Below are 112,222 nucleotides of genomic sequence, written 5' to 3'. Positions count from 1 at the left end.
GCAGGCCAGCCACTGGTTGGCGCTGCGCACTTTCATCAGCCATTGATTGGCCTGCAACAGACGTGGGCCGGCGAGGGTGCCGGTGACGAAACCGGCCAGCAGTTCTTCCTCGGCCGGCGTCAGTGTGCGCACCTGGGTGGCGTTCTTTTCGATGATTCGCATGAAGCAGCTCCAAGCTACAAGCCTCAAGCTTCAAGCAAAGCCGCGCGGCATTCAACTTGAAGCTCGCAGCTTGCAGCTTGCCGCTCAGTTACCGGCGAACAGCTTGGCGGCACGGGCGCGGATTTCCTCGGGGCTGAGGTCTTCCTTGTGGGTCGAGACGAACCACAGGTTGCCGAATGGGTCCTTGAGGACACCGCTGCGGTCGCCATAGAACTGGTCCTGCAGCGGGCGCACCGCGGTGGCACCGGCGGCGACGGCCTGGGCATAGACCTTGTCGCAGTCCTCGACATACAGGTGCAGGCCGATGGCCGTACCGGAGACCGACTGGCTGGCGGCCAGGCCGTCTTCCATGTCGCACGGGTCGGCGAGCATCAGCGAGGAGTCGCCGATCTTCAGCTCGGCGTGGCCGATGCGGCCGTCGGGGCCGTCGAGACGGAACATCTCGACCGCGTCGAAGGCCTGCTTGTAGAACTCGATGGCCTTGGCTGCGCCCTGGATGCCCAGGTACGGGGTGATGCTGTGTTGCCCTTCGGGGATGGGTTTGACTGCCATTGCCAGGTCCTCCTTCTTGGGGTGGGCTCATGCATGAGACGAAACTGTATGCTTGTACAGTTTCGCCGAATACGCAAATGTCATTTCCCCATTAGTGGCGGTGCCTTCAAGGTCTTTGCGTTCTAGTCGTCAGTTACATTGTTGGAAAGAATGCTGGGGCTGCTATACGCCCCAGCTGGCCCGGCTAGAAAATGTAGTCGGTCGTCAGGAAACTCGACTGACGGTTGCGGATGATCTCGCTGATCAGTGCCTTGTTGGCGTCCTGGAACTTGGTCGCCACCAGGGTGCGGATGGAGAACACTCGCAGGGCGTCGTGCACCGACAGCGTGCCTTCGGCGCTGTTCTTGCGGCCGTTGAACGGGTAGGTGTCCGGCCCGCGCTGGCACTGGGCGTTGAGGTTGATGCGCCCGACCTGGTTGGCGAAGGTGTCCACCAGCATGCCGATGGTGTGCGGGTCGTTGCCGAACAGGCTCAACTGCTGGCCATAGTCGGAGTCGAGCACGTAGTCGATCACCGTCTGCAGGTCGCGGTAGGGCACCACCGGCACGACCGGGCCGAACTGCTCCTCATGGTACACGCGCATGTCGCTGCCGACCGGGTAGAGCAGGGCCGGGTAGAAGAACGAGCCGCGGCTGTGGCCGCCGCCCGGGTTGAGCACTCGCGCGCCCTTGGCGGTGGCGTCGGCCACCAGGCCGTCGAGGTAGTCGACCTTGCCAGGCTCGGGCAGCGGCGTCAGGGCCACGCCTGGCTCCCAGGGCATGCCCGGCTCGAGGGCGGCGAGCTTGCGCTGGAACTTGTCGAGGAACGGCTCGACCACATCCTCGTGGACGAACAGGATCTTCAGCGCGGTGCAGCGCTGGCCATTGAACGACAGGGCACCGGTGACCGCTTCCTCGACCGCGTTGTCCAGGTCGACCTGGGGCAGGACGATCCCCGGGTTCTTGGCATCGAGCCCCAGGGCGGCACGCAGGCGGTGCGGGCGCGGGTGCAGCTTCTTCAGGTCGCTGGCCGCCTTGTGGGTGCCGATGAAGGCGAACACGTCGATCTTGCCGCTGGCCATCAGGGCGCTCACCGTCTCGCGGCCACGGCCATAGATGACATTGATCACCCCTGGCGGGAAGCTGTCGCGGAACGCCTCCAGCAAGGGGCGGATCAGCAGCACACCGAACTTGGCTGGCTTGAACACCACGGTATTGCCCATGATCAGCGCCGGGATCAGGGTGGTGAAGGTTTCGTTGAGCGGGTAGTTGTAGGGCCCCATGCACAGCGCCACGCCCAGGGGCGCGCGGCGGATCTGGCCGAGGGTGCCTTGTTCCAGCTCGAAGCGGCTGGAGCGGCGGTCGAGGTCCTTGAGGGCGTCGATGGTGTCGACGATGTAGTCGCAGGTACGGTCGAATTCCTTCTGCGAGTCCTTGAGGTTCTTGCCGATCTCCCACATCAGCAGCTTGACCACCGCCTCGCGCTGCTCGCGCATGCGCGCCAGGAAGGCTTCGACATGCTGGATACGCTCGGCCACGCGCATCGTCGGCCAGGCGCCGCGACCCTTGTCGTAGGCCTCGACCGCGGCGTCCAGGGCGGTGAGGGCGGTCTCGGCATCGAGCAACGGAGCACTGCCGAGCACCACCTGGTGTTCGCCATCGCCGTCCTTGATCCACACTGGACTGCGTACCGTGGCCAGCGGGCCGTCCCAGCGCCTGAGCTGGCCGGCGACCAGGTAGTCGCGTTGCTCCAGGGGCTCACCCAGGCGCCAGGCCTCGGGGATGTCACAGGCTTCGGGAAACAGCGAATCGAGCAGACGGTCCATGGGTACTGCACCTCACTTTTTCTTGGGGGTGAAACGCTTCAGCTTGCGAGCATGCACCCTGGTGAAGAAAAACACCAGTCTGGCTCAACATTGGCGCCACCGCGCCGATACAGGATGAATAGACCTCGGCCGCCGCCCATGAGAACCCTCCCTACCCCCCTCGATGAACCGGCGCCTGCAAAAGGGACATTGCGGCGTACCCTCGGTCGCCTGCTACCGGTCGGCTTCGCCCTGGTGGGCATCGGCCTGTCGGCGCTGCTCGGGCACCTGGACCAGCAGCGCCGGGAGAGCGAGCAACTGGCCAATCTCAGCGCACGCCTCTCTGGCGTGCGTGCCGCCCTGGAGGCACAGCTGCGCGCGGCATTCGGCGAGGCCGAGGGCATCGCCCAGTTGATCGCCGCCGATGGCCGCATCAGCGTCGGGCACTTCCACGGCATGGCCCGTGGCGCGCTCGACTCGGTACCCTACATGCGCCATGTCGCCCTGGCACCGGCGGACGTGGTCCGCGATGTCTATCCGCTGGAGGGCAACCAGGCGATCATGGGCCTGGACTACCGCCACCTGCCGGACCAGTTCCCCCTGCTGCAGTCGGCCCGCGAACACCAGCAGGCGGTGCTGGCCGGGCCGGTCCAGCTGTACCAGGGCGGCCGGGCGCTGATCTACCGGCGCCCGGTGTTCATCACCGGCAAGCGTGGGGTGAAACTCTACTGGGGCAATGTGTCGATCGTCGCCGATACCGACCGCCTGTTGTGGGCGGCAGGCCTGGGGCCGGAGCTGCAGATCCAGCTGGCCGTGCGCGGAGGCGATGGCAAGGGCGCCGACGGGGCGCTGATCTGGGGCGATGCGCGGCTGTTCGACGACCCCTTGCTGAGCCAGACGGTCGAGGTGCCGGGCGGGCACTGGCAACTGGTGGCCGCGCCCCGCGATGGCTGGCCGCCCCTGGGCCTGTTCGCTTCGCCGCTGTTCTTCTTCGCCTTGGGCTGCACCGGGCTGTTCAGCCTGTTCGTCGCCCAGCTCAGCGGCAATCATCGCCTGCTGCAACAGCGCAACCGCGAGCTGCGCCAGTCCCAGGCCCGCTTCGAACGCCTGGCCCACTACGACACCATCACCGGTTTGCCCAACCGGGTGCTGTTCCAGCAACAGCTGGCCCAGGCGATCGCCCAAGGCGAGGGCCTGGCGGTGCTGATGCTCGATATCGATGGCTTCAAGCAGGTCAACGACAGCCTTGGCCATGCCATGGGCGACCTGTTGCTGCAGCAGGCCACGGCGCGTTTCCTGCAGGAGTTGGACACCCCGGACCGGGTCTGCCGGCTGGGCGGCGACGAGTTCGTGTTCATGCTCCAGGGCAGCCAGGAGCAGGTCAGCCACCAGGTCCGTGCCCTGTTGCACTGCCTGCAACGGCCCTTCGATCTCAACGGCAATGCCGCGTTGGTCACCGGTAGCATCGGCCTGGCCTGGTGCCCGCGGCATGGCGAGGACGTCGACAGCCTGTTGCGCCATGCCGACACCGCCATGTACGTGGCCAAGGAGAGTGGGCGCAACGCCTGGCGCCCCTATCATCCCGACATGACCGAGCGCCTGCAGCAGCGCCTGGAGCTGGAACGCAACCTGCGCCGGGCCTTGCAGCACAACGAGTTCGAGCTGTGGTACCAGCCCAAGGTCGACCTGTTCAGCGGGCGCCTGGAAGGGATCGAGGCATTGCTGCGTTGGCGCGACCCGGAGCACGGTCTGGTGTCGCCGGGGGCGTTCATTCCCCTGGCCGAGCGCACCGGACTGATCATCCCCCTGGGGGAGCGGGTCCTGGAGCTGGCGTGCGCGCAACTGGCAGCCTGGCGGGCCGAGGACTGCCTGCCTGGCCCGCTGGCGGTCAACGTGGCGGCCCTGCAGATCGAGCGCAGCGACTTCGTCAGCAGCCTGGCCACGGCCCTGGCGCGCCATGACCTGGCGCCGCATCTGCTGGAGGTGGAAATCACCGAGAGCCTGTTGATGGAGAGCCAGCAGCAGGCCTGCGCGGTGCTGGCCCGGTTGCAGGCCATGGGGGTGACCACGGCGGTGGACGATTTCGGCACCGGCTACTCGTCGTTGGCCTACCTGCGCGCCTTGCCCATCGATCACCTGAAGATCGACCGCGCCTTCATCAAGGACCTGCCCGATGACGACGACGCGGTGGCCGTCGCCCGGGCGATCATCGACCTGGGCCATGCCCTGGGCTTTCGCATCACCGCCGAGGGCATCGAGACCCAGGCCCAGTACGACTTCCTGCGGCATGCCGGCTGCGACCAGGGGCAGGGCTTTTTGCTGGGCCGGCCGATGCCGGCCCAGGCGTTGCAGCGCTGGCTGCTCGACTACCAGCGGTAGGTCAAGGTGGCCAGCAGTGTCCGGCGCTGGCCGTAGTAGCACTGCAGGGCGTTCTGGCAGAACGCCACGTAGCGTTTGTCGAACAGGTTGTTGGCGCTCAGGCGTAGGTCGGCGCCATCCAGGCGGCCATCGGCCTTGCCCAGGTCGTAGTGCAGGCTGGCATCGAACAGGGTGCGGCCCGGCATTTCCAGGGTGTTGGCCGCATCGCCGTAGGCCTTGCTCATGTAGCGTGCGCCGAAGCCTATCCCGGCGCCCTGCAACAGGCCGTCGCCCAGGGTGTGGTCGAGCCACAGCGAGGCCTGGTGCGCAGGTACCTGGACCAGTTCGTTGCCCTTCAGGCTGCTGCCGTCAGCTGCGGTATTGGCCTTGGTGACGCGCGAATCCATGTAGGCATAGGAGGCCAGCAGGTCCAGGCGCTCGTGCAGGCTGGCCTTGGCGTCCAGTTCCAGGCCGCGCACTCGTGCCTCGCCGGTCTGCACGTTGAAGCCGGCGTGGGTGGGGTCTGGGTCGGGCGTGGTGATGTTCTCCTGGGTCAGCTCGAAGGCCGAAAGCGTCACGAACGCGTTGCTGCCTGGCGGTTGGTACTTCACGCCCACCTCGTACTGCTCGCCGGTCATCGGCGTGAAGGGGCGCCCGGAGAAGTCGGTGCCGTCCAGCGGCTCGAACGAGGTCGAATAGCTCAGGTACGGCGCCAGGCCGTTGTCGAACAGGTAGGCCAGGCCGATGCGGCCGGTCGGCTTGTCTTCGCGCTGCTTGCTGCGGTTTTCGCCGGCCAGGCCGCTTTCGGTGCGGGTCGAGACCCAGTCCTGGCGGGCGCCGAGGGTCAACAGCCAGTTGTCCAGGCGGATCTGGTCCTGCAGGTACAGGCCGGTCTGTTCGCGCTGCTGGTGGTAGTCGATCCGGGGAATCAGCTCGGGCACCGCCTGGCCGTAGCGCGGCGCGTAGATGTCCAGCGGGGTGGTGTAGAGCCCCGAGGCGAACTGGTATTCGTCGGTCAGGGAGAGATAGTCCACGCCTGCCAGGAAGCGATGACCGAGGCGGCCGGTGGTGAAGTCGGCCTGGGCGAAGGTATCGACGGTGACGCTGCGCGCCTGGCCTTCGCCACGGGTGGCGACACGGCTGAGTTCCCGGCCGTCGGCGCTGAGCAGGTAGCCGGGGCTGGCGCTGTTGTCGATCTGCACGCGGTTGACCTGCAGGTTCTGCTGCAGGCTCCAGACGTCGTTCAGGCGGTGCTCGAGCAGGTAGCCCAGGGAGAACTGCTCGCGCTCGTAGCCGTCGAAGCCGGGCTCGCCCAGGTAGCGGTTGCGCGGCAGGCGGCCGTTGGCGCCGGCGTGCAGGCTGGCGTCGGCCGGCAAGGCGACGTAGTCGGAGATGCTGCGGTCTTTCTGGTAGTGGCTCAGCAGCGTCAGGCGGGTGTCTTCGCTGGGCTGCCAGGTGAGGGCCGGTGCGATGAACTCGCGCTTGTCGTAGCCGTGGTCGACTTCGCCCTGGCTGTCACGCAGCAGGCCGGTCAGGCGGTAGGCGAGGGTACCGTCGTCGTCCAGGCCGTCGCCGAAGTCGAAGGCGCCCTGGGTGCGGTCGTTGCTGCCGGCCTGTAGCTGGATCTCGTGCACGGGCGAGAAGGTCGGGCGCTTGCTGACCAGGTTGGCCAGCCCGCCGGGGGTGTTCTGGCCGTAGAGCACCGAGGCCGGGCCCTTGAGCACTTCGATGCGTTCCAGGCCATAGGGCTCGATGCGCATCATCGCGGCGCTGTAGGCACCGTAGGGCAGGCGCGAGCCGTTGAGGTTGTAGCGCAGGAAGAAGCCACGGCTCTGCAGGACGTCGTTGCGGCTGTCGCTGTCGCCGAAGGAGGCGACCACCCCGGGGGTGTAGCGCACGGCCTCGGTGACGTTCTGCGCGCCCTGGGCCTGCATCTGGTCACGGGTGACCACGTTGACCGTCTGCGGGACCTCGAGCAGCGCACTGTCGCTCTTGGTGCCGGTGGCGCTGCGCGTGGCCACGTAGCCGCTGACCGGCCCCCAGGCCTGTTCGGCGGCCGTGGCGTCGATCATGACTTCGCCGAGGTTGACCTGGTCGGTGCGTTGCCGGTCCAGGGTCAGGATGCCGCCGGGGGTGACCTGCAGCACCAGGCCGGTGCCGGAGAGGGCACGGGCGATGGCTTGCTCGGCGGTCATGTGGCCCTGGATGGCCGGTGCAAAGAAGCCGCGTACCCGTTCCGGCGCATAGACGATGGTGCGCCCGCTCTGCCGGGCGACCTGATCGAGGGTGGTGGCCAGCGAGGCGGCGGGCAGGTCGAATGTCCAGGTCTGCTGGCGGCTGTCGGCCTGGGGTTGGGCGCAGGCGACGCCCACCGGCAGGCAACAGGCCAGTGCCAGGCAGAGCGGGGCGAGCAGGAAGGGGTGGCGTGGGGGCATGAAGGGCTCCATAGGTCGGTCGGGTCCGCGTTTTTCGTGCGGCTTCAGGACCTATGTGTGACGAGAGCGCGAAAGCGATATAGGGAGATGAAAAAAATTGATCTGGCTAACCCCGCAACTCGATGCGGGTCCACCAGCCCAAGGTCTGTTCGATCCTCAGCGGCATGGTCTGCTCCAGGGCGCGCAGGGCGCCGTCGCTGTCATCCAGGGGGAACAGGCCCGATACCCGCAAATCAGCGGCCTGCGGGGCGATTCTCAGGATGCCCCGGCGGTAGGGCCGCAAGGCCTCGACCAGCTCGCCCAGGCTCCAGTCATCGACGCTGAGCCAGCCGCCGGTCCAACTGCTCTCGCCGCGTCGATGCTCGGCCAGGCGCTGGATACCGGCGACATCGAAGCGCACGCCATGCCCCTCGCCGAGCGTCGCCTCGGCGCCGCCCAGGGTGCGAATGGCGACGCTGGAGGCCTGTACCCACACCCGGCTCGCCTGCGCCTGCAGGGCAACCGTGAAACGGGCATCCGTCGTCTGCACCTGGCCGTCCGGGGTGCGCACGGTGAACGGCCGGGCGCCCGCGACGACCTGCAACTGCAGCTTGCCCTTGCGCAGGCGGACCTCGCGGGCCTGGGCATCGAAGTGCAGGTCGGCGGCACTGCAGGCATCGAGCAGCAGCCGGCTGCCGTCGGGGAGGGTGCGGGCGAGCCGCTCGGCGGTGCCGCTGCGCAGGTCGGCAGCCAGTTCCTGCGCCAGGCCGGTCTTGCCCAGCAGGTAGCTGCCCAGGCCGAGCCCGGCCATGGCCAAGGCGCCACGCAGCAAGTGGCGGCGGTCGAGGCTGGGCGCCGACTGCAAGGTCTGGCGCAGTGCAGGCCCGCCCTCGGCCAGAGGCGTCAGGGTCAGCGCCAGATGGCCCTGGACCCGTGTCCAGGCCCGGACATGGGCCGGATCGGCGGCCAGCCAGGCCTCGAAGGCCTGCTGCTCGCGTGGGGACACCTCGCCGGAGCCCAGGCAGGCGGTCCATTCGATGGCCTGTTCGATGGCCTTGCTCACGACAGCAGCTCCTGGCAGCACAGCTTGAGCCCCTTTGCTACGTACTGCCGAACACGGATGGTCGAGACGCCAAGCTGCGCAGCGATGTCGGCGTACTTCATGCCGTCGAGCTGGCTGCAGAAGAACGCCGCGCGCGCCCTGGGCGACAGGCCGTCGAGCAAGGCGTCGATGGCCAGCAGCGTTTCCATCGCCAGCGCCCGTTCCTCGGCCGAGGGCGCGGTCGCCTCGGGTTCCTGCGCCAGGGCCTCGAGGTAGGCGCGTTCCAGGTCGCGCCGGCGCCAGCTGGCATAGACCAGGCGCTTGGCGATGGTGGTGAGGAACGCACGGGGTTCGCGGATGCTGTGTGGCGCGGGATGGGCAACCACTTGGACGAACGCTTCGGCGGCCATGTCTGCCGCGTCGTGGCGGCAACCCAGATGGGCCCGCAGGCGCCCGAGCAGCCAGCCGTGATGCTCGCCGAACAGGCGATGCAGGACGTGCTGGCGCAGGGGGGAGGTATCCGGTGACGACATGGGCGAGGCAGGCATGATATGAAATGAGAAGGATTATTATTTATTCCCGCCCATCAGACAATATCCCGACGCCCCCGGCCCGCCGACCGGGGACGCGCCGGCAGGGTTTCAAGCCGGTTCGACTTCGCTGGGGCAAGGTTTCTTGCCCGGGACCAGCGCCTGGTAGCCGATCCTGCCGACCGCGCCCAACTGCGAGTCGACCAGGGCCTTCAACGACTCGCCGCTGGCCAGGTAGGCATCGCCGAAGTCATGGCCGCCCAGGGCGCTGGGATGCGCCACCACCTCCAGCACCCCCGCCTTGGGCGCCAGCCCCGCCTTCAGGTCCACGGGCGTGCAGACATAGTCCGCGGTCGCCCCGCTGAGCTGGCGCAAGCGCCTGTTGAGCAGCGTCTTGAACAGCCGTTTCAACGGGCCGATGTTGTGCCCCAGGTTGCGCGCCAGGCGCACCGGTACGCCTTGCTGGCGGGCGAAGCGGGCGACGATCTCGCCGATCGGCCAGATGTTGTGCACGTGCTGGTGCGAGTCCAGGTGGCTGGGCACCAGGCCGTGGTCCAGGCAGTGCTGCCACTGGGCCTGCAGCTCCTGCTCGACCGCCTCGCGTTCGCTGCGGGACAACCGCAGCGTGCGGCGCTTCAGGCGCAGGTCGAACTCCCCATGGGGGGCGCAGAACCGTTGTTCGGCGAGGATCGCCTGGCTCAACGGCCGCCCATAGGTCAGGTTGAAGTGCAGCCCGATCCGCCCCTTGAGCGCTGGTTGCTGGGCCAGCACGCAGGCACCGGCGAAGGCGGGCATGTTGGCCATGGCCGTGGCCGAACTGATCAGGCCCGCCTGGAAGGCATGCAGGATCACGGCGTTGGTGTGGGCGCTGAGGCCGAAGTCGTCAGCGTTGACTATGACCTGGGATGGCATCCGGGCTCTCCTGTGGGGGATGGGGGACAACATCGCCCGCGGCCGTGGCCGCGCGCTTGCGCAGGCGTGGCTTGAGCCACTGCCAGCAGCGCAGGGCCAGGCCCAGGGCGATACCGTCGAGGCGCCAGCTGTAGCAACTGATGCGCCACTGTTCGAGTTGGCCTGTCATGCGTTCGTGGAGCTGGTGGCTGGAGTTCTCGAGGCTCACGCGCGAGGCATCGACCCAGGTCCAGCCGTCTTCCAGGCCCCAGTGGATCCACTCCTCCAGCAGCACGCGGCCGCTGCCCAGGTCGCGATGCTCGGGGACGAAGGCCAGGTTGTAGTCGTAGACCCGGCCACGCTCCAGCAAACCCAGGCGATAGCTGATGCAGCGCCCGTCCAGCTCCAGCAGCACCAGGCACACCAGGCCTTCGGCAGCCAGGGCGGTGAAGGCCTGGTACATCCACTGGCGGCGCGTGTCGCCGGAGAAGATGCCGACCTCGTCGTCGCCTTTCCAGCTGGCCGCCTCGACGGCGCTCACGGCGTCGAGCAGCGCGACGATGTCTTGCGGCGTGGCCAGGACCCGCCGCACCAGGGCGCCGCAGGCCTTGATGCGCTTGCGCGCGCGGCGCAGTTTGTAGCGCGGGTCGCCGCTGACCTCCTGGCGGTCGGCCTCGCTGATGCGGTGCACCGGTACCTTGCAGGTCAGGCGCCGTTCGTAGGTCGAGCTGGCCATGGCCCATTGGCGCAACCAGTCGTTGCCGTCCTCGCCGGGGACTTCGCCAAGCTGCAGCAGGGCGTGGGGCAGGCGCTTGCGGATGACCTGCAGCACCTGCCTGGCGCAACGCTCGGGCAGGTCGACGAGCAGGGCGATACGGTCGCTCAGTGGATGGCCCAGGTGCCGCACCACCGGCACGTTCAGGGGGCCGAAGGGCTCGCGCTGGCGCACCAGGGGCAGGCACAGGCACAGCCGGCCGTCCTGATGCCCCAGCAACACCTGCAACTGCTGGCCTGGCTGCAGGGCGGCCTCGGCGGCGCGCAGCCAGCCCAGGTGGTTGAATGGCGTGCTGCCGGGCAGGCGGCGGCGCAGCGCCTCGTAGCCGGCGGCGGGAAAGTCGTCGGTGCACAGCGAGGCGCACCAGCTCAGGTCCAGGCCCATGGCTCAGGACGCCGTGGCCGTGGTGCCCTCGGGCACCGGCTTGCGCAGGGGCTCCAGGCGCGACGCCTGGTAACGGGTTTCGCGAAAGAACTTCCAGCGGCCGAACAGGCAGTACACGTTCATGATTCGTCCTTGCTCCTGGTAGCCCATGCGCAGGTGTAGCTTCAGCGCCGGGATGTTGTGTTGCTCGCACACGTCCACCACCTTGTTGCAGCCTTGGGCGGCCATGGCCTTCCACAGGGCCAGTTGCAGGTCCACGGAGAGCTCGGTGCCCCAATACTTGCGGATCAGCTCGCCGCCGAACTCGAAGAATTCGCCGGGCCCCACCGGGAACCAGCAGCCATAGAAGTGCCGGTCGTGGTAGTGCCGCGGGCTGCCCCAGATGAAGGCCACGGCATCGCCGTCGTCGTCGAGGAACATCAGCCCGGTGTGGCCCTCGGCGGCCAGCTCGCGCATGGTCTCGACCCGGTCGCCGAAGTGCCGGGCAAAGGCCTGTACGTTGTTCGCCGTGATCGTCTCCACGCGCAGGGGCGGGTAGGGTTTGAGCCGGTGCGGTGGCACCGGGGTCTCCAGGTCGCGCTCCATCCACAGCAGTTCCCAATGGTAGAAGACGTAGTGCCGGAAGGCGCTCGCCAGTGTGTCGCGCAGTCCCTTGCGCTTGATGCGGTCCTGGAGTTTGCTCAGTACGTGCATGGTGCCTCCTGATGGCTGCAGGTCGAGGCGCGCCTCATGGCGCGCTCCAGGTCAGGGCGAACAGCGTCTGCCCTGGCAGTTGAAAGTGCAGGGTGCCGTCGCGGCAGGTGAAGGCGGCCTGCCGGGCCTGGCTGTCGGGGCCGAACAGTTGCAACTGGCCTTGCGGGCACTCGCGGCGCGCCGGTGTCCCGGCCAGGGTCAGGCCCACCTGCTGCACGCGCTCGGCTTTGTTGACGCCTAGCAGGCTGCGCTGGCGGCCTTCGGCCATGGCCAGGGCATCGACTTCGAAGGCGTCGTTGTCCAGGCTCAGCACCTGGGTTAGCCAGTGACGCTGGATGAACTGCTGGGCGAGCCCCACCGGCTTGAGTTCGAAGTGGTCCTCGCCGAGCACGCGGACCATGCCCTTGGGCCACTCCGGCTCGTCGGCCACATGGAACCAGTTGAGCATGTCGAGCAGGCCATCGGCCGAGGCGTTGACCACCACCGAGGCCCACCACAGGCTGGCGTAGTGGGTGTCCTGGTCGTAGCGGCTCAGGCTGGAGCCGCTGGACATGTTGGTCTGGTCCAGCAGCAGCGCCTTGCGCGGCCGGCCCTGGTCGTCCAGGCCAACCAGTGCGGCGGCCTGGCGCACGCTGTCGCGGTAGCTGCGGGTGGCCAGCAGGTCGCGGACCATCCACTCGTGCCAGGCCAGCGCGTCGATCTGCGCGTCGTGTTCGGCGAGCAGGCGCCGCGACCAGTCCAGGCCGATGCGCTGGCGGCTGCCTTCGTGGAATGGCCCGTTGACCAGGTTCGAGCTGGCCGGCATGGCGATGCGCACCCCGGCCTCGCGGGCACCGGGGAAGCGCTGGACGCGCTCGAGCATGGCCTGGAAGTAGCGCCGGTAGCTGGTGTAGTCGCTGTAGTTGAGGTTCGGCTCGTCGGCAAACGCCAGGTAATGCAAGGCCTTGCCGCCCAGCTCGCGGGTGGCGGTGAGCCAGGCGTCCAGGCCATCGTCGCTGGTGCGGTCGGCAGCCAGCACCGAGCGCCGTCCGGTGCCCGAGAGCAGGGTGATGTCCTGCGTGATCGGGTAGCGCTGCTGGTAGAAGCGCCGGAAGTCGTTTTCGTAGTTCGGCTTGCGCGCCAGCAGGTCGAGCAGGCTGTAGTAGCCGGCGGCCCGGGGCTGCAAGGCATCGAGCACCGCATGGCTGGAAGGGGGCGGCATCACGTAGGGCAGGTTGACGCCCAGGCTGGGCGTCGGGCCCAGCACCCTGCCGCCCAGGCGCAGGGCGACCTTGCCCTCGGCGCTCGGCAGTGGGCCGAGGTCTGCGGCGCGCTGGGCGAACAGGTTGGCGCTGCCGTCGAGCCAGAACGCCGCCTTGCCCCGGCCTTGCAAGTGCAGGCGGTAGGTTTGCGCGGTGCTGGATACCGGCAGTGCCAGTTGGTCGAATTGCCAGTAGGCGCGGTAGGGCTTGAGCGTCAGCTCCAGTTGCCGCTCGTCGCCCAGGCGCTGCACCTGCAGGCCGCGCACGCCACCGTGGTACTTGCCGGCCAGGGTGGCCTGCACACCGGCCGGCACCTGGAAGAACAGCGTCACACCCGGCCCCACTTCGGCGCTGAAGTGCACCTTGGCCGGGGCGAACAGGGCGCGGGTGCCGTCGCTGTACTCGACTCGGTAGCGGCGGAAGCTGTAGCCGGGGATCTCCAGGCGGTAGGCGTTGTCGCTGGCAGGCAGCGGCCAGCGCTGGTGGCCGCGGGCCTGCTCGGGGGGGATGTGGCGCTCGGCCTGCAACTGGCCCTGGCCGTCGAGCAGGTAGATCCGTTCATGGTTGGCCTCGGCCTGCCAGGCCGGTCGCCAGCGGATGTCCAGGGTGTCGCCGCGGGGCGCGAGCAGGTAGAGGCTGCCATCGCGGATATCGCCCCACGACAGCGGTGCCGCCTGCGCGGCAGTGCCTAACGTCAGGCTGGCGAGCAACAGGGCCAGGTGCTTCATGCCGGCCTCCGTTGCAGCATCTGGCGCAGCGGCGCCAGGTCGCTGGGCAGCACCAGCAAGGTCTGCCACAGGGGAACGCCGCTGAGCCGGCAGTACAGCACCAGCATCGCCACCGTCACTGCCAGGTAGGCGATGGACGAGGCCAGCGCGGCGCCGACGATGCCGAAAGTGGGGATCAGCACCACATTGAGCACCAGGTTGACCGCCGCCCCCAGGCCCATCAGCAACGACACCGTGCCGGGGCGGTTCTTGCCCAGCAGGTCCAGGCGCAGGATGCTCGCGTAGCACAACCCCAGCAGCCCCGGCAGCAGGGCGAGCAGGGCCGGGTAGGCCGGCTGGTACTCGGCACCGAACAGGGTGACGATCAGCCACTCGCCGATCAGCGCCATGCCCAGGCAGGCGCCGAGCATCACCGTGGCGGTCAGGCGCAGGGCCAGTGGGGTCAGTCGCTCCATGCCGGCATCCTGCTGCAGCAGGCGTTTCATCAAGGGCGTGGTGACCGCCTCGGGGACGATCAGCAGCAGTTCGGCGGCGGCGCTGGCCATGGCGTAGTGGCCCAGGGCGGTGCTGCCGAGCAGGGCGCCGATGAACAGGTAGTCCGAGCGCAGGATCATCTGCTGGAACAGCACGTCCGGGTGGCTCCTGGCGCTGTAGGCGAGCAGTTCGCGCTGGCCGCGGAAGTCCCAGCGCAGGCGGATCGAGTGCTGGCGGCCGAGCCAGTACAGACCCAGCAGCGCCACCAGGCCCAGGCCGCCAAGCCAACTGATCAGCGCCGCCTCCAGGGCCGCGTCGTGCCACATCCAGAACAACCCGACGAACAGCAGCAAGGGCACCAGCGACTCGGTCAGGCGCAGGGCGTTGAAGGCGCCGACGCCGCCGGTGCTGTTGTGCAGGGTCAACAGGCCGCTCTTGAGCACCGTCAGCGGCACCGCCAACAGCAGCAGCCAGGCCAGCAGGCCGAGCTGGGCGGTGGCCTCGAGCTCGGTGCCGAAGGTCCGCGCCAGGGCCACGCACACCAGGGTCAGCGCCCCGGCGATCAGGCAACCGTAGACCAGCACCTGGCTGAGCAGCAGGCCCAGGCTGCGTTGCTGGGCCGCCTGGTAGCCGACCGCGGTGTTCAGCCCACCGCTGGTGAACGCGCTGATCAGGTCGGGCAGGGTGCTGAGCAGGGCGAACAGGCCACGTTCGCTGGGGCCGAGGATGCGCGCCAGCAACACGTTGCGCAGCAGGCGCAGGGCGATCATCGCCACTTTGGTGCCCATGCTCAGCAGCATGTGGCGCAGGTAGCTGTTGCGGTTCATGCCGTGCCTCCGCGGCTGATGCGCCAGGCCAGCAGCGAAGGCCGGCTGGCGGTGCGCTGGCTGACCCCGATGCGTGGCAGGGCCAGCGGGTCGTCATGCCCCTGGCAGATCCCGGCGCGGGTGCTCAGGGCATAGGGGTAGCGGTGCGCTGCCAGGCGCGCGCGAACCCGGGCGTCATGGTCGCCATTGGGGTAGCAGTACACCGGCAGCGGCTGCGTGCAGCCTTGCTGCAAGGCCTGGTGGCTGCGGCTCAGCTCCTCGTCCAGGCGCTGGTCGTCGAGCCCCGGCAGCAGCGCGTGGCTGGCACCGTGGGGGCCGAAGCGGATCAGCCCGGTGCTTTCCAACTGGCGCACCTGGCGCCAGTCCAGGGCCTGGGGCTGCGACTCGGCCGGGCAGGCGTCGGTCAGCAGGCACAGTGCCTGTGGGGCGAGCGACTTCAGGCTTTGCAGGTAGCCGGCCAGCACCTGGCTGCGGGCATGGGGGCGCTCATGGATGAAATAGGCCGCCGGCACTGGCCGGCCGACCTTGCGCAGTTGTTCGATCAGGGCCTGGCGCGGCGCCTCGCCATGGCTGCCCCACAGGGTCTCGCCCAGGCTCTCCCACCAGAAGCGCTGGCGGCTGCCGATGTAGTCGGTGGACAGGAAGATGCTCGCCGGCACCTGGTGCCGTTGCAGCAGTGGAAAGGCATGCAGGGCATTGTCGCGCCAGCCGTCGTCGAAGGTCAGGGCGACCTTGGGCCGTTGTGTGCCACGGGGGTGCTCATGGGCCTTGAGCAGGTCCATCAGGTGCACGCAGTCGAAGTGCCGTGGCAACCAGCGCAGCAGGCGTTCGAAGGCCTGCGGCCCGACGCACAATTCATTGCGATGGGGCAGGGCCGCGCTCGCGTCGTCGGGCAGCACCCGGTGCAGCATCAGGATGACCCCGGCGCCGCGCAGCTGGCTGCGGCCCTTGGGCGAGTTCAGGTACAGCCAACCGCCGGCACGCTTGAGAGTGGTCTTGATCGGCATGACAGGCACTCATCGGGTCTGGTTGGGGGTCCATTGGTTGTAGCTGTGCCCGCGCAGGAACTGCCACAGGCCGACGCTCATGCCGGCCAGGGTCACCAGCACGAAGGCGGCGAGGCGAAACGGCCTGGGCAGGCGATGGCGCACATCCAGCAGGCCGGCCACGGCGATGGCGTAGCCGAGCAACTGGGCGGCCAGGGTCAGGCGGTAGAAGCCATGCTCGTCGAGCAACCAGAAGTTGGCCAGCAGCAAGGGCAACAGCAGCACCGGGGCCAGGCGGCGGACCAGCTTGTGGCTGATCAGGGCGATGGCGTACAGGCCGTGGCGCAGGGGGTCGAGCAGCTCACGCCGGGCGGCGAGGCTGATCAGGCCGCCGACGGTGACGCGCTGGCGGCGGCTGAACTGCCGCTCGGCTTCGTCGACGCCACAGTCGAGCACCGTGGCCTGGTCGACATAGACGACACGCTTGCCGGCGACCGGGGCGCAGGTATTGATGTAGAAGTCGTCGTTGACCCGTTCGGGGATCGGCTGGTACAGCTCGCGGCGCAGCGCCTGCAGGGCACCGTCGGCCGAAACCGTGCAACCGGTACGGTTCTCCACCCGGCGCAGCCAGGCTTCGTAGCGGCGGTAGAGGCTTTCGCCCAGGCTCAGGCCCTTGCCCGCCACGGGGATGATCATCTTGCCGACCGTGCCGCCGACGTCGGCGTCGGCGAACGGCGCCAGCAGTGCGTCGAGGGTGCCGTCGACCCACTGCACGTCGCAATCGGTGAACACCAGGATGTCGCCCGTGCAGTGGGCGACCGCGGCGTTCAGCACGCTGTTCTTGCCTTGGCGCGGCAGGTCGAGCACCAGGATGCGTGGGTCGTCGAAGTTGCGGGCCAGGGCCACGGTGCAATCACTGGAGCCGTCGCTGGCCAGGACGATCTGCAGGCTGGCGACGCGACAGTCGTGCGCCAGCAGGTTGCGCAGCTTGTCCTCGACGTGCCGCTGCTCGTTGTGCGCGGCCACCACCACGCTGACGTGCTGCGCTGGCAACGGCGCGGGGCGGCGCCGGGGGAAGAACGGCCCCATGGCCGTGAGCAGCAGCGGGTAGCCCAGCCAGGCATAGAAAGGCAGGAGCAGGCATAGCCAGAAGATGAACTCAGCCACGAGCGGGCCTCCTTGCGTTGCAGTTGAACAGATTGAGCACCAGGGCCGCACCGGCCAGGTGCAGGCGGATCCAGTGCAGCCCCCACAGTTGCAGGATGAACAGCGGGTCGCGGTGCTTCAGGCCCTGGCGCAGGCTCAGCGCCAGGGCGGGCAGGGCGCCGACCAGCAGCAGGAGCAGGGCGGTGCGCCCTGAGCCGGCCAGGAGCAGCGACAGGGCCAGGGCATCGAGCAGCCAGATCGCCAGCGACAGCAGCGGGAAGCGCAGCAGGCGCAGGTTCAGGCCATGGCTGCGCAGCAGTTGCACGTGGCTGCCCTGGCGCCAGAGCTCCTTGCCCAGCCATTCCGCCCAACTGCCCTCGAACCCCCAGTGCAGCACCACCGGCTGGCGCAGCACCCGCAGGCGGGCGCCGGCCTGGTGCAGGCGCAGGGTGAAGTCCTTGTCCTCGCCGGTGCGCAGGCGCTCGTCGAAGCCACCGACGCGTTCGAACCACTGGCGCTGCATCAGCAGGTTGGGGGTCGGCAGCCAGGTGCTGTCCTGCACTGTCTGCCCGGCGCGCAGCGTGCGGCGCTGCCAGGCGTAGGCGAACCAGGGCGCCTGGCGCGGGGTATCGCAGTCCAGGGCGAAGACATCGCCTTCGCCACGGCGGTGCAGTTCGAGCAGGCGGCCGAGCCAGTCGGCGGGCACTTCGATGTCGGCGTCGAGAAACGCCAGCCACTGCCCCTGGCTGGCCCGCGCGCCATGGTTGCGCAGGGCGCCGATGGCCATGCCTGGCAGGCTCAGCACGCGCGCGCCATGGGCCCGGGCGATACGCGGCCCGGCGTCGCTGGAGCCGTTGTCCACCACCAGCACCTCGCAGGCCAGGCCTGCCTGCGCGGCGGCGGCCTGTACCGCCTGCAAGGTCCGGGCGATGTGCCGGGCCTCGTTGAACATGGGGATGACGACGCTGACCAGGTTCATGCCACGTCCCCCACCGCCCGCGTTTCGGCGGCCTTGCGCCAGGCCACGCTGGACAGCGCCAGCATCAGCCACAGGTACTTGTGGCTGGGGGCGCTGAGGAACATCAGGAACAGCGCCAGGGCAAGCATGCTCATGGTCAGGTGGGTCATCATGTCGGCCTGGTCCTGGTCGCCGGCGGCCTGCCAGGCGGCGCGCGCTCGCCAGAAGTTGCGCAGGGCCAGGGCGATCATGCCGACGAACAGCAGCCCGGCCGGCAACCCGGTTTCGCTGACGATCTCCAGGTAGGTGTTGTGGGCCCGGCGGTAGAGGTCGGTGACCTTGCTGTTGACCGGGGCGAAGGCCTTGGAGAAACCGGTGCTGGCATAGTGCAGCGGGAAGGTGCCAGGGCCGGTGCCCAACACCGGGCTGTCGCTGATCATCTCCCTGCCCACCACCAGGTAGGAGGCGCGGCGGCCCAGGGACTCGTCCTTGTGCGCATTGACCCCGGACTTGAGCAGCACCAGCGACTGGATACGCTCGACGTAGCCGGCCGGCATCAGCGCCGCCCCCAGCGGCAGCACGATGGCCAGGCCGAGCATGGCGAACCCCAGGTGCCGCGGGCGGATGCGCCGCAGCTGTTCGCGGTAGTTGTAGAGCACGATGACCAGGCTGATCATCAGCACCACCAGGCCCGAGCGCGATTCGGTCTTGGTCATGCCGGCCAGCAGCAACAGGCAGCAGGCGGCCCAGAACAGCTTGACCGGCACCTGGCGGCCCTTGATCGCCAGCCACAGGCTCATCGGCATGGCCACGGTGATCAGCATGGCGAACAGGTTGGGGTCGAGCATCGCGGTGGCGCGGCCCTGTTCCTGGTACTTGGTGGAGAGGATGGCGAACAGGCACATCACGCACACGCTCAGGCTCACCAGCCGCGCCAGCATGGCCAGGTTCAGGTCGCGACCGACCAGCAGGGCGATGACGAACACCACCAGGCCGACGATCAGTTCACGCAGGTGGCCCAGGGACAGGGCCAGGTTGTCGCTGGTCCACAGGCTCAGCAGGTACAGCACCAAAAACGGCAGCAGCAGGCGCCAGTGGCTGCTGCGCAGGCGTTCGCCGGGCAACTGGCGCACGGCCAGTTGCAGGGCCAGGATCAGCGCCAGGCCGACCCCGACCAGCTTGGCGCCGGAGAGCAGGCCGTCCTTGAGCAGCCCCTCCAGCGGGACCAGCGTGGCGATCGCCAGCAGCCCCCAGGCCGGGCGCCGGTACAGCACCAGCGCACCGGCCAGGGCGAGCACCGCGCCCGGCGCCAGGTAGGGATAGGGGCTGGCCAGCAGCACCAGGCACAGCAGGCCGGCCAGGCTGACCAGCGACAGTGGGATGATCATGTGACAACCTCCTGTGCCGCGCCCTGGTAGACCTGGGCCCAGTGCCGTGCCAGGGTCGGCAGGTGGTAGCGTTCCTGCTGGGTCTGGCGGGCACGGGCCACCAGTTCGGCGACCTGCGCCGGGTCGTCGAGCAGGGCTTGCAGGTGCCGCCCCAGCTCGTCGACCGCCAGCGGCCGGGCCAGCAGGCCGTTGCGGCCGTGTTCGATGACATCGGGGATGCCGCCGACGCCGAAAGCCACCACCGGCACGCCTTCTTGCATGGCTTCGAGCAGGATCATCGGCGTGCCTTCGGTGCGCGAGCTGATCACCAGGGTGTCCAACCGCGCCATCCAGCTGCGCATGTCGTGCTGAAAGCCCGGCAGGCTGATGCGCTCGCCCAGCCCGGCGGCATCGATGCGGGCCTGCAGCGCGGCGCGTTCCGGGCCATCGCCGAGCATCACCGCCTGTAGCCGGGGGTGGCGCTGGCACAGCGGGATCAGGGTGTCGAGGAACAGGTCCGGGCCTTTCTCGCGGCTCAAGCGGCCCACGTAGCCGACCAGCCACTGGCCGTTGCCGTGGACACGCCTGGGCGCTGCGGCGGCCTGCGGCAGGCCATTGGGGATCACCTGCAGCTTGCCGGCCGCGACCCCCGCCTGACGCAGCAGCGCGGCGATGCTCTCGGCCACGCAGACCACCCGCTGCACCTTGGGTGTGCGGCACAGCTGCAAGGTGAGCCAGGTGTAGAGGCGCTGCTTGCGGTTGCTCGGGGTGAAGCCGTGCTGGGTACTGACCAGCGGCAGGCGCCATAGGGTCGCGCCCAGCCAGCCGAACACCAGGCCCTTGAAGTTGTGGGTGTTGATCAAGGGCCGTTCACCCCGGTACTGGTGCAGCTGTGTCAGCAACTGCACCAGGCCCTGGCACGATTGACACGCGACGCCGGCCTCGCGAAAGCGCGCCACCAGCTGCGCCGGGGCATCGAGGAACAGCACCCGATGCTGGCCCGGCGTGGCCTGGCAGTGGTCCAGCAGCATGCGCTCGGCACCGTAGAACCCGCCACTGCTGAGCAGATGGAGGATCGGCCGGTGGCCGGCGGGCACGGCGGCGTTCAATTGCGCACCCAGTGCATCAGGCGTGGCAGCGACCAGGACCGATGCGGATTGGGCAGGGCCGGAGCCTGGTCGTTGATCACCAGCAGCACCGGCAGGTCCAGTTGATGGGCGATCTGCGCCGGATGCTTGAAGCGATGGTCGAAGAACTCCTTGATGTAGACCAGGGCGATCGACAGCAGGATGCCCGTGAGCAGGCCGAACGGGATGATCAGGCCAGGTTTGGGGAAGGCCGCGGTGGTCGGCTCGTACGGCGCGCTGAGGATCCGCGCGTTGGACTGGCTGCCATCGAGCAGGCCCTGGCCACGGCTTTCCTCGTAGCGCTGGGCGTAGGTGGAGAAGGCCTTGTGCAGGGCATCGATCTCGGTGTCCAGCTGGCGGGTCTTGCTCTGGGTCTCGCGCAGTTGGTGGATGCGCGCCTTGTAGTCGGCGATGCGCTGGGTCTTCTGATCGATCACCTGCTGGGTCACGGCCAGGTCCTGCTGGCGTTCGCGGATGCGGTTGTCGACGATCTTGAGGAACTGCTGGCGGGTGCGGCCGATCTGCTCGCGCAGCAGCAGCATGGGTTCGGCGCTGGCCTGGAACACGGCCAGGTCGGCGCCGTAGCGGGCCACCTGGCTGGTCAGCTGTTCACCCAGTTGTTTGATCTCGCGGTCCTCGAAGGCCACGTTGTCGACCGTGGTGGTGAAGGTGTAGGGGAAGCTGTAGTCGGTCATCCTGGCCTTGTTGGCCATGGCCATGCTGCTCTTGAGGTAGTCCAGCCACTGGCGGTTCTGCAACTGCCGGTCGCGGTACAGGTTCAGCGCCTGCTCCTCGGTGTTGATGGCGTTGAGGCGGAAGGTGATCTCCTCTTTCGGGTCCGACGAGCCGACCGCTTCGAGCAGGCCGAGGCGTTGGCTCTCCAGGTCGCCCAGGCGGGCCTGGTAGTGCAGCTTCTTCTGCTCGTAGAAGGTTTCCGGCAGTTCGTTGGACTGCAGGTCCTGGCGGTTCTTCAGGAAGTTGTCGAGCAAGCGCTGGACGAACAGGGTGCCGAGCTTGGGATCGTCGGCGCTGTAGATCACCGAGATCACGTTGGAGCCGGGCAGGGTCTCGACGGTGAGTTCCTTGATCGCCTGGTCGGTGAGGTCATCCAGCGCGGTGTCGCGCTGTTCGGCCACCTCGTTGCCGAACAGGCGCTTGAGCGGGTCGGTCACGTGTTCGCGCAGGGGCACGGACACATAGCGCTGCAGCAGGCCGGGCTCGGCCTGGTAGTGGCCTTCCTGGCGCAGCTGGTCGATGGTCTGGCGGATCAGCGTCGGCGAGCGCAGGATGTTGCTCTCGGTCTCCATGTCGGCCAGCGAGGGCGGGATGAAGCGGTCGGCCTCCTGGGTCAGGGACGAGCTGGTGTCGCTCTGCGAGAGCTTCTTGGACTGCACGATGACCTCGGCGGTGATGTCGTAGCTCTGCTTGAGCACCAGCGGCAGCACCACGGCGATCACCGCGAAGATCAGGAACACCCGTTTGACCAACTGGCGGTTGGCGAAGAAGATCCGGAAGAACTCATGCACGTAGTTCTCTTTGGGTTGCGTAGTCATGGCGTTCTCCCGGTCATTCGGCGTCGATTTCGCGCCGGTCGTTGTTGTCGTCCTTGCTGTCCAGGCGATAGCTGAAGTTCACGCCCATGCCCTGGAACAGGATCACGTCGGCCAGTTGCCGGGACAGCTCGCCGGCGCTGGCCAGCTTGGTCTTGGGCACGTAGAGCATGTCCTCGGGCTGCAGGTAGGCGATCGCCTGGCTTTTCCCCGACAGCGCTTCGTCGACGTCGTAGTTGTAGGCCTGCACGGTGTTGCCGTTGCGCCGCATGATCACCACCGAGCCGAGCCTGGCCTTGATGGTCGGGCCGCGTGCCAGGGTCAGCGCCTCGAGCACCGAAACCGGGCGGCGGATCGGGAAGGCGCCGGGCTGGCCGACCTCGCCGAGCACGTAGATCTCGTTGACGGCGGTGGACTTGAGCAGCACATCGACGGTCATGCGCCCCGGCAGGCTGGCGTAGCGCTCGTTGAGGTAGTCGCGCAGCTGGTTGACGGTCATGCCCTGCAGCGGGATCGAGCCGATCTCGGGGAAGGTCGCGCGCCCGTCCATGCCCACGGTGATGTCGCGGCTCATGCCGGTGCCGGGGTGGGTCAGGGCATCCTTCATGGTGCTCATGGGGCTGAGCACGCGCACCGTGACCTGGTCGCGGTTGCGCTGGAACACGCGCTTGTTGCGATAGGCCTGCTGGATGGCGTTCTCGGCTTCGGCGGTGCTCATGCCGGCGATGTTCACGCTGGTGTTGGTGCTGGGCAGGGTGATGCTGCCGTCGGGCTGCACCAGTTGGCTGCCATTGAGGTTGCCGGCGGCGAGGAAATTCAGGTCGACGGTATCGCCGGTCTGGATGCGGTAGGCCCCCGAGCTGCTGCTACTGCCGAGGTGGAAGATCACTTCCAGCACGTCCTGCGGGCGCAGCACCTGTTCCTGGCGGGCGATCTCGGTGTTCTGCGCCTCGGCGGGCGGCGCGGTGAGGATCTGTACCGGCATCTGCCGGGCTTCCTGGCTGGCGCAGCCGGTCAGTGCCAGCACGCACAGGGCAATCGATGGGTATTTCATGGTGGGTATCCTGTGCTGGCCTCAGAGGTTGTCGTACAGCCACTTGGGCATGTAGTACTTGCGCTTGTTGAACACGCTGCCGATCAGTCGCGCGCCGGCCTGGCTCAGGCGCTGGGCGGCGGCCTGGGCGACTTCCCAGCGCGTCTGCTCGCCGCACACCACGAGGATCACGCCATCGACCAGGGGGCCGATCACCAGGCTGTCGGCGCTGGCATAGACGGCTTCGCCGTCGATCACCACGAAGCGGTACTGGGCCGCGAGCTGGCGCAGCAGCACGCGCAGGCGCTCGGGGTCGAGGCGGTCGCGGCCACGTATCCAGGTGCCGCCGGGGAGCATGTCGAATGCCTGGTCGGACAAGCGCACGATGCAGTCCTCGGCCAGTGGCGGGGTGTCCTGGTCGAACAGCAGGTCGGTGAACCCGCGCAGCTTGCCCAGGCCCAGTTGCTGGCTGAGGCTGTTGGCACTGTTGCTGCTGTCGATCAGCAGCACGCTGCCCGCGCTCATCAGGGCCAGTTGGCTGGCGAAGGCCAGGGTGCTGGTACTGGTGCCGCTGCCGGTGTTGGCCGCGGTCAGCAACAGGGTGCGCTGGTCGAGGTCAAGGACAGTGGCGGTCAGGTTGGTCTCGCTCGGGGTGGCGATACTCAGGCTTCTCGAAGTGGAACCGTCCATCTCAACTTGCTCCGTGGCCAGTGAAGACTTTGAACGGAGTCTTGAAGAGGATCTTCAGGTCCAGCATCAGGCTCTGTTCGTTGATGTAGCTCAGGTCTAGCTCTACGCGTTGGTCGAAGTCGATGTTGCTGCGTCCGGAGATCTGCCAGAGGCCGGTCATGCCGGGGTAGATGGACAGCCGCGCGAGGTGGTTGTCCTTGTAGCGGTAGGCGTTGAACGAGGTGGGGCGCGGGCCGACCAGGCGCATGTCGCCGGTGACCACGTTGATCAGGTTGGGCAGCTCGTCCAGGCTGCTGCGCCGCAGCCAGCCGCCGACCGAGGTGATGCGCGGGTCCTTGTCGATCTTGAAGTCGATGGCATCGGCGCCGTGCTTGTTCAGGTGGCGCAGCGACTCCTTCAGTGCCTCGGCGTCGGCGACCATGGTGCGGAACTTGAACATGCCGAACACCCGCCCGCGGTAGCCAGTGCGCTTTTGCACGAAGAACACCGGGCCCGGGCTCGAACGCTTGATCAGCACGGCGAGCACGATGAACAGGGGTGATAGCACCAGCAGCAAGGCCAGTGCGGCGAGGCACGACAGCACGCGGTTGGTCCGCGACAGGGTCCACGGTCGCCCACCGACGCGGCCGGTAAGCCAGCCGCGGCCCTGCATGTGGATGGCCGCGTCGATGCGCTGCCGGTGCAGTGGGTCCATGCGTTTGTCCTGGTGCAGCGCCTGCAATTGCGCGCTTCTGGGTTGTCCCGTCATACCGCCCTCCGTTGATCCGCCTGCTCGCCTGCCGGGGTGGTCGTCGTGGCGTTGGGCGCGCAGTACTCTTGAAACCAGGCGATGAATCGCCTGAGCCCTTCATCGAGGGAAACCTGTGGAGTGAAGCCGGTGACCCGGGCCAGGGCGCTGGCATCGGCGCAGGTGGCCAGCACGTCGCCCGGCTGCAACGGCAGCAGCTCGATCACTGCATTGCGTTGCAGGTGCTTCTCCAGCAGCGCCAGGTAGTCGAGCAGTTCCACCGGGCGCTGCCCGCCAATGTTGTAGAGGCGCCAGGGCGCCTGGCTGCTGGCCGGGTCGGGGGCATGGGGGTTCCAGTCCGGGTCGCCTGCCGGCGCCCGTGGCATCAGCCGCACCAGGCTTTCGACGATGTCGTCGATATAGGTGAAGTCGCGCTGGTGGCGGCCATGGTTGAACAGCTGAATCGGCCGGCCTTCGCTGATCGCCTTGGCGAACTGCATCGGCGACATGTCCGGGCGGCCCCAGGGGCCGTACACGGTGAAGAAGCGCAGGCCGCTGCAAGGGATGCCGAACAGGTGGCTGTAGCTGTGGGCCATGGCCTCGTTGGCCTTCTTGGTGGCGGCGTACAGTGACAGCGGATGGTCGACGGTGTCCTGCACGCGGTACGGGGTCTGCCGGTTGGCCCCGTACACCGAGCTGGACGAGGCGTACAGCAGGTGCTGCACTGGGTGGCGGCGGCAACCCTCGAGGATGTTGAGGAATCCGACCAGGTTGCTGTCGATGTAGGCCTGGGGGTTTTGCAACGAATGGCGCACGCCGGCCTGGGCGGCCAGGTGCACCACCACCTCCGGGCGCTCCATGGCGAACAGCCGGGCCATGCCGTCGCGGTCGCTCAGGTCGAGGTGGCGCAGGTTGAAGTCGCCGCCTTGCTGGCGGACCCAGAGCACCCGCGCATGCTTGATGGCCGGATCGTAGTAGTCGTTGAAATTGTCCAGCCCCACCACCTGGTGGCCGTCGCGCAGCAGGCGCAGGCAGGTGTGGGCACCGATGAAACCGGCCGCGCCGGTGACCAGCACTTTCATGGCGCACCCACTTGTGGGGCGACCTGGCGCAGGCCGATGCCGCTGTAGAGCAGGCCATGGGCCGCCACCTGCTCGGGGTTGTACAGGTTGCGTCCGTCGACGATCACCCGTTCGCGTAGCTTGCTGGCCAGCAGGGCGAAGTCGACCACGCGAAAGTTCTTCCATTCGGTGCAGATCACCAGGGCATCAGCGTCCTGCAGGGTGTCGTCGCGGGTGGCGCACAACTGCAGGTCGTCACGGTAGCCGTAGAGGCGCCGGCATTCGTCCATGGCCTCTGGGTCGTAGGCGCGCACGGTGGCGCCTTCGGCCCACAGCGCTTCCATCAGGTAGCGGCTGGGCGCCTCGCGCATGTCGTCGGTGTTGGGTTTGAAGGCCAGGCCCCAGAGCGCGATGGACTTGCCGGCCAGCGGCGTGCCCAGGCGCTGCTTGAGCTTGGCGAAGAGGATCTGGCGTTGCCGGTCATTGACCTCGGTGACGCTCTGCAGCAGGCGCAGCGGCATACCGCTGCGCTCGGCGGTGTGCAGCAGGGCCTTGAGGTCCTTGGGGAAGCACGAGCCACCGAAGCCGCAACCGGGGTAGATGAAGTGATAGCCGATGCGCGGGTCGGAGCCGATGCCCCGGCGCACCGCCTCGATGTCGGCGCCCAGCTGCTCGCTGAGGTTGGCTAGCTCGTTCATGAAGCTGATGCGCGTGGCGAGCATGGCGTTGGCAGCGTACTTGGTCAGCTCGGCGCTGCGGTTGTCCATGAACATCAGTTTTTCGTGGTTGCGGCAGAACGGGGCGTAGAGCTCGGCCAGTTGGTCGTGGGCGATCTCGTCGCGGGTGCCGACGATGATGCGGTCCGGGCGCATGCAATCGGCCAGGGCACTGCCTTCCTTGAGAAACTCGGGGTTGGACACCACGCGCACCTGCAACTGGCCCTTGCCCAGGCGCTGCAGTTCCTCGCGGGCCAGGGCCAGGACCTGGTCGGCGGTCCCCACCGGCACGGTGGACTTGACGATCAGGGTGCGGTCCTGCTCCATCAGCGCGACGATCTGGCGGGTGACATCGAGCACATGGGAGAGGTCGGCCGAGCCATCCTCGTCGGGTGGGGTGCCGACGGCGATGAAGATCAGCTCGGCGTGGCTAACGGCATCGCTGGCCTGGGTGCTGAACAACAGGCGACCGTCCTTGATGTTGTCTTCCAGCAGCTCCGACAGGCCTGGCTCGCTGATCGGCGGCACGCCCTGGCGCAATTGGTTGATCTTGTGGGCGTCGACATCCACGCACAGGACCCGGTGGCCTACATCTGCCAGGGCCGCCGCCTGTACCAGACCGACATAACCAGTACCAAAAACGCTCACGTCCATGCGCAGTGCCTCGTATGGATGAGTAATAGGGATGAAACAAGGTGGTGAATTCGGTATAGCTCAGCCGTCCGGTTTTGCGTCAAAGCAATGGCATGTTTCGTTGAATTTACAAGCGCTGAGCGAGAGGGCCATCTGCCATCAACCCTTTTCCAATCCGTGAGTTAGCGTGGAAAGCTACTGGCAATTGGCCGGTTGGCAAACCGATGAACGGTCAAAGGCCGCGAAAAACGTGGTCTGTACGTGATAGAGAGTCTCAAGGATGAGTCACTTGTAACGCCAAAATACAGCGTGACGTTAACGCCGGAAAATTGACTTTCTCGGCTTGTGATTTGTTACAGGGGTGCTACGGTTTGAAGGGAAAACCATGACCGGAGTGGCCGAATCATGCGCGCAGGGATCAAGGGATTGTTGCTGGTCGCCTACCTGGCGAGCTTCCACACGTATTACCAGGAGCGGATGGAAGCACTGGGCATCGGCCCGGCATTGCTGATGTACCTGGGGCTGTTCGCGATCACGACCGTGGCCTTGCTGTTGGCGGCCTGGATACGCCCGGCCTGGGTACGCTGGCCACTGGCCGTGGCGTTGACGGCCAGTGCGGTGTTCTTCGATGCCTACACCCGCATCACCGATTCGTACCTGACTTACAGCGCGTTCGTCTCCATGGTCTATTCCGGCGGCTTCATCCACGAGGCGCTGCAGCAGTACCAGCAGGCGATCAGCGTGGCCCTGGCCAAGGGGCTTTTGCTGCTGTTCGGCATCGGCCTGCGGCCGGGCGCCGTGCCGCGTTTGCCACGGCTGGTGCCGGTCGCGGCACCGTTGCTGGCCTTGCTGCTGCTGATCGGCATCCTGTTCGTGCGTGCCGGCGAAGGTGCCCGTGGCCTGCCGGTGATGTACACGCCGCTGGCCTACCTGAGCCTGTTCACCTACGAGTCGCTGCACGACAGCGTCGGGCCGCGCCAGCCGGTGACCCTGGCCCGTTCGGGGTCGCCCCTGGCACGGGACATCGTGCTGGTGATCGACGAAAGCGTCGCCGGCAACTACCTGGACCTGAACACCCCGGCGGGGGTCACCAGTCACCTGGCCCAGGCGCAGCCCGGGGTGGAGATCTTCAACTACGGCTATGCGGCGGCGGTGGCCAACTGCAGTGCCGACACCAACGTTACCTTGCGCTATGGCGGGACCCGCGCCGATTACCTGCGGATCAACTCGACCGGCCCATCGATCTGGCAGTACGCCAAGCAGGCGGGGCTGGGCACGGTCTACATCGATGGGCAACGTACCGGCGGCAAGCTGCAGAACCTGATGACCGAAACCGAGAAGCGCGACATCGACCGCTTCGTGCAGTTCGACGACACGCCGGTGATGCAGCGCGATATGGCCGCGTTGCAGACACTGGTGCAGCTGCTGCGGGACGACCAGGCACAGTTGATCGTGATCAACAAGGTCGGCGCCCACTTCCCGGTGCACGACAAGTACCCCGACGCATTCATGCAGTACCAGCCGGCGCTGCCGCGTGGGCGCTTCGCCGACGTTGCCGACACCGGCACCCGCGAAGGTTTCGATGGCCGGCCGCAGGACTGGGTGCTGTATCGCAACTCGTACCGTAACAGCCTGCTGTGGAGCGTGGGCGAGTTCTTTCGGCGCCTGTTCGCCGAGGGCGACCTGAGCCAGGCGGTGGTGATCTATACCTCCGACCATGGGCAGGACCTGCATGAGCGGGGCGATCCGGGGTTGAACACCCATTGCGGCAGCGACCCGGTGGCGGAGGAGGGGTTGGTGCCATTGGTGGTGATCCAGGGCCAGGGGGTGAAGTCGCTCGACTGGCGCGCGCACCTGGGCGACAACCACAACGCTTCCAGCCACTACAACATCTTCCCGACCCTGCTGAGCCTGATGGGGTATGACCGGGCAGGGGTGACGGCGATGTACGGGCGGGCGCTGGATGTGGCGACCGAGGACCCCTTCACCTTCAACGTGCGATTCAATGCGCGGCTGGGGGCGAAGCCGGATTTCCGGCGTATCGACCTGGGGCGGATCGTGACGCCCAAGCCGGACAAGGTGATCGCGGTGCAGTAGTCATCCTGGGGCCAGGTGCCATCCCGAGGTCATTAGGGCCGCTTCGCGCCCCAAAAGGGGACAGCACCGCGTCACGCCAACGCCAGGGGATGCAACGCCCGGAACCCTTGTGCCTCTTCCACCAGCCAGTCATGCACCGCCCGTGCCCCCGGTTGGCCCAGGCCCCCCGGCGGGTAGTGCAGCATGTAGCGCTTGTGATTGGCGATCGGCATGCCGAACGGCACGATCAGCGCCCCGCGCTCGAGCTCGTCGTTGAGCAGGGTGCGCCGGGCGATGGCCACACCGACCCCGGCAATGGCTGCCTCGATGGTCAGGTGGTTGCGGTTGAAGGTGTGCCCGCGGCGCACATCCAGCCCACCTGCGCCGATGCTCTGCAGGTAGAACTCCCATTCGGCGTATTCCGAGCTGCCACGCCAGGCGGTGATGTCGTGCAGCAATGGGTAGTGCACCAGGTCCGCAGGGCCATGCAGGGGCGGGCGCCCGCGCAGCAGGGCCGGCGAGCACACCGGGAAGATCTGCTCCTCCAGCAGCGGGGTCGAGCGCATGCCCGGGTAGCTGCCATCGTTGAGGTCGATGGCCAGGTCGAAATCGTCCGGGTGCAAGGCCTGGTTGCTGTCCTCGGCCACCAGGCGCAGCTCGATGTCCGGGTAGCGCTGCTGGAAGCGCGGCAGGCGGGGTGTCAGCCACTTGGCCAGGAACGAGGGGATCGATCGCAGGCGCAGGGTGCCGCGGATCTCGCCGGCATCCAGGCGCAGCAGTTCGGCTTCGATGCTGCCATAGGCTTCGGTCACCGTCTGCGCCAGGCGCTGGCCCTCGGCGCTCAGCTCCACGCCACGGGCCCGGCGCAGGAACAGGCGGTAGCCCAGGCGCTCCTCCAATTGGCGCATCTGCTGGCTGACGGCACCGGGGGTGATGTGCAGTTCCTCGGCGCAGCGGGTGAACGACAGGTGCCGCGCCGCGCAGGAGAATACATGCAGCCAGACGAACAGCTGGCCATTGAGTTGTCGTCGCATCGTTTAGTTAGGCTAAAGCCTTGCTTAGGAACTTTCGTTGGTCATTGGCGGGTGTGCGCGGCAGTATCGCGCAAATTCGCAATACCGTTCAATTTTTCCAGAGAGCCGTGTCACGGCGCAGTCGCCCGTCACGGTCAGGCATTAGCATGGCTATCAGTGTTTTCGACCTTTTCAAGATTGGCATCGGCCCCTCCAGCTCCCATACCGTCGGCCCGATGCGTGCCGCGGCCACTTTCGCCCAAGCCCTGCGCGAGCGCGGGCTGCTGGCGCAGGTGAGGCGTGTCGAGGTGCGCCTGTACGGCTCGCTGTCGGCCACCGGCGTTGGCCATGCCACCGACCGTGCCTGCCTGCTTGGCCTGATGGGCCAGTGGCCGGACCGTATCGAGCCGCAGAGCATCGAGCCACGCATCGAGCAGTTGCTGGATACGCAGCGGCTGATGCTCGACGGCAGCCACCCGGTGGCCTTCCAGTATGCCCGTGACCTGCTGCTGCTCGACGAGAACCTGCCGTACCACCCCAACGCCATGCGCTTGCACGCCTTTGGCGAGCACGGGCAGCGCTTCAGCCAGACCTACTATTCCATCGGCGGTGGCTTCATCGTCGAGCAAGGCGAGATCGATGCCCCCGAGGCCAATGCCGACCCGGTGCGCCTGCCCTATGAATTTTCCAGCGCCGCAGAGCTTCTGGCGCTGTGCAGGGCGCACCGGCTCAGCGTCAGCCAACTGATGCTGGCCAACGAATGCATCTGGCGACCGCAGGCCGAGGTGCGCGAGGGCTTGCTGAAGATCTGGGCGGCGATGGGCGAGTGCGTCGCCAACGGCCTGCGCAACGAGGGCATCCTGCCTGGCGGGCTCAAGGTCAGGCGCCGCGCTGCACGCTTGCACCGCAGCCTGCAGGAGGCGGGCAAGCCCAACGTGATCGGCTCGACCCTGAGCGCCATGGAATGGGTCAACCTGTTCGCCTTGGCCGTCAACGAAGAGAACGCCGCCGGCGGGCGCATGGTCACCGCGCCCACCAATGGCGCGGCCGGCATCATCCCGGCCGTGTTGCACTACTACATGAAGTTCAACCCCGGCGCCTGCGACGACGATGTGGTGGCGTTCCTGCTGGCCGCGGCGGCGGTGGGCATCCTGTGCAAGAAGAACGCCTCGATCTCCGGCGCCGAAGTCGGTTGCCAGGGCGAGGTCGGTTCGGCCTGCGCCATGGCCGCCGCGGGCCTGGCCGAGGTGCTCGGGGCGACCCCGGCGCAGTTGGAGAACGCCGCCGAGATCGCCCTGGAACACAACCTGGGGCTGACCTGCGACCCGGTCGGCGGCCTGGTCCAGGTGCCGTGCATCGAGCGCAACGCCATCGCCGCGGTCAAGGCGATCAACGCGGTGCAGATGGCCCTGCGCGGCGACGGCGAGCACTTCATCTCCCTCGACCAGGTGATCCGCACGATGCGCGATACCGGCGCCGACATGCACGACAAGTACAAGGAAACCTCGCGTGGCGGCCTGGCCGTGGCCTTCGTCGAGTGTTGATGGAGCCAGAAAAATGACGATTCGCGCCAGGGTTTTTCAAAGGTTACCCTGGCTAGGTGTACGATTGTCGGGTTTTTGACTTTTCGCCTTGGCGAGCGCGCAAATCCAGCCTACAACTGTGAGATGGCACATTGCCTCTGGGCATCCGTCTCCAAAACCTAGGGAAGGCTTGGCGCATGACTCGTGAAAAGTACCGCACCGATATCGACGGCTTGCGCGCGGTGGCGGTGATCGCCGTCTTCGTGCATCACCTCAATACCGCGTGGCTGCCGGGCGGCTTCATCGGTGTCGACATCTTCTTCGTGATCTCCGGTTTCCTCATCACCTCCCAGGTCTTCGCCGAAGTGCGCGAAGGCCGCTTTTCCCTCAGGCGGTTCTACCAAAGGCGGATCAACCGTATCGTGCCGGCGCTGGCCACCGTGCTGCTGGCCAGCGTGGTGGTCGGCGCCTTCCTACTGTCGCCGGTCGACCTGATGCGGCTCAACGCCACGGCGTTGTTTTCCCTGCTGGGGGTGTCGAACTTCTATATCTGGATCACGTACGGCAACTACTTCGCCGCCGACGCCAGCGAAGCGCCTTTGCTGCACACCTGGTCGCTGGGCATCGAGGAGCAGTTCTACGTGGTCTGGCCGCTGCTGGTGGTGCTGGTGTACCGGCTGGCTCCCCGCCACCTGCTGCTGGTGCTGGGCGTGGGGGTGGCGCTGGCCGTGGCGTTCTCCCACTACGCCACCGGGATGTTCGCCACGGCGTCCTACTACCTGCTGCCCACGCGCTTCTTCGAGCTGATGCTCGGGGGTTGGCTGGGCCTGTACCTGCAGCAGCCACGGGCCATCGGTCGTGTGCGTGCCGGGGTGTGCACGGTGCTTGGCTACCTGCTGATCGGCGTATCGCTGGCATGGCTCGGCGAAGGTGCGCCGTTCCCTGGTCTCAACGCACTCTGGCCCTGCCTGGGTGCGGCCTTGCTGATCTACGCCGGGGCGGGTGGGGCACGGTCGCCGTTGTTGAGTAGCCGGCCGATGGTGTTCATCGGGCTGATCTCCTACTCCCTGTACCTGTGGCATTGGCCGTTGATCGCCTACCTCAACTACCTGGGCGTCCCCATTACCCTGGGCGTGGGCGGCGCCGTGGTGGTGGTCGCGGTGCTGCTGTCCTGGCTGTCCTGGCGCTATGTCGAGGTGCCGATGCGCCGCAGCGGGGTGCAGCTGCGCTTTGCCCAGGTGTTCTTCCGGCGCTTCGCGGTGCCGGCGCTGGGCTTGGTGCTGGTGGCAGGGGTGACCCAGCAGTTCGAAGGGTTCCCGCAGCGCTTCAGTGCCAAGGTCGAGAGCCTGGAGGCCATGACCTTGAGCAAGCCTGCCGAGATCCGCCGGGGCTGCCATGTGGTCAATGCCCTGTACACCACCGGGCCCAAGGACGACTGCCGCCTGGGTGCCGAGAAGCCGGCCATCGACGGCATCCTGGTGGGTGACTCCTTCGCCAACCATTTCTCGGGCATGGTGGACATCCTGGCGCGGCCAGACAACATCAGCCTGATGGACTACACCATCGACAACTGCCTGCCGGTGCTCGGCTACACCGGCGGCATGTCGCCTGTGTACGCGGCCCATTGCGACTTGCGCAATGCGCGGGTGTTCGACCTGATCGAGCGCAACCGCTACCGCTATGTGGTGCTGGCGGGCAGCTGGCCGCGCGACGAAGCGGCCAAGGGCATCATCGAGGACAGCATCCGCCATGCCGTGGAGCACAGCGGCCAGGTCATCGTGATCCTCAACAACCAGCCCATCGACAAGGCCGCCACCTGCCCGATCCGCCGGCTCATGTTCGACCTGCAGCGCCAGTGCGAGACCGACGAAAGCAGCCGGCCCCACTACTGGGCGCAGATCCGCGCCAAGTACCCCCAGGTGCGCTTCATCGACCCCAACCAGGTGATCTGCCCGGGCCAGCGTTGCAGCCCGTTGATCGACGGCAAGCTGCTGTACCTGGACAACGCCCACCTCAACGAGGTCGGCTCGCGCTTCATCGGCCAGACGTTGCTGGAGCGGGGGTACTCGTTGTTGCGTGACCCTGTGGGGCGGTCGTGACCGGCTGTCGAGTGCGTCCTGCGGGGCGGGTGATGGGCTGATTTCCTACATGGTTCTCTGAAATACCAGGCTTTGGCTTTTTGATCATTTCTGGAAAATATGCCCGTTACGGGCATATGTCGGATCCGTGGTGAGCGAAAGCTTTGCGGATGCCCTGGCCAGCAGTGTGATGGAGGTCTGTTGTGACCAGCAAACTGATTGAATCCTTGCGCGACGACCTGTCCGCTCTCCACGAGACCGGAGCCGTTGGCAAGGTGACGATGCGTGAATTCGAAGCGATCTGCCCGGCGCCGGTTCGCGACTTCAGTGCGCTCGATATCAGGCGGTTGCGCGAGACGCTCAATTTCAGTCAGCCGGTGTTCGCACTGCACCTGCACACCTCGACTTCGACCATTCGCAAATGGGAGCAGGGTGAAACGCGTCCTGCGGGGCCTGCCTTGAAGTTGCTCAATGTCATCGCCGACAAGGGGCTGCACGCCATTCTCTGAGGTTGCTCGACCTCGTCGCGAGACGCCGGCGGGGCCCAGGGTTCGTCAGGCTGCTGACGCTCCCCAGGGCCCCGAACTGCGGTAAACGAATTGACCGTACAGGCCGCTAGCCGAGCACCTCGCGCAACCGATACCACAGCATCCCCAGCGCCAACAGCGGCGAGCGCAGCGCCTTGCCGCCGGGGAAGGTCAGGTGTGGCACGGCGCTGAATACATCCAGGCCCTGGCTGTGGCCGACGGCGATGGCCTCGGCCAGCAACTTCGCGGTCCAGTGGGTGACGTTCAGGCCATGGCCGGAATAGCCTTGGGCGTAATAGACGTTGGGGTGCTGGCTCAGCCGGCCGACCTGGGGGAACCGGTTGGCGGTGATGCCGATCATGCCGCCCCACTGGTAGTCGATGCGCACGTCGGCCAGTTGCGGGAACACCTTGAGCACCTTCGGTCGCATGTAGGCGCCGATGTCCTTCGGGTCGCGCCCGGAATAGTGACAGGCACCGCCGAACAACAGGCGCCGGTCGGCGGTCAGGCGGTAGTAGTCCAGGCCCACTTTCTGGTCGCACAGGGCCATGTTCTGGGGGATCAGCGTGCGCGCGATGCGCTCGGGCAGCGGCTCGGTGGCCACCACGTAGCTGCCGGCTGGCAGCACCTTGCCGCTCAGGCGCGGCTCCAGCTCGTCCAGGTGGGCGTTGCAACCCAGCACCAGGCTCTGCGCCCGGACCTTGCCGTGGGCGCAGTGCAGGGTCACGGTGCTGCCGTGCTCGATGCGCAGCACCGGGCTGCGCTCGAACAGGCGGGCGCCGAGCCCGTGCGCTGCACGCGCCTCGCCCTGCACCAGGTCGAGCGGGTGCAGGTGGCCCGAGCCCATGTCCACCAGGCCACCGGCGTACTGGTCGCTGGCGACTACCTCATGGATGCGCTCGGGGCCGACCAGGCGTGTCTCGTGGGCGTAGCCGAGGGCTGCCAGGTCGTCCAGTTCGTGCTGGAAGGCGGCGAACTGCGTGGGGGTGTTGGCCAGCTCGCAGAAACCCCAGCGCAGGTCGCAGGCGATGCCGTACTGCTCGATGCGCCGGGCCACCAGCGCTACCGAGTCGATCCCGGCCTGTTGCAGGTAGCGCACGCCGTCCTGGCCGACGTAGCGGGCGAACCCGCTGACGTCGTGGCCGATGCCGCGGATCAGTTGGCCGCCGTTGCGCCCGCTGGCGCCCCAGCCGATGCGCCGGGCCTCCAGGAGGATCACCGAGAGGCCGCGTTCGGCCAGTTCCAGGGCGGTGTTGACCCCGGTCAGGCCGCCGCCGACCACGCAGACATCGGCGCTCAGCTCGCCTTCGAGCTTGGGGTAGGGCGCCAGGTCGCGCGCCGTGGCGGCGTAGTAGGAGGTCGTGTGTTCGTAGGTCTGGGACATGGTGCGGGCTCGGCTTAGCGGTTGGATTTGATCTTGCTCCAGGAGCGGGTCATGAGCCGCATGATCTTCGGGCTCTGGGTGTTGGAGACGTACAGCTTGTCCAGCACCTCCTGGGGCGGGTAGATCTCGGGGTTGTCCACCAGCGACGCGTCCATGTAGGCCTTGGCGTCCGGGTTGGCGTTGGCGTAGCCAACGGCAGCGCTGACCTTGGCGATCACCTGCGGGTCGAGCAGGTAGTCGATGAAGGCCAGGGCCTGTTCGGGGTTGTTGGCGTCCTTGGGAATGGCCAGCAGGTCGAACCACAGGTTGCTGCCTTCCTTGGGAATGCTGTAGGCGACCTTCACCCCGTTGTTGGCCTCCAGCGCGCGGTTGGCCGCCTGGAACACGTCGCCGGAGTAGCCGAAGGCCACGCAGACATCGCCGTTGGCCAGGTCCGAGACGTACTTGGAGGAATGGAAGTAGGTGACGTACGGGCGCAGCTCCAGCAGCTTGGCCTCGGCCTTGGCATAGTCGGCAGGTGCCTCGCTGTTCGGGTCCATGCCCAGGTAGTGGAGCATGGCCGGGAACATCTCGTCGGGCGAGTCCATGAAGGCCACGCCGCACTGCTTGAGCTTCTTCAGGTTCTCTGGCTCGAACAGCACCGCCCAGGAGTCGATGCGCTCGATGCCCAGCACCGCCTTGACCTTGTCGACGTTGTAGCCGATGCCATTGGTGCCCCACAGGTAGGGCACGGCATAGGTGTTGCCCGGGTCGTTGCGTTCCAGTTGCTTGAGCAACGTCGGGTCCAGGTGCTTCCAGTTCGGCAGCTTGCTGCGTTCCAGCGGCATGAAGGCGCCGGCCTGGGCCTGGCGGGCGAGGAAATGGTTGGAAGGCACCACCACGTCGTAGCCGGTGCGCCCGGCCAACAGCTTGCCCTCCAGGGTCTCGTTGGAGTCGAACACGTCGTAGATCACCTTGATCCCGCGGCTGGCCTGGAAGTCGGCCAGGGTGGTGTCACCGATGTAGTCGGTCCAGTTGTACACGCTGACCGTCGGCTGGGCCTGGGCGGTCGCGCCGAACAGCAGGGTGAGTGCGGTGGGAATCAGGGGTGGTAAATGACGCATGTCGACACCTCGTTGGTCTTGTTCTTGGGTTCGGTGTAACAGGGGCTGCGCTGCAGCCCATCGCCGGCCAGCCGGCACCCACGGCGCCCTGGGCAGGGCGCATGACGGGTGGGCACCGCTGGCCCTGTGGATCAGACGCTCAGCAGCAGGAACTCACGCTCCCACGAGCTGATCACGCGCTTGAAGTTCTCGTGCTCGGCGCGCTTGACCGCCACGTAGCCACGGACGAACTGGCGGCCCAGGTAACGCTGCAGGGTCTGGCAGTCCTCCATGTGCTGCAGGGCGTCCTCGATGGTGATCGGCAGGCGCAGGTTGCGCCGCTCGTAGGCCCGGCCCTGGACCGGCGCGCTGGGCTCGATGCGCTCGACCATGCCCAGGTAGCCGCACAGCAGGCTCGCGGCGATCGCCAGGTAGGGGTTGGCGTCGGCGCCGGGCAGGCGGTTTTCCACGCGCATGGCCTCGGGGCTGGAGGTGGGGACGCGCAGGCCGGCGGTGCGGTTTTCCTCGCCCCACTCGACGTTCACCGGCGCCGAGGTGTCCGGCAGGAAGCGGCGGAACGAGTTGACGTTCGGCGCGAACATCGGCAGCACCTTGGGGATGTACTTCTGCAGGCCGCCGATGTGGTGCAGGAACAGCTCGCTCATGCTGCCGTCATCGTTGGCGAACACCGGCTTGCCGGTGGCGATGTCGACCACGCTCTGGTGCAGGTGCATGGCGCTGCCCGGCTCGTCGGTGATCGGCTTGGCCATGAAGGTGGCGGTGACATTGTGCTTGAGCGCCGCCTCGCGCAGGGTGCGCTTGAACACGGTGATCTGGTCGGCAAGGTCGAGGGCGTCGCCATGACGGAAGTTGATCTCCATCTGTGCCGGGCCGTCCTCGTGGATCAGCGTGTCCAGGTCCAGTCCCTGGAGTTCGCACCAGTCGTAGACGTCCTCGAACAGCGGGTCGAACTCGTTGGCCGCGTCGATGGAGAACGACTGGCGGCCGCTTTCGGCGCGGCCCGAGCGGCCCAGCGGGGCCAGCAGGGGCAGGTCCGGGTCTTCGCAGCGCTGGGTCAGGTAGAACTCCATTTCCGGCGCCACGATCGGTTGCCAGCCCTGGTCGGCGTACAGCTTGAGGACTTTCTTGAGGACGTTGCGCGGCGACAGCTCGATGGGGTTGCCCTGCTTGTCGAACGTATCGTGGATGACGATGGCGGTGGGTTCGAGGGCCCAGGGAATCTGGTACACCGCGGCCGGGTCGGGGCGGCAGACCATGTCGATGTCGGCCGGGTCGAGCAGGTCGTAGTAGATATCGTCGTCGACGTAGTCGCCGGTGACCGTCTGCAGCAGCACGCTCTCGGGCAGGCGCATGCCACGCTCGTGGAGGAACTTGGCGGTGGGCGCGATCTTGCCGCGGGCGATGCCGGTCAGGTCGCTGATCACGCATTCGACTTCGGTGATCCGGTGTTCTTTCAGCCAGGCGGACAGCTGATCGAAGGGGGCGTTCATACAGACCTCTTGGTTGGGTTTTGGTGGCACTTCGCGCAGGAAACTTCCCAGGAAAAGCGCTGAGGGCTATCTTGTCCGCAGCCCCCTGGGTGGATCTATCCACTTTTTTTCTCGATGAATGCACCAAAAGAGTGCATGAAGGATGCCGCGTGACAACGCCCAATGCCTTGCAGGTCCAGGCTTTCCATACCCACGACGTGACCGAACAGGTGCGCGTGACCCCCGGTTGGCAGCAGCAATACCGGCAGATGTCCCCGGGGCATTTCAATGGTCAACTGCGCTGCCTGTGGCTCGATGGCGTGGAGGTCTACGAGGAATGCCTGAACACCCGGGTCGAGCAGTTCTTCCACGCCCCGAGCGGTGCCCTGGCGTTCTGCTTCGACCGCAGCGACAACAGCCTGTACCTGCTCAACGAAGACAGCCGCAACATCTGGATCACTCCGGAGAACTACCAAGAAGTGGCGGTGGTGTTCGACCAGACGTTTCTGGCCCGCCATGGTCTGGACCTGGCGCGCCTGGAAGGTTTGTTCATGGTGCCGCTGGGCAGTGGGCAGAATGCCTTGTTCGGCAGTTGGCTGAGCGCGACCCTGACGCGTCTGGCCGGTGCCGACTGCCCGCTGCAAGGGCAGGCCCTGGCCGAGCAACTGCTGGAAGATTGCCTGTTCATCCTCGACAACGCCTGCCAGCGCCTGCAAGGGCAGGCCCTGGGCCGGCGTGACGAGGAGCGGGCGATCATGCGCCGGGTCAGCGAGTGGGCCGCCGACTGCCCGGAAGAAACCCTCAACCTGGTCGAGCTGGCGCAGGTGGCCGGGGTTTCCCTGCGCCAGTTGCAGCAGGCCTTCAAGGCGTTCACCGGCATGCCCCCGGCGCACTGGCTGCGCTTGCGCAGGCTCAACGGCGCACGGCGCGACCTGCTGCGGGGGGATGCGCAGGTCACCGTGGCCGAGGTGGCCATGCGCTGGTCGTTCTGGCACCTGGGACGGTTTTCCGACAGCTACCGGCAGTTGTTCCGGGAGTTGCCGAGCGAGACCTTGAAGCGTAGGCGGGGGTGAGGGGGCCAGGGTCCATCTGGGGCCGCGATGCGGCCCCGGTCGGAATCAGTTGCGATCCAGCCACACCGTCTGCACGTTGCAGAACTCGCGCACGCCGAAGTGCGACAGCTCTCGCCCGAAGCCGCTTTTCTTCACGCCACCGAAGGCCACGCGGGGGTCGGAGGCACAGTAGCCGTTGATGAACACGCCACCGGTGTCCAGCGCCTCGGTCATGCGCTCGGCCAGGGCCAGATCGGCGGTGTAGATCGTCGAGGCCAAGCCGAACTCGCTGTCGTTGGCCAGCTCCACTGCGTGGTCGGCATCGCGGGCGCTGATGATCGCCGCCACCGGGCCGAACAGCTCTTGCCTGAAGGCCGTCATGGCCGGCGTCACGTCGGCGAAGACCGTCGGGGCGTAGAAGTTGCCGGCCCCCTCGAGCTTGTGACCGCCGAGCAGCAGGGTGGCGCCTTCGGCCAGGGTGGCCTGGACCTGGCCGTCCAGCTCGTCGCGCAGGTCATAGCGGGCCATCGGGCCGATGTAGGTATCGTCCTCCAGCGGGTTGCCGACCTTCAGCTGGCGCGTGGCCTCGACGAACCGGCGGGTGAACTCCTCGACGATGCTGGCCTCGACGATCAGGCGCTTGGCCGCGGCGCAGACCTGGCCGGTGTTCTGGTAGCGACCGATGACAGCGGCCTTGACCGCCGCATCCAGGTCCGCATCGGCCAGGACGATGAACGGATCGCTGCCCCCCAGCTCGAGCACGCACTTCTTCAGCGCAGCGCCGGCCTGGGCACCGATGGCCATGCCGGCGCGTACGCTGCCCGTCAGGGTGACGGCGGCGATGCGTGGGTCCTGGATGGCACGGGTGACGCCTTCCGGGGCGACATTGATCACCTCGAACACGCCCTCGGGCAGCCCGGCCTGCTTGAACAGCTCCAGCAGTAGGTAGGCGCTGCCCATCACGTTCGGCGCATGCTTGAGCACGTAGGTGTTACCGGCCAGCAATGCCGGGACCGCGCCACGCAGGACTTGCCAGAGCGGGAAGTTCCACGGCATCACCGCCAGGATCGGGCCCAGCGGGCGGTATTCGATGCGGGCCTTGTCGATCTGGGTCGGTTCCGGCGCGAGCATGGCCGGGCCGTGCTCGGCGTACCACTGGCACAGGCCGACGCACTTGCTCACTTCGCCACGGGCCTGGGTGATCGGCTTGCCGATCTCGCGGGCGATCATCTGCGCGAAGGCTTCCTGGTTGGCCAGCAGGGCGGTCGCCAGGGCGAGCAGGTATTCGCTGCGCTGACCCAGCGACACTCGGCGCCACTGGGCAAAGCCTGCCTTGGCGCGTTGCAGCGCCGCTTCCAGTGCGGCGTCGGTGTCGAAGGGATAGTGGCCGATCCGTTCGCCGCTGTACGGGTCGACGGAAATGGCATGGGTCAGGCTGCTGATCTCGCTCATGGCGGGCTCCTCGTTGTTGTATCCGACTGGCGCCCAGACTAGTGGTGTGCGGCTTTAATGAAAACTGAATAATAATGAGCGGAACATTCACGATTGGAGAAAGACCGTGGACCTGGTGCAACTGGAGATCTTCAAGGCCGTGGCCGAGCATGGCAGCATCAGCGCCGCTGCCCAGCATATCCATCGGGTGCCGTCGAACCTGACCACCCGTATCAAGCAGTTGGAAGAAGACCTGGGCGTGGCGTTGTTCATCCGCGAGAAGAGCCGTCTGCGCCTGTCGCCGGCTGGCTGGAACTTCCTCGAATACACCCGGCGCATCCTCGACCTGGTGCACGAGGCGCGGCTGACCGTGGCGGGGGAGGATCCCCAGGGTACCTTCGCCCTCGGCTCGCTGGAGAGTACCGCGGCAGTGCGCATCCCGGGCCTGCTGGCGGCCTACAACCAGCGCTACCCCAAGGTCGACCTGGACCTGTCCACCGGCCCCTCGGGGACCATGCTCGAAGGCGTGCTGTCGGGGCGCTTGGTGGCGGCCTTCGTGGATGGCCCGGTGCTGCATCCGACCCTCGAGGGCATGCCGGTGTTCGAGGAGGAGATGGTCATCATCGCGCCGCTCAACCACGCCCCGGTGGGCCGCGCCCGTGACGTCAACGGCGAGAACATCTATGCCTTTCGCGCCAACTGCTCGTACCGCCATCACTTCGAGAACTGGTTCGTCCAGGACAACGCCGTGCCGGGCAAAATCCACGAGATGGAGTCCTATCACGGCATGCTCGCCTGCGTCAGCGCCGGTGCGGGCCTGGCACTGATGCCACGCAGCATGCTCGACAGCATGCCCGGCTGCAGCACGGTGAGCGTCTGGCCGTTGTCGGAGGACTTCCGCTACCTCAAGACCTGGCTGGTATGGCGGCGGGGCACGGTGTCGCGCAGCCTGAGCATGTTCGTCAAGCTGCTGGAGGAGCGCCGGGCCGCCTGACCGACGGCCCGCCATGGTTCGAACGCAGCGGCCCTGGGGGCGTCGAACAGGGTGTAGGCCAATGTCAGTCAGTTAAGCGGCGCTTTGTCATTTTGGGGCTACCTTGCAGCCCATCGCCGGCAAGCCGGCTCCCACAGGGACTGCGGCGACCACACATGATGCGGTTTGCACGGACAGTGTGGGAGCCGGCTTGCCGGCGATGGGGCGCGAAGCGGCCCCAAATGACAACTGAAAGTCTTAACTGACCGGCATTGGGGTGTAGGCCATCTTCCGGGAGCCCCCCTCATGAGCCTGGATGCCCAGCTGCAAGCGTTGCACGACCGTGGCTATGCGCTGCTGCCCCGCGTCCTCGAACCCTTGCAGATCGCCTTGCTGCGTTGCGCCATCGATGACCTGCAACCGATCCATTGGGACTACCAGGGCCTGCTGGAACACTACAAGTGCGTGTTCAACCGCGACCCACTGTGGTTGCCGTTTCTCGACCTGCCGCCGGTGATCGCGCTGGCCGAGGCTGCGCTGGGCCAGGACTGCCATGTGATCGGCCAGACCGCCTGGCGCAGCCATCCCGGCTACCCGGGCATGGGCCTGCACCTGGACCACCTGCCCATGGCGCTGCCGGACTGGGTCCGCGCGCGGCAGGGCTTCAGCCTGCCGATGCAGATCCTCACCGCCCACCTGTACCTGTGTGACATCGACGAGGCCATCGGCCCGACCTGGATCGTGCCCGGCAGCCATCGCGCCGGGCGCCCGCCGCAGGCAGGCGAGGACAGTTGGCAGGGGCAGGACGCGCGCCCGGTCCTGTGCCAGGCGGGCGATGCATTGGTATTTCGCAGTGACGTCTGGCACAGCGGCGGCGCCAACAGCAGCGCCGGGCAGGTACGCGACATGCTCCAGGTGCACTACGGCCGGCGCATGGTGGCGCAGAAGTTCTCGCCGGACCTGGCATGGCAGTTCAATCCCGAGGTGCTGGCGGCGGCCACGCCACGGCAGCGGCGCCTGCTAGGGGAACATGAGGAGGCGGAGTACGACTGAGCGGGTCGGGAACTGTCATGCGCAAAAAGCGAAACTACTTACACAAATGGAACAGTGTGTCTTAGCCAATAGTGGCATATACCTTTCAACTTTCCGTTTATCTGGTCGATAATCCGAAAAGTATTACGCCTTGTTACCTGGCTGGATGCGCCGGGTTAAACAAGCGAGAACGAGGGGCACGAGCCCCCGATTGCCAACAGGCCGCAAGCCATGGGGGCTGGCCTGTCCGTGAAGACCATCAGGAGATGTCATTGATGAAAACCCGTCTCGCCGCTTCGTTGGCCGCCGCTGTGCTGGCTTTCGCCGGCGCCAGCCTGGCGCAGGCCGCCCAGGTTTCCGGCGCCGTTGGCGCCACCGGCCAGGGCGACATGACCTACCGTGTCGGCCTGTCGTTCGACTGGGACAAGAAGTGGTTCGAAAGCAACACCGGCCACCTGACCGGCTACTGGGATGCGGCCTACACCTATTGGGAAGGTGGCGAGGCCAGCGGCGCCCATTCGCTGTCGTTCAGCCCGGTGTTCGTCTATGAGTTCAGCGGTTTCACCTACACCCCGTTCATCGAGGCCGGTATCGGCCTGGCGGCGTTCTCCAAGACCGACGTCGGCGACCAGCGCCTGGGCTCGTCGGTCAACTTCGAGGACCGCCTCGGCTTCGGCCTGAAGCTGCCGGGCGAGCAGAAGGTCGGCTTGCGTGCGATCCACTATTCCAACGCTGGCCTCAAGCAGCCGAACGACGGCATCGAGTCGTACTCGCTGTACTACAGCAAGGGCTTCTGATCGGCGTTGCTCCCCAGGATGGGAGCGTTGGGGCCGCTTCGCGCCCCATCGCTGGCAAGCCCCACAAATTTGGCGCCGACCTCAAGAACGGCGCGGCCCTGGGAGCCGGCTCGCCGGCGATGGGCTGCACAGCAGCCCCCTATCGCTTGCTGACCGGCATGGGACCAGCCGCCTCAGCGCACCGCTTTGATCGCCAATACGTTGCACAGCGAATGCTCGATCACATGGGCCGTGGTCCCGCCGAGGAAGGTCTGCATGGCATCGTGGCGGTGGTTGCCCATGACGATCACATCCATCCGGCTCTGGCCGACGAACTGGGCGATCGCCCGGATGGCCGGCCCTTCGAGGAAATGCCGGCGCTCCAGGTCGATCTGGTGATGATCGCCCAGGCGGTTGAAGGCTGTGCGCTGCGCTGTGCGTACGCTGGCGTCGAAACCGGGCATGGTCACCGTGCCGGCACCGAAATCGGCGATATGGGTCTTGGCCGCGTCGCACACGTGCAGCAGGTGCAGCTCGGCGTTGCATTGCAAGGCCAGGGCATGGGCACTGCGGATCACCTGCTCGTCCAGGTGCTCGCCGGCGCCATGGCTGTTGAGGTCGACAGCAGCGGCGATCTGCCGGGGCAAGGGCAGGCGGATCTCGCTGACCAGGTGCACGGCGACCGGGCTGTCCTTGAGCAGTTGCCAGTCCAGCGGCGTGACCAGCAAGCGCTTGAGCACCGGTTCGTGCTGCACGTCCTTGACCAGCAGGTCGCATCCCAGCCGCTCGACCTGTTCCAGCACGCTGGCCAACGGGTCGCGGGTCAGCAGCAGTTCGGTGGACACGTCCAGGCCGGCGGTGCGCAGTTGTTCGGCCTCGTCGGCCAGCCATTGGCGATTGTGCTCGAGCAGTCGCTCGCGCTCGCGGCCATCGCTCATCAAGCCGAAGGTGTCGACATCGTCGACGAAGACGTTGATATCCAGCAACGCCCCGCTGGATTCGGCCAGCGCCGCCGCCCGCTGCAGGGCGGGTGTGTGGCGCATCTGCGGGCCAAGCATGACGAACAATCGCTTGAACTGGCTCATCTCACACCTCCACGTACGGCAGCCCCCCGTTCATGCCGGTGCTGGTTGTCCGGGCCAAGTGGCGCGGGAATTCCTTCTTCAGTCTAGACGCTGGCCGCTACTCGGCAGGTCGGCAGGGCGGTCGATGTCCAGCAGCACACCTGGATCGGCCACGTCCACCGTGCGTACCGCCCCAGGGTGGGCCTGCAGCACGGCGCGGGCACCGTTGTCGCCTTCGAGCAGGCACAGCGCGGGCCAGAAGGCGCGGCCGAACAGCACCGGATGCCCTGGGCGGCCCTGGTAGGCGGGGCGGCAGATGTGCGCGGCATCGGCACAGGCGAGCAGGGCCTCGAAGGTGGCCGGGCGGATGAAGGGCATGTCGGCGAGGAACAGGGCCAGGACCTGTGCATCGCTGGCCTGGGCGATGCGCTCGACGCTCGCGGCGATGCTGTGCCCCAGGCCCAGGCGGCTGGCGCCGGACTGCAGCACGCGCACCTTGGCCGGCAGCGTGGCCGGGGCGCGGTCGTCATCGCGCAAGGCCAGCCAGACCTCGGCCAGCCGCGCGCAGGGCAAAGCCAGGCTGGCTTCGAGCAGGGTCTGGCCGGTGTCCAGGCGCTGCTGGCGCTTGTCGCTGCCGAAGCGTTGGCTGCGGCCGGCGGCCAGGACGAGGGCGACAGCGGTGGTGGTCATGCGGGGCTCCTTGGGTGTGGGCATCACCGTACTGTGCAGGGCACGCCGATGCAATCGCGGGCTGGCAGCGTTGCCGTGATCATTAAGTTTGCCTTCATGCCGCTTGCAGCCTTGCGCGGTTTTTCCCTCGCGCTCCAGTCACTACCCTTTACAGGTTACCCGCCCGAGGCCGCGAAGGCCGGGCCCAGAACGATAACGACAAGCCGTGAGCGCCCAACACCCCCGAGGAGATCGTCCAATGGTCCACACCCTGAAGATCAACGGCCATGAGCATCAGGTGGAGGTCGAGGACGACACGCCGCTGCTCTGGGTCTTGCGCGACGTGCTGGGCATGACCGGCACCAAGTTCGGCTGCGGCCTGTCCCTGTGCGGGGCCTGCACGGTGCACATGAACGGCTCGGCGGTGCGCGCCTGCATGATGCCGGTCGGCGCCCTGGCCGGTGCGGACATCACCACCATCGAAGGCATTGGCCAGACCGAGCTGGGCAAGCGCGTGCAGGCCGCCTGGCTCAAGCACGAAGTGGTCCAGTGCGGCTATTGCCAAACCGGCCAGATCATGTCGGCGACCGCGCTGCTGGCCAGCAACCCCACGCCGGACGATGCCGCGATCGACGGCGCCATGTCCGGCAACATCTGTCGCTGCGGCACCTATGTGCGTATCCGCCAGGCGATCAAGACCGCCTCCGGCCAGGTGGAGGTGTGACATGACCCGCCATGAACCTGCCCCAGGCTTCAGCCGGCGTGGTTTCCTCAAGGCCAGCGCCGCTGTCGGCGGCGGGCTGCTGATCAGCTTCGCCTTGCCGCTGGGCGTGCGTGCCGTGCAGGCCGAAGCGGCAGCATTCGCGCCCAACGCCTACGTGCGCATCGATCGCCAGGGCCATGTCTACCTGACCATCCAACCGGTGGAGATGGGCCAGGGCACCTACACCTCGATGCCGGCGTTGATCGCCGAAGAGCTGGAAGTCGGCCTCGACCAGGTCACCGTCGAGCATGCTCCGGCCGACGACAAACGCTACGCCAACCCGGTGCTGGGCTTCCAGGTCACGGGGGGCTCGACCTCGGTGCCGGGCAACTGGAAGCCGCTGCGCGAGGCGGGCGCGGCGGCGCGTATCCTGCTGGTAGCCGCAGCGGCCTCGCAGTGGAAGGTCGACCCAGCCAGTTGCCGGGCCGAGCAGGGCAAGGTGCTGCACCCAGGCAGTGGCCGCCAGCTGGCCTACGGCGAGTTGGTGGATGCCGCCGCCGGCCTGCCGCTGCCGGAGCAGATCCCGCTGAAGGACCCGAAGGACTTCAAGCTGATCGGCACGCCGGCGCCGCGTACCGATTCGCCAGACAAGATCAACGGCCAGGCGGTGTTCGGCATCGACGCCCACCCGGACGGCATGAAGGTGGCGGCGATCCAGTTGTGCCCGGTGGTCGGCGGTACCCTGGCCGAGGTCGACCCGGCGCCGGCCCTGGCGGTCGCGGGTGTGCGCCAGGTATTGCACAGCGACAACGCCGTGGCGGTGGTGGCCGATCACATGGGGGCGGCGCGCAAGGGCATGGCGCTGCTCCAGCCGAAGTGGAACGAAGGTGCCAACGCCGGGATGTCCAGCGCGCAGATGCTCGAAGCCATGCGCAAGGCGGCCGAACAGCCGGGGGTGCAGGTGCGGGTCGAGGGGGATGCCGCCTCAGCCCTGGCCAAGGCCAGCAAGCGTATCGACGCGGTGTACCAGGTGCCCTGGCTGGCCCATGCTTGCCTGGAGCCGGTCAACTGCACCGTGCATGTGCGCAAGGACGCCTGCGAACTATGGCTGGGGAGCCAGGTGCCCGCCCGGGCCAAGGCCGTGGCGGCGCAGATCACCGGCCTGCCGGAAGAGGCCGTGACGGTCCACAACCACTTGCTCGGCGGTGGTTTCGGTCGCCGCCTGGACGTGGATTTCGTCAGCGACGCGGTGAAGCTGGCCAAGCAGGTGGACTATCCGCTGAAGGTCATCTGGTCGCGTGAGGAAGACACGCGCCACAGCACCCTGCGGCCCTATCACTACAACCACCTCAGCGCGGCGCTGGACGAAGAGGGCAGGCCGGTGGCCTGGACCCACAAGATCACCGGCGGCTCGATCCTCGCCCGCTGGTTGCCGGCGGCCTTCGTCAATGGCGTCGACCGTGATGCCGTGCGCGATGCCTGCGGCCCCTATGCCTTCCCCAACCTGGCGGTGCACTACGTGCGTCACGAGCCGCCGGCGGGGATCCTGCCGGCGTTCTGGCGCGGGGTCGGGCATACCCAGAACGCCTTCATGGTCGAGGGCCTGATGGACGAGCTGGCGCACCTGGCCGGGCGCGACCCGTTCGACTTCCGCTACCCGTTGCTCGAGGCCCACCCACGGGCACTGAAGGTGTTGGAAACGCTCAAGGACAAGTCCGGCTGGGCCGATCCCTTGCCCGCCGGCAGGGGCCGTGGCCTGGCTCTGACCTACTGTTTCAGCACCTACTCGGCGCAGGTGGCCGAGGTGAGCGTGGACGATGCCGGCAACGTTACCGTCGAACGCATCACCACCGTGGTCGACTGCGGCATCGCCATCAACCCTGACAGCGTGGTGGCACAGGTCCAGGGCGGCACCCTGTTCGGCCTGACGGCGGCGCTGTTCGGCAATATCACTTTCAAGGACGGCCGGGTCGAGCAGGGCAACTTCGACAGCTACCGGATGCTGCGCCTGAACGAGACACCAACGCTCGATACCTTCCGCATCGACAGCCCCGAGGCGCCGGGCGGCCTGGGCGAGGTGGCCACGGTGACGGTGGCGCCGGCGGTGGTCAACGCGGTGTTCGCCGCCACCGGCAAGCGCCTGCGCAGCCTGCCCATCGATCCCCAGGCGCTGCGCAAGGCCTGAGGCTCAGCCGTGCAACGCCCCCAGGCCATCGTGGATGGGGGCGTTGCGCAGGCGCAGCGGGCGGCCGTCGCGGCCGTTGAAGTGCCCGGCGATCTCCGCCAGCACCGACAAGGCCACGGCTTCCGGGCCCTCGGCGCGATATCCAGGCCATCCCTGGCCTGGCTGGCCAGGGCGGCCAGCAGCCTGCCGATCTCGCTCATGCGCGTGCTTTCCGCTTCGTTGCCCGAATGCAGATTATTCAACAGGATCGGCGAAGCATTGACGGGGGCTTGCTGCAAGGGGCTTGAAGCAGGGCTTCATAGTGTTCGGCCCTAGCAAATACTGGGGCGCGAGGCGGCCCTGGACGATCACTGAATGAAGGTCCGCATCACGACAGCAACTCCTCCACCAATGGCGCCTGCGCCCATTCCGCGCGCAGGAAGTCGATCAATGCCCGCAGCTTGGCCGGCACCCGGCGGCGATCCGGGTAGTACAGCTGCAAGCCGGGAAAGCACGGGCTCCAGTCCTCCAGCAGGCGCACCAGGCGCCCTTGCGCGAGAAAGGGCTCGATATAGCCATTGATCATGTAGGCGATGTCCAGCCCATCGAGGGCCGAGCGTACGAGGATCTCCGAGTCGTTGAGCACCAGGCGCCCACGCACCTGCAACTCGAAGTGCTCGTTGCCGCGGCTGAAGGCCCAGCGTTCGATCTGCCCGCTGCTGCTGTGGCGAAAACCGATGCAGTCGTGCTCGAGCAACGCCCGTGGATGCTGGGGGCGGCCATGGCGGGCCAGGTAGTCGGGGGCGGCGATGACCTGCGCCTGCAGCGGCGGGCCGACCGTCAGGGCGACCATGTCCTTGTCGACCGCCGCACCGAAGCGGATACCGGCGTCGAACCCCTGGGCGATGATGTCTACCAGTTGGTTCTCCACCCGCAGCTCCAGGCTGATCTCCGGGTAGGTGGCGAGAAAGCGCCGCAGGATCGGTTGCAGCACGATCAGGTAGCTGGCCCGCAGCACGTTCAGGCGCAACAGCCCACTGGGGTGGTCGGCCTCGCGGCCCAGTTCGCGGGAGGCATTGGTCAAGGCCTCCAGGGCCGGCTGGACCCGCTCCAGGAAGCGCTCGCCGACCTCGGTCAAGGCCACGCTGCGGGTGGTGCGGTTGAACAGCACCAGCCCCAGGCGATGCTCCAGGCTGCGAATGCTCTGGCTGACCGCCGAGGGCGAGACGCCCAGGCGCACGGCGGCCGTGGAGAAGCCTTTCTCCTCGGCCACTGCAAGAAAGGTGACCAGGCCATCGAGGTGGTCTTGGCGCATGGCGGGATCTCCAGCCGTCGGCAGCCCAGCCACGCGCCAGGCACTCTGCAAGTAAAAACAGCATGGGGGCAAAACGCCAGTGGCCGCAGGAGGGCCTGCAACCTGGCGTTACAAATCGGCGTCGCGCTGGCTGCGCACGAACTCGATGAAGGCCTTCAGGGTTGCCGGTACATGGCGTCGGCTCGGGTAGTACAGGTGCAAGCCCGGGTAGTAGGGCGTCCAGTCCTCCAGCACCTGCACCAGCCGGCCGCTGGCCAGGTGCTCGCGGACCATGTCCTCGAACACATAGGCCAGGCCCACGCCCTCCAGGGCGGCGTCGGGCATCAGGCTGACATCGCCGAGCACCAGTGGCCCCTGCACGTCCACCACCTCCAGGCGCATGCCACCCCGTTCGAACTCCCAGCGGTACAGCGCACCGCTGGGGAAACGGTGGCCGATGCAGGGCAGGGTGCGCAGGTCGTGGGGTTGCCGGGGGCGCGGATGGCGCTCGAAGAACGCCGGCGCGCCCACCACCACCGAGCGCAGGTAGGGGCCGATGGGCAGCGACACCATGTCCGCCTGCAGGCGCTCGCCCAGGCGTACGCCGGCATCGAAGCCGGCACCGACCATGTCCACCAGGGCATCGTCGCTGGCGATCTCCAGGCGCACGTCCGGGTAGGCGGCCAAAAAACGGCTGGCCAGCGGCAGCAAGGCCAGCTCCACGGCGGCCCGGCCGGCGGTGATGCGCAGCTTGCCAGAGGGGCTGTCGCGCATGCTGTCGAGATCTTCCAGGGCATCGGCGATATCGCGGAAGGCCGGTTGCAGGCGCTGGTACAGGCGCTCGCCGGCCTCGGTCAGGGCCACGCTGCGCGTGGTGCGGTTGAACAGGCGCACGCCCAGGCGGGTTTCCAGGGTGCGCAGGGCGTGGCTCAGGGCCGAGGGCGTGAGCCCCAGTTCGACGGCGGCGCGGCTGAAGTTCAGGTGCCGGGCGATGCACAGGAACAGCGACAGGTCGGCGGTGCTGGGCGATTTCATTGTTGAATGCACCTCACAAGCGCATGCGAAATTCATGGGATTATCACATCAACCGCCCAGACGTACAGTGACCTCACTCATCGACAAGGCCCTGCGCGGTGCAGGGTCGTCTACAGGAGGAATTGACATGCGTACCTGGCTCATCACTGGCGCTTCCCGCGGATTCGGTGCACTGATCGCCCAACAGGCCCTGGCGGCCGGCGATGCGGTCATCGCCACCGCACGCAAGCCCGAGGACATCGAGGCCCGCCTGGGCCAGCAGCCGAACCTGCTGGCCGTGCGCCTGGACGTCACCTGCGAAGAACAGGCCCACCAGGCCGTGGCTGCAGGCATCAAGCGCTTCGGCCGTATCGATGTCCTGGTCAACAATGCCGGTTTCGGGGTGCTGGGGGCGGTGGAGGAAACCAGCGCCAGCGAGACCGAGCGGCTGTTCGCCACCAACGTGTTCGGCGTGCTCAACGTCAGCCGCGCGGTGCTGCCGCACATGCGCCGCCAGCGCAGCGGTCACCTCATCAACATCTCTTCGCTGGGTGGCTACCAGGCTTACATGGGCTGGGGCGTGTACGGCTCGACCAAGTTCGCCGTGGAGGGCATCAGCGAGGCCATGCACCAGGAGCTGGCGCCATTGGGCATCAAGGTGACCGTGGTCGAGCCGGGGTTCTTCCGCACCGATTTTCTCGACGACCAGTCGCTGGTCAAGACTGCCCTGGAACTGCCCGACTATGACCAGACGGTCGGCCAGATGCGCACCTTCGCCGCTTCGGCCAACCATGCCCAGCCGGGCGACCCGCAACGATTCGCCGAAGCCATGCTGGCCCTGGCCAACGCCGAGCAGCCACCGCTGCGCCTGCCGCTGGGCAGCGATGCGGTCGCGCGGGTCGAGGCCAAGCATGCCCTGGTCGAGCGGGAACTGGCGCACTGGCGGGAATGGTCGCTGTCCACCGACTTCGCCGATTGAATGGGCGCGCTCCACCCTGGGTTCGACACAGGCTTCGATCCCGGGTGGAGTCGGGTATGATGCGAGCCCTTTCCCTGAACGAGGCCTGACCCATGTCCCTGAGTGCTGAGCAGATTGGCGAATTCCGCGTCTTCGCCGAGCAGTTGGCCGATGCCGCCGCGGCGGCGATCCAGCCGTATTTCCGGGCGAGCCTGGAGGTCGAGGACAAGGGCGGGCGCCTGTACGACCCGGTCACCGTGGCCGACAAGGCCGCCGAGGATGCCATGCGTGCGCAGATCCAGGCCCGCTACCCGGAGCACGGTATCCTCGGCGAGGAGCAAGGCGTGGCCGCTGGCAGCAGCCCGCTGACCTGGGTGCTCGACCCGATCGACGGCACCCGCGCCTTCATCACCGGCCTGCCATTGTGGGGCACGCTGATTGCCCTGAACGACGGTACGCGCCCGGTCCTCGGGGTGATGAACCAGCCGTTCACCGGCGAGCGTTTCGTCGGCACGCCCGAGGGCGCCTGGCGCAGCGGCACACCCTTGAAGACCCGCGCCTGCGCCGACCTGGCCGCGGCGACCTTGATGTGCACCACCCCGGACATGTTCGACACGCCCGCGCGCAAGGCGGCCTTCGAGGCCGTGGCCGGCCGTGCCCGGTTGATGCGCTACGGTGGCGACTGCTATGCCTACTGCATGCTGGCGTCCGGCTTCGTCGACGTGATCGTCGAGGCCAGCCTGCAGCCCTACGACGTACAGGCGCTGATCCCGATCATCGAGGGCGCGGGCGGGGTGATCACCGCCTGGGACGGCGGCCCGGCGCAGCACGGCGGCTGCGTGGTGGCCTGTGGCGATCCGGCGCTGCATGCACAGGTGGTGCAGATGCTGCGCCAAGCGATGTGAGCCAAGGGGCGGCGTTGCAACCGCCCGCCGCACTTTTTCCCATTTGCGCGCTCTATGTCTGGTCAGGTTGGGCCGATTCCCGGCCCAGCCGTTGATTCCAGACCCCGGTGCCGATGGTTGCTCCACACCTCAGACTCTCCCTGCGCCTGCTCCTGGCAGGTGCGTTGACCGCCCTGTGCGCCTGCACCCAGCAGCAGGGCCGTGACATCATCAGCCAGTTCGGCGACGGTCAGCCCAGCGAGCTGTTCCAGACCAGCGTCGACCGCATGGCCACCCTGTCCATGCGTGACAACCTGCAGAGTCTGTACCTGCTGATGAACAAGCTGTACCTGCGCAACCCCAGCCAGTGGAAGCAGTCCGGCTACCTCGATGCCGCCACCGCCGAGCGGCAGATCCGCCTGGCCATCGAACAGCGCCAGCCGTTGCCGCAACTGGGCAACCGCCGCGACCTGGCAGCGCTGAGCTATGCCTTGAGCCCGGAGTTTCGTGGCGACCGGGTCGGTGCCTTCATCTACGCCATCGGCAGCATGCTGATCACCGCCCATGGCGGGCGCACCGAGTTCTACATGACCGATACCATCGACCCGCTGTTCGTCAACAACGCTGCGCGCAATATCGAGAAGGCCACCTGGATGCTCAGCCAGCGCCAGGATGCCAATGGTGTGCTGTTGCTGTTCTCCAACGAGATTTCCGAGGAGGGCAGCAACCTGAGTTTCGCGGTGGAGTTCGGCAAGATCGTGGCGAGGCTGGACCTGCTGGCGCAGATGCTCGACGAGCGCTACCGGAGGATCGGGCTGAACTATGCGCAGAGCCTGTTGCTGATGAACTTCCTGCCGGTGCAGTAGCCTATGGGCCGGTCGTGATACCAGCGGTACAGGGCAAGGGTTGCGCCTTGTTCGCGGGCAAGCCCGCTCCCACACGGCCCTGCAAACTACCCCATGGGTGATCGGCTTGGCGCCTGTGAGCCCATCGCCGGCTCTGACAGCATCGGTGTATGGCAAGAACTGCGGCCTTGCTCACGGCTCGTCGCTAGCGGAGCGATCGATGAGCTGGCGTTATGGCGCCGGGATCGTCCCGTTGCAGTGGCTCGTATTGTGCCAGCAACCAGTCACGCAGGCGGCGGCAGCTGGAGTCGTGCTCCTTGTCTTCGTTGAACGACAGGTAGTGGAAGGTGTCCTTGAGCACCACCTCCTGGGGCACCGGCCGCACCAGCAGGCCCTGGGCGACCAGCGGCGCCACCAGGATATGCCAGCCGAGCACCACGCCCTGGTGGCTCTGGGCGAGCTGCACCAGCAGGTTGTAGTCGTTGGCGTTGAAGAAGTGCGGTGCCTGGCTGGCCCGGCTCTTCAGGTCGATGTCATGGAAGGCCAGCCAAACGTTCCAGTCCACGTGCTCGGCGACCTGGGAGCGGCCATAAGGGCTGAGGTTGAGCAGGGCCCCATCCCGGATGCCTTCCAGGGTGCGCAGCTCCGGATGCTGCTCCAGGTACTGGGGCGAGCACACCGGGTAGATGATGTCGTGGTTCAGCGGCTGGCAGCGGTAGCCTTCGTGGATCCTGCCCAGCTTGGAGATGAAGATGTCCGGCCGCGCCCCCGGCTCCATGGACAGGAAGTTCTGGGTGGTGATGAGGTTGATGTCGATGTCCGGGTTCTCCTCGAAGAACCGCGGCAGCCGAGGCCCGAGCCAGAGCGCGGAGAACGCTGGCGAGCAGCACAGGGTGACCACGTGCTTGGTGTTGGTGTTGCTGCGGATGCGCTCGGCGGCCTGGGAAATGTTGACGAACGACAACTGCACCGCATCGAAGAAGATCGAGCCGGCCACGGTCAGCTCCACCGCACGCCCGGCGCGGGTGAACAGTTCGGCGCCCAGGTGCGCCTCGAGCTCGCGGATCTGCCGGCTGACCGCCGCCTGGGTCACGCACAGGGCCTCGGCGGCGCGGGTGAAGTTCTGATACTTGGCGGCGGCGACGAAGACCTTGACCGCACGCAGGGAGGGCATCTTGATCAGGGTCTGATCGGGTTCGGTGTGTCTGGCCATGGGGCAGGGTGTCGAGGTCCTTCGTGGGGCTGGGGAGGGCGCGGTGTGCCTCACTCTAGCGTGGGAGCGCCCAGGCGGTAAACCGCTGCGTCGGGGCGCGGGGCACGGCCATGCGGCCCTTCGCGGCGGTATGCGCTTGCCCTGGGGAAGCCGTGGCCCCGCTGGAACCTGCAGGACAGCGCGCTCGCCAAGGCATTGATAACCCCAGGTAATGGTTAGCGCGCCCTAAATGTCGTTGGACCCCGCTCCCCCCTGGGCCTAACGTGAAAGCAACGGCGCGGCATCGAAGACATCGATGTCGAGAATTTTTCCAAGCAGGGCCGCCTGCGTGCCGGTTTGACTCGCGTTCGAACTTGAACGGACTGCCAAGCGTACTCGCACTGATCCGAACCCGCCTTACCCGAGAAGTGCGATGTTTGAAGATTGGTTATAAGCATAAGAAGAGGGTCGTATGAGCCATGCCGATGAAATTCTTTCGGTGAACAATATTTTCAAGGTGTTTGGTCCGAACCCGGACATGGCCATGGAGATGTTGCGCAAGGGTGCCGACAAGAATGAGATTTTCAGCAAGACCGGCCACGTCGTCGGCGTGTTCGATGCAAGCTTTTCCGTCAAGCGTGGCGAGATCTTCGTCATCATGGGCCTGTCCGGGTCGGGCAAGTCGACCATGGTGCGCTTGTTCAACCGCCTGATCGAACCCACCGCCGGCAGTATCCACCTCAACGGCAGAGAGATCACCGGTCTGTCCGACAAGGACTTGCTCGACGTGCGGCGCAAGGAAATGGGCATGGTGTTCCAGTCCTTCGCCCTGATGCCCCACATGAGCGTGCTGGAGAACACCGCCTTCGGCCTGGAGATCGCCGGCGTCCCGGAGCAGGAGCGCCACGCCAGGGCCCGCGAAGCCTTGAGCCAGGTTGGCCTCGCTGGCCACGAGCACAGTTACCCGCACCAGCTCTCCGGTGGCATGCAGCAGCGCGTGGGCCTAGCCCGCGCGCTGGCCAACGACCCGGCGATCCTGCTGATGGACGAGGCCTTCTCGGCCCTCGACCCACTGATCCGCAGCGAGATGCAGGGCGAGCTGATCCGCCTGCAGGCCGAGCAGCAACGCACCATCATCTTCATTTCCCACGACATCGAGGAAGCCATCCGCATCGGCCATCGCATCGCGATCATGGAAGGCGGCCGGGTGGTGCAGATCGGCACGCCCCAGGAGCTGATCAACCAGCCGGCCAACGAGTACGTGCGCACCTTCTTCAAAGGCTTCGACAGCTCGCGGGTGCTCAAGGCAGGGGATGTCGCCCAGTTCGATCCAGAGACGGTGTGCCGGGTCAACGGCAAGGCGCCACGCTTCAAGCCCGGGGTGCCGTACGGCTACCTGGTCGACGAGCATGGCCAGTTGCTTGGTGTGGTCGACACCGACGTCAACGGCGCCTCGGCCAGCGATCGCTACAGCCTGCACGAGCAGCAGCCGGTGTACATCGACACGCCCCTGCATGACGTGCTGGGTATCGTTGCCAGCCTGCCTTACCCGGTACCCGTGCTCGACCGCGCCGGCGCCCTCAAAGGCACCATTTCCAAGAACGAGCTGCTGCAGACCCTGAGCCGCCACTGAGCGCCCGTCGCGGGTGCCGATGAGCGCCTGCGGCCACAAGAAGAGGTAAGCCCCGATGTCCGAGTTCAGTCTTCTCGACCCGTTCCAGTCCGCCACCCTGCCGCTGGGTGACTGGGTGGAAGCCACCCTGAATTTTCTGGTGCACAACTTCCGCGACGTATTCCGTGCCATCCGCTGGCCGATCGACCAGGTGCTCAACGGTATCGAGTTCGTGCTGCAGAGCATCCCGCCGAGCATCGGCATCATCCTTTCGTCGTTGCTCGGTTGGCAGTTGGCCGGCCGGCGCATGGCGCTGCTGTGCTTGGTCACCCTGACCCTGCTGGGGCTGATCGGCGTGTGGTCGGAATCCATGACCACCCTGGCGCTGGTGCTGACCTCGGTGTTCTTCTGCGCGGTGATCGGCATCCCGCTGGGCATCCTCTGCGCCCGCAGCGATCACCTGGAGCGGGTGGTGCGCCCGGTGCTCGATGCCATGCAAACCTTGCCGGCGTTCGTCTACCTGGTGCCGGTGGTGATGCTGTTTGGCATCGGCAACGTGCCGGGCGTGCTGGTGACCATCGTCTTCGCCCTGCCGCCGCTGGTGCGCCTGACCAACCTGGGGATCCGCCAGGTGCCGGAAGACAAGATCGAGGCGGCGCGCGCCTTCGGTTGCACGCCGCGGCAGATGCTGACCCGGGTGCAACTGCCCCTGGCCACCTCGACCATCATGGCGGGCATGAACCAGACCCTGATGCTGTCGCTGTCGATGGTGGTGATCGCTTCGATGATTTCGGTGGGTGGCCTGGGGCAGATGGTGCTGCGCGGTATCGGCCGCCTGGACATGGGCCTGGCCACGGTCGGCGGGGTAGGGCTGGTGCTGCTGGCGATCTTCCTCGACCGCCTGACCCAGGCCATGGGCGCGCGCAGCAGCGCCGACCCGAGCCTGCGCTGGTACCACACCGGCCCCGTGGGCCTGCTGCTGCGCCTGTGTGGTTCAGGGCAGGGCGCACCACGCAAGGCCGCCTGAGCCCACCGACCCCATCTGCCCTACCTGTAAAGAACAACCAGAAGAAGGTAAGTGACAATGCATCGATCCAAGTTCTCCCGTAGCGTCCTGCAATGCGCCACCGCCTTGTCGCTGGTGGCCGCCTCCCTGTGCGCCAGCGCCTCGGCCGAAAAGCCGGGCGAGGGCGCCAAGGTCACGCCGATCTTCCCCTCCATCGCCGAGGAGCGCTTCCGTGGCGAGGTGGCCATGGAAGGCTTGCGTGAACTGGGCTACAAGGTCCAGGAACCGAAGGAGACCGAGTACGGCGTGATGATGGTGGCCTTGGCCAATGGCGACGCCGACTTCACCGTGCACCTGTGGGAGAAGCTGCACGACAAGTTCTACCAGCAGGCCGGCGGTGACAGCGCGATGGTCAAGACCGGCAACATCCTGCCCGGAGTGAGCCAGGGCTACCTGATCGACAAGAAGACCGCCGATGCGCACAACATCAAGTACATCACCGACCTGAAGAAGCCAGAGATCGCCAAGCTGTTCGACACCGACGGCGATGGCAAGGCCGATCTGACCGGCTGCAACCCGGGCTGGGGCTGCGAATTGGTGATCGCCCACCACATGAAGGCCTACGACCTGGAGAAGACCGTGCACGTCAACCAAGGCTCGTACTTCGCACTGATGGCCGACACCATCACCCGCTACAAGGATGGCAAGCCGATCCTGTATTTCACCTGGGTACCGCAGTGGATCGCCAGCGTGCTGGTCGAAGGCCGCGACGTGGTCTGGCTGGAAGTGCCCAAGACCGACCTGCCTGACGGCAACAACGATGTCGACACCCTGTACAAGGGCAAGAACCTGGGCTTTGCCGTGGACAAGGTGGTGGCCGTGCTGAACAAGGACTTCGCCGACAAGAACCCGGCGGCGCTGAAGTTCCTCTCGCTGGTGCAGATCAGCACCGACGACGAGAGCGCGCAGAACCTGAAGATGCAGCAGGGCGAGAAGAAGCCTGCCGATATCCAGCGCCACGCCAAGGAATGGGTCGCCGCCCACCGCCAGCAGTTCGACGAGTGGCTGCAGGCGTCCCGCGACGCCGCCGGCAAGTAAACGTTTTTCTCCCACCCGCCCTGGCCTGGCCGGGGCACCGGCTGCCTGTGAGTCGAGCCATGAGTCATTTCGAAAGCGTCCTGAAGAACACCAACCTGGCCCACCTGGATCCGTCTGGCCGCACGGCGCTGTCGCAGCCGTGCCGGCGGGTGGCCTTCGTCCTGCGCGAGCACTTCTCCATGATGGCCTTCACCGCTGCCATGGACACCCTGGTGACCGCCAACCTGATGAGCGCCACGCCGTTGTTCCAGATCCAGGTGGTGGGCGAGGGCAGCCAGGTCATGAGCGACCTGGGGCTGGCCTTGCCGGTCAACACGCCGCTGGCCGAGCTCGATGTGCAGGGGCTGGACATCCTGCTGGTGTGCGGTGGTTTCCGGGTGCGCCTGGAGAACGATCCGTTGTTGCGTGGCAAGCTACGCCAGGCCGACCAGCAAGGCTGCCTGCTCGGTGGCCTGTGGAACGGGGCCTACTTCCTGGCCGAGGCCGGCCTGCTCAATGACCATGAATGCGCCTTCCACCCCGATGGCCGGGCGATGATGAACGAGCTGTTCCCGCATGTGCGGGTCAGCCGGCTGGCCCATGTGCTGGATCGCAAGCGCATGAGTTGTGCCGGCGCCAGCAGTGCCCTGGACATGATGCTCGGGCTGCTCGAACACAGCGGGGGCGAGCTGCTGCGCCGGGCCGTGGAGCAGATGCTGGCCTGCGACCGTTCACGGGTGCAGGCCAGCCTGCCGGCGGCCGCGCCGGACATCGACCCGACCTTGCCGCGCGGTGTGCGCCTGGCCCTTGAACTGATGCATGCCAATATCGAGGACCCTATCTGCATCGACGAGATCGCCCGCCATGCCGGGCTTTCCCGGCGTCACCTGGAGCGCCTGTTCCGCCGCCATGTCCAGGCCACGCCGCCGCGCTACTACCTGGAGCTGCGCCTGACCCATGCGCGGCAGTTGCTGCAGCACACCAGCAAGTCGCTGACCGAAGTGGCGGTGGCCAGCGGGTTCGTCAGCTTCCCGCATTTCTACCGGCGTTTTCGTGAGCTGTTCTCCATCGCGCCACGGCAGTTCCGGGCTCGCAGCCAGGGTTGGGCGGTTCGTCAGGACATGGCGGCGCATTGAGCTTGTTGGGGTCAGCTTGCCCATCTGGATTCAAAATTTGTCCGATAATCGCCCGGCTACCCGTCCAGCCCTGTCCGCTATCCGCACGACCTTTCCTTGGTCGCATTGCCTGGCTCTCGGCTTTTTGCTTAGTGTGTGCAAGCATCGCCGGTGGTCGCCTGAGCCCTGAATTCCCCCGCCGGCCCGATAGAATGACCGTGAACGACCGCGACCACAGGCCCTCGCGCCCGTAGGAAGCGGCGACCAGAACAATAACGAAGCCGAGTGCCTTGCCTATGGAAAGCCGCCTGTTGAGCGAGCGCAGCAGCGTGTTCCATCACGCCGACCCCTATGCCGTTTCCGACTACGTCAACCGGCATGTGGGCCAGCATTGCATCGGCCTGTCCCGAAGCACCCACCCCCAGGCCAGCCTGAGCCATCGCAAGTTCGCCGACCTCGACCTGTGCCGCATCAGCTACGGCGGCAGCGTGCGCGTCACCTCGCCGGCGTTGGAGACCATCTACCACCTGCAAGTGCTGCTCAACGGCAATTGCCTGTGGCGCGGGCACCAGCGCGAGCACCACCTGGTGCCGGGCGAACTGCTGCTGATCAACCCGGACGACCCGGTCGACCTGACCTACTCGGAAGATTGCGAGAAGTTCATCCTCAAGGTGCCGACCCGCCTGCTCGAATCGATCTGCGACGAGCAGCGCTGGCAGCGACCCAGCGCAGGCGTACGCTTCTTGCGCAATCACTACCGGCTGGAGGAGCTGGACGGTTTCGTCAGCCTGCTGGCGATGATCTGCCACGAGGCCGAGGTGAGCGATTCGCTGCCGCGGGTGCAGGGGCACTACAGCCAGATCGTCGCCAGCAAGCTGCTGACCCTGCTGACCACCAACGTCCGCCGTGAATGCCTCGGTACGCCGGGGGCCAGCCTGGAGCGAATCCTCGAGCACATCGAGCACAACCTGAAGCTGGAGATGTCCGCCGAAGGCTTGGCCGAGCAGGCGTGCATGAGCGTGCGCTCGTTGTACGCGCTGTTCGACCGGCACCTGGGGACCACCCCCAGGCAGTACATTCGCCAGCGCAAGCTGGAGCAGGTGCACGCCTGCCTGAGCGATGCCAGCTGCGCGGTGCGCAGCGTGACCGAGTTGGCGATGGACTATGGCTTCCTGCACCTGGGGCGGTTTTCCGAGAGCTACCGGCAGCAGTTCGGCGAGTTGCCCTCCGAGACCTTGCGGCGTCGCACGGGCGCCTGATCCAGGGGCCGCTTTGCGGCCCCGATACACCCAGGCGCCCAACCTGCCTGCACAAATCGGATAGCACTCTGCACGATCCGGATATTGCCCCATCCCGGCACACCCTAACCTGACCTGGCCTGAACAATAACAATGGAGACCCTGGCCATGTCCCTGGGATTCGATTACCTCAATGCCTTGCTCGAGGATGACCGGGAAAAAGGTGTCTATCGCTGCAAGCGAGAGATGTTCACCGACCCGCGCCTGTTCGAACTCGAGATGAAGCACATCTTCGAGGGCAACTGGATCTACCTGGCCCACGAAAGCCAGATCCCCGAGAAGAACGACTTCCTCACCCTGACCATGGGGCGCCAGCCGATCTTCATCGCGCGCAACAAGGACGGGGAGCTCAATGCCTTCCTCAATGCCTGCAGCCACCGCGGCGCCATGCTGTGCCGGCACAAGCGCGGCAACCGTTCGAGCTATACCTGCCCGTTCCATGGCTGGACCTTCAACAACAGCGGCAAGCTGCTCAAGGTCAAGGATCCGAGCAACGCCGGCTACCCCGACAGCTTCAACTGCGACGGCTCCCACGACCTGACCAAGGTCGCCCGCTTCGAGTCCTATCGCGGCTTCCTGTTCGGCAGCCTCAACCCCGATGTCAAACCCCTGGTCGAACACCTGGGCGAGTCGGCGAAGATCATCGACATGATCGTCGACCAGTCGCCGGAAGGCCTGGAAGTGCTGCGCGGCGCCAGCTCCTACATCTACGAAGGCAACTGGAAGCTCACCGCCGAGAACGGCGCCGATGGCTACCACGTCAGTTCCGTGCACTGGAACTACGCCGCCACCCAGAACCAGCGCAAGCAGCGCGAGGCTGGGGAACAGATCAAGACCATGAGTGCCGGCGCCTGGGCCAAGCAGGGTGGCGGCTTCTATTCCTTCGACCATGGCCACCTGCTGCTGTGGACCCGCTGGGCCAACCCCGAGGACCGTCCGGCGTATGAGCGACGTGATGAGCTAGCCGCCGATTTCGGCCAGGCCCGCGCCGACTGGATGATCGAGAATTCGCGCAACCTGTGCCTGTACCCCAACGTCTACCTGATGGATCAGTTCAGCTCGCAGATCCGCATCGCCCGGCCCATTTCGGTGAACAAGACCGAGATCACCATCTACTGCATCGCCCCCAAGGGCGAGAGTGCCGAGGCCCGGGCCAGGCGTATCCGCCAGTACGAGGACTTCTTCAACGTCAGCGGCATGGCCACCCCGGATGACCTGGAGGAGTTCCGCTCCTGCCAGACCGGCTATGGCGCCGGTGCCGGCTGGAACGACATGTCCCGTGGCGCGGCCCACTGGGTCGAAGGCGCCGACGAGGCCGCCCGCGAGATCGAGCTCAAGCCGCTGCTGTCGGGCGTACGCACCGAGGACGAGGGCCTGTTCGTGCTGCAGCACAAGTACTGGCAGGAGACCATGATCAAGGCCCTTGAGCAGGAACAGCGCCTGATCCCCGTGGAGGCCGTGCAATGACCAGCACCTATGAAACCGTGCGCGACTTCCTCTACCGCGAGGCGCGCTACCTGGACGATGCCCAGTGGGACCTGTGGCTGGAGCTGTACGCTGCCGACGCGACCTTCTGGATGCCGTCCTGGGACGATGACGACCGCCTCACCGAAGACCCGCAGAGCGAGATCTCGCTGATCTGGTACGGCAACCGTGGCGGCCTGGAGGACCGGGTGTTCCGCATCAAGACCGAGCGCTCCAGCGCCACCGTCCCGGACACCCGCACCTCCCACAACATCAGCAACATCGAGATCGTCGAGCAGCGCGATGGCCAGTGCCAGGTGCGGTTCAACTGGCACACCCTGAGCTTTCGCTACAAGACCACCGACAGCTACTTCGGCACCAGCTTCTACACCCTCGACCTGCGGGGCGAAGACCTGCGGATCCTGGCCAAGAAGGTGGTCCTGAAGAACGACTACGTGCGTCAGGTCATCGACATCTACCACATCTGACACCAGGCCAAGGCGAGGGTCGCCCGGTGTGCCGCATGGCGCACCGTGGCCAGGCTCGCCCCGGAGGTACGCCATGAGCTTCCAGATCGCATTGAATTTCGAAGACGGGGTGACCCGTTTCATCCAGGCCGAAGGCCACGAGAGCGTGGCCGACGCCGCCTACCGCCAGGGCATCAACATCCCCCTGGACTGCCGCGACGGCGCCTGCGGCACCTGCAAGTGCCAGGCCGAGGCCGGGCGCTATGACCTGGGCGACAACTTCATCGAGGACGCCTTGAGCGAGCAAGAGATCGCCCAGGGCTACGTGCTGACCTGCCAGATGCGCGCGATGAGCGACTGCGTGGTGCGCATTCCGGCCTCGTCGCAGCTGTGCAAGGCCGAGCAGGCCAGCTTCGAGGCGGCCATCAGCGAGGTACGCCAGTTGTCCGAGAGCACCATCGCCCTGTCGATCAAGGGCGAGTCCCTGAGCCGCCTGGCGTTCCTGCCGGGCCAGTACGTCAACCTGCAGGTGCCGGGCAGCGACCAGAGCCGTGCTTATTCCTTCAGCTCGCTGCAGAAGGACGGCGAGGTCAGCTTCCTGATCCGCAACGTGCCCGGCGGCTTGATGAGCCACTTCCTCACCAGCCTGGCCAAGGCCGGCGACAGCCTGACCCTGGCAGGGCCGCTGGGCAGCTTCTACCTGCGCCCGATCCAGCGGCCGCTGTTGCTGCTGGCCGGCGGCACGGGCCTGGCGCCGTTCACGGCGATGCTGGAGAAGATCGCCGAGCAGGGCTCGGAGCATCCCCTGCACCTGATCTACGGCGTCACCAACGACTTCGACCTGGTCGAGATGGAGCGCCTCCAGGCCCTGGCCGCGCGCATCCCCAACTTCACCTTCAGCGCCTGCGTGGCCAACCCGGACAGCCAGTACCCGCAGAAGGGCTACGTGACCCAGCACATCGAGCCGCGCCACCTCAACGACGGCGATGTCGACGTGTACCTGTGCGGGCCACCGCCGATGGTCGAGGCGGTCAGCCAGTACATCCGCGAACAGGGCATCACCCCGGCCAACTTCTACTACGAAAAGTTCGCCGCCGCGGCAGCCTGAGACTTCACGGGGCTGCCCGCATCGTGCGGGTGAGGGCGGCCTCCTTTTTATTCCTGGCGACTGGCGAGGGCGTTGCCCTCGATCGCAGGCAGCCAGCTCCCACATTTCGAGGCATGCGCTGTACCTGTGGGAGCAACTGCTTGCGGCGAATGGGCCGGTAGCCGCAACCCAAGCCCACGGGCCTGAAGGGGCTCGTGGCGGGTTCGACAACCCAATGGTGGGAGAGAACGATGGATAGCAGATTCCAAGGCAAGGTCGCCCTGGTCACCGGCGCCGCGCAGGGTATCGGCCGAGGCGTGTGCTGGCGGCTCAAGGCCGAGGGCGCGCAGGTGGTGGCGGTGGACCGCTCCGAACTGGTCCACGAGCTGGCCGGGGAAGGCGTACTGACCCTTACCGCCGACCTCGAGCAATACGCCGACTGCACCCGGGTCATGGCCACGGCCGTGGCGACCTTCGGCTGCCTCGACATCCTGGTCAACAACGTCGGCGGCACGATCTGGGCCAAGCCCTTCGAGCATTACGAGGTGGCGCAGATCGAGGCCGAAGTGCGCCGCTCGCTGTTCCCCACCCTGTGGTGCTGCCACGCGGCGCTGCCCTACATGCTCGAGCGCGGCAGCGGCGCCATCGTCAACGTCTCGTCCATCGCCACCCGAGGGGTCAACCGCGTGCCCTACGGTGCGGCCAAGGGTGGGGTCAACGCGCTCACCGCGTGCCTGGCCTTCGAGACGGCCGGCCGTGGCATCCGGGTCAATGCCACCGCCCCAGGCGGCACCGAGGCACCGCCCCGGCGCATTCCGCGCAACAGCAGCGAGCAGAGCGAGCAGGAAAAGGGCTGGTACCAGCAGATCGTCGACCAGACCGTCTCCAGCAGCCTGATGAAACGCTACGGGAGCATCGACGAACAGGTCGGCGCGATCCTCTTCCTGGCCTCCGACGAGGCCTCCTACATCACCGGCGTGACCCTGCCGGTAGGCGGCGGCGACCTCGGCTGAGCGCCGCCTTCGGGCAAGGTTTTCCTCACACAACAAAAACAAGAGAGACAGATGCCATGCGAACCCTCGACGTCCACCCGATCATCGACAATGCCCGCTTCACCCCGTTTCACTGGATGGTCATGGCCTGGTGCGGCCTGCTGCTGGTCTTCGACGGCTACGACCTGTTCATCTACGGCGTGGTGCTGCCGGTGATCATGAAAGAGTGGGGCCTGACCCCGCTGCAGGCCGGCGCCCTGGGCAGCTACGCGCTGTTCGGCATGATGTTCGGCGCCCTGGTCTTCGGCAGCCTGGCCGACCGCATCGGGCGCAAGAAGGGCATCGCCATCTGCTTCGCCCTGTTCTCCGGGGCGACCATCCTCAACGGCTTCGCCAGCACCCCCGGCGAGTTCGGCGTGTACCGCTTCTTCGCCGGGCTCGGCTGCGGCGGGCTGATGCCCAACGCCGTGGCGCTGATGAACGAGTACGCGCCCAAGCGCCTGCGCAGCACCCTGGTGGCCATCATGTTCAGCGGCTACTCGTTGGGTGGCATGCTCTCGGCGGGCATCGGGATCTACCTGCTGCCACGCTTCGGTTGGGAGTCGATGTTCTTCGCCGCCGCGCTGCCACTGCTGCTGTTGCCGGTGATCCTCTACTACCTGCCGGAATCCATCGGCTTCCTGGTGCGCCAGGGCCGTACGGAGCAAGCGCGTGCACTGCTCAAGCGCCTGGACCCCGACTGCGACGTGCGGCCCGATGACGTGCTGCAGGCACCGGAGCGCAAGGGCAAGGGTGCCTCGGTGCTGGCGCTGTTGCGCGACGGCCTGGCGGTGCGCACCCTGGCCCTGTGGCTGGCGTTTTTCTGCTGCCTGCTGATGGTCTATGCGCTCAGCTCCTGGCTGCCCAAGCTGATGGCCAACGCCGGCTACAGCCTGGGGTCGAGCCTGTCGTTCCTGCTGGCGCTGAACTTCGGCGGCATGGCCGGGGCGATCCTCGGTGGCTGGCTGGGCGACCGCTACAACCTGGTCAAGGTCAAGGTGGCGTTCTTCCTCGGCGCGGCGCTGTCGATCAGCCTGCTGGGCGTCAACAGCCCGATGCCGGTGCTGTACCTGCTGATCTTCGTCGCCGGGGCCACCACCATCGGCACGCAGATCCTGCTCTATGCCGGCGCCGCCCAGCTCTATGGCCTGTCGGTACGCTCCACCGGCCTTGGCTGGGCCTCCGGCATCGGCCGCAACGGCGCCATCGTCGGCCCGCTGCTCGGTGGCGCGCTGATGGGCATCAACCTGCCGCTGCAACTGAACTTCATCGCCTTCGCCATCCCTGGCGCGGTCGCCGCGCTGGCCATGGCCGTGCACCTGGCCAGCGGCCGGCGCCAAGGCCTGCTGGCCGCCGGCCAAGCGTGACCCTCAACTGACTGAACTGGAGCCTTGCATGACAAGCCCGACCATCGACCGGCTGGAGGCGATCATCGTCGACCTGCCGACCATCCGCCCCCACAAGCTGGCCATGCACACGATGCAGCAGCAGACCCTGGTGATCCTACGCCTGCGCTGCAGCGACGGCGTCGAGGGCATCGGCGAGGCCACTACCATTGGCGGGCTGGCCTACGGTTACGAAAGCCCCGAGGGGATCAAGGCCAATATCGATGCCCACCTGGCGCCCGCGCTGCTGGGCATGGCGGCGGACAACATCAACGCCGCGATGCTCAAGCTGGACAAGATCGCCAAGGGCAACACGTTCGCCAAGTCTGGCATCGAGAGCGCCTTGCTCGATGCCCAGGGCAAGCGCCTGGGCCTGCCGGTCAGCGAACTGCTCGGTGGCCGGGTGCGCGACAGCCTGGACGTGGCCTGGACCCTGGCCAGCGGCGACACCACCCGGGACATCGCCGAGGCCGAACAGATGCTCGAGGCACGTCGCCACCGCATCTTCAAGCTGAAGATCGGCGCCAACCCGCTGGATCACGACCTCAAGCACGTGGTGGCGATCAAGCGCGCCCTGGGCGAGCGGGCCAGCGTGCGGGTCGACGTCAACCAGTACTGGGACGAGTCCCAGGCGATCCGCGCCTGCCAGGTGCTGGGCGACAACGGCATCGACCTGGTCGAGCAACCCATCTCGCGCATCAATCGCGCCGGCCAGGTGCGCCTGAACCAGCGCAGCCCGGCGCCGATCATGGCCGACGAGTCGATCGAGAGCGTCGAGGATGCCTTCAGCCTGGCGGCCGACGGCGCGGCGAGCATCTTCGCCTTGAAGATCGCCAAGAACGGCGGCCCGCGTGCCGTGCTGCGCACCGCGCAGATCGCCGAGGCGGCCGGCATCGCCCTGTACGGCGGGACCATGCTCGAAGGCTCGATCGGCACCCTGGCCTCGGCCCATGCCTTCCTCACCCTGCGCCAGCTGACCTGGGGCACCGAGCTGTTCGGGCCGTTGCTGCTGACCGAGGAAATCGTCAGCCAGGCGCCGGTCTACCGCGACTTCCAGCTCCACGTGCCACGCACGCCGGGCCTGGGCCTGGCCCTGGACGAAGCGCGCCTGGTCCGTTTCGCCCGGCGCTGAACCTGACTTGCCTAGAAGGAGAAGCACCATGCTGTTCCACGTGAAGATGACCGTGAGACTGCCGGTCGACATGGACCCGGCCAAGGCCGCGCAACTGAAGGCCGACGAGAAGGCGCTGGCCCAGCGCCTGCAGCGCGAGGGCACCTGGCGCCACCTGTGGCGCATCGCCGGGCACTACGCCAACTACAGCGTGTTCGACCTGCCCAGCGTCGAGGCCCTGCACGACACCCTGATGCAGTTGCCGCTGTTCCCCTACATGGATATCGAGGTGCACGGCCTGTGCCGCCACCCCTCGTCGATCCACGCCGACGACCGCTGACCCACCCGCTACGCACAAGAACAACACGAGGTACGCCATCATGACCGTGAAGATTTCCCACACTGCCGAGGTCCAGAAGTTCTTCGAAGAAGTCGCCGGCTTCGGCAACGACGACGGCAACCCGCGCCTCAAGCGCATCATCCAGCGCGTGCTGCAGGACACCGCCCGCCTGATCGAGGACCTGGAGGTCAGCGAGGACGAGTTCTGGCATGCCGTCGACTACCTCAACCGTCTGGGCGGGCGCGGCGAGGCCGGGCTGCTGGTGGCTGGCCTTGGTATCGAGCACTTCCTCGACCTGCTGCAGGATGCCAAGGATGCCCAGGCCGGCCTCACCGGCGGCACCCCGCGCACCATCGAAGGCCCACTGTACGTGGCCGGCGCGCCGATTGCCCAAGGCGAGGTGCGCATGGACGACGGCAGCGAGGAGGGCGTGGCCACGGTGATGTTCCTCGAAGGCCAGGTGCTCGATCCCCAGGGCCAGCCGCTGGCCGGGGCCACGGTCGATTTGTGGCATGCCAACACCCGTGGCACCTACTCGTTCTTCGACCAGAGCCAGTCCGAGTACAACCTGCGCCGGCGCATCGTCACCGATGCCGAGGGCCGCTACCGTGCGCGCACCATCGTGCCCTCGGGCTACGGCTGCGACCCGCAGGGCCCGACCCAGGAGTGCCTGGACCTGCTCGGCCGCCACGGCCAGCGCCCGGCCCATGTGCACTTCTTCATCTCGGCGCCGGGGCACCGGCACCTGACCACCCAGATCAACCTGTCTGGCGACAAGTACCTGTGGGACGACTTCGCCTACGCCACCCGCGATGGCTTGGTGGGCGAGGTGGTGTTCCGCGAGGACGGGGCGCGGGGGATCGCCGGGCGCTATGCCGAGCTGACGTTCGACTTCCAGCTGCAGAAGGCGCCCGACAGCGATGCCGAGCAGCGCAGCAACCGGCCGCGAGCGTTGCAAGAGGGCTGAGGGCGCAGGGGCTGCCTCGCAGCCCCTTCACGGCGGCGCTCCCACACGGCCTTGCCGTGGTCGACTCGGGCCCTGTGGGAGCGGGCTTGCCGCGAATCGAGGGCCAAGCCCTCGCCATGCCGGCCCCCCTGACAACAAGCGCCCGCCACCCAAGGCCGGGCCCCGATGTCTCACGCGAGGTCCCATGAAAGACCTGTTCAAGGACTGCTCCCTGTCCGCCATCGTCGCCGGCATGATCGCCACGATGATCTCCTACGCCGGCCCCCTGGTGATCATTTTCCACGCTGCCGAGGCCGCGGGCCTGTCCCAGGGGCTGCTGTCGTCCTGGGTGTGGGCGGTGTCGATGGGCAGCGCCGTGCTCGGCGCACTGCTCAGCCTGCGCTACCGGGTGCCGGTGGTGATCGCCTGGTCGATCCCCGGCTCCGCGCTGCTGGTCACGGCCTTGCCCCAGCTTGGCCTGGAGCAGGCCATCGGCGCTTATCTGGCGGCCAACCTGGTGCTGCTGCTGATCGGCATCAGCGGCGCCTTCGACCGCATCATCGCCCGCCTGCCGGGCTCCATTGCCGCCGGCATGCAGGCCGGCATCCTGTTCAGCTTCGGCAGTGAGGTGTTCCGGGCCTTGCCGGCACAGCCGGCGCTGGTGCTGGCGATGTTCGTCACCTACGTGCTGATGCGCAGGCTCCGGCCGCGCTACGCGGTGGCCACTGTGCTGCTGGTCGGTGCGGCGGTCACCCTGGCCAGCGGGCAACTGCGCAGCGAAGCCCTGGTGCTGGAATTGGCCTCGCCGCAATTCATCGCCCCGCAGTTCAGCCTGTCGGCGCTGTTCAGCCTGGGTCTGCCCCTGGTGCTGGTCGCCCTGACCGGGCAGTTCATGCCGGGCATGGCGGTGCTGCGCAACGCCGGCTACCAGACCTCGGCCAGCCCGCTGATCAGCGCCAGCGCCGTGGGCGGCGCCTTGCTCGCGCCGTTCGGCTGCCATGGGCTGAACCTCGCGGCGGTCACCGCCAGCCTGTGCACCGGCCGCGAGGCCCACGAGGACCCGCGGCGGCGCTATGTCGCGGCCGTCGCCGGCAGTGTGCTGTACCTGTTGCTGGGCATTGCCGGGGCCACCTTGATGTCGTTGTTCGCCGCATTCCCCGCCGCCTTGGTCGCCGCCCTGGCCGGCCTTGCCTTGTACGGCGCCATCAGCGAGGCCCTGGCCCGCAGCCTGGCCGAACCGCAAGAGCGCGATGCGGGCCTGTTCACCTTCCTGGTGACGGCCTCGGGCGTCTCCTTCCTTGGCCTGTCGGCAGCATTCTGGGGCTTGCTGTTCGGCCTGGCGGCCCATGCGCTGCTGCGCCTGTGCCGCCCCCAACCCCAGGCGGCCTTGCGCCGTAGCCCTTAGGAAGAACCCACCAACCGCCACCTTCGCGTTCCCAGCACCTTACTCACAATAACAAGATCCAAAGAGAGCTTCGGAATGAACCACACCCCTTGCGTCGCCCTGGGCGTCACCTTGCTCAGCCAACCCCTGCTGGCCGCCGAAGGCGGCTTCTTCGAGGATGCCAAGGCCAGCCTGAGCGCCCGTAACTACTACTTCAGCCGTGACTACTCCGACATCGTCGGGGCCAATCCGCAGTCGAAGACCGAGGAGTGGGCCCAGGGCTTGATCCTCGACTTCAAGTCCGGCTACACCCCGGGCACCCTGGGCGTCGGCGTGGATGCCCTGGGCCTTTTGGGCATCAAGCTCGACAGCAGCCCCGACCGGGCCAACAGCGGCCTGTTGCCGGTGCATGGCGATGGCCGCGCCGCCGACGAGTACAGCCGCCTGGCACCGACCTTCAAGGCGCGGCTGTCGAAGACCGAACTGCGCATCGGCGAGCTGCAGCCCAACCTGCCGGTGCTGACCTTCAGCGACATCCGCCTGCTGCCGCCGACCTACCAGGGGGCGAGCATCCGTTCCACCGAGCTGGACGGCCTGACCGTGCAGGCTGGCCACCTGAAGTCCTCGCACCTGCGCAACGAGGGGGGCGACGGCAAGATGAGCGCCATGCTCGGCCATGTCCCCATGCGCCAGGCCGAGAGCGACGCCTTCAACTATGCGGGCGGCGACTATGCCTTCAATGGCGAGCGGAGCAGCGTCAGCCTGTGGTACGGGCAATTGGAGGATATCTACCGGCAGGGCTTCGTCGGCTTCAAGCACAGCGAGCCTGTGGGGGATTGGCTGCTCAGCGCCAATCTGGGGTACTTCACCGCGCGCGAAGAGGGCGATGCCCTGCTGGGCGACATCGACAACCAGGCGTTCTTCTCGCTGTTCACGGCCAAGCACGGCGGGCACAGCTTCCATGTCGGCTACCAGGGCATGTATGGCGACAGCCCGTTCCCGCGAGTGTTCGCCAACATCACGCCGCTGGGCAACGAGGTGCCGACCTATGAATTCGCCTATACCGACGAACGCTCGTACCAGGTGCGCTATGACTACAACTTCGCAGCCCTGGGTATCCCCGGGCTGACCGCGACCGTGCGCTACATCACCGGCGACAATGTCGACACCGGGCTGGGCTACGAAGGCAAGGACCGGGAGCGGGACATCGACATCGGCTATGCGGTACAGGATGGGATGTTCAAGGGGCTCGGCATTCGGGTGAGAAATGCCATGGCGCGGTCGAACTACCGCACCGACATCGACGAGAACCGCTTGATCCTGGTCTATACCTGGCAGCTGTTCTGAGGGGGCGGCGCAGCTTCAAGCTTCAAGCTACAAGCGGCAAGAAAAGCGGGATCTGCGCGGGCCAGCTTTTTTCTTGCAGCTTGAAGCTTGCCAGGCGATTGGATTTGCACTGCCCACCGCGATGCAGGTAGGTTCCCGAAAACATCTGCTTCAGGGACCTGAACCGTGGACTCACTGACTCAAGCCGTACTCGGCGCCGCCCTGCAGGGCTCGGTCCTGGGCCGTATCCAGGGCCGCCGTTCGCTGCTCTACGGCGCTGCCCTGGGCACGTTGCCCGACCTCGACGTAGTGATCCGCTATGCCGACCCCGTGTCGCAGATGACCTACCACCGGGGTTTCTCCCATTCGGTCTTCGTCCTCACCGCCCTGGCCCTGTTGCTGGCCTGGCTGGTCGAGCGGATCGGGCGCAGGCGCTGGCCGCACAAGGGCTACACCTTGCCCAGGCTGTTCCTGGCGTTCTGGCTGGTGCTGGTCACCCACCCGATCCTCGACGCCTTCACCGTCTACGGCACCCAGTTGTTCTGGCCGCTGCACTCGATCCCCGAGAGCTGGGCCGCGGTGTTCATCATCGACCCGCTGTACACCGTGCCGCTGCTGGCCGCCGTCGCCTATGCCGGCATCAGGGGCATGGCGGGGAGGGCGATCCCGCTGCTGACGGCGGCCTTGCTGTTCAGTACCGCCTACCTGGGCTTCGGCCTGGCCGGGCGCATGGCCGCCGAGCAACGCTTCGAACTCGCGCTCGAACAGCGTGGGATCGCCATCACCGAGCTGCGCGCCGTGCCCATCGCCTTCAACAGCCTGGTCTGGCGGGTGCTGGCCAAGACCCCGGACGGCGACTACTACGAAGGCGTGAGCAGCTGGTTCGACCGCGAGCCGCCGGAAATGCAGCGCCAGCCGCTCAACCTGGCGCTGGCCAAGGCGCTGCAGGGTGAGCCCCTGCACGAGCGCCTGCGCTGGTTCACCGGCGACTGGCTGCGCTACGACGTGGTCGGCGACGCCCTGGTGGTGAGCGACCTGCGCATGGGCATCCCCGGCAACTACACCTTCCGCTTCGACATGGCCCACCGCGATGGGCAAGGGCGCTGGGCAGCCGTCACGCCGTCGCTGTGGCTCGGCGCCGGGGCCGGCTCGATGCTCAATGCCCACGACCTGGCGCTGATCTGGCGACGCATCCTCGAGCAGCAACCGCCGCTGCCCCTGGCCGCCTGGAGCGACAAATACCTGGGGCAGGGGGCGGACGCCCATTGATGCGCTCGGCAGGGCTGGACCTGGTCAAGTGGACGGCGATCCTGACCATGGTCGCCGACCACCTGCGCTTTCTCTGGCCGGCCGCCGAGGGCCTGTTCGTCCTCGGGCGGCTGGCCTTTCCGCTGTTCTGCCTGGCCATCGCCGTCAATGTCGGGCGCAGTCACAGCGGGGCCTTGTTCACCCGTGGCAATGCTCGTTACCTGGGCTGGCTGCTGGTGTTCGCGGTGCTCTGCGAAGGCCCCTACCGTTGGCTGGACAACGGCTCGCAGACCTTCAGCGTAATCCCCACCCTGGCACTGGGCCTGCTGGTCGCCTGGGGCGTGCACCATCCCCAGGCGTTGGCGCGCCTGGGCGGGATCGCCGCGGCGTTGGTCGCCGCCCTGGCCAGCGAGCGCCTGATGTACGGTGTGCCCGGTGTGCTGTTGCCGGCCGCCTGCCTGATCGCGCGTAGCCGGGGTGGGGCGAGCTGGCTATTGCCCTGCCTGCTGGCCATGGCTGGCAACCTGACCAACAGCTGGTTGCGCGACCACCTCCTGCACCCCACGACCTTGCTGGTCTTGGCCATCGCCGCCGTGGCGCTCCCGCTGGGGGGCTGGCTACTGCGCCGTGACGACTGGCGTATCGTGCCGGTGGGGCGCTGGGGCTATGCCTTCTACCCGCTGCACCTGCTGGCGATCAAAGGCTTGCAGGGGCTGATCCAGGCATAAACGCTTGCAATCGGTCGATGCCAGGTTGGGGCCGCTTCGCGGCCCCGAGCGACTCACTGGCGCGGCAGTCGCCCTGTCACGAAATGCGCCACGTCGTTGAAACCTGGCGTGGAGGCATGCCCCGGCGTCACCAGCGAATCGATGAAGGCCTCGTCCTCGGCGGTGATCGCCACGTCCAGCGCGCCTGCGTAGGTGTTCCATTGCGCTTCGGTACGCGGCCCGACGATGGCCGAGCTGACCAGTTGGTTGTTCAGCACCCAGGCGATGGCGAACTCGACGATGCCAACCCCCTTGGCCTGGGTGTAGGCCTGGATCTTCTGGGCGATGGCCAGCGATTCCTGGCGCCACTCCACCTCCATGATGCGCTTGTCCTGGCGGCCGGCGCGGCTGCTGGCGTCCGGCACCGCCCCGGGGGCGTACTTGCCGCTGAGCACGCCGCGGGCCAACGGGCTGAACGGCACCACGCCGAGGCCGTGGTATGCGGCTGCGGTCAACTGTTCTGGTTCTGCCTGGCGGTTGACGATGTTGTACAGCGGCTGGCTCACCACCGGCTTGGCCACGCCCAGGCGCTCGGCCAGGTTGCACAGTTCGGCGATGCGCCAGCCCCGGAAGTTGGACACGCCCCAATAGCGGATCTTGCCTTGCTGCAGCAAGTCGCCCATGGCCCGCACGGTTTCCTCCAGCGGCACCTTGTGGTCTTCGCGGTGCAGGTAGTAGATGTCCAGGTAGTCCAGGCCCATGCGTGTCAACGACGCCTCGATGGCGTTGAACAGGTGCTTGCGCGAAAGGCCGCTGCGGTTGGGTATCCCTTCCACCGGGCCATAGCCGGCCTTGGACGCCACGATCCAGTCCTGGCGGTGACGGGCCACCGCCTCGCCGACGATCTCCTCGGAGCGGCCACCGTTGTATACGTCGGCGGTGTCGATGAAGTTGATGCCCTGGTCCCAGGCCTTGTCGATGATGCGCAGGGCGTCCTCGGTGCTGGTCTGCTCGCCGAACATCATGCTGCCGAGGGTGAGGGCCGAGACCTGGAGGCCACTTTGGCCGAGGGGGCGGTAGATCATGGAGAGGGTCCTTTTCTTGCCGTGAGGGATCTGGACTGTTTTACACAGGTCCCCCACGGTTTGAAAGGGCGTGTGACGGTGAGCCAGGCGGCCTCAGTCCGGCCAGGTATCGATCAACTCCCGCGCCTCCCGGCTGCTCAACGGGCTTTTCATCCGCTGCGACAGCACCGCCATGGCCCGCGAGTGGCCCTTGGCGATCACCGCCTCGACCTGGTCGTCGAGGCACTGCAGGGCGATGAAGTCGCCTTTCTCCGGTTCGCCCACGTACTCGATGCGGTTCCAGCCCTGGCCATGCCCGAGCACCTCATAGGTGCGCCCGTGCTGGTAGGTCCAGAAGAAGGGCACATCGTCGTAGCGGCGCTGTTCGCCGAGCATGTTGGCGGCGGCGATCACGCCTTGCTGCTGGGCCAGGCGCCAGTGCTCGATGCGCACTGGATGGCCGGCGAGGGGGAAGGTGGCGATGTCGCCGGCAGCCCACAGGCCTTCGGCTGCGTGCATCTGGGCGTCGACCTGCAAGGACTGGTCCTCGGCCAGGCGCAGGCCCTGGACGAACGATGTGGCGGGCCGCACGCCGGTGCCGAGCAATACCAGCGATGTTTCCAGGCGCTCGCCGTTGGCCAGTTGCACGGCTTCGATCTTGTCCTGGCCTTCGAAGCGTTCCACCTCGGTGGGGCCATGGAACACCACGCCCTTGCGCTCGTGCAGTTCCCGCAGGGTGCGGCCGATGCGTTCGCCGAGCTGCCGGGCCAAGGGGATCTCGTGACGGGTCACCACATGCACCTGCAGGCCGTACTTGCGCAGCGCCGAGGCGGCCTCCAGGCCGATGAAACCATCGCCGACGATCACCACCGGCTGGCCCGGCTCGGCGGCATCGAGCAGGTGCGCGGCGTCTTCTCGGGAACGCAGTACGTAGATGCCGGGCAATTGTACGCCGGGCAGGTCGGGGCGCCGGGGCTTGCCGCCGGTGGCCAGCAGGGCGGCGTCGTAGGCCAGGCGCTGGCCGTCGGCCAGGATGACCTCGCGCTTCTCGGTGTCCAGCACGCGCACCTTGCCATGCAGGCGTTGTAGCTGGCCGCGGTGCAGGTCGTCGGGCTCCAGTAGCGCGGGCACCTCATCGGCTGGCATCTGCCCGGCGATGACGAACTTGCTCAGGGCGGTGCGGTCGTAGGCCGGCCGTTGCTCCTGGTCGACCCACACCAGGCGGCCGCCGAAACCGTGGTCCAGCAGGGTGGCCACCGCCGCCGAGCCTGCGGCGCCGGCGCCGATCACCACGAAGCAGCGGGCATCGCTGTGGCGGGGTGGTTCGCTCGCGGGGCAGGGCTGGTCGTCGACCCAGACCTCGCCGTCCTTCACTTGGGTCGGGTAGCGGCGCAGGCCCGTCAGGGCCGGCGGCTCGCAGACCGCGCCCTCGTCGAGGCCGAAGGCGGCCTTGTGCCAGGGGCAGACCAGCAGGCCGCCGCATACGGCGCCTTCTTCCAGGGGCGCGCCAGCGTGGGGGCAGTTGGCCTGGTAGGCGTGCACCAGGTCACCCCGGCGGACCAGGATGACTTCCTCGCTGCCGGCCTGGACGCGCAGGGGGTGGTGTTCGTCGAGTTGTTCGAGGCGTGCCACGGCGTGCTGGGTCATGGGAGCTCTCCATAGGACCGTTCAGCTTCATTTGACGCCTTTGGCGGTGCAGCGATGCAATGATCTGACGATCGGAGGCGAGCCCTCGGTCAAGCGGTAGCTCTGGTGCTTGGGGCCGCGAAGCGGCCCCAAATGGCGGCTGCAAGTCTTGGCAGTCCCTCCTCGCGGATCAACTGGCCCGCGCGGCCGCCAGCGCTCCAGCCCGGGATACCCGCAGAGCGACCAGGCTGCCGAGCACGATCAGCGCCGCCAGCGAATACAGCGCGGCATCGGTCGAACCGGTCTGGTCCTTGATGAAGCCGACCAGGTACGGGCTGAGGAAACCGGCCATCTGCCCGACCGAGTTGATGATCGCCAGGCCCGCCACGGCGGCGCTGGCGCTGAGCAGGGCGGTGGGCATCGGCCAGAACATCGGCAGGCCGGTGAGGGCGCCCATGGTGGCGATCGACAGGCCGAGCAGGGCGATGGTCGGGTTCTGCGCGAAGTTCACCGCGATCAGCAGGCCGACGGCGCCCATCAGCATCGGCACGACGAGGTGCCAGCGCCGCTCGTTGCGCAGGTCCGCCGAGCGCCCGACGACGATCATGAACACCCCGGCCAGCAGGTACGGGATGGCGCTCAGCCAGCCGATCAGCAAGGGATTGTCGAAGCCCAGGTTCTTGATGATCGACGGCAGCCAGAAGTTGATGGCGTACACGCCGCTCTGGATGCAGAAGTAGACGAAGCCGAAGGTCCAGATCAGCGGGTTGGTCAGTACGGCCAGCACGCTGTCGCTGTGGGTGGTGGGCTTGGTGGCGGCGTCGGCCTTGAGGTCGGCCTCGATCACCTGGCGCTCGGCGGGGCTCAGCCAGGCGGCCTTCTGGTAGCCGTCGCTGAGCAGCAGCACCGCGAGGATGCCCAGGGCGACGGTGGGCAGGCCCTGGATCAGGAACATCCACTGCCAGCCGGCCAGGCCATGCTGGCCGGCGGCGAAGTGCTCGAGGATCCAGCCGGAGAACGGCCCGCCGAGCAGGCCCGAGACCGGGATCGCCGACATGAACAAGGCCATGATCCGGCCACGGCGGTCCGCCGGGAACCAGCGCGAGAGGTACAGCACCACGCCGGGGAAGAAGCCGGCTTCCGCCGCGCCGGTGAGCAGGCGCAGCACATAGAACTCCATGGGTGTGGTGACGAACAGCAGGCAGGTCGACAGGCTGCCCCAGGCGATCATCATCACCGCGATCCAGCGGCGCGGGCCGAAGCGGTTGAGTGCCAGGTTGCTGGGCAGGCCGCACAGCACGTAGCCGATGAAGAAGATACCGGCGCCAAGGCCGTAGACGGTTTCGCTGAACTGCAGGGCGTCGAGCATCTGCAGCTTGGCGAAGCCGACGTTGACGCGGTCCAGGTAGTTGAACAGGTAGCAGATGAAGATGAACGGGATCAGCCGCAGGGTGATGCGCCGGTACAGCGCGTCGCGGCTGAGGTCTTTGCCTTGGTCAGGGGCAGGGCTGTGTGCCATGATCGGAATCTCTTTGTTATGGTTGTCGCCGTGCCGTGTGCGGCGCCGGCCCTGACGAGTCTCGGCGAGCGCGGCACGGCTGTCTTTGTGCTTTTGCACAGCCGTGGGCACGGGCTGCTGTGCCGCGGACCAAAGCCTACCACCGCAAGGACCCTGGAATGTTCGAACTGGACCACGACCTGGCGCAGGACATCGTCGATCGGGCGATGGCCATCCTGCCGTGCAATGTCAACGTCATGGACAGCCAGGGCTTGATCCTGGGCAGCGGCGAGCCGGAGCGCATCAATACCCGCCACGAGGGCGCGCAACTGGTGCTGGCCAACGGCCGGATCGTCGAGCTGGACGCCGAGGCGGCCAAGTGCCTCAAGGGCGTGCAGCCGGGCGTCAACCTGCCGCTGATGCTCGATGACCGGCTGATCGGCGTGCTGGGCCTGACGGGCGACCCGCAGCAATTGCGCACCTATGGCGAACTGGTGCGCATGACCGCCGAGATGCTTCTGGCCCAGCGTCACCTGCAGGTGGAACAGCAGTGGCGGCGCCAGCGCTGCGACGACCTGCTGGCCCTGCTGCTCGGCGGCAGCGGCGACTCCCCGCGCTTGCTCGACGAAGCCCGGCAATTGGGCCTCAAGCCGCAGTTGGCGCGGGTGCCATGCCTGTTCGAACTCGACGCCGGGTCGTCGGCCGAGGCGCTGTCCGGCTGGTTGATGAGCCGCTACCCCGACAGCTGGTGCGTGAGCCCTGCGCGGCAGTCGCTGTTGTGGTGCCGCCCGGCGGCCGTGGCGCTGGACGAGCCGCGCCTGCTGGAGCGCCTGCAGCGCCATGGCTGGCAGGTGCAGCGCCTGGCCTTGGGCAACCCGGCGCAGAGCCTTGAGCAGTTGCGCCGGGGGTACCGGCGGGTACGCGACCTGCTGGCCTACGGCCGCGAGGTGGTGCCGGGCGAACGCCTGCTGAGCCTTGCCCGCTACCGATTGCCGACATTGCTCTGGCGACATCGCAACGACGATGCCCTGGATGAATTGCTCGAGCCGCTGCAGCGCATCCGCGCCAAGGATGCCAGCGGGCAACTGCTGGCTACCCTGCGTGCCTGGTGCGCCCATGATGGGCAGAGCCAGGCGTGCGCCGATGCCCTGGGGATCCACCGCAACAGCCTGAGGTATCGGCTGGAGCGGATCGCCGAAGTGGCGGAGGTGGACCCTTTGCGGCTGGAAGGTTTGCTGAGCCTTTACCTGGGGTTGCAGTTGCTGCCGGCGCAGTGAGGTGTTGGCAGGGTTGGCCCATGCCATGCGCGCTGAACCGCCGCGAAGCGGCCTGCGCGGTGCAAAGGCATTTGCCCAAACAATGCCGTCGCGTCTTTGTGCATCCGACCGAGGCCGCATCGCCGCGCAGCTGTCAGCATGCGGGTCATCTGGATCAGGAGAATCCCCATGAAAGTCGTCATCGCCCCCGATTCGTTCAAGGACAGCCTCGATGCCGCCGGTGTCGCCCGGGCCATCGGCAAAGGCCTGGCCGAGGTCTGGCCGGGTGCGCAACTGGTCGAATGCCCGATGGCCGACGGCGGCGAGGGCACCATGGAGGCGATCCTGGCCGCCAGCCATGGCCAGTTGCGCCACCAGGTGGTACGCGGGCCGTTGGGGCAGGCCGTGGATGCCGGCTGGGGCTGGCTGCCTGAGAGCCGCACGGCGATCATCGAGATGGCCCAGGCCAGCGGCCTGCAACGGGTTCCGCTCGGCCAGCGCGATGCCTGCCGCAGCAGCACCTGGGGCACCGGCGAGCTGGTCGCCGCCGCCTTGGCGGCCGGCGCGCAGCGCATCGTCCTGGCCATCGGCGGCAGTGCTACCAACGATGGCGGTGCCGGCATGCTGCGCGCCCTGGGCTTGCGCCTGCTGGACGTCGACGGGCAGCCGCTGGAGGAGGGTGGCCTGGCCCTGGAAAGGCTGGCGCGCCTCGACGCCAGCGGCCTCGACCCTCGCCTGGCCGAGGTGCAGGTGGAGGTGGCGGCCGATGTCGACAACCCCTTGTGCGGCCCCCATGGCGCTTCGGCGGTGTTCGGCCCGCAGAAGGGGGCCAGCCCCGCGCAGGTGCAGGCCCTGGACCGGGCCTTGGGCCATTTCGCCGACCATTGCGCCCGCCTGCTGGGCGAAGACGTGCGCGATTTCCCTGGTTGTGGCGCGGCGGGCGGCATGGGCTTCGCCGCCAAGGCGTTCATGGGCGCGCGCTTTCGCCCTGGGGTCGAGGTGGTGGCCGAGCTGGTGGGCCTCGATGCCCTGGTGCGGGACGCCGACCTGGTGATCACCGGCGAAGGGCGTTTCGATGCCCAGACCCTGCGCGGCAAGACGCCCATGGGTGTGGCGCGGGTCGCCAAGTGTCATGGCGTGCCGGTGGTGGTGCTCGCCGGTACGCTTGGGGCGGGTTACCAGCAGCTCTATGACCACGGTGTCGATGCCGCCTTCGCGTTGGCCAGCGGGCCGATGAGCCTGGAGCAGGCCTGTGCCGAAGCCGGGGATTTGCTCGAGGCACGCGCCCGGGATATCGCCCGACTGTGGCAGGTGGCTGGGCGGGGGCGTTGAGTTGGTTGCTGGGTTCGGTCCGCGGCGAATAGACCGGTCCTGACACCACCGGTGTTCTGTCAGATCAATGGCCCTTATCCGAGGACAAGGGCCGATGCCCGCTGGCTAGAGCGCCGCGACTGGCGTGTAGGCCGTATGCTCGCGGCGAATGCTGGCCAACGGCACGGTCACCAGCAGCAAGGTCAGCACCACGGTGACGCCAATCCCCCAGGCCGCCAGGGTGAAACCACCCAGGGAAATCAGCCCGCCGGAAATCGCCGGCCCCACCGCCAGCCCCAGGCTCAGGAAGCTGCTGGCCGCCGCCACGACGCGGCCTTCGCGGTCCAGCGCCGCCGCCAGGCCGGTGAGGTAGCTCAGGGCGTAGAAGTAGGTGACGCAGATGGTCATCACGCCCGCCGTGTACAGGGCCTTGGAGTGCTCGCCCAGCACGTAGCTCAGGCTGGTGCCGCCGGTCAGGAGGATGGCCAGGATCACCGGGGTGCTCATGCCGAAGCGCTTGCCGACCATCGCCGCGATCAGCGGGCCGATCAGGCCGACCACGGACTGGACCGACAGCAACACGCCCAGTTCGTCGCCACTGTAGCCGACCAGGGTGCCGATACGCTCGACGAAGGCCCAGCCCATGGTGTCGCGGGCCTGGAACACGAACATCGCCAGCATCATGCAGATCGCCGGCAGGCTCAGCAGGATGTTGCCCGAACCTTTGCTCGCCCCAGGGGCCGCCGGCGCGGGGGCGACGGTCGCTGCACGCTGCTCCATCGCCGCAATGGCCGGGAGCATCACCGCCATGGTCGCGGCCATCGCGTAGTACAGCCCCGAGAGGCCGAACAGCGCCATGACCTTGGCATAACCCAGCATCACCACGATCATCAGCAGCACCGACAGCACGTTCATGTGCCCGGCGATGCGGTCCGGATGCCGCGCGCTGGACACCGCGGCGTTGCCGCAGGCCAGGGCCAGGCCCGCGCCGAGGCCAGCGATGCAGCGTACCGCGGCCAGGGCCTGGATGCTCTCGATGTGGGCGCTGACCAGGTTGGCGGCGATGGCCAGCAAGGTCCCGAGCAGGGCCAGGGTGCGCCGTGGCGCACGCCCCATGAAGGGCGCGACCAGCAGCGAGGCGAGCATGGTGAAGCCGAACTCCGCGGACATCAACAGCCCGGCCTGGGCCTCGTTGAGCTGCAGGTCGTTGATGATGGCGCTGATCAGGAAGGGCAAGGCCCACAGGCCGAGCAGGCCGACACCATAGGCCGAACCTGCGGCGGAGAACACCAGGCTCCAGCTCTCGGGCAAGACATTGCGTATTGTTGTTTTCATGGGTGAACCCTGGGAGGCAAGCACATCAAGGAAGGAAGCGCGCCGGTAGCGGCGCGCTGTGGGGTGGAACTACTGCAGGTTCTCGTCGACCGGAGTGCCGTCATCGTATTGCGACAGCCAGGCGACCATGGCGTCGCGGTAGCGGGTGAAACCCTTGTAGTCGACCAGCTCCTGGTCCAGGTCGCGGATCACCCGGTGCATGCGCTTGGCCCACTGCGGGGCGAACTCGGCCAGTTGCTTGAGGCTGACCAGGTAGGTCCGCACCGGGAACAGCACCGCATTGCTGCGCGGCAGGCGGTGCAGGGGCTGCAGCTCGATGCGCAGGTTGACCAGTTCGCCGGCGTTCTCCGGGGTGACGATGGTGCGGTCGGGCGCCCAGTTCGGCAGGGTCTCGGCGGAGGTTTCCAGGCGCGGGTTGACGGTGATCGACCAGTTGGTGCGGCGCACCGGGTGCCCCGGACGCAGGCGCAGCAGGAACTTCAGGGCGCGCTGCAGGATACCCATCTCGTGCAGCTTGGGTACCGGGCCGTGGAACTCCATGAAGCTCATGCCGAGGTTGAAGCGCAGCGAGTAATCCGCACGCTGGGTGGCCATGCCGGCGCCCATCACCAGGGTCTCGTCACGCTCTTCGAGCAGGATGAACTCGCCTTGGGCCTGGCGGGTGATGTACTCCATCGGCTCCATCGGCAAGGTGCTGGCATCGCCGAAGGTGAAGGTGTCGTCGATCTGCAGCGGGCGGTTGATCCAGCGCCACTGGCTGCCTTTCTTCTCCAGGGTGAAATGCTCGGGGAAGTCGCGGGAGTAGGACTCCATCAGCAATTCCAGCAGGTCCCACTGGGCTTCCATCATGTGCGGCAGGGCGGCGTAGTGCACGCCCGGCTGGCTGTCGAGGGTCTGCGCACGGTGGTGGCACTCGGAGATGTAGTGCTCGTCGATGTCGAACTGGGCGCGCAGGGCACCGTTGCCGAAGGGCACATGGGGTTCGACGTTCATCGAGTACATGTACTGGTCTTCCGGGTACGGGAAGGGCAGGCGCAGCACCGCCTCGCGGCTGTTGCTGTAGGTGTGCTCGCCGCCGGCGTCGGCGTAGGTTTCGATTGGCTTGAATACGGTCATCTTGTTGTTTTCCTGTCTCAGAGGTCTACGACCAGGCGGCTGCAGTTGGCACGTGATACGCAAGGCATGAATTTGCGCTTGCTCAGCTTGTCTTGCTCGCTGAGCCAGTCATCGCGATGGTCGAGTTCGCCATCGACTTCCAGTACTTCGGCCTCGCAATAGCCACAGGCGCCGCCCCGGCACAGGTAGGGCAGCTTGTAGCCGGCTTGTTCGGCGGCTTCGAGCAGTGACTGTTCGGCGGGTACCTCGATGGTCACGCCCTGGCGCGCCAGGGTGACGCTGAACGGTTGGCCGCTGGAGCCTTGCTCGACGAAGCGTTCGTAGTGGATGTGGCTGTCGGTCCAGCCCAGGGCGCGGGCGCTGTCGAGGGTGTCGTCGATCATGCTGTCCGGGCCGCAGACATAGACATGGCTGCCCAACGGCCGGGCCTGGAGGATGCGGCGGATGTCCATGCGCGCGTCCTGGCCTTGCACGTAGAGGTGCACCCGCTCGCCGTACCGGGCTTGCAGCTCCAGGCCCAGGGCGGTGTGCTCGGGGCCGCGCACGGCCAGGTGCAGCTCGAAGGTGGACTGCTTGGACTGCAGCTCTTCGAGTTGCGAATACACCGGTGTGATGCCCACGCCACCGGCGATGAACAGGTGCTGGCGGGCATGTTTGGCCAGCGGGAACAGGTTGGCCGGCTGCAGGATCTGCAACAGGTCGCCTTCGCTGACCTTGTCGTGCAGGTGGCGCGAGCCGCCACGGCCGTCGCTGACTCGGCGCACGGCGATCTGGTAGGCGCTGGAGTCATAGGGCGAGCTCATCAGCGAGTAGGCGTTGCGGTGGGTCTTGTCGCCATCCTCGAGGACCACCACCACATGGCTGCCGCCAGAGAAGGCAGGCAGATGCTTGCCGTCCGGAGAGGTCAGGGTGAAACGCTTGATCTCTGGCGTCACCTGCTCGATCCGGGCAACACGCACGCTCAGGGTGCCGTTATGGGTATTCATGTGTCGAGCTCCTCGGCAGGTGGCAGTTCGCCTGGGACTTCGCCATCGGCCTTGATGCCCTGGAAGGCGGCCAGGCGGCGGGAATAGTGGTCGCGCACCACCAGGTTGAGCTGGCAACCGGGGCAGGTGAACACGCGCTGGGTGACGTTCTCGGTGTAGGTGTCGCAATGGGCGCACCACACGCGGCGTACCAGGGTACCGCTGTGTTCGCGAAGCACTTCGTCGCGATTCAGGTCGACGGCATTGGCCGCTTGCATGGCGGTACCGATGAAGCTTTCCGAGCCACTGAGGTACAGGCGCGTGCCCATGTAGGCGTCGCTGAGCCTGTCGCGTAGGGCCTCGATCAAGGCCTGGTTGCTGCTGAACGCTTCGAGTTCGCCCACCTGCGCCGCTTGCAAGGCCTGCAGGTGGTTGTGCCCAGAGAAGGACTCGGTGGAGTAGAGCAGGGTGCTGTCGCGGCGTTGCGCAGGCGACATGTCCGCGATCAGGCGCAGCATGGCCGCGCCGCCGCTGCCTTGGCCCGCGATCAAGTGGCGCAGGCCACCTGCCATGGGGTGCAGCCGGTCGTAGACCGGACGGCTCTTGATGCCAGTGATAAGCATGGTGACACACCTCGTAAGCCATTACCCCGGCTGTGCCGGAAAGTAACGATGACGGCTGGTTTCGGGCTCAGGCAGGAGAGAAAGCAGAACTCATGCCATATTACCTATTGTTTTATATGTTTTATGTCGAAGGCCCATGCTGGGCGTTTTTCATCAGGTTGCTACTCGGGAAGGCATCGCTGGCGATGCCTCGTCAGGGCGCGTGGCGCACTTTTCGGGTGCGCCGCGCAGGTGCTCAGTGCTTGAACATGACGTGGCGCACGCAGGTGTAGTCTTCCAGGCCGTACATGGACATGTCCTTGCCGTAGCCCGACTGCTTCATGCCGCCGTGGGGCATTTCGCTGACCAGCATGAAGTGCGTGTTGACCCAGGTGCAGCCGTACTGCAGGCGCGCGGCCAGGCGGCTGGCGCGGCCGAGGTCGCGGGTCCACACCGAAGAGGCCAGGCCGTAGTCGGAGTCGTTGGCATAGGCCAGCGCCTGCGCTTCGTCGCTGAAGGGGGTGATGCTGACCACTGGGCCGAAGACTTCGCGCTGGACGATCTCGTCGTCCTGGCGGGCGTCGGCCAGCACCGTCGGCTCGAAGAAGAAGCCCGGCCCGTCGACACGCTTGCCACCGGTGACCACGCGGATGTGTGGCTGGGCCTTGGCGCGCTCGACGAAGCCTTCGACGCGCTCCAGGTGGTCGCGGGTGATCAATGGCCCCAGTTCGGTCTGTGGGTCGTCCTGCAGGCCCATGCGCAAGCTCGCCACCGCTTCGCCAAGCTTGCTGACGAAGCGGTCGTAGACGCCTTGCTGGACGTACAGTCGGCAGGCGGCGGTGCAGTCCTGGCCGGCGTTGTAGAAGCCGAAGGCGCGGATGCCCTCGACGGTTGCGTCGATGTCGGCGTCATCGAAGATCAACACCGGGGCCTTGCCGCCCAGCTCCATGTGGGTGCGCTTCACGCTGCTGGCGGTGCTGGAGATGATGCGTGCGCCGGTGGCGACGGAGCCGGTGAGGGACACCAGGCGAACCTTGGGATGGTTGACCAGCGGCTCGCCCACGCTCGGACCGCGGCCGAAGAGAATGTTGACGACGCCGGCGGGGAACAGCTCGGCCATGATCCGGGCCAGCGCCAGGGCGGTGAGCGGGGTCTGCTCGGAGGGCTTGAGCACCACGCAGTTGCCGGCAGCCAGGGCAGGGGCGAGCTTCCAGGCGACCATCATCAGCGGGTAGTTCCACGGCGCGATGGAGGCGACCACGCCGAGGGGGTCACGGCGGATCATCGAGGTATGCCCGGGCAGGTATTCGCCAGCGGCGGACCCCGACAGGCAGCGGCTGGCGCCGGCGAAGAAGCGGAAAACGTCGGCGATGGCCGGGATCTCGTCGTTCAGGGCGGCCTGGTAGGGCTTGCCGCAGTTCTGCGACTCCAGGCGGGCCAGCAGCTCGGCCTCGGCCTCGATACGCTCGGCCAGCTTGAGCAGCAGCAGCGCGCGTTCCTTGGGCGGGGTCTGCGACCAGCTGTCGAACGCCTGGTCGGCCGCCTGCACGGCAGCATCGACCTGGGCGCCGCTGGCCTCGGGGATGGTCACCAGCACCGTGCCCTCGGCGGGGTTGTACACGGGATAGGGGCTGCCTTGCCCATCGACCAACTGGCCGTTGATCAGGAGTTTGGTTTGCATGGCGTATTCCTTGGTCGGTCTTGTTGGTGGAAATCGCTGGACGCAGGCACAGCAGAAGCCACGGTGGCCTGTCGACGCTGTAAACATATGAAACCATATCTTAAATTTAGAGAGTTGCCAACAGTACCCTGAAACGCCTTGTCGAGAGGTAGAATGGGCGATCAATCGGTATCGGAGGCCTTGCGCTTGGTTATAAGATACGGAACTGAACCTTTTGGCCGAGGCTCGCGCCACGCCAGGCAATGCTCGATAGGGAGAGGCAATGACTGCCCTGAATACTGCTCGTAATACCGCATTCATCCGGTTGCGCCAGGAAGGGCGTACCGATGAAGTGGCGCGCAAGTTGATGGAAGCCATCGAGCTCGGGTTGTTTGCCGAAGGGCAGCAACTGCCCAGCGAATCGGAATTGGCCCTGCAGCTCGGGGTCGCCACCGTCACGCTGCGCGAGGCCTTGGTGGTGCTGCGCCAGCGGGGGCTGATCGAAACGCGCCGCGGCCGCAACGGCGGCAGTTTCGTCTGCGCGCCGGTGGAGCTGCCCGAGGCGCTGCTGTTGCAGCGCCTGCGCGACATGAGCGGCCCGGACCTGCGTGACCTGGGCGACGAACAGACCGCCATCTCGGGCACCGCTGCGCGCCTTGCGGCCAAGCGCAGTTCGCCCGAGCAGCACGCGCGCATCGCCCAGCACATCGACATGCTCAGCCAGGCCGGCTCGCGGTTGGCACGCCATCGGGCCGATGCACGCTTCCACATCGAGGTGGCCGCCGCCGCCCAGTCGCTGCGCCTGACCAACGCCGAGATGCGCCTGCAGTCGGAGGTGGGCGAGCTGCTGTGGATGGAGGCGGCCGGCGGTGGCGATGTGACGGTGGTGGAGCAGGAGCACCGGGCGATCCTGCAGGCGCTGGTGGCGGGCGATGCGGTGTTGGCCGGGGCACTGGCCGAGGCGCATGTGAGCCGCGGCATCAAGCGCCTGATCAGCCTGCGCCTGGAGTTGCTGGCCGAGGCGCACGGGGGCTGAACGCCGCCGACCGGAAGCAGCGCGCCAGGCCTGGCGTGGTAATTGCGTCACAATGCCTTGACCCGAGGCGACCCATAACAAGAAAGCCGAACCTGCGTGAGGTAATACCATGTTTGCCCTGAGCGACAACGACCCCCTGGCCGCCTGCGCCCAGCAGTTGGACAGCACGCTGGAGACCATCTTCAGCCAGGTCCGCCAGTTGGTGGAGGAAACCCGCGAGCTCTGGGAGCGTGTCCTGGCCGAGGGGCGCCAGCCCGCCGCCAGGGACCTGGCCTCCCTGCGGCCGGCGATCGACCAGCAGTTGCTGGTCACCGGTGCCTTTGGCTGTGGCGGCGGGATCATCGTGGAACCCAATTGCCTGGCCGACCGGGAGATGCACCTGGAGTGGTGGTACCTGGCCGATGCCGGCAAGACCCTCCCGCTGCGGCCCAACTTCGACCGGCGCCGGGAAAACTACTATGACTACACCGCGATGCCCTGGTACAGCCGGCCGCGCGACACCGGCAAGAGCGTGGTGGAGGGGCCCTACGTGGACCTCTACGGCACCAACATGTACGTGCTGACGTTCACCATGCCGATTCTGGTGCAGGGCCGCTTCATCGGCGTGGCCGGGCTGGACCTGTCGCTGCACAACGTCGAGCGCCTGCTGGTGCGCAGCCTGATGCGCCTGGAACACGAGGCCGTGCTGATTTCCGCCGATGGCCGGGTGATTGCGTCCAACACCGCCAACTGGATGGTCGGCGACCTGGCCCTGACGCTGTTGAACACCATGCCCCTGGACGGGATTCGCCTGGCGTTGGCGGAATCCGAGGCGGGGTGGTCGCTGGTCCGGTTGCCGGCGTTGCGCAAGGTGGTGTGAGCATCGAGTGGTTTTGTCGCCCCCCCCCCCAGCGGGAGATCACCCAGTCTTAGGTTGACGCGGAGCCCTGTGGGGGACGGCTTGCCGGCGATGGGGCGCGAAGCGGCCCCAAATGTCGGCTAAACAGCTTTAACTGACTGTACCCCTAGCGCCCCGGCGGATCGTACGCCGCCATGGCCAGCCTCGCCGCCAGGCGGGTGCGGCGGATCATGGACTTCTCGAGCTCCACGACGAGGTACACGAGCAACCCGGCGCCCACGACTTTCCCCCATTCCAGCAGCGTCAGGTCGGTAGAACCGAAGATCTCGTGCATGACCGGCGCATGGGTGAAGAACAGCTGCAACGGCACGCAGGCTGCGATGGCCAGCAGCAGGTAAGGGTTGCCGAGCAGGCCTTCGCGGTTGGTGACCGGCGCGATCAGGGCACGGGTATTGACCAGGTAGAACATTTCCGCGACGACCACGGCATTGACCGCCATGGTGCGGGCGGTCTCGACGCTGGCGCCTTCGCTCATCTGCCAGAGGAAAAGCCCCATCGCCCCGCACATCATCAGCACCGAGACCATCAGGATCCGCCACACGAAGAACCCCGACAGCAAAGGCTCCCTGGGCGCGCGCGGCGGGCGGGTCATGATGTCCCGCTCGGCCGGCTCGAAGGCCAGGGCCAGCCCCAGCGTGCTGGAGGTGACCATGTTGATCCACAGCACCTGCGCGGGCGTCAGCGGCAGGGCGAGTTCGAACAGGATGGCGGCGATCACCACCAGCGCTTCGCCGCCATTGGTGGGCAGCATGAACAGGATGAATTTCTTCAGGTTGTCGTAGACTGCCCGGCCCTCGCGCACGGCCGTGGCGAGGGTGGCGAAGTTGTCGTCGGCCAGCACCATGTCGGCGGCCTCCTTGGCCGCCTCGGAGCCCTTCAGGCCCATGGCGATGCCGACATCCGCGCGCTTGAGCGCAGGCGCATCGTTCACCCCGTCGCCGGTCATGGCGACGATCTGACCGTTGTCCTGCAGCGCGTTCACCAGGCGCAGCTTGTGCTCGGGGCTGGCGCGCGCGAACACGTCCACCTCCGTCACGACCTGGCGCAAGGTTTCGTCGCTCATCATCGCCACTTCGGCGCCGGTGAGGGTGGGCTTGCCGACGCCGATGGCCAGCTGGGCACCGATGGCTCGGGCGGTTTCGGCATGATCGCCGGTGATCATCTTCACCCGGATACCGGCGTGGTGGCATTCGCCGACTGCCCTGATCGCCTCCTCGCGCGGTGGGTCGACGATCCCGACCAGGGCCAGCAACGTGTACCCCGAGGCCATGTCCTGGTGGCCTAGGCTGCCCTCCTGCGGCGCCGAGCGTTTGCAGGCCAGGGCCAGCAGACGCAGGCCCTGGGCCGCCGTGTCGGTGGTCATGCGCCGCCAGTAGTCGACATCCAGCGGGTGCTCGCCATCGTGGTCGCGTTGCCGGTGACACATCTCGAGGATGCGCTCCGGGGCGCCCTTGACGAAGATCCAGGAGTGGCCCTCGCCGTCGAGGTGGTGGGTGGCCATGAAGCGGTGCTGCGATTCGAAGGGAATGGAATCCAGGCGGGTCCAGGCCGAGGGCTCGAAACCGGTCTTGCCGCCGAGCACCAGCAGGGCGCCTTCGGTGGGGTCGCCCTCGACCCGCCAGCAGTCGTCTTCATTGCGCAGGTGGGCGTCGTTGCACAGCACCCCGGCGCGGATCGCCAGGCCCAGGGCCGGGTAATCGCCAGGATCGACGATGCGCCCATCGATGCTGCAATCGCCGACCGGGGCATAGCCCACGCCGCCGACATCGAACACGTGGCCGGCGCACACGACGCGCTGCACGGTCATCTCGTTGCGGGTCAGCGTGCCGGTCTTGTCGGAACAGATCACGGTCACCGAGCCCAGGGTTTCCACGGCCGGCAGGTGGCGGATGATCGCCTTGCGCCGGGCCATGCGCTGTACCCCGAGGGCGAGCGTCACGGTCATGATCGCCGGCAGGCCCTCGGGGATCGCCGAAGCCGCCAGCGCCACGACCATCATGAACATTTCCGCCGGTGGATGGCCGCGCCATAGCGTGCCGATGACGAAGGTCGCGGCGGAGATGGCCAGGATGGTCACGGCCAGCACGCGCCCGAAGCGATCGACCTTGCGTAGCAGCGGGGTGGCCAGGCCGCGGATGTCGGCGAGCATCTGGTTGATCCGGCCCAGCTCCGTCGCCGCGCCGGTGCCGACGACGATCCCCCTGGCCTGGCCGTACACCACCACGGTGCCCGAATAGGCCATGCCGTGGCGGTCGCCCAGTGGCGCGTCGGCCTGGGCCACCTCGGTGTCCTTCTCCACCGGCAGGGACTCGCCCGTCAGCGCGGCTTCCTCGACGCGCAGTTCCTTGACCGCCACCAGGCGCAGGTCGGCGGGCACCCGGTCGCCGGAGGCCAGTACGACCAGGTCGCCCGGCACCAGCTCGGCGGCATCGATCTCTTGGGGGATGCCGTTGCGAATCACCATCGCATGCGGCGCGAGCATCGCCCTGATCGCCTGCAGGGCGCTTTCCGCCTTGCCTTCCTGAATGAAGCCGATGATGGCGTTGATCACTACCGCGGCGAGCAGGACGCAGGTATCGACCCAGTGCTCGAGCAAGGCGGTGATCACCGCCGCAGCGATCATGACGTACAGCAAAACATTGTGGAATTGCGCCAGCAAGCGCAGCAACGGCCCCCGGCGCTTGGGTGGCAGCAGCCGGTTGGGCCCGTACAGCTCCAGGCGCCTGGCGACCTCGACGTCCTGCAAGCCCTCCGGCCCGGTGCGCAGCATCTGCTCGACCTCCGCGACCGAGAGTGCCTGCCAGGCAGGGGTAGCGTGGGCTGCGCAGGGATCGGAGGAGGGAAGATTCATAGGCTCGGGCCTTCTATGGGCTTCGGTAGCGGTGGCGGCATCCTGCCGCCAGGGCATGGCTTACAGGGTCACCAGCACATCGCACTGGGACGCGTTCAGGACATGCTTGGTGATGCTCCCGACCAAGAGTTCTTCCAGGGCGCTCTCGCCTTGCTTGCCCATCACGATGAGGTCGCAGTCCAGCTCCTGTTCCTGTTCGACGATACGCCAGGCCGGGTCGCCGTGCACGGCGACCTGGCGCGCCATGGGCAGGCCCGAGGCTTCGGCCAGGGCGGCGAGCTGTTCCTGGGCGTCCTTCCTGATCACGTTGCGGTAGTGGCTGAGGGTGTCGTTGTCGAGGTTGGCGAAGCGCATGCTGCCTTCGAACGGGGCCTCGTACACGTGCAGGAGGATGATCTCGGCCTGCGGGGCAATGGCCTTGGCCAGGGCGATCGAGCGCCGGGACGAAGGCGAGAAATCGACCGGCACCAGCAGGGTGCGGTAGTCGCGGCGCGGCAGTTGCTTGACCACCAGCATGGGGCAGGGCATGTGGCTGAGCAGCCGCTGTGCGGTCGAGCCCAGGAGCAGGCGGCGGGCCGTGCTCTCGCCTTTCGCTCCGCAGACCAGCAGGCTCGCCTGCTTTTCCTGCACGGCACGAATGATCTGGGGGACGACCGGGCCAGACATGACATGCGTGCCAGCGGCGACTTCATGCTGCTGGAACAGCCGCTCGCCCAGTTCGTGGAGCTTTTCCCTGCCGCTCTGGAGCACTTGCTCCAGCAGGTCGTCCTCTGGCGCGACCATCTGCCGGAGGCGCTCGAAGGGTGCGGGGTTCGCCACGAACAGCAGGTCCAGTGGGGCGTCCAGTGCCTTGCTCAGCAGTGCGGCGCGTTCTGCGCCATGGCGGGCAGGTGCGGACAGGTCGGTGGCGACCAGGATGTGGCTCAGCGACGACATAGCGATCTCCTTTGGCAGTGCGGGGCACCCGCCCGACCATCGTCTCGCGAACCCTGTCCGGCGTATTGACCTGTATCAAGAGACGCCCCCGTGGACGCGACCTTGTGTCGCGGTTGAATGGTCGCTCGTAGAAGGGCTTGAAAGGTGCTCCGACAATCCGCAGAATTCGATACGTAATTACATGGTACATACCACGGTACGAATCACAGGAGCGAACATGGCCCGGGGCGGGATCGACAAGGCAGCGGTACAGCAGGCACGGGAGGCGCTGCTGGCCCGGGGTGAGCACCCGAGCATCGATGCGGTGCGTGTCGAGCTGGGCAATACCGGCTCGAAGACCACCATCCACCGCTACCTCAAGGAGCTGGACAGCCAGTCGCCATCGGCCCCGCTGGGCATGGCGGGCCTGAACGAGCAACTGGGGCGCCTGGTCGAGCAACTGGCCGAACAACTGCATGAACAAGCGCAGGCGCGCATCCACGAGGCCGAGGCGGCGTTCGCCGAACAACGGCAGCAGCTCGAGGCACAGTTGCAGCTTGCCCAGCAGGCATTGGTGGCGGCGCACCAGCAGCAGCGGGTCCAGGCCAGTGCGCTGGCGGCCGAGTCCGAGAAGCTGGCGGCCACCCAGAGCACTCTGCAGCGCGAGCAATTGCGCAGCGCCAGCCTCAACCAGTCGCTGGGCGAGCTGCAGGTGCGCCTGGCCGACAAGGACGAGCAAGTTCGCTCGCTGGAAGAAAAGCACCGCCATGCCCGCGACGCCCAGGAGCAGTTGCAGCAGGGCATGCTCGCCAGGCAGGCCGAGCTGACCCAACTGCATCGCGACAATGAACGCCTGTTGGCCCAGACTCGCCAGCAGGCCACGCAGCACACGCAGTTGGAGGAACAATTGGAGCAGCGCGACGCCCAGGTCCAGGGCTTGCGAGCGATCCTGGCCCAGGTCCAGGGCGCCAGCGAGCAGATGCGCCGGCAGTTGGAGCAGTTGCAAGGCATGCTGGATACCCGCACGGCGGCATTGGCAGCCTGCCAGGCGCGTCTTGACGCATTGCCAGGGGCGGGTTGATGCCGTCGGGCGTGGGGGCGGGCAGATGAATCAAACTTTGCACGGCCCAGGGGCTCTTCCGTAGACATTTCGCCGGGAGACGACGCCATGACCACGCCAGGGCAAGACCGCAAGCCACAGCAGCCCGCCAAGGGGCCGCATTCCTCCGAACATGCCACCCAGCCGCAGGACCTGGGCTTCGATCCGGACTCCCCGGACCTGGAAGACCCGCAGGTCGATCCGCAGGGGCCAGCCAAGCCGCCTCGGGATCATGAGAAGCGGGAATGACGGCGGGCCTTGTTCACACAGGGGGCGCTTCGCGCCCCGTCACCCCTCGATCTTCTTCGCCGCGTCGACCCCCGCCGACGACAGCTTGATCGGGTAGTTGACGCTGATCTGGTGCCCAGCATCGACGCTGACGCTGCCGTCCTGGATCAGCCCCTGCTCCTGCAGGGTCTTGAGCATGCCGGCCACGGCCTTCTCGCCACGGTAGTTGTCCAGCAATTCATTGCCCAGCCCCTGGGGATGGGCATGGAACAGGCGGGTGAGAACCTCCGCTCGCAATGCATCGTTACTCATTTCTGGCCTCGCGCTATCGGTTGCCGCGACGTCGGTGTCGCGAACGGTTGAGCGCAGCTTCGGGGCAAAGGTTTAATTTTTTCCACGCGGCGCTGCCCAGGCGGCGCTCGCGTTTGAACGTTGCCGGCACCCCGGGCTCAGACATTCAAAGGTCGCAGCGAGGAGCAGGCCCATGAGCATCGAACGCAGCATCCCCGAGCTGGAAGCCTGGTACGCCCAGTACGACGATGAAAGCTACCGGCGCGAGTCGCCGGACGCCTATCATCATGAATTGATCCGTACCGCCGAGGCCCTGCGCGACGATGGCGCCATCGACTGGGACGATTGGCTGGCGCTCAAGGCCCTGGCCGACCAGGCCCACGCGCGAGCCCTCACGGAGGCGGTACAGGCCCATGTGGACGACCCAGACGCATGAAGACATTGAAGATCGCCACCTTCAACCTCAACGGCATCCGCAGCCGCCTGCCCGGGCTGCTCGCCTGGCTGGCGCGCGAACAGCCCGACATCGCCTGCCTGCAGGAGCTCAAGGCCGCTGACAAGGACTTCCCCCGCGAGGCCCTGGAGGCGGCGGGCTATGGTTGCCTGCACCATGGCCAGCCCTCTTGGAACGGCGTCGCCATCCTTGCCCGCGACAGCCAGCCGCTGGAGGTGCGCCGTGGGCTGCCGGGCATGCAGGAGGACACCCAGAGCCGCTACCTGGAGGCGGCCGCCCACGGCGTGCTGGTGGCTTGCCTGTACCTGCCCAACGGCAATCCCCAGCCGGGGCCGAAGTTCGAGTACAAGCTGCGCTGGTTCGAGCGGCTGATCGAGCATGCCGCGACGCTGCGCCACAGCGGGCACCCGACGGTGCTGGCCGGCGACTTCAATGTGGTGCCCACCGACCAGGACATCTACAACCCACGCTCCTGGCGCAAGGACGCCTTGCTCCAGCCCGAGTCCCGCGAATGCTACCAGCGCCTGCTGGCGCAGGGCTGGAGCGATGCCATCCGCCAGCTTCACCCGGACGCCCGGGTCTATACGTTCTGGGACTATTTTCGCAACCACTGGCCACGCAACGCCGGCCTGCGCATCGACCACCTGCTGCTCAGCCCCGACCTGGCACCCCGGCTCGAGGCCGCTGGCGTGGATGCCTGGGTACGCAACGAGCCCAAGGCCAGCGACCATGCGCCGGTGTGGATCGAACTGGGTAGCGACATGCGACGTTGATCACGTTCCGACAGGGCGCTCTGTCAACCGCATGTTCAACTCAATGTTCCATGGGTTCAAATAACCAGGCGCATGGCGCAACGGCCCTCCAGCCCATGGCGCCGCTCTTCGGCCAGCAGCTCGCGCAGGCGCTCACCCAGCTGATCCGCCGCAATCACTTCGAATCCGCGGCGTGCATAGAACGGGGCATTCCACGGCACCTCGACGAAGGTGGTCAATGTCAGCAACGGGATACCTCGATGCCGTGCCGCACTGATGACCTGTGCCAGCAGGCTGCCTCCGACGCCTTGCCCCTGGGCTTGCAGGCGTACCGATAGCTCATGGATGTGCAACGCATCGCCGGCCGGGCGGGCGCATAGAAACCCCAGTGGCCGCTCTTGTGCGTCGACCGCCACCCAACTGCCTTCGGCCTCCATGAAGGCCTGGTGCGCGGCTTCGTCAAGCACTTCGTCGGTGGCCAGCCAGGCGAGTGCCGGGAGGCGGGCGAATGCCTGGGCGGCCGAGCGCTCGATGGCAGGGAGCGACGGGATATCACGGGGCAGGGTAGGGCGTACGTGCATTGGGCTGTCCTTGGCGGGAAACCGGCAAGTCTGGAAGCCGCGCTGTGCCAAGGCAAGGCATTGGGTTTTTATCGGGGCCCCTGGACTTGCAATGATCTTGTTATAACATAACATTTTTACGCTATCTGCCTCCTGCCCCTTCCTTGTCGAGTAATGACCATGACCGAAGACGAACTCCTCCGCCAGAGCCCTGATGCCTACATGAACGAGCCGCAACGGCAGTTCTTCCGCAACCTGCTGCTGGCTCAGCGCGCCGAGCTGCAAGCACGCATCGAACAACAATTCCGCACCCTGCGCGAACAGGAAGTACACAGCGACCCGGCCGACATCGGCAGTGCCGAAGAAGAGCGTCACTGGCAGCTACGCTCCCTGGAGCGGGAGAAGAAGCTGCTGGACAAGATCGACCAGGCCCTGGAGCGCCTGGCGCGCGGCGACTATGGCTGGTGCGAGGAGACTGGCGAACCGATCGGCCTGCGCCGCCTGCTGCTGCGCCCCACCGCGACCCTGTGCATCGAGGCCAAGGAACGCCAGGAAATGAAGGAGCGCCACCTGCGGGACGGGGACTAGCGGCAAGCTACAAGAGGGACGCGCACCTACGCGCTTTTCTTGCAGCTAGCCCCCGCGCCCTGGGAAAAACCCGCCGTGGGCAGCGTAGGCAATGTTAATCTTGCACCCTTCGTTGCCAACCCGGATCGTCACATGCTGTTCAATATCGCCATCCTGCTCGGCACCTTGGTGGCCATGGAGGGCGTCGGTACGCTGGCCCACAAGTACATCATGCATGGCTGGGGCTGGTGGCTGCATCGCTCGCACCATGAGCCGCACCTGGGGATGCTGGAGACCAACGACGTCTATCTGCTCGCCCTGGCCCTGGTCGCGACCGGGCTGGTGGCGCTGGGCAAGGCCGGGCATGCGCCGCTGCAGTGGGTCGGCGCCGGTGTGGCGGGGTACGGTGTGGCGTACGTGCTGGCCCATGATGGCGTGTTCCACCGGCACTGGCCGAACGCGCCCAGGCCGGTCAATCGCTACCTCAAGCGCTTGTACCAGGCGCACCGGTTGCACCATGCCATGCCGGGGCGCAAGGGCGGCGTTTCGTTCGGATTTTTCTATGCACCGCCCCTGCGGGTGCTCAAGCGCCAGCTCAAGGCACGGCGGCGGGCGGCTCGAAGGGCTGGGTAAATCGCTTGTCACGCCGTCGGGGTCGGCAAATGCTGGGGCCGCTTCGCAGCCCCAAAATAGCGATACCGCCTCAGTTCACCGGCTCGCGCCCGCTCACAGGCGCCACTTTCTGCCCACGGCTCACCCACCAGCCGAACGCCGCCGCGGTGAAGAACATGATCAGGCTGTAGATCGCCGCCGGCACCGCCATGGTCGGATTGTTCAACAGGGTCGGGCTCAACGCCAGGGCGATGGCCAGCGTGCCATTGTGGATGCCGATCTCCATGCCGATGGCGATGGCCTGGCGCTTGGGAATGTTCAACAGGCGCGGTACCCAGTACCCGACGCCGAGGCTGAGCAGGTTGAACAGCAGCGCCGCCACGCCGACCACCGGCGCGTACTCGACCACGGTCTGCCAGTCCTTGACCAGCGCCAGGATGACGGTGAAGGCCAGGAACAACGCCGCCACCAGCTTCATCGGCTTCTCCAGGCGCGCGGCGAAAGCCGGTGCCCAATGCCGGATCAGCATGCCCAGGGCCACCGGCAGCAACACGATGGCGAACACCTGCATGACCTTGGCGAATTGCAGGGGGATGGCCTGGTCGGATGCCATGAACCACATCAGCGACAGGTTCACCAGCAACGGCATGGTGAGGATGGCGATCAACGAGTTGACCGCCGTCAGCGTGATGTTCAATGCCACGTCACCATGGGCCAGGTGGCTGAACAGGTTGGCCGTGGTGCCGCCGGGCGACGCGGCCAGCAGCATCAGCCCCACCGCCAGCGCCGACTCCAGGCCGAAGCCATTGACGATCAGGAAGCACACGAATGGCAGCAGCACGAGCTGGCAGGCCAGGCCGACGATCACAGGCTTAGGGTACTTCACCACTCGGGCGAAGTCGGCCAGGGTCAGTGACAGCCCAAGGCCGAGCATGATGATGCCCAGGGCGAGGGGTAGGACAGCGGTGAGCAGGGGTGAGGCGGTCATCGTGGGCATCCCTTTGGCAAATTGAGAGCAGTTTAGCTGCAAGCTGCGAGGGTAAGCAGATCTGCGCGCCACCTGGAGCTTGAAGCTTGCGGCTTGCGGCTCTAGCATGCGCGCTTTTGCCGAGGATTAGCCTGTCATGCCGTTCCAGCAAGGTCTGCTTGCCACCCCGGTGCCGGCCCATGCCCGTCACCTGTTCTTCACCGTCCATGCGGCCGAGGCGCTGCCCGCCGTGCTGGATGCGCTGCTGCCGCAGGTCGACGGCCAGGCACTGATCCTGGGCGTCGGCGCGCCGCTGGCCAAAGCACTGGGGCGTCAGGTTCCGGGGCTGCGCGCCTTCCCGCAGTTGGACGCGGCGGTGGAGAACCCCAGCACCCAGCATGGCCTGTGGCTGTGGCTGCGCGGTGAACAGCGCGGCGAGCTGTTTCTGCGCGCCCAGGCGCTGGAGGCGCTGTTGGCCCCGGCGCTGAGCCTGGTGGACAGCGTCGAGGGCTTCCTGCACCGCGGTGGCCACGACCTCAGTGGCTACGAGGATGGCACCGAGAACCCGGTGGACGAGGCCGCCGTCGAGGCGGCGATCGTCGCTGGCGAGCAGGTGGGCCTGGCCGGCTCCAGTTTCGCCGCCTTCCAGCTGTGGAAGCACGACCTGGGCTACTTCAAGTCGCTGCCCCAGGACGAACAGGACAACATCATCGGCCGCCGCCTCGACGACAACGAAGAGCTGGAGGACGCGCCTGCGTCGGCCCACGTCAAGCGTACCGCCCAGGAAAGCTTCGAGCCGGAGGCGTTCATCGTTCGCCGCTCGCTGGCCTGGGCCGACGAGCGCGGCGCTGGCCTGGCGTTCGTCGCCCTGGGGCATGCCTTCGATGCCTTCGAAGTGCAGTTGCGGCGCATGAGTGGCCTGGAGGACGGTGTGGTCGATGGCCTGTACCGCTTCAGCCGGCCACTGACCGGTGGCTACTACTGGTGCCCGCCCATGACGGAGCAGGGGCTGGACCTGAGCTTGCTGCTGTAGGCCTCTGGCATTTTGGGGCCGCTAAGCGGCCCCAAGCCTAAACATCCGGATACAGAATCCCCGGACAGCACCAGGGCCAGCAGCTAGCCTTGTAAAGTTTCCGACTCATGACGGAGGCTTTTCTATGTTCAGGCGTCGCGATGTCCTACGTGCCGGCGCGGCGGTGGGGTTGCTGGCGACCACACCCTGGTTGCGCGCCGAGCCCGCCAGCGGCCTGCTGGCCCGCAAGGTGCCGTCCACCGGCGAAGCCCTGCCGGTGATCGGCGCCGGCACCTCTGGCAGTTTCGAGGTCCGCTCGGGCTCTGCCCAGTACCAGCAGCTCAAGGACGTGCTGAGGTTGTTCTTCGCGGGGGGCGGCAAGGTGATCGACACCTCGCCCAACTACGGCGGCGCCGACGCCATCCTCGGCCAATTGCTGGAGGAGGGCGGCTGGCACCGCCAGTGCTTCCTGGCCACCAAGATCGCCGCCGACAGCCGCGCCGCCGCCGAGGAACAATGGGCCGGCAGCCTCAGGAGCCTGCGTACCGACAAGGTCGACCTGCTGCAGATCCACAACCTGCGCGACTGGCGGACCCAGTTGCCCTATGCGCGCGAACTCAAGGCCCAGGGCAAGACCCGCTACGTCGGCATCACCCATTACCTGGCCAGTGGCCAGGACGAGGTGGCGCGCATCGTGCGCAGCGAGCCCCTGGATTTCATCCAGATCAACTATTCGGTCAACGCCCCCGAGGCTGCCCGCGAACTGCTGCCGCTGTGCCAGGACAAGGGCGTGGCGGTGCTGATCAACCGTGCCTTCGACGATGGCCGCCTGTTCGCCAGGGTCAAGGACCAGGCATTGCCGGGATGGGCCGCGCAGGTCGGGATCGGCAGTTGGGCGCAGTTGTTCCTCAAGTTCGCCATCAGCCACCCGGCGGTGACCACGGTGATCCCGGCCACCAGCCGCCCGGAGCGCCAGCTCGACCAGCTCAAGGCCGGCACAGGGCCGCTGCTCAGCGAGGCCCAACAGCAGGCGCTGGTCAAGCTGTTCGCCTGACGCCATGGACGGCTGGCGGCGGCGCCTGGACCAGGGGCTGAACATCCAGCCTGGCGAAGGCCCGGCGGTGGTCGCCGGGCTGGCCTTGTTCTACCTGCTGTTCACCGGCTATTTCATGTTGCGCCCGGTGCGCGAGACCATGGGCGTGGCCGGTGGGGTGGAGAACCTGCAATGGTTGTTCACCGGCACCTTCGTGGTCACCCTGGCATGCCTGCCGCTGTTCGGCTGGCTGGCCTCGCGGGTCAGGCGCCGGCGCATCCTGCCCTGGACCTACGGCTTCTTCGTCAGCAACCTGTGGCTGTTCGCCCTGCTGTTCGCCCGCGATCCCGACGACCTGTGGAACGCACGGGCGTTCTACATCTGGCTGTCGGTGTTCAACCTGCTGGCCATTTCCCTGGCCTGGAGCGTGCTCGCCGACCTGTTCACCAGCGCCCAGGGCAAGCGCCTGTTCGGCCTGCTGGCCGCCGGTGCCAGCCTCGGTGGCCTGAGCGGTCCGTTGCTCGGCACGCTGCTGGTGGCACCGCTGGGCCATGCCGGGCTGTTGCTGCTGGCCGGATTGTTCCTGCTCGGCAGCATCGCGGCGGCCGGCTACCTGCAGCACTGGCGCGACCGCCATCCATTGCCGGCCCTGGCCGAGCACCCGCCGTCGCGGCCGCTGGGCGGCAACCCCTTCGCCGGTGCCACGGCGGTGCTGCGCTCGCCCTACCTGCTGGGCATCGCCCTGTTCGTGGTGCTGCTGGCCAGCGTCAGCACCTTCCTGTACTTCGAGCAGGCGCGCATCGTCAGCGAGACCTTCACCGACCGCACCCGCCAGACCCAGGTGTTCGGCCTGATCGACACGGTGGTCCAGGCCCTGGCGATCCTCACCCAGGTGTTCGTCACCGGCCGCCTGGCCCGGCGCCTGGGCGTAGGCGTGCTGCTGGTGGTGGTGCCGCTGGTGATGGCCGTCGGTTTCCTGTGGCTGGCCCTGGCACCGGTGTTCGCGGTGTTCGTGGTGGTGATGGTGGTGCGCCGGGCCGGCGAATACGCATTGGTCCGGCCCGGGCGGGAAATGCTGTTCACCGTGCTGCCGGCCGAGGACAAGTACAAGGCCAAGAACTTCATCGACACGGTGGTCTACCGAGGTGGCGATGCCTTGAGCGGCTGGGTCAAGCGCGGGCTGGACGTGATCGGCGAGCATCCGCAACTGGCCATGCTGATCGGCGCGCTGATCGCCTTGGGCTGGGGAGTGACCGGCGGCTGGCTGGGCCGACGGCAACGGGTGCTGGAGGAGGCTGGAGGCGATCCACGGCAAGGCTAGGCAGTCTTTGTAAGCCTGGCGCACCAATAAGCGCCGGTCGCTTATTTAACGCCACCGGTCCGGTGGATAGCGGAATCGAGCGAATCCCGCCTTGCCGCCGTACTCCCAAGCTATGTACGGCACACGGCCGTGCATCCCAAGCCACACGAGGTAGCAACCATGGCCAACAAAGAGAACAGCAGGACCGGCAGCCAGGGTGGATCGAAGAACCCGGGCAACTTCGCCAATGACCGCCAGAAAGCCTCCGAAGCCGGTCGCAAGGGCGGCCAGCATTCCGGCGCTGGCCGGTCGAGCGAGTCGGGCCGCAAGGGCGGTCGCTCGTAGCGGCATCCCGCAGTGCCGGGCCTCCTGGCACTGCGCTCACGTTCCAGCGCAGGAGGACATCCCATGCGCATGGCTCCACTGATCTGCCTGCTGGGCAGCCTGACGCTGCTCGGCGGCTGTTTCGACCGTGACAACGACCATCCGGCCAAGGACGCCGACCCGAGCAAGCCATCGCTGCAGATGCAGCAGCCCGACGCGCCGGCCACTCAGCCGACGCCCGAACCGCAGCCGATGCCGCCGCGGGACCAGGATAACTGAGCAGGCGAAAGGACCCAGGCATGAGGCTCATGACCCAAGCGGCCGCCAGCACGGCGCTGGCCCCGCCCGCCGACGACAGCCTGGCGCGACGCTACCAAGCGCTGTTGGCCGGGCAGTGCAGCGACGCTGAACAATGGCTCGCCGGGCAACTGGCCCGCGTCGACGGCCTGCGCGATGACCTGCCGACCTCACCCTGGCAACTGGAGGCCTGGGTCGGCGAACACGCCGAGCGTGTCGCCCAGGACTATGCCGCCTACCTGGCAGCGCGACGCCAGGGCGCGTCGCGCCGCTACTTCGCCAACCGCGCCCAGGCCCTGTGGTTCCTGCAGCAGGTGGCCCCCACCAAGGCGGTCGATGGCGCCTGGCTGCATGGCACCCTGCGGCACTGGCGCGACCCGCGTTACCACGGCCTGATCCGCACTTTCCTCGAGGAACTCGGTGACGGCGACCCGCGTTGCAACCATGTGCTGATCTACCAGCGCCTGCTCAGCCGGCTGGGCTGCCTCGAGCCACTGCCCCTGGACGACGGACGCTACCTGCAAGGGGCCTTGCAACTGGCCTTGGGACAGCACGGCGACCGCTTTCTCGCCGAAGTGATCGGCTACAATTTTGGTTATGAGCAGCCACCGCTGCACCTGCTGATCACTACCCAGGAGTTGGCCGAGCTGGGCATCGACGGCCACTACTTCCAACTGCACGTGACCATCGACAATGCCGCCAGCGGTCATGCCCGCAAGTCGCTCCAGACGTTACGCCAGCTATGGCCGCAAGCGGGTGGCGAGGCGTTCTACCAACGAGTCCGGCGCGGTTATCGGCTCAACGCCCTGGGTATCGACACACCCAGCCTGATCGCCAGTTTCGACCTCGAGGGCGAACTGCTCGCGGCTCTGGAGCGCAAGCGCGCCTTCGGCCGGCTCATGCACGCCGACCACTGCCGCCTGCAGGGCCGCACGATCAACCAGTGGCTGTCCACGGCCGAGGCCATGCCCGGGTTTCTCCAGGCCTTGCAGCGCCAAGGTTGGGTATGCCGTGGCCAGGACCCGGCGCGCAGCCGCCTGTGGAGCCTGATCGAAGGCCCCAACGCCGCCATGTTCGGGGTGTTCAGCGCCTACGAGAAGCAACTCTGGCACGACTGGATCGCCGGCGACTGGCCAGGCGCCAGGGTATCCCGGGTGGCGCCGGGCAGTTGGCAGGCCGAGATGGCCCCAGGCGAGCGGGACGACGCCCACGCCAGGGCGCTGCCCCTCGAGGCTCTGATCCAGCGCATGGCCGGCAACCGGCACGCCTTGCCCGAAGGCCTGCGCGCCACCCGCGCCTACGCCCATGCGACCGGCCTTGCCCAGGAGGAACCTCACTGATGCTGCTGAACCAGGAACAGACCCAGGCCGACCAGGCCCTGCTGCAGCTGGGCCGGCGCCTGCGCGCCGACGGCTACCGCTTCACCTGCGTGACCCCGGCGACCCACGCGCGCAACAACGCCCGCGAAGGCGCCGAGCGCGCCCGTACCCTGCGTGACGTGTTCGGCTGGAGCCGGCCGTTCCCGCCCTCCTTGCTGTCGCTCGACGAGCTCGAGCAACTGCGTACCGCCCAGGTCCTGGAGGAGGCGGGCGAACGGTTGCGCGCCAAGGTGCGCTGGTCGAACCTGGACGACCTGTTGCTGGTGCACTCGGCCTTTCCCACCGAGGCCAGCGACGCGGTGTTCTTCGGCCCCGACAGCTACCGTTTCGCCCAGGTCATCCACGACCACCTGCAGCGCAGCCCCTCCCGTGTCCAGCACGCCGTCGACATCGGCTGCGGTACTGGCATCGGTGCGTTGATCATCGCCCGTGCCGCACCGCATGCGCAGGTCAGCGCGCTGGACATCAACCCTCTGGCCCTGCGCTACACCGCCATCAATGCCGCCCTGGCAGGGGTGGGCAATGTCTCGGTGGAACCGAGCGACTTGCTCGACGGCGTCAGCGGTACCTTCGACCTGATCGTGGCCAACCCGCCCTACATGCTCGATGCCGGCCAACGGGTCTATCGCCACGGCGGAGGGGCGCTGGGCGCGCAGCTGTCGCTGCGCATCGTCGAACAGGCCTGCCAGCGCCTGGCCCCGGGCGGCACCTTGCTGCTCTATACCGGCGTGGCCATCGTCGAGGGGCGCGACGCCTTGCTCGACGCCATCCGCCTGCGCCTGGCCGGGCCACAGTGGAGCTGGGTGTACCGGGAAGTGGACCCGGACGTGTTCGGCGAGCAACTGCTCGAGCCGGGCTACCAGCAGGTCGAGCGCATCGCTGCCGTGGCGTTCAGCGTCACCCGCAGCGGATGATGCGGCCATGTACCGGCCTTGCATGTTCGGTATCGAGGAAGAGTACCTCCTCGTGGAGCTGGCCAACGGCCGCGTGCTGGCCACGCCGTCCCTGGCCGTGGCCCGACGCTGTCGCGAGGTGATGGGAGAATACTTCGCCGAGGAAATGTTCCGCAGCCAGATCGAAGTCGCCTCGCCGGTGTTCGGCAACCTGCACGAGGCACGCCAGTTCTTTTGCGACAGCCGCCAGCGCCTGGGCGATGCCCTGGCCGCGGAGGGCGTGGGCCTGTACTGCGCCGCCAGCCACCCCTGCGCGCAGTGGTTGCGCCAGCGAGCCCGGACCACCCCGCACTACCGCCAGGTCTTCGATGACTACCAGCACGTGGCGCGGCGCAGCCTGCTGTCCGGGTTGCACGTGCACGTGGGCGTGCCGCCGGGCTGCGACCGCATGCAGCTGATCAACCGGCTGCTGTACTGGCTGCCGCTGCTGCTGGTGCTGAGCACGTCGTCGCCGCTGTGGGGTGGCCAGGTCACCGGCTACATGAGTTATCGCCGGGTGATCAGTGGCGAGTGGCCGCACACCGGGCTGCCGGAGCCCTTGGCCGACTGGGCCGCCTACCAGCGCTACCGGGCGTTGCTGGAGCGTACCGGCTCACTGGCCAGGGATGGCGACTTCTGGTGGGCGATCCGGCCGTCGCGACGCTTCCCCACGGTGGAGCTGCGCATTTGCGACGCCTGCCCGCGCCTGGAGGATGCCCTGTGCATCGCCGGCCTGTTCCGCCACCTGGTGGAAAGCTGCGCGCAACCCCATTACGCTCCGGCGCCGCTGTCGCGGGAGGTCCGCTGGATCACCGAGGAAAACTACTGGCGAGCCAAGCGCCACGGCCGCCACGGCCAGTTCATCGGAGTCCACGACGAACAGCCGGTGAGCGCCGAGGGGTGGCTGGCGCAGTTGCAGGCGCAGGTCCCGGTCGACTCCGCCGATGCCGAACGCGCCTTCATCCAGGCCCAGCGCATCCTGCGCGAAGGCACCAGTGCCGACCAGCAACTCGACTGCCTGGCGCAGGCCCAGGGTGCCGGCCTCGACCACCGCCAGGCCGTGCGGGCGGTGGTCGACCAGGTGCTGGCGCAGGGCCAGGAAAACGGCCTGCCCCCGGCCAGCGCGCAGGGGCAGGCCTGAACACTTTCGAACCCGAGGAGGTAAGCGCCATGGGTGAGTTGACGATCTATTTCTGGATAGCGGTCGCGGTGATCATCCTGCTGGTGGACCTGTGGGCCATCGTCAGCGTGTTTCGCAGCGAGAAGTCCGATGCGACCAAAATTCTCTGGGCCCTGGTACTGGTGGCCTTGCCGGTGCTGGGGCTGATCATCTGGGGCATCTTCGGTCCTCGCGGGATCAAGCCTGGCACCGGGCCGACCTCGCCGGAACACAGCAAAGGGTGAGGTGTAAATCCAGAGGGCTTTCTGAGCTCGGGACGCGAAGCGGCCCCCTCACTGCTCCTTGACGATCGAAATCTTGCCGTTGCGCTCGACGATCGCATACCTGATCTGCTCCACCGTCTCGACCCCCTGGCTGTCACGCGCCGACTCGAGGATATCGTCCTCGGTCAGCCGTGCCCGGCGCATGCGCCCGTGCAGGAAGCGCCCGTGTTCCACCACCAGCGTGGCATGGCCGTCGAGCAGCCGGGCCAGGCGCACGGAGTTCAGCTTGGCCAGCGACAGCCCGACATCCAGCACGATCAGCGTGGCGATCACCAGCATCGCGTTGGTGAAGGAAAAGTCTTCGCCCAGCAAGGCCTGCTGGGTCGCCTCGCCAATGATCAACAGCAGCACGAAGTCGAAGGTGGTCAGGTCGGCCAGCGAGCGCCGGCCGGCGATGCGAAACAGCAGCATCAGGGCGACATACATGCCGGCGGCGCGAAGGGTCGAGTCCATGGCAGCTCCTAGGGGTAGACGAAGGTGGAAAAGCGCACGGCGCTGGTCGGCCCGGCCCTGACCAGGCCATCAAGCGTGCCGACGGTGTCGGCGCGCAGGGTCAGGTACAGGGTGGCCACGCCATCCGCGCCGGTCCCCACCCGCAGCAACAGGGCCCGGCCCTGGGACAGCGATGCCAGCGGCTCGGGCTGCAGCGTCTCGATGCTCGCTTCACGGAACAGCGAACCGCCGAGCAGCACCTGCAGCGGCTCCCCGGCCGTGCCTTGGATGCGGATGCGCAGGCTGTCGACCGCACCGCTGCGGCTGAAGCGCTGGTATTCCACCCGCACCCGGCCGTCCGCGCTCTCCACCTCGCCCTGGCTGAGCGGGCCATTGCCGAACAGCCCGGCCAGTGCCGCCACGACCAGTACCAGCAGGGCATACCAGCCGGCCCGCTCGAAACGCCACACGCGGCGCTGCAGGTGCATGTCTTCGTGCACGGGATACCGACGCGAGGCCTGTTCGTCATCCGTCATGTCGCGCTCCTGTCAGGCCCGCTCGCCGCGCAGCCAGCGTTGGTGGTAGTGCTCCAGCCGCGTCAGGCCGTACAGCGCGCCCTGGCGCAGCACCTCGGGGCGATCGCCGAAGAAGCGCTGGCTGCGGGTGAACACCGCCAGCGGCTCGCCGGCGAAGGCCCAGGCGAAGCACAGGGTGCCCGGCGCGATGCCAGCGGCACCGTCGGGCCCGGCCACGCCGGTGGTGGCGATGGCGACAGTGGCGGTGCTGTCCTTGAGGGCGCCGAGGGCCATTTCCCAGGCCACGGCCTCGCTGGTCAGGCCATAGCGCTCGATGGTCAGAGGGCTGACGCCGAGCAGGCGCTGCTTGGCCTTGGGCGAATAGACCACGTAGCCGCTTTCCAGCACCTCGCCGGTGCCAGGCTTCTCGGCCAGCAAAGCGACCATGCGCCCGGCGGTACAGGACTCGGCGGTGGTCAACACCAGGTCGTGTCGCTTCAGGTAGTCCAGCACGACCTGGACAGGATCTTCTTGCATCGATTGCGCCTCGCTCGAACTTTTGTGGTGGACGCCTGGACGCGGCAATTGGTTCAGCGCGCCTGTGGCAACCACCCGTCGGCAACGCCGCCCCGCGAAACAAACCTTCGCCGCGTGCCTGCCTCGAAAAAAAGGTGACGTCGTTCAGCCTAGCGACGGGCCCATCAGACAGCGCCAGCAGGAGGCCCCCATGCCCAACAGACCCCGCGACCAGTTCAGCATGCAGAACCCCCTGACCCAGTACCCGCATCCGCCGTTTCCCGCCCAGGGCCAGGCGGAGCCGGGGCTGGACGTGAACATGCAACCCAAGCCCGACCACGGTGAAGACACCTACAAAGGTTTCGGCCGCCTGGCCGGGCGCAAGGCGCTGATCACCGGCGCCGACTCGGGCATCGGCCGCGCCGTGGCCATCGCCTTCGCCCGCGAGGGCGCCGACATTGTGCTCAACTACATGCCCATGGAGCAGCCCGACGCCCGCGAGGTGATCAAGCTGATCGAGGCCGAAGGGCGCCGGGCCATCGCCATCCCTGGCGATCTAAAGGACGAAGCGTTCTGTGCGCAACTGGTGGACCAGGCCCACGAGCAGCTGGGCGGCCTGGACATCCTGGTCAACGTCGCCGGCAAGCAGGAGGCACGCAAGGACATCGGCCAGATCAGCCACGAACAGTTCGACCACACGATGAAGACCAACATTTATGCGATGTTCTGGCTGTGCCAGGCCGCCGTGCCGCTGATGCCGGCCGGGGCGACCATCATCAACACCGCGTCGATCCAGTCCTACCAGCCCTCGGCGACCCTGCTCGACTACGCCACCACCAAGGCCGCCATCGTCGCCTTCACCAAGGCTCTGGCCAAGCAGGTGGTCGAGCGCGGCATCCGGGTCAATGCCGTGGCCCCGGGGCCGATCTGGACCGTGCTGCAGCCCAGTGGCGGCCAGCCGCCGGAGAAGATCCCTTCGTTCGGCGCACAGAGCCCGATGAAGCGCCCCGGCCAGCCGGCCGAATGCGCGCCGCTGTACGTGCTGCTGGCGTCCCAGGAGTCGAGCTACATCACCGGCGAGGTCTTCGGTGTCACCGGTGGCAACCCGCTGCCGTAGAGCAGGGCGGGTAAACCTTCGGGATGCTGCGTAGTCACTGCAAGGGAGGGGCCTGCGTTTTCCGGGCCCCAGGAGGTGGTCGATGAGCCTTGTCTGCCTGTTGCGTGGTTGCCAGTGGCGCGCCACGCTGACCTGTGAAGTCGCCGGGCTGCAATGCCAGTGCTGCGAGCGTTGCGGCACCTTGCGCTACTGCCGGCACGGCGCGCCGTTCGAACCTTAGGAGCACTGCCATGGCCCGGGCAATCTGGAAGGGCGCGATCAGCTTCGGCCTCGTGCATATCCCCGTCTCCCTCAACACCGCGGTACGCAGCGAACGGGTGGATTTCGACTGGCTCGACAAGCGCAGCATGGAGCCGGTGGGCTACAAGCGGGTGAACAAGATCACCGGCAAGGAAATCGACAAGGACGATATCGTCAAGGGCGTGGCATACGAGAAAGGCCGCTACGTGATCATCAGCGAGCAGGAGATCCGCGAGGCGCGCCCGGAAGCGACCCAGACCATCGACATCTTTTCCTTCGTCGAGGCGAGCGAGATCCCTCTGCAGCATTTCGACACCCCGTATTACCTGAGCCCCGATCGCCGGGGCGGCAAGGTCTACGCCCTGTTGCGAGAAACCCTGCAGAGCACCGGCAAGGTGGCTCTGGCCACGGTGGTGCTGCACACCCGCCAGCACCTGGCACTGCTGCGCCCGCTGGAGGAGGCGCTGGTGCTGATCACCCTGCGCTGGCCCGAGGAGGTGCGCGGCCTGGAAACGCTGGAGCTGGACAAGAGCGTGACCGAGGCCAAGGTCGACAAGCGCGAACTGGACATGGCCCGTCGCCTGGTGGAGGACATGAGCGGGCCGTGGACACCCGGGGAGTACCACGACGCCTTCCGCCAGACCATTCTCGACCTGGTGCAGGAGAAGGCCAGCAAGGGCAAGATCAGCGTGGTGGAGAAGGGCGAAGGCGCGGCGGAGAAGGGAGCCGACATCATCGACCTCACCGAGTTGCTCAAGCGCAGCCTGGGGGGCAAGGGCGGCGCGCCGAAGAAGACGGCCAAGCGCTCGCGCAAGGCGTCGTGATGGCAATGTAGGCCGGCCGGTCGGGGAGGCTTGGGAGTCATGGGGCTGCTGCGCAGCCCATCGCCGGTAAGCCGCTACGACAGCGAAGTCTCCAGCCCCGCCAAGTAGTCCCCGAACCCATCCCGCGCCCGACTGCCCCGGCGACTACTGGTCGCCACGCTGTGCCGCGCCGTCCAGACGATCTGCGCACCACTGGCTTCCAGCGCCCGCACCAGGTGGACATCCTCATGGGTCGGCAACGGCAGGAAACCTCCCACCCGCTCATAGGCGCGGGCACACACGCCAAGGTTGGCGCCATGCACATGGCGGTGCCCCTCGCGCGCCTCGTAACGGCTGCGGTACAACTCGCGCAGGGCCGCCTTCTGCCATGGCTGCCAGCGTTCGACGTGCACCGTGCCGCACACTGCATCGGCGGCGAACTGCACCTGCGACAGCAGCCAGTGCAATGGCACCCGGCTGTCGGCGTCGGTGAAGGCCAGCCAGCGAGCCCCGCGTTCGAGCATCAGCGCCGCCCCGACGCGGCGGGCGATGCCGACGTTGCCGGCTTCCACCGCCAGGGTCTGCACGCCATGGCGACGGGCAATGGCGGCGCTGGCGTCGCTGCAGCGGTCCAGCACCACCAGCACCTCGACGCAGTGCCCGGCGCACCGGGCCTGGACCGCAGCGGCCTTGACCGCCGCAAGGCATCGGCCGAGCCAGCGGGCTTCGTTGTGGGCGGGAATGATCACCGCGATCATGGGCAGGTCTCGTCCAGGTCGAGCACGTTGGGCCGGCACGACCAGTACGCCAGCACGAAGTCCGCTTCCTCGTGGCGCAACAGCGGATACAGTGGCAGGTGGTGGGCCATCAGCGCATGCACCTGGTCACCGTCCTGGGGGCAGCCGGCGATCGGATGGCGCCAGTGGCAGGCCAGCAGGCCGCCGTCGTCGCTCAGGCTGTCCACGGCCCGCTCGATCACGTGCAGCCACTCGGCCGGGTCCAGGTAATAGCCGATCTCGCTGAGGACGATCAGGTCGAAGCGCCCGGCGGGCCAGTCCGCCGGCAGCCGGCCCTGCTCGACGCTGGCATGTGCCACGCCGGCCAGGCGCTCGCGGGCGAGGCTCACGGCGGTGCTGTCGATGTCCTGGCAGAGCAGGCTGGCGCAGCGCTCGGCCAGTTGAACGCTCAGTTCGCCGTTGGCGCAGGCTGGCTCGAAGATGCGCGGGTAGCACTGGCGCGGCAGGCAGGCCATCGCCAGCGCGCGTTTGCGCCGCTCGTACCAGCGGGTGCGGAAGGCCCAGGGATCGTCGTTGGTGGCGTACAGCTCAGCGAAATACTGTGCATCGAGGGTCATGGCAACTCCGTTTCCATTCAAAGCAGCACCAGTTCGAAAGGTTGCAGCAGGCATTCCAGCAGGCTGGACGGGAGCACCGGCGGGCGCCCCTGGTCCGGCGCCAGCTGGCTGGCATGGGCGGCGATGGCCAGGCGTTTGCGCGCCAGGCGCGTCTCGTCCAGTTGCAGGCGGTGGGCGCGGGGCCAGGGCAGGCGGGGATCGTCGGGTTGAGCCCAGTGCCAGGCCCATACCGGTACCTCGGCCAACTGCGCCTGGCGGGCCCGGGCGGCCTGGGCCGCGGCGCGGCCGACCGCCTCGTGATCGGCATGACCGTCGCCGCGCCAGGTGGTCAGCAGCAGGTCGCCGGGCTTGAGCGCCTGGCCCAGGTGGTTGACCAGGAACGCCTCGTCGCGGGCCACGGCACCGTCCTTGAGGTTGAGCCGGTGCCATTGCAGTTGGTTGAGGTCCAGCTCCAAGTGTTGCAGGGCGTGGCGGCTCTCCAGCGGCCGCTGGCGCCGCAGGCGATGCTCGGTCCAGTGCGCGGACCCGGGGTGGCTGGCCTCGCCATCGCTGACCGAGATCAGCAGCAGGTCCTGTTCTCGGCCGTGAAAGCCCGCCAGCAGCCCGCCGGCCATGAGAACCTCGTCGTCCGGGTGCGGCGCCACCAGGACCAGGCGCCGGCCCGGCGGGCATAGCTGATCGGGGCTGATCCAACTGGCCCGGGCCAGGTGCGCCGAGTGCTGCCAGGCGCTCCAGGGCGTGCCGCGGCTGGCCTGGATGCGGTTCTCGCTCATAGCTGCCACGCACCTGCCGGCACCTGGGCCAGCTGTTGCCCGAGCGCTGCCAGGTCACGCTCGGCGTGGCTCTGGCGCAGGTACACGGGCAAGTCGGCGCTGAGCCTGGCGAAATGGCTGCTGCGACAGAAGGGCGTGGCCCCTAGCGCACGACCCACGTGACGGATCACCTGCTCGACCGCCTGCTCCACCTGGGCGCGGGTGCGGCGGACTTCGAAGCTGGCATCGGCGGTCGGCTGCCGGTCGATCCAGGCGGCGCATTCGCGCAGGGCGGCGCGGGCGCCGAACAGCGCGGCGTCCACCGCCCCCAGATGAGCCTCGGCGTGGACATCGGGGCGTGGCTTGCGGCACTGCTCGCGCAGGTAGTCGGCCAGGGCCTCGGCGGCGCCGTACCAGCAGGCAGCGATGCCGGCACCACCGTGCCAGAACCCCGGGCGCGACAGGTACTGGCCGGGGCGACCGACGGCGATGCCGGGGCTGTCGTCGAATGCGATCTCGACACTGGTGGTGGTGGCCATGCCCACCGCCTGCCAACGGTCTGCCTGGATGCGCTGGCTGGGGTGCGACAGCTCGATGGCCACCAGCTGTGGCTGCGTGTCGTCGGCCCAGGCAGTGATCAACGCCCGGTCGATCTGCAAGGCGCCGGAACACCAGGCCTTGCGCCCGCCGAGGCGCACCCGCTCGCCGTCACGTGCGACGATGCGTGCGCGGGCATCCGGCGGCTCGGCGGCCCACACTCCCCAGATGCCGTCGCCCACCAGGTGCGGCGCGGCGCATTCGGCGAGGATCGCCAGGGCATCGGTATGGCCCTCGTAGAGCTTGGCCAAGGCCAGGTCGCAGCCAGCGATGCGCGCCAGGGTCTGCCAGCGCTGCAGGGTATGGCCCTGGCCGGGCAGTGGCAGCAGGTCGAGGTGGTCGGCCTGCAACGCCTGCATCAGCGCCAGCAGCTGAGTGTCGAGGTTCAGCGCCTGGGGCCGTTCGGTGAACGTGCGCAACAGGCGGTCGAGATGGGTCAGGTCGAAGTCCTGGACGATGCTCATGGGGTATGCTCCACCGGGGTGTTCTTCTTCCAGCCACGCAGATTCATGGCGCACAGGCAGAACTGCAGGACGATCAAGGCCCACGCCTGCACGTGCCAGCCCCAGATCACCCACAGCACATTGCTGCTGATGAAGCAGCAGAACCCGATCCGCCGCCGCCGGGGCTGACGCGAGCCAATGCACCAGGCGGCCAGTACGGTCAGCACCATCGCCGGCCACTGTAGCAGGTCGATCAGCCGCTCCATCAGCCCAGCCCCAGTCGCTTGCGCATGCGCGCGGTGATCGATTGGCGGGTCTTGCCGAAGTCGGCCCAAGGGTCGTCGACCTCGGCCAAGCGCTCGCGCACATTGCCGATGTGCCACTGGTTGGCGCCCTTGAGTTGGGCCAGCTCTTCCCGCCAGATCGGCACCGACACCGGCAGGCCCTCGCGGGCCCGCAGAGAATAGGCGCTGACGGTGGTGGCGCCCTTGCCGTTGCGCAGGTAGTCGATGAAGATCCGCCCGATTCGGTTCTTCGGCCCGGACACCGCGCTCAGGCGGTCGGGGAACAGCCCGGCCAGGTGGTCGACGACGGCGTGGCTGAAGTCCTTCACCTCGTCCCAATCGGCGCGGCGGGTCAGTGGTACCACCAGGTGGATGCCCTTGCCGCCGCTGGTCTTGAGGAACACCTTCAGGCCCAGCTCATCGAGCAGGGTGAGGGTCAGCTGGGTGGCTTCGAGCATGGCCTTCCAGGGCAACGCCGGGTCGGGGTCGAGGTCGAGGACGAAGCGGTCGGGCCGGTCGAAGTCCTTGTCGGTGCCGTTCCAGGTGTGCAGTTCGAGCATGTTCATCTGCACCGCGCCCAGCAGGCTCTCGGCGCTGTTGAGGATCATCGCCGCCTGGCCGGCCTGCGCCTTGCTGTAGCTGACCACGCCAGGGATGTGCAACTGGCCGGCGTTCTTCTGGAAGAACAGTTCGCCGCCGAGGCCGTCGGGGGCGCGTACCAGGGCGACGGGGCGGTGCTCGAGCTGCGGCAGGATCCAGTCGGCGACCTCGGCGTAGTACTCGGCGACCTGGCGTTTGGTCACGCCGCAGGTGGCGTCGATCACCCGGTCGGGGTGGGTCAGGCGCAGGTTGCCGGGTATCGTCGGCCCGCAGGCCCTGGTGGTGGTTGTCGACACTTGGCTCTTGGGCATGGCGCGCTCCAGGTCGATGGCGGTGGCCGTCTTGTCGTCGCGCAGGCCATGGAACACCGCGTGGCGCACCACGCCGTCGCGGGTCATCTGGGCGTAGGCCACTTCGGCCAGCAGCCGTGGCTGCAGCCAGTGTACGCCGCGGGCCTCGGCGCCGGTCGGCGGCCTGGCCAGGGCCGGCTTGGCGATCTCCAGGGGGGCG

At 67.2% G+C, this 112,222-nt stretch carries 106 protein-coding genes and 1 pseudogene (2 of these 107 only partly in view); 53 read left to right on the top strand and 54 right to left on the bottom strand.

Annotation, left to right across the window (positions count from 1 at the left end; genetic code table 11):
- From NJF35_RS06360 to NJF35_RS06350, 3 genes are all read right to left on the bottom strand, one after another.
- A protein-coding gene (locus NJF35_RS06360; protein ID WP_253090848.1) for a hypothetical protein crosses the window boundary here: on the bottom strand, positions 1-162 show its start. 1,026 nt of this gene lie to the left of the window's left edge; only the first 162 of its 1,188 coding nucleotides appear in the window; its start codon is at positions 160-162; its stop codon lies beyond the left edge, outside the window.
- A gap of 84 nt (positions 163-246) precedes the next feature.
- Positions 247-714 (bottom strand): VOC family protein, encoded by a 468-nt coding sequence (locus NJF35_RS06355; RefSeq protein ID WP_253081378.1) that lies wholly within the window; start codon positions 712-714, stop codon positions 247-249.
- Positions 715-898: 184 nt separating this feature from the next.
- Positions 899-2,518 carry an NADP-dependent glyceraldehyde-3-phosphate dehydrogenase gene (locus NJF35_RS06350; RefSeq protein ID WP_253081379.1) on the bottom strand — a complete coding sequence of 540 codons (1,620 nt, stop codon included), beginning with the start codon at positions 2,516-2,518 and terminating at the stop codon, positions 899-901.
- Positions 2,519-2,656: 138 nt separating this feature from the next.
- Between NJF35_RS06350 and NJF35_RS06345 the strand changes: the two genes are divergently transcribed.
- Positions 2,657-4,876: a putative bifunctional diguanylate cyclase/phosphodiesterase gene (locus NJF35_RS06345; RefSeq protein ID WP_253090847.1), complete on the top strand. Its 2,220-nt coding sequence runs from the start codon at positions 2,657-2,659 to the stop codon at positions 4,874-4,876.
- On the opposite strand, the gene NJF35_RS06340 is transcribed toward NJF35_RS06345, so the two are convergent.
- From NJF35_RS06340 to NJF35_RS06250, 19 genes are all read right to left on the bottom strand, one after another.
- The gene (locus NJF35_RS06340) at positions 4,864-7,290 is read right to left on the bottom strand and encodes a TonB-dependent siderophore receptor (RefSeq protein WP_253090846.1); all 2,427 of its coding nucleotides are present in this window, start codon (positions 7,288-7,290) and stop codon (positions 4,864-4,866) included. The two genes, NJF35_RS06345 and NJF35_RS06340, sit on opposite strands and share 13 nt — an antisense overlap.
- A 106-nt stretch (positions 7,291-7,396) precedes the next feature.
- Positions 7,397-8,332, bottom strand: coding sequence for a DUF4880 domain-containing protein (locus NJF35_RS06335; protein ID WP_253090845.1), 936 nt, complete (start codon positions 8,330-8,332; stop codon positions 7,397-7,399).
- Positions 8,329-8,844, bottom strand: a complete 516-nt coding sequence (locus NJF35_RS06330; protein ID WP_253090844.1) for a sigma-70 family RNA polymerase sigma factor — start codon at positions 8,842-8,844, stop codon at positions 8,329-8,331. The genes NJF35_RS06335 and NJF35_RS06330 overlap by 4 nt, the downstream gene beginning before the upstream one ends.
- Before the next feature lie 108 nt (positions 8,845-8,952).
- On the bottom strand, positions 8,953-9,753 hold the full coding sequence (locus tag NJF35_RS06325; RefSeq protein ID WP_253090843.1) for a ChbG/HpnK family deacetylase: 801 nt from the start codon (positions 9,751-9,753) through the stop codon (positions 8,953-8,955).
- The gene (locus NJF35_RS06320; protein ID WP_253090842.1) at positions 9,725-10,891 is read right to left on the bottom strand and encodes a GNAT family N-acetyltransferase; all 1,167 of its coding nucleotides are present in this window, start codon (positions 10,889-10,891) and stop codon (positions 9,725-9,727) included. Before NJF35_RS06320 ends, NJF35_RS06325 begins: the two co-directional genes overlap by 29 nt.
- Positions 10,892-10,894: 3 nt before the next feature.
- Positions 10,895-11,584, bottom strand: a complete 690-nt coding sequence (locus tag NJF35_RS06315) for a GNAT family N-acetyltransferase (protein WP_253081382.1) — start codon at positions 11,582-11,584, stop codon at positions 10,895-10,897.
- A 34-nt stretch (positions 11,585-11,618) separates the two neighbouring features.
- The gene (locus NJF35_RS06310) at positions 11,619-13,553 is read right to left on the bottom strand and encodes a hypothetical protein (protein ID WP_253090841.1); all 1,935 of its coding nucleotides are present in this window, start codon (positions 13,551-13,553) and stop codon (positions 11,619-11,621) included.
- A complete protein-coding gene (locus NJF35_RS06305; protein ID WP_253090840.1) occupies positions 13,550-14,854 on the bottom strand; it encodes an oligosaccharide flippase family protein in 1,305 nt (434 codons plus the stop codon). The genes NJF35_RS06310 and NJF35_RS06305 overlap by 4 nt, the downstream gene beginning before the upstream one ends.
- Positions 14,851-15,861 carry a polysaccharide deacetylase family protein gene (locus NJF35_RS06300; protein ID WP_253090839.1) on the bottom strand — a complete coding sequence of 337 codons (1,011 nt, stop codon included), beginning with the start codon at positions 15,859-15,861 and terminating at the stop codon, positions 14,851-14,853. Before NJF35_RS06300 ends, NJF35_RS06305 begins: the two co-directional genes overlap by 4 nt.
- A 9-nt stretch (positions 15,862-15,870) precedes the next feature.
- On the bottom strand, positions 15,871-17,007 hold the full coding sequence (locus NJF35_RS06295; RefSeq protein WP_253090838.1) for a glycosyltransferase: 1,137 nt from the start codon (positions 17,005-17,007) through the stop codon (positions 15,871-15,873).
- Positions 17,000-17,965 carry a glycosyltransferase family 2 protein gene (locus tag NJF35_RS06290; protein WP_253090837.1) on the bottom strand — a complete coding sequence of 322 codons (966 nt, stop codon included), beginning with the start codon at positions 17,963-17,965 and terminating at the stop codon, positions 17,000-17,002. Before NJF35_RS06290 ends, NJF35_RS06295 begins: the two co-directional genes overlap by 8 nt.
- Positions 17,962-19,332, bottom strand: a complete 1,371-nt coding sequence (locus tag NJF35_RS06285; protein WP_225787948.1) for an O-antigen ligase family protein — start codon at positions 19,330-19,332, stop codon at positions 17,962-17,964. The genes NJF35_RS06290 and NJF35_RS06285 overlap by 4 nt, the downstream gene beginning before the upstream one ends.
- Positions 19,329-20,432: a glycosyltransferase family 4 protein gene (locus tag NJF35_RS06280; RefSeq protein ID WP_410900203.1), complete on the bottom strand. Its 1,104-nt coding sequence runs from the start codon at positions 20,430-20,432 to the stop codon at positions 19,329-19,331. Before NJF35_RS06280 ends, NJF35_RS06285 begins: the two co-directional genes overlap by 4 nt.
- Positions 20,417-21,991, bottom strand: a complete 1,575-nt coding sequence (locus NJF35_RS06275) for a GumC family protein (RefSeq protein WP_225787947.1) — start codon at positions 21,989-21,991, stop codon at positions 20,417-20,419. Before NJF35_RS06275 ends, NJF35_RS06280 begins: the two co-directional genes overlap by 16 nt.
- A gap of 13 nt (positions 21,992-22,004) precedes the next feature.
- On the bottom strand, positions 22,005-23,042 hold the full coding sequence (locus NJF35_RS06270; RefSeq protein ID WP_253090836.1) for a polysaccharide biosynthesis/export family protein: 1,038 nt from the start codon (positions 23,040-23,042) through the stop codon (positions 22,005-22,007).
- 21 nt (positions 23,043-23,063) lie between these two features.
- Positions 23,064-23,711 carry a CpsD/CapB family tyrosine-protein kinase gene (locus NJF35_RS06265; protein ID WP_253081388.1) on the bottom strand — a complete coding sequence of 216 codons (648 nt, stop codon included), beginning with the start codon at positions 23,709-23,711 and terminating at the stop codon, positions 23,064-23,066.
- Between the two features lies 1 nt (position 23,712).
- Complete coding sequence (locus NJF35_RS06260; protein WP_225787944.1) at positions 23,713-24,459, bottom strand: sugar transferase; 747 nt, start codon at positions 24,457-24,459, stop codon at positions 23,713-23,715.
- Positions 24,456-25,520 carry an NAD-dependent epimerase gene (locus tag NJF35_RS06255; RefSeq protein WP_225787943.1) on the bottom strand — a complete coding sequence of 355 codons (1,065 nt, stop codon included), beginning with the start codon at positions 25,518-25,520 and terminating at the stop codon, positions 24,456-24,458. The genes NJF35_RS06260 and NJF35_RS06255 overlap by 4 nt, the downstream gene beginning before the upstream one ends.
- On the bottom strand, positions 25,517-26,869 hold the full coding sequence (locus tag NJF35_RS06250) for a UDP-glucose dehydrogenase family protein (RefSeq protein ID WP_225787942.1): 1,353 nt from the start codon (positions 26,867-26,869) through the stop codon (positions 25,517-25,519). The genes NJF35_RS06255 and NJF35_RS06250 overlap by 4 nt, the downstream gene beginning before the upstream one ends.
- A 384-nt stretch (positions 26,870-27,253) precedes the next feature.
- On the opposite strand from NJF35_RS06250, the gene NJF35_RS06245 reads away from it, so the two are divergent.
- Positions 27,254-28,945 carry a sulfatase-like hydrolase/transferase gene (locus tag NJF35_RS06245; protein ID WP_225787941.1) on the top strand — a complete coding sequence of 564 codons (1,692 nt, stop codon included), beginning with the start codon at positions 27,254-27,256 and terminating at the stop codon, positions 28,943-28,945.
- 71 nt (positions 28,946-29,016) lie between these two features.
- Here NJF35_RS06245 and NJF35_RS06240 read toward each other — a convergent pair whose 3' ends face one another.
- Positions 29,017-29,958, bottom strand: a complete 942-nt coding sequence (locus NJF35_RS06240; protein ID WP_225787940.1) for a LysR substrate-binding domain-containing protein — start codon at positions 29,956-29,958, stop codon at positions 29,017-29,019.
- Between the two features lie 146 nt (positions 29,959-30,104).
- Between NJF35_RS06240 and NJF35_RS06235 the strand changes: the two genes are divergently transcribed.
- The 3 genes from NJF35_RS06235 to NJF35_RS06225 all read left to right on the top strand — a co-directional run bounded on the left by NJF35_RS06235 (position 30,105) and on the right by NJF35_RS06225 (position 34,047).
- Complete coding sequence (locus NJF35_RS06235) at positions 30,105-31,481, top strand: L-serine ammonia-lyase (RefSeq protein WP_225787939.1); 1,377 nt, start codon at positions 30,105-30,107, stop codon at positions 31,479-31,481.
- A 176-nt stretch (positions 31,482-31,657) separates the two neighbouring features.
- Positions 31,658-33,559, top strand: coding sequence for an acyltransferase family protein (locus NJF35_RS06230; protein WP_225787938.1), 1,902 nt, complete (start codon positions 31,658-31,660; stop codon positions 33,557-33,559).
- 182 nt (positions 33,560-33,741) lie between these two features.
- The gene (locus tag NJF35_RS06225) at positions 33,742-34,047 is read left to right on the top strand and encodes a helix-turn-helix domain-containing protein (protein ID WP_225787937.1); all 306 of its coding nucleotides are present in this window, start codon (positions 33,742-33,744) and stop codon (positions 34,045-34,047) included.
- Between the two features lie 106 nt (positions 34,048-34,153).
- Here the strand turns inward: NJF35_RS06225 and NJF35_RS06220 are convergent, their stop codons facing one another.
- The 3 genes from NJF35_RS06220 to NJF35_RS06210 all read right to left on the bottom strand — a co-directional run bounded on the left by NJF35_RS06220 (position 34,154) and on the right by NJF35_RS06210 (position 38,042).
- Positions 34,154-35,449 (bottom strand): NAD(P)/FAD-dependent oxidoreductase, encoded by a 1,296-nt coding sequence (locus NJF35_RS06220; protein ID WP_253090835.1) that lies wholly within the window; start codon positions 35,447-35,449, stop codon positions 34,154-34,156.
- Between the two features lie 14 nt (positions 35,450-35,463).
- Positions 35,464-36,552 carry a polyamine ABC transporter substrate-binding protein gene (locus NJF35_RS06215; protein WP_225787935.1) on the bottom strand — a complete coding sequence of 363 codons (1,089 nt, stop codon included), beginning with the start codon at positions 36,550-36,552 and terminating at the stop codon, positions 35,464-35,466.
- Between the two features lie 131 nt (positions 36,553-36,683).
- Positions 36,684-38,042, bottom strand: coding sequence for a glutamine synthetase family protein (locus NJF35_RS06210; RefSeq protein ID WP_225787934.1), 1,359 nt, complete (start codon positions 38,040-38,042; stop codon positions 36,684-36,686).
- 149 nt (positions 38,043-38,191) lie between these two features.
- Here NJF35_RS06210 and NJF35_RS06205 point away from each other — a divergent pair, with 149 nt between their 5' ends.
- On the top strand, positions 38,192-39,094 hold the full coding sequence (locus tag NJF35_RS06205) for a helix-turn-helix domain-containing protein (protein ID WP_225787933.1): 903 nt from the start codon (positions 38,192-38,194) through the stop codon (positions 39,092-39,094).
- Positions 39,095-39,139: 45 nt separating this feature from the next.
- Here NJF35_RS06205 and NJF35_RS06200 read toward each other — a convergent pair whose 3' ends face one another.
- Entirely contained in the window at positions 39,140-40,525 is a 1,386-nt protein-coding gene (locus NJF35_RS06200; protein WP_225787932.1) for an aldehyde dehydrogenase family protein, read from the bottom strand.
- Between the two features lie 106 nt (positions 40,526-40,631).
- Here NJF35_RS06200 and ptrR point away from each other — a divergent pair, with 106 nt between their 5' ends.
- From ptrR to NJF35_RS06185, 3 genes are all read left to right on the top strand, one after another.
- Positions 40,632-41,498 carry a putrescine utilization regulator PtrR gene (gene ptrR, locus NJF35_RS06195; RefSeq protein ID WP_225787931.1) on the top strand — a complete coding sequence of 289 codons (867 nt, stop codon included), beginning with the start codon at positions 40,632-40,634 and terminating at the stop codon, positions 41,496-41,498.
- Between the two features lie 285 nt (positions 41,499-41,783).
- Positions 41,784-42,530, top strand: a complete 747-nt coding sequence (locus NJF35_RS06190) for a phytanoyl-CoA dioxygenase family protein (RefSeq protein ID WP_225787930.1) — start codon at positions 41,784-41,786, stop codon at positions 42,528-42,530.
- A 254-nt stretch (positions 42,531-42,784) separates the two neighbouring features.
- Positions 42,785-43,306, top strand: coding sequence for an acyloxyacyl hydrolase (locus tag NJF35_RS06185; RefSeq protein WP_225787929.1), 522 nt, complete (start codon positions 42,785-42,787; stop codon positions 43,304-43,306).
- A 173-nt stretch (positions 43,307-43,479) separates the two neighbouring features.
- Here NJF35_RS06185 and NJF35_RS06180 read toward each other — a convergent pair whose 3' ends face one another.
- Positions 43,480-44,370 (bottom strand): universal stress protein, encoded by an 891-nt coding sequence (locus tag NJF35_RS06180; RefSeq protein WP_225787928.1) that lies wholly within the window; start codon positions 44,368-44,370, stop codon positions 43,480-43,482.
- A gap of 78 nt (positions 44,371-44,448) precedes the next feature.
- Positions 44,449-45,039, bottom strand: a complete 591-nt coding sequence (locus NJF35_RS06175) for an NTP transferase domain-containing protein (RefSeq protein WP_225787927.1) — start codon at positions 45,037-45,039, stop codon at positions 44,449-44,451.
- 238 nt (positions 45,040-45,277) lie between these two features.
- Here NJF35_RS06175 and NJF35_RS06170 point away from each other — a divergent pair, with 238 nt between their 5' ends.
- Both NJF35_RS06170 and NJF35_RS06165 read left to right on the top strand, forming a co-directional pair.
- Complete coding sequence (locus NJF35_RS06170) at positions 45,278-45,742, top strand: (2Fe-2S)-binding protein (RefSeq protein ID WP_225787926.1); 465 nt, start codon at positions 45,278-45,280, stop codon at positions 45,740-45,742.
- Position 45,743: 1 nt separating this feature from the next.
- The gene (locus NJF35_RS06165; RefSeq protein ID WP_225787925.1) at positions 45,744-47,906 is read left to right on the top strand and encodes a xanthine dehydrogenase family protein molybdopterin-binding subunit; all 2,163 of its coding nucleotides are present in this window, start codon (positions 45,744-45,746) and stop codon (positions 47,904-47,906) included.
- 367 nt (positions 47,907-48,273) lie between these two features.
- Here NJF35_RS06165 and NJF35_RS06160 read toward each other — a convergent pair whose 3' ends face one another.
- Positions 48,274-49,200: a LysR family transcriptional regulator gene (locus NJF35_RS06160; protein WP_253090834.1), complete on the bottom strand. Its 927-nt coding sequence runs from the start codon at positions 49,198-49,200 to the stop codon at positions 48,274-48,276.
- A gap of 108 nt (positions 49,201-49,308) precedes the next feature.
- Entirely contained in the window at positions 49,309-50,214 is a 906-nt protein-coding gene (locus NJF35_RS06155) for a LysR family transcriptional regulator (protein ID WP_253090833.1), read from the bottom strand.
- A 127-nt stretch (positions 50,215-50,341) separates the two neighbouring features.
- On the opposite strand from NJF35_RS06155, the gene NJF35_RS06150 reads away from it, so the two are divergent.
- The 3 genes from NJF35_RS06150 (at position 50,342) to NJF35_RS06140 (ending at position 52,901) form a co-directional block, all read left to right on the top strand.
- Positions 50,342-51,172, top strand: coding sequence for an oxidoreductase (locus NJF35_RS06150; RefSeq protein ID WP_225787921.1), 831 nt, complete (start codon positions 50,342-50,344; stop codon positions 51,170-51,172).
- Between the two features lie 92 nt (positions 51,173-51,264).
- Positions 51,265-52,056, top strand: a complete 792-nt coding sequence (gene hisN, locus NJF35_RS06145) for a histidinol-phosphatase (protein WP_225787920.1) — start codon at positions 51,265-51,267, stop codon at positions 52,054-52,056.
- A gap of 113 nt (positions 52,057-52,169) precedes the next feature.
- Positions 52,170-52,901, top strand: coding sequence for a hypothetical protein (locus tag NJF35_RS06140; protein WP_225787919.1), 732 nt, complete (start codon positions 52,170-52,172; stop codon positions 52,899-52,901).
- Between the two features lie 184 nt (positions 52,902-53,085).
- Here NJF35_RS06140 and NJF35_RS06135 read toward each other — a convergent pair whose 3' ends face one another.
- The gene (locus NJF35_RS06135; protein ID WP_225787918.1) at positions 53,086-54,093 is read right to left on the bottom strand and encodes a LysR family transcriptional regulator; all 1,008 of its coding nucleotides are present in this window, start codon (positions 54,091-54,093) and stop codon (positions 53,086-53,088) included.
- A 451-nt stretch (positions 54,094-54,544) separates the two neighbouring features.
- Here NJF35_RS06135 and NJF35_RS06130 point away from each other — a divergent pair, with 451 nt between their 5' ends.
- From NJF35_RS06130 to NJF35_RS06050, 17 genes are all read left to right on the top strand, one after another.
- Positions 54,545-55,705, top strand: coding sequence for a glycine betaine/L-proline ABC transporter ATP-binding protein (locus NJF35_RS06130; protein ID WP_225787917.1), 1,161 nt, complete (start codon positions 54,545-54,547; stop codon positions 55,703-55,705).
- Positions 55,706-55,760: 55 nt separating this feature from the next.
- Entirely contained in the window at positions 55,761-56,711 is a 951-nt protein-coding gene (gene proW, locus NJF35_RS06125) for a glycine betaine/L-proline ABC transporter permease ProW (RefSeq protein WP_253090832.1), read from the top strand.
- Between the two features lie 57 nt (positions 56,712-56,768).
- Complete coding sequence (gene proX, locus NJF35_RS06120; RefSeq protein WP_253090831.1) at positions 56,769-57,788, top strand: glycine betaine/L-proline ABC transporter substrate-binding protein ProX; 1,020 nt, start codon at positions 56,769-56,771, stop codon at positions 57,786-57,788.
- 59 nt (positions 57,789-57,847) lie between these two features.
- Complete coding sequence (locus NJF35_RS06115) at positions 57,848-58,903, top strand: GlxA family transcriptional regulator (protein ID WP_225787914.1); 1,056 nt, start codon at positions 57,848-57,850, stop codon at positions 58,901-58,903.
- Positions 58,904-59,178: 275 nt separating this feature from the next.
- Positions 59,179-60,141, top strand: a complete 963-nt coding sequence (locus NJF35_RS06110; RefSeq protein WP_225787913.1) for an AraC family transcriptional regulator — start codon at positions 59,179-59,181, stop codon at positions 60,139-60,141.
- Positions 60,142-60,288: 147 nt separating this feature from the next.
- Positions 60,289-61,647, top strand: a complete 1,359-nt coding sequence (benA, locus tag NJF35_RS06105) for a benzoate 1,2-dioxygenase large subunit (protein WP_225787912.1) — start codon at positions 60,289-60,291, stop codon at positions 61,645-61,647.
- Positions 61,644-62,132, top strand: coding sequence for a benzoate 1,2-dioxygenase small subunit (gene benB / locus NJF35_RS06100; RefSeq protein ID WP_253090830.1), 489 nt, complete (start codon positions 61,644-61,646; stop codon positions 62,130-62,132). Before benA ends, benB begins: the two co-directional genes overlap by 4 nt.
- A 73-nt stretch (positions 62,133-62,205) precedes the next feature.
- On the top strand, positions 62,206-63,219 hold the full coding sequence (gene benC / locus NJF35_RS06095) for a benzoate 1,2-dioxygenase electron transfer component BenC (protein ID WP_225787910.1): 1,014 nt from the start codon (positions 62,206-62,208) through the stop codon (positions 63,217-63,219).
- A gap of 230 nt (positions 63,220-63,449) precedes the next feature.
- Entirely contained in the window at positions 63,450-64,211 is a 762-nt protein-coding gene (locus NJF35_RS06090; RefSeq protein ID WP_225787909.1) for a 1,6-dihydroxycyclohexa-2,4-diene-1-carboxylate dehydrogenase, read from the top strand.
- A 56-nt stretch (positions 64,212-64,267) separates the two neighbouring features.
- Positions 64,268-65,596 carry an MFS transporter gene (locus NJF35_RS06085; RefSeq protein WP_225787908.1) on the top strand — a complete coding sequence of 443 codons (1,329 nt, stop codon included), beginning with the start codon at positions 64,268-64,270 and terminating at the stop codon, positions 65,594-65,596.
- A 28-nt stretch (positions 65,597-65,624) separates the two neighbouring features.
- Positions 65,625-66,746 (top strand): muconate cycloisomerase family protein, encoded by a 1,122-nt coding sequence (locus tag NJF35_RS06080; protein ID WP_225787907.1) that lies wholly within the window; start codon positions 65,625-65,627, stop codon positions 66,744-66,746.
- Between the two features lie 28 nt (positions 66,747-66,774).
- On the top strand, positions 66,775-67,065 hold the full coding sequence (gene catC, locus NJF35_RS06075) for a muconolactone Delta-isomerase (protein WP_225787906.1): 291 nt from the start codon (positions 66,775-66,777) through the stop codon (positions 67,063-67,065).
- 40 nt (positions 67,066-67,105) lie between these two features.
- Positions 67,106-68,032, top strand: a complete 927-nt coding sequence (gene catA / locus NJF35_RS06070; protein ID WP_253090829.1) for a catechol 1,2-dioxygenase — start codon at positions 67,106-67,108, stop codon at positions 68,030-68,032.
- Between the two features lie 184 nt (positions 68,033-68,216).
- The gene (locus NJF35_RS06065; protein WP_253090828.1) at positions 68,217-69,416 is read left to right on the top strand and encodes a benzoate/H(+) symporter BenE family transporter; all 1,200 of its coding nucleotides are present in this window, start codon (positions 68,217-68,219) and stop codon (positions 69,414-69,416) included.
- 75 nt (positions 69,417-69,491) lie between these two features.
- The gene (locus tag NJF35_RS06060; protein ID WP_225787903.1) at positions 69,492-70,742 is read left to right on the top strand and encodes an OprD family porin; all 1,251 of its coding nucleotides are present in this window, start codon (positions 69,492-69,494) and stop codon (positions 70,740-70,742) included.
- A 165-nt stretch (positions 70,743-70,907) separates the two neighbouring features.
- The gene (locus tag NJF35_RS06055) at positions 70,908-71,990 is read left to right on the top strand and encodes a metal-dependent hydrolase (protein WP_225787902.1); all 1,083 of its coding nucleotides are present in this window, start codon (positions 70,908-70,910) and stop codon (positions 71,988-71,990) included.
- Complete coding sequence (locus NJF35_RS06050; protein ID WP_253090827.1) at positions 71,990-72,697, top strand: TraX family protein; 708 nt, start codon at positions 71,990-71,992, stop codon at positions 72,695-72,697. Before NJF35_RS06055 ends, NJF35_RS06050 begins: the two co-directional genes overlap by 1 nt.
- A gap of 53 nt (positions 72,698-72,750) precedes the next feature.
- On the opposite strand, the gene NJF35_RS06045 is transcribed toward NJF35_RS06050, so the two are convergent.
- From NJF35_RS06045 to NJF35_RS06035, 3 genes are all read right to left on the bottom strand, one after another.
- A complete protein-coding gene (locus NJF35_RS06045) occupies positions 72,751-73,761 on the bottom strand; it encodes an aldo/keto reductase (RefSeq protein WP_225787900.1) in 1,011 nt (336 codons plus the stop codon).
- Between the two features lie 93 nt (positions 73,762-73,854).
- Complete coding sequence (locus NJF35_RS06040; RefSeq protein ID WP_253090826.1) at positions 73,855-75,387, bottom strand: FAD-dependent oxidoreductase; 1,533 nt, start codon at positions 75,385-75,387, stop codon at positions 73,855-73,857.
- A 169-nt stretch (positions 75,388-75,556) separates the two neighbouring features.
- Positions 75,557-76,885, bottom strand: a complete 1,329-nt coding sequence (locus tag NJF35_RS06035; protein ID WP_225787898.1) for an MFS transporter — start codon at positions 76,883-76,885, stop codon at positions 75,557-75,559.
- A 158-nt stretch (positions 76,886-77,043) separates the two neighbouring features.
- Between NJF35_RS06035 and NJF35_RS06030 the strand changes: the two genes are divergently transcribed.
- Both NJF35_RS06030 and NJF35_RS06025 read left to right on the top strand, forming a co-directional pair.
- Complete coding sequence (locus tag NJF35_RS06030; protein WP_253090825.1) at positions 77,044-78,141, top strand: sugar diacid recognition domain-containing protein; 1,098 nt, start codon at positions 77,044-77,046, stop codon at positions 78,139-78,141.
- A 168-nt stretch (positions 78,142-78,309) separates the two neighbouring features.
- The gene (locus tag NJF35_RS06025) at positions 78,310-79,452 is read left to right on the top strand and encodes a glycerate kinase (RefSeq protein WP_253090824.1); all 1,143 of its coding nucleotides are present in this window, start codon (positions 78,310-78,312) and stop codon (positions 79,450-79,452) included.
- Positions 79,453-79,557: 105 nt separating this feature from the next.
- Here the strand turns inward: NJF35_RS06025 and NJF35_RS06020 are convergent, their stop codons facing one another.
- From NJF35_RS06020 to NJF35_RS06000, 5 genes are all read right to left on the bottom strand, one after another.
- A complete protein-coding gene (locus tag NJF35_RS06020; RefSeq protein ID WP_225787895.1) occupies positions 79,558-80,766 on the bottom strand; it encodes an MFS transporter in 1,209 nt (402 codons plus the stop codon).
- Positions 80,767-80,835: 69 nt separating this feature from the next.
- Positions 80,836-81,882, bottom strand: coding sequence for a heme-dependent oxidative N-demethylase family protein (locus NJF35_RS06015; protein WP_225787894.1), 1,047 nt, complete (start codon positions 81,880-81,882; stop codon positions 80,836-80,838).
- 17 nt (positions 81,883-81,899) lie between these two features.
- A complete protein-coding gene (locus tag NJF35_RS06010; protein ID WP_253090823.1) occupies positions 81,900-82,868 on the bottom strand; it encodes a PDR/VanB family oxidoreductase in 969 nt (322 codons plus the stop codon).
- Positions 82,865-83,470 (bottom strand): dimethylamine monooxygenase subunit DmmA family protein, encoded by a 606-nt coding sequence (locus NJF35_RS06005; protein WP_225787892.1) that lies wholly within the window; start codon positions 83,468-83,470, stop codon positions 82,865-82,867. The genes NJF35_RS06010 and NJF35_RS06005 overlap by 4 nt, the downstream gene beginning before the upstream one ends.
- Positions 83,471-83,705: 235 nt before the next feature.
- Positions 83,706-85,130 (bottom strand): gamma-aminobutyraldehyde dehydrogenase, encoded by a 1,425-nt coding sequence (locus NJF35_RS06000; protein ID WP_253090822.1) that lies wholly within the window; start codon positions 85,128-85,130, stop codon positions 83,706-83,708.
- Positions 85,131-85,392: 262 nt separating this feature from the next.
- Here NJF35_RS06000 and NJF35_RS05995 point away from each other — a divergent pair, with 262 nt between their 5' ends.
- Both NJF35_RS05995 and NJF35_RS05990 read left to right on the top strand, forming a co-directional pair.
- Positions 85,393-86,145, top strand: coding sequence for a FadR/GntR family transcriptional regulator (locus tag NJF35_RS05995; protein ID WP_253080152.1), 753 nt, complete (start codon positions 85,393-85,395; stop codon positions 86,143-86,145).
- Between the two features lie 109 nt (positions 86,146-86,254).
- Positions 86,255-87,004 (top strand): cache domain-containing protein, encoded by a 750-nt coding sequence (locus NJF35_RS05990; protein WP_225787889.1) that lies wholly within the window; start codon positions 86,255-86,257, stop codon positions 87,002-87,004.
- Positions 87,005-87,149: 145 nt separating this feature from the next.
- On the opposite strand, the gene NJF35_RS05985 is transcribed toward NJF35_RS05990, so the two are convergent.
- Together NJF35_RS05985 and NJF35_RS05980 are read right to left on the bottom strand one after the other, a co-directional pair.
- Entirely contained in the window at positions 87,150-89,894 is a 2,745-nt protein-coding gene (locus NJF35_RS05985; protein ID WP_225787888.1) for a cation-transporting P-type ATPase, read from the bottom strand.
- A 60-nt stretch (positions 89,895-89,954) separates the two neighbouring features.
- On the bottom strand, positions 89,955-90,830 hold the full coding sequence (locus NJF35_RS05980; RefSeq protein ID WP_225787887.1) for a universal stress protein: 876 nt from the start codon (positions 90,828-90,830) through the stop codon (positions 89,955-89,957).
- A gap of 217 nt (positions 90,831-91,047) precedes the next feature.
- On the opposite strand from NJF35_RS05980, the gene NJF35_RS05975 reads away from it, so the two are divergent.
- Positions 91,048-91,890, top strand: coding sequence for a DNA-binding protein (locus NJF35_RS05975; RefSeq protein WP_253090821.1), 843 nt, complete (start codon positions 91,048-91,050; stop codon positions 91,888-91,890).
- Positions 91,891-91,977: 87 nt separating this feature from the next.
- Positions 91,978-92,157 carry a DUF6021 family protein gene (locus tag NJF35_RS05970; protein ID WP_253090820.1) on the top strand — a complete coding sequence of 60 codons (180 nt, stop codon included), beginning with the start codon at positions 91,978-91,980 and terminating at the stop codon, positions 92,155-92,157.
- Between the two features lie 39 nt (positions 92,158-92,196).
- Here the strand turns inward: NJF35_RS05970 and NJF35_RS05965 are convergent, their stop codons facing one another.
- Complete coding sequence (locus NJF35_RS05965; RefSeq protein WP_253090819.1) at positions 92,197-92,448, bottom strand: hypothetical protein; 252 nt, start codon at positions 92,446-92,448, stop codon at positions 92,197-92,199.
- A gap of 172 nt (positions 92,449-92,620) precedes the next feature.
- Here NJF35_RS05965 and NJF35_RS05960 point away from each other — a divergent pair, with 172 nt between their 5' ends.
- Positions 92,621-92,863, top strand: a complete 243-nt coding sequence (locus tag NJF35_RS05960) for a hypothetical protein (protein ID WP_225787883.1) — start codon at positions 92,621-92,623, stop codon at positions 92,861-92,863.
- Positions 92,860-93,654: an exodeoxyribonuclease III gene (gene xth / locus NJF35_RS05955; protein WP_253090818.1), complete on the top strand. Its 795-nt coding sequence runs from the start codon at positions 92,860-92,862 to the stop codon at positions 93,652-93,654. Before NJF35_RS05960 ends, xth begins: the two co-directional genes overlap by 4 nt.
- A 56-nt stretch (positions 93,655-93,710) precedes the next feature.
- On the opposite strand, the gene NJF35_RS05950 is transcribed toward xth, so the two are convergent.
- Positions 93,711-94,214 carry a GNAT family N-acetyltransferase gene (locus NJF35_RS05950; protein WP_253090817.1) on the bottom strand — a complete coding sequence of 168 codons (504 nt, stop codon included), beginning with the start codon at positions 94,212-94,214 and terminating at the stop codon, positions 93,711-93,713.
- A gap of 159 nt (positions 94,215-94,373) precedes the next feature.
- Here NJF35_RS05950 and dksA point away from each other — a divergent pair, with 159 nt between their 5' ends.
- Positions 94,374-94,781, top strand: a complete 408-nt coding sequence (gene dksA / locus NJF35_RS05945) for an RNA polymerase-binding protein DksA (protein ID WP_253090816.1) — start codon at positions 94,374-94,376, stop codon at positions 94,779-94,781.
- A 132-nt stretch (positions 94,782-94,913) separates the two neighbouring features.
- Positions 94,914-95,393, top strand: coding sequence for a sterol desaturase family protein (locus tag NJF35_RS05940; RefSeq protein WP_253090815.1), 480 nt, complete (start codon positions 94,914-94,916; stop codon positions 95,391-95,393).
- 70 nt (positions 95,394-95,463) lie between these two features.
- On the opposite strand, the gene NJF35_RS05935 is transcribed toward NJF35_RS05940, so the two are convergent.
- Positions 95,464-96,360, bottom strand: coding sequence for a bile acid:sodium symporter family protein (locus tag NJF35_RS05935; RefSeq protein WP_253090814.1), 897 nt, complete (start codon positions 96,358-96,360; stop codon positions 95,464-95,466).
- A gap of 136 nt (positions 96,361-96,496) precedes the next feature.
- On the opposite strand from NJF35_RS05935, the gene NJF35_RS05930 reads away from it, so the two are divergent.
- The 9 genes and pseudogenes from NJF35_RS05930 to NJF35_RS05890 all read left to right on the top strand — a co-directional run bounded on the left by NJF35_RS05930 (position 96,497) and on the right by NJF35_RS05890 (position 104,020).
- The gene (locus NJF35_RS05930; RefSeq protein WP_225787876.1) at positions 96,497-97,372 is read left to right on the top strand and encodes a Dyp-type peroxidase; all 876 of its coding nucleotides are present in this window, start codon (positions 96,497-96,499) and stop codon (positions 97,370-97,372) included.
- Between the two features lie 124 nt (positions 97,373-97,496).
- Positions 97,497-98,405 (top strand): aldo/keto reductase, encoded by a 909-nt coding sequence (locus NJF35_RS05925; RefSeq protein WP_253090813.1) that lies wholly within the window; start codon positions 97,497-97,499, stop codon positions 98,403-98,405.
- 4 nt (positions 98,406-98,409) lie between these two features.
- Positions 98,410-99,705, top strand: a complete 1,296-nt coding sequence (locus NJF35_RS05920) for an NTP/NDP exchange transporter (RefSeq protein WP_253090812.1) — start codon at positions 98,410-98,412, stop codon at positions 99,703-99,705.
- A 204-nt stretch (positions 99,706-99,909) separates the two neighbouring features.
- Positions 99,910-100,029, top strand: a pseudogene (locus NJF35_RS05915) (general stress protein); the annotation flags it as partial.
- Positions 100,030-100,092: 63 nt separating this feature from the next.
- A complete protein-coding gene (locus NJF35_RS05910) occupies positions 100,093-100,287 on the top strand; it encodes a hypothetical protein (protein WP_225787872.1) in 195 nt (64 codons plus the stop codon).
- Between the two features lie 20 nt (positions 100,288-100,307).
- Positions 100,308-101,645 carry an iron-containing redox enzyme family protein gene (locus NJF35_RS05905; RefSeq protein WP_253090811.1) on the top strand — a complete coding sequence of 446 codons (1,338 nt, stop codon included), beginning with the start codon at positions 100,308-100,310 and terminating at the stop codon, positions 101,643-101,645.
- Positions 101,645-102,598 (top strand): methyltransferase, encoded by a 954-nt coding sequence (locus tag NJF35_RS05900; protein ID WP_253090810.1) that lies wholly within the window; start codon positions 101,645-101,647, stop codon positions 102,596-102,598. The genes NJF35_RS05905 and NJF35_RS05900 overlap by 1 nt, the downstream gene beginning before the upstream one ends.
- A 7-nt stretch (positions 102,599-102,605) precedes the next feature.
- A complete protein-coding gene (locus NJF35_RS05895; RefSeq protein ID WP_253090809.1) occupies positions 102,606-103,757 on the top strand; it encodes a carboxylate-amine ligase in 1,152 nt (383 codons plus the stop codon).
- Between the two features lie 29 nt (positions 103,758-103,786).
- The gene (locus NJF35_RS05890; RefSeq protein WP_225787868.1) at positions 103,787-104,020 is read left to right on the top strand and encodes a PLD nuclease N-terminal domain-containing protein; all 234 of its coding nucleotides are present in this window, start codon (positions 103,787-103,789) and stop codon (positions 104,018-104,020) included.
- Between the two features lie 48 nt (positions 104,021-104,068).
- Here NJF35_RS05890 and NJF35_RS05885 read toward each other — a convergent pair whose 3' ends face one another.
- The 3 genes from NJF35_RS05885 to NJF35_RS05875 are packed head-to-tail and all read right to left on the bottom strand — an operon-like array spanning position 104,069 to position 105,543.
- Positions 104,069-104,512, bottom strand: coding sequence for a DUF421 domain-containing protein (locus tag NJF35_RS05885; RefSeq protein ID WP_253090808.1), 444 nt, complete (start codon positions 104,510-104,512; stop codon positions 104,069-104,071).
- Positions 104,513-104,520: 8 nt separating this feature from the next.
- Positions 104,521-105,027 (bottom strand): hypothetical protein, encoded by a 507-nt coding sequence (locus NJF35_RS05880; protein WP_225787866.1) that lies wholly within the window; start codon positions 105,025-105,027, stop codon positions 104,521-104,523.
- A gap of 12 nt (positions 105,028-105,039) precedes the next feature.
- A complete protein-coding gene (locus NJF35_RS05875) occupies positions 105,040-105,543 on the bottom strand; it encodes a CinA family protein (RefSeq protein ID WP_225787865.1) in 504 nt (167 codons plus the stop codon).
- A gap of 190 nt (positions 105,544-105,733) precedes the next feature.
- On the opposite strand from NJF35_RS05875, the gene NJF35_RS05870 reads away from it, so the two are divergent.
- The 3 genes from NJF35_RS05870 to NJF35_RS05860 all read left to right on the top strand — a co-directional run bounded on the left by NJF35_RS05870 (position 105,734) and on the right by NJF35_RS05860 (position 107,703).
- On the top strand, positions 105,734-106,639 hold the full coding sequence (locus tag NJF35_RS05870; RefSeq protein ID WP_253090807.1) for an SDR family oxidoreductase: 906 nt from the start codon (positions 105,734-105,736) through the stop codon (positions 106,637-106,639).
- An 82-nt stretch (positions 106,640-106,721) separates the two neighbouring features.
- Positions 106,722-106,859 carry a PSPA7_2676 family Cys-rich small protein gene (locus NJF35_RS05865; protein ID WP_225787863.1) on the top strand — a complete coding sequence of 46 codons (138 nt, stop codon included), beginning with the start codon at positions 106,722-106,724 and terminating at the stop codon, positions 106,857-106,859.
- 10 nt (positions 106,860-106,869) lie between these two features.
- On the top strand, positions 106,870-107,703 hold the full coding sequence (locus tag NJF35_RS05860) for a Ku protein (RefSeq protein WP_225787862.1): 834 nt from the start codon (positions 106,870-106,872) through the stop codon (positions 107,701-107,703).
- Between the two features lie 74 nt (positions 107,704-107,777).
- Here NJF35_RS05860 and NJF35_RS05855 read toward each other — a convergent pair whose 3' ends face one another.
- The 6 genes in view from NJF35_RS05855 to ligD are tightly spaced (at most 17 nt apart) and all read right to left on the bottom strand, a layout consistent with a single transcriptional unit that may run on beyond the window.
- Entirely contained in the window at positions 107,778-108,440 is a 663-nt protein-coding gene (locus tag NJF35_RS05855; protein ID WP_225787861.1) for a glycosyltransferase, read from the bottom strand.
- Complete coding sequence (locus NJF35_RS05850; RefSeq protein WP_225787860.1) at positions 108,437-109,036, bottom strand: class I SAM-dependent methyltransferase; 600 nt, start codon at positions 109,034-109,036, stop codon at positions 108,437-108,439. The genes NJF35_RS05855 and NJF35_RS05850 overlap by 4 nt, the downstream gene beginning before the upstream one ends.
- A 17-nt stretch (positions 109,037-109,053) precedes the next feature.
- Entirely contained in the window at positions 109,054-109,809 is a 756-nt protein-coding gene (locus NJF35_RS05845; protein ID WP_225787859.1) for a PIG-L deacetylase family protein, read from the bottom strand.
- The gene (locus NJF35_RS05840; RefSeq protein ID WP_225787858.1) at positions 109,806-110,849 is read right to left on the bottom strand and encodes an acyl-CoA dehydrogenase family protein; all 1,044 of its coding nucleotides are present in this window, start codon (positions 110,847-110,849) and stop codon (positions 109,806-109,808) included. The genes NJF35_RS05845 and NJF35_RS05840 overlap by 4 nt, the downstream gene beginning before the upstream one ends.
- Positions 110,846-111,094: a hypothetical protein gene (locus NJF35_RS05835; protein WP_225787857.1), complete on the bottom strand. Its 249-nt coding sequence runs from the start codon at positions 111,092-111,094 to the stop codon at positions 110,846-110,848. Before NJF35_RS05835 ends, NJF35_RS05840 begins: the two co-directional genes overlap by 4 nt.
- Positions 111,094-112,222: the final stretch of a DNA ligase D gene (gene ligD, locus NJF35_RS05830; protein WP_253090806.1), read on the bottom strand. The gene runs 1,367 nt beyond the window's last position; 1,129 of the gene's 2,496 nt are visible here — the last part of the coding sequence; its start codon lies beyond the right edge, outside the window; its stop codon occupies positions 111,094-111,096. The genes NJF35_RS05835 and ligD overlap by 1 nt, the downstream gene beginning before the upstream one ends.

The sequence above is a fragment of the Pseudomonas guariconensis genome (genome assembly GCF_024127895.1).
Lineage (GTDB): Bacteria > Pseudomonadota > Gammaproteobacteria > Pseudomonadales > Pseudomonadaceae > Aquipseudomonas > Aquipseudomonas guariconensis_B.
This window is presented reverse-complemented; position numbering and strand designations above follow the sequence as displayed.

Coding starts and splice junctions, on each gene's coding strand:
- NJF35_RS06045 (WP_225787900.1), bottom strand. CDS start 73,761: ATGATCTACCGCCCCCTCGGCCAAAGTGGCCTCCAGGTCTCGGCCCTC.
- NJF35_RS05960 (WP_225787883.1), top strand. CDS start 92,621: ATGAGCATCGAACGCAGCATCCCCGAGCTGGAAGCCTGGTACGCCCAG.
- NJF35_RS05875 (WP_225787865.1), bottom strand. CDS start 105,543: ATGCAAGAAGATCCTGTCCAGGTCGTGCTGGACTACCTGAAGCGACAC.
- NJF35_RS06015 (WP_225787894.1), bottom strand. CDS start 81,882: ATGACCGTATTCAAGCCAATCGAAACCTACGCCGACGCCGGCGGCGAG.
- NJF35_RS06315 (WP_253081382.1), bottom strand. CDS start 11,584: ATGCACGTACTGAGCAAACTCCAGGACCGCATCAAGCGCAAGGGACTG.
- benA (WP_225787912.1), top strand. CDS start 60,289: ATGTCCCTGGGATTCGATTACCTCAATGCCTTGCTCGAGGATGACCGG.
- NJF35_RS05935 (WP_253090814.1), bottom strand. CDS start 96,360: ATGACCGCCTCACCCCTGCTCACCGCTGTCCTACCCCTCGCCCTGGGC.
- NJF35_RS06170 (WP_225787926.1), top strand. CDS start 45,278: ATGGTCCACACCCTGAAGATCAACGGCCATGAGCATCAGGTGGAGGTC.
- NJF35_RS06180 (WP_225787928.1), bottom strand. CDS start 44,370: ATGAGCCAGTTCAAGCGATTGTTCGTCATGCTTGGCCCGCAGATGCGC.
- NJF35_RS05950 (WP_253090817.1), bottom strand. CDS start 94,214: ATGCACGTACGCCCTACCCTGCCCCGTGATATCCCGTCGCTCCCTGCC.
- NJF35_RS06285 (WP_225787948.1), bottom strand. CDS start 19,332: ATGATCATCCCACTGTCGCTGGTCAGCCTGGCCGGCCTGCTGTGCCTG.
- NJF35_RS06000 (WP_253090822.1), bottom strand. CDS start 85,130: ATGCAAACCAAACTCCTGATCAACGGCCAGTTGGTCGATGGGCAAGGC.
- NJF35_RS06250 (WP_225787942.1), bottom strand. CDS start 26,869: ATGGACGTGAGCGTTTTTGGTACTGGTTATGTCGGTCTGGTACAGGCG.
- NJF35_RS06345 (WP_253090847.1), top strand. CDS start 2,657: ATGAGAACCCTCCCTACCCCCCTCGATGAACCGGCGCCTGCAAAAGGG.
- NJF35_RS06085 (WP_225787908.1), top strand. CDS start 64,268: ATGCGAACCCTCGACGTCCACCCGATCATCGACAATGCCCGCTTCACC.
- NJF35_RS05835 (WP_225787857.1), bottom strand. CDS start 111,094: ATGGAGCGGCTGATCGACCTGCTACAGTGGCCGGCGATGGTGCTGACC.
- NJF35_RS06185 (WP_225787929.1), top strand. CDS start 42,785: ATGAAAACCCGTCTCGCCGCTTCGTTGGCCGCCGCTGTGCTGGCTTTC.
- proW (WP_253090832.1), top strand. CDS start 55,761: ATGTCCGAGTTCAGTCTTCTCGACCCGTTCCAGTCCGCCACCCTGCCG.
- NJF35_RS06265 (WP_253081388.1), bottom strand. CDS start 23,711: ATGGACGGTTCCACTTCGAGAAGCCTGAGTATCGCCACCCCGAGCGAG.
- NJF35_RS06310 (WP_253090841.1), bottom strand. CDS start 13,553: ATGAAGCACCTGGCCCTGTTGCTCGCCAGCCTGACGTTAGGCACTGCC.
- NJF35_RS06060 (WP_225787903.1), top strand. CDS start 69,492: ATGAACCACACCCCTTGCGTCGCCCTGGGCGTCACCTTGCTCAGCCAA.
- NJF35_RS06260 (WP_225787944.1), bottom strand. CDS start 24,459: ATGACGGGACAACCCAGAAGCGCGCAATTGCAGGCGCTGCACCAGGAC.
- NJF35_RS06080 (WP_225787907.1), top strand. CDS start 65,625: ATGACAAGCCCGACCATCGACCGGCTGGAGGCGATCATCGTCGACCTG.
- NJF35_RS06340 (WP_253090846.1), bottom strand. CDS start 7,290: ATGCCCCCACGCCACCCCTTCCTGCTCGCCCCGCTCTGCCTGGCACTG.
- NJF35_RS06215 (WP_225787935.1), bottom strand. CDS start 36,552: ATGCGTCATTTACCACCCCTGATTCCCACCGCACTCACCCTGCTGTTC.
- NJF35_RS05920 (WP_253090812.1), top strand. CDS start 98,410: ATGGACGGCTGGCGGCGGCGCCTGGACCAGGGGCTGAACATCCAGCCT.
- NJF35_RS06160 (WP_253090834.1), bottom strand. CDS start 49,200: ATGCGCCAAGACCACCTCGATGGCCTGGTCACCTTTCTTGCAGTGGCC.
- NJF35_RS06300 (WP_253090839.1), bottom strand. CDS start 15,861: ATGCCGATCAAGACCACTCTCAAGCGTGCCGGCGGTTGGCTGTACCTG.
- NJF35_RS06270 (WP_253090836.1), bottom strand. CDS start 23,042: ATGAAATACCCATCGATTGCCCTGTGCGTGCTGGCACTGACCGGCTGC.
- NJF35_RS06230 (WP_225787938.1), top strand. CDS start 31,658: ATGACTCGTGAAAAGTACCGCACCGATATCGACGGCTTGCGCGCGGTG.
- NJF35_RS06245 (WP_225787941.1), top strand. CDS start 27,254: ATGCGCGCAGGGATCAAGGGATTGTTGCTGGTCGCCTACCTGGCGAGC.
- NJF35_RS06010 (WP_253090823.1), bottom strand. CDS start 82,868: ATGAATACCCATAACGGCACCCTGAGCGTGCGTGTTGCCCGGATCGAG.
- NJF35_RS05840 (WP_225787858.1), bottom strand. CDS start 110,849: ATGAGCATCGTCCAGGACTTCGACCTGACCCATCTCGACCGCCTGTTG.
- NJF35_RS05910 (WP_225787872.1), top strand. CDS start 100,093: ATGCGCATGGCTCCACTGATCTGCCTGCTGGGCAGCCTGACGCTGCTC.
- NJF35_RS05975 (WP_253090821.1), top strand. CDS start 91,048: ATGGCCCGGGGCGGGATCGACAAGGCAGCGGTACAGCAGGCACGGGAG.
- xth (WP_253090818.1), top strand. CDS start 92,860: ATGAAGACATTGAAGATCGCCACCTTCAACCTCAACGGCATCCGCAGC.
- NJF35_RS06330 (WP_253090844.1), bottom strand. CDS start 8,844: ATGTCGTCACCGGATACCTCCCCCCTGCGCCAGCACGTCCTGCATCGC.
- NJF35_RS06020 (WP_225787895.1), bottom strand. CDS start 80,766: ATGAAAACAACAATACGCAATGTCTTGCCCGAGAGCTGGAGCCTGGTG.
- NJF35_RS06210 (WP_225787934.1), bottom strand. CDS start 38,042: ATGAACGCCCCCTTCGATCAGCTGTCCGCCTGGCTGAAAGAACACCGG.
- NJF35_RS06135 (WP_225787918.1), bottom strand. CDS start 54,093: ATGGCCAGACACACCGAACCCGATCAGACCCTGATCAAGATGCCCTCC.
- NJF35_RS06150 (WP_225787921.1), top strand. CDS start 50,342: ATGCGTACCTGGCTCATCACTGGCGCTTCCCGCGGATTCGGTGCACTG.
- NJF35_RS06325 (WP_253090843.1), bottom strand. CDS start 9,753: ATGCCATCCCAGGTCATAGTCAACGCTGACGACTTCGGCCTCAGCGCC.
- NJF35_RS05860 (WP_225787862.1), top strand. CDS start 106,870: ATGGCCCGGGCAATCTGGAAGGGCGCGATCAGCTTCGGCCTCGTGCAT.
- NJF35_RS05925 (WP_253090813.1), top strand. CDS start 97,497: ATGTTCAGGCGTCGCGATGTCCTACGTGCCGGCGCGGCGGTGGGGTTG.
- NJF35_RS05940 (WP_253090815.1), top strand. CDS start 94,914: ATGCTGTTCAATATCGCCATCCTGCTCGGCACCTTGGTGGCCATGGAG.
- NJF35_RS06110 (WP_225787913.1), top strand. CDS start 59,179: ATGGAAAGCCGCCTGTTGAGCGAGCGCAGCAGCGTGTTCCATCACGCC.
- NJF35_RS05845 (WP_225787859.1), bottom strand. CDS start 109,809: ATGAGCGAGAACCGCATCCAGGCCAGCCGCGGCACGCCCTGGAGCGCC.
- NJF35_RS05905 (WP_253090811.1), top strand. CDS start 100,308: ATGAGGCTCATGACCCAAGCGGCCGCCAGCACGGCGCTGGCCCCGCCC.
- NJF35_RS05885 (WP_253090808.1), bottom strand. CDS start 104,512: ATGGACTCGACCCTTCGCGCCGCCGGCATGTATGTCGCCCTGATGCTG.
- NJF35_RS05895 (WP_253090809.1), top strand. CDS start 102,606: ATGTACCGGCCTTGCATGTTCGGTATCGAGGAAGAGTACCTCCTCGTG.
- NJF35_RS05985 (WP_225787888.1), bottom strand. CDS start 89,894: ATGAATCTTCCCTCCTCCGATCCCTGCGCAGCCCACGCTACCCCTGCC.
- NJF35_RS06140 (WP_225787919.1), top strand. CDS start 52,170: ATGGTTGCTCCACACCTCAGACTCTCCCTGCGCCTGCTCCTGGCAGGT.
- catA (WP_253090829.1), top strand. CDS start 67,106: ATGACCGTGAAGATTTCCCACACTGCCGAGGTCCAGAAGTTCTTCGAA.
- NJF35_RS05890 (WP_225787868.1), top strand. CDS start 103,787: ATGGGTGAGTTGACGATCTATTTCTGGATAGCGGTCGCGGTGATCATC.
- NJF35_RS06350 (WP_253081379.1), bottom strand. CDS start 2,518: ATGGACCGTCTGCTCGATTCGCTGTTTCCCGAAGCCTGTGACATCCCC.
- dksA (WP_253090816.1), top strand. CDS start 94,374: ATGACCGAAGACGAACTCCTCCGCCAGAGCCCTGATGCCTACATGAAC.
- NJF35_RS06290 (WP_253090837.1), bottom strand. CDS start 17,965: ATGAACCTGGTCAGCGTCGTCATCCCCATGTTCAACGAGGCCCGGCAC.
- NJF35_RS06065 (WP_253090828.1), top strand. CDS start 68,217: ATGAAAGACCTGTTCAAGGACTGCTCCCTGTCCGCCATCGTCGCCGGC.
- NJF35_RS06030 (WP_253090825.1), top strand. CDS start 77,044: ATGTTCGAACTGGACCACGACCTGGCGCAGGACATCGTCGATCGGGCG.
- NJF35_RS05990 (WP_225787889.1), top strand. CDS start 86,255: ATGTTTGCCCTGAGCGACAACGACCCCCTGGCCGCCTGCGCCCAGCAG.
- NJF35_RS05880 (WP_225787866.1), bottom strand. CDS start 105,027: ATGACGGATGACGAACAGGCCTCGCGTCGGTATCCCGTGCACGAAGAC.
- NJF35_RS06175 (WP_225787927.1), bottom strand. CDS start 45,039: ATGACCACCACCGCTGTCGCCCTCGTCCTGGCCGCCGGCCGCAGCCAA.
- NJF35_RS06200 (WP_225787932.1), bottom strand. CDS start 40,525: ATGAGCGAGATCAGCAGCCTGACCCATGCCATTTCCGTCGACCCGTAC.
- NJF35_RS05850 (WP_225787860.1), bottom strand. CDS start 109,036: ATGACCCTCGATGCACAGTATTTCGCTGAGCTGTACGCCACCAACGAC.
- proX (WP_253090831.1), top strand. CDS start 56,769: ATGCATCGATCCAAGTTCTCCCGTAGCGTCCTGCAATGCGCCACCGCC.
- NJF35_RS06355 (WP_253081378.1), bottom strand. CDS start 714: ATGGCAGTCAAACCCATCCCCGAAGGGCAACACAGCATCACCCCGTAC.
- NJF35_RS06090 (WP_225787909.1), top strand. CDS start 63,450: ATGGATAGCAGATTCCAAGGCAAGGTCGCCCTGGTCACCGGCGCCGCG.
- NJF35_RS06240 (WP_225787940.1), bottom strand. CDS start 29,958: ATGCGACGACAACTCAATGGCCAGCTGTTCGTCTGGCTGCATGTATTC.
- NJF35_RS06235 (WP_225787939.1), top strand. CDS start 30,105: ATGGCTATCAGTGTTTTCGACCTTTTCAAGATTGGCATCGGCCCCTCC.
- NJF35_RS05870 (WP_253090807.1), top strand. CDS start 105,734: ATGCCCAACAGACCCCGCGACCAGTTCAGCATGCAGAACCCCCTGACC.
- catC (WP_225787906.1), top strand. CDS start 66,775: ATGCTGTTCCACGTGAAGATGACCGTGAGACTGCCGGTCGACATGGAC.
- benB (WP_253090830.1), top strand. CDS start 61,644: ATGACCAGCACCTATGAAACCGTGCGCGACTTCCTCTACCGCGAGGCG.
- benC (WP_225787910.1), top strand. CDS start 62,206: ATGAGCTTCCAGATCGCATTGAATTTCGAAGACGGGGTGACCCGTTTC.
- NJF35_RS06190 (WP_225787930.1), top strand. CDS start 41,784: ATGAGCCTGGATGCCCAGCTGCAAGCGTTGCACGACCGTGGCTATGCG.
- NJF35_RS06115 (WP_225787914.1), top strand. CDS start 57,848: ATGAGTCATTTCGAAAGCGTCCTGAAGAACACCAACCTGGCCCACCTG.
- NJF35_RS06320 (WP_253090842.1), bottom strand. CDS start 10,891: ATGGGCCTGGACCTGAGCTGGTGCGCCTCGCTGTGCACCGACGACTTT.
- NJF35_RS06130 (WP_225787917.1), top strand. CDS start 54,545: ATGAGCCATGCCGATGAAATTCTTTCGGTGAACAATATTTTCAAGGTG.
- NJF35_RS06040 (WP_253090826.1), bottom strand. CDS start 75,387: ATGACCCAGCACGCCGTGGCACGCCTCGAACAACTCGACGAACACCAC.
- NJF35_RS06035 (WP_225787898.1), bottom strand. CDS start 76,885: ATGGCACACAGCCCTGCCCCTGACCAAGGCAAAGACCTCAGCCGCGAC.
- NJF35_RS06255 (WP_225787943.1), bottom strand. CDS start 25,520: ATGAAAGTGCTGGTCACCGGCGCGGCCGGTTTCATCGGTGCCCACACC.
- NJF35_RS06050 (WP_253090827.1), top strand. CDS start 71,990: ATGCGCTCGGCAGGGCTGGACCTGGTCAAGTGGACGGCGATCCTGACC.
- NJF35_RS06165 (WP_225787925.1), top strand. CDS start 45,744: ATGACCCGCCATGAACCTGCCCCAGGCTTCAGCCGGCGTGGTTTCCTC.
- NJF35_RS05930 (WP_225787876.1), top strand. CDS start 96,497: ATGCCGTTCCAGCAAGGTCTGCTTGCCACCCCGGTGCCGGCCCATGCC.
- NJF35_RS05865 (WP_225787863.1), top strand. CDS start 106,722: ATGAGCCTTGTCTGCCTGTTGCGTGGTTGCCAGTGGCGCGCCACGCTG.
- NJF35_RS06305 (WP_253090840.1), bottom strand. CDS start 14,854: ATGAACCGCAACAGCTACCTGCGCCACATGCTGCTGAGCATGGGCACC.
- NJF35_RS05970 (WP_253090820.1), top strand. CDS start 91,978: ATGACCACGCCAGGGCAAGACCGCAAGCCACAGCAGCCCGCCAAGGGG.
- NJF35_RS05980 (WP_225787887.1), bottom strand. CDS start 90,830: ATGTCGTCGCTGAGCCACATCCTGGTCGCCACCGACCTGTCCGCACCT.
- NJF35_RS05965 (WP_253090819.1), bottom strand. CDS start 92,448: ATGAGTAACGATGCATTGCGAGCGGAGGTTCTCACCCGCCTGTTCCAT.
- NJF35_RS06220 (WP_253090835.1), bottom strand. CDS start 35,449: ATGTCCCAGACCTACGAACACACGACCTCCTACTACGCCGCCACGGCG.
- hisN (WP_225787920.1), top strand. CDS start 51,265: ATGTCCCTGAGTGCTGAGCAGATTGGCGAATTCCGCGTCTTCGCCGAG.
- NJF35_RS05995 (WP_253080152.1), top strand. CDS start 85,393: ATGACTGCCCTGAATACTGCTCGTAATACCGCATTCATCCGGTTGCGC.
- NJF35_RS06005 (WP_225787892.1), bottom strand. CDS start 83,470: ATGCTTATCACTGGCATCAAGAGCCGTCCGGTCTACGACCGGCTGCAC.
- NJF35_RS06275 (WP_225787947.1), bottom strand. CDS start 21,991: ATGACTACGCAACCCAAAGAGAACTACGTGCATGAGTTCTTCCGGATC.
- NJF35_RS06155 (WP_253090833.1), bottom strand. CDS start 50,214: ATGAAATCGCCCAGCACCGCCGACCTGTCGCTGTTCCTGTGCATCGCC.
- NJF35_RS05900 (WP_253090810.1), top strand. CDS start 101,645: ATGCTGCTGAACCAGGAACAGACCCAGGCCGACCAGGCCCTGCTGCAG.
- NJF35_RS05855 (WP_225787861.1), bottom strand. CDS start 108,440: ATGATCGCGGTGATCATTCCCGCCCACAACGAAGCCCGCTGGCTCGGC.
- NJF35_RS06025 (WP_253090824.1), top strand. CDS start 78,310: ATGAAAGTCGTCATCGCCCCCGATTCGTTCAAGGACAGCCTCGATGCC.